The 114,201-nt window shown below is 58.9% G+C and carries 106 protein-coding genes and 4 tRNA genes (1 of these 110 only partly in view); 32 read left to right on the top strand and 78 right to left on the bottom strand.

From position 1 onward, the window contains the following. From pflB to AB5Z05_RS04885, 5 genes are all read right to left on the bottom strand, one after another. Positions 1-982 carry the start of a formate C-acetyltransferase gene (gene pflB, locus AB5Z05_RS04905; protein ID WP_110302511.1) on the bottom strand. 1,313 nt of this gene lie to the left of the window's left edge, so 982 of the gene's 2,295 nt are visible here — the first part of the coding sequence; it begins with the start codon at positions 980-982; its stop codon lies off the left edge, out of view. A 44-nt stretch (positions 983-1,026) separates the two neighbouring features. Continuing rightward, positions 1,027-2,307: a propionate kinase gene (gene tdcD / locus AB5Z05_RS04900; protein ID WP_368150314.1), complete on the bottom strand. Its 1,281-nt coding sequence runs from the start codon at positions 2,305-2,307 to the stop codon at positions 1,027-1,029. Positions 2,308-2,437: 130 nt separating this feature from the next. Further along, positions 2,438-3,769: a threonine/serine transporter TdcC gene (tdcC, locus tag AB5Z05_RS04895; protein WP_019444738.1), complete on the bottom strand. Its 1,332-nt coding sequence runs from the start codon at positions 3,767-3,769 to the stop codon at positions 2,438-2,440. 11 nt (positions 3,770-3,780) lie between these two features. Then, a complete protein-coding gene (tdcB, locus tag AB5Z05_RS04890; RefSeq protein ID WP_005334660.1) occupies positions 3,781-4,785 on the bottom strand; it encodes a bifunctional threonine ammonia-lyase/L-serine ammonia-lyase TdcB in 1,005 nt (334 codons plus the stop codon). 359 nt (positions 4,786-5,144) lie between these two features. Further along, a complete protein-coding gene (locus AB5Z05_RS04885) occupies positions 5,145-5,489 on the bottom strand; it encodes a Grx4 family monothiol glutaredoxin (RefSeq protein ID WP_005353650.1) in 345 nt (114 codons plus the stop codon). A gap of 288 nt (positions 5,490-5,777) precedes the next feature. On the opposite strand from AB5Z05_RS04885, the gene sodB reads away from it, so the two are divergent. Further along, positions 5,778-6,362: a superoxide dismutase [Fe] gene (gene sodB, locus AB5Z05_RS04880; RefSeq protein ID WP_005334664.1), complete on the top strand. Its 585-nt coding sequence runs from the start codon at positions 5,778-5,780 to the stop codon at positions 6,360-6,362. Between the two features lie 112 nt (positions 6,363-6,474). Here the strand turns inward: sodB and AB5Z05_RS04875 are convergent, their stop codons facing one another. The 39 genes from AB5Z05_RS04875 to fliE form a co-directional block, all read right to left on the bottom strand. Beyond that, positions 6,475-7,287, bottom strand: coding sequence for a VacJ family lipoprotein (locus tag AB5Z05_RS04875; protein ID WP_047434286.1), 813 nt, complete (start codon positions 7,285-7,287; stop codon positions 6,475-6,477). Positions 7,288-7,372: 85 nt separating this feature from the next. Beyond that, positions 7,373-8,641, bottom strand: a complete 1,269-nt coding sequence (gene ccmI, locus AB5Z05_RS04870) for a c-type cytochrome biogenesis protein CcmI (protein ID WP_368150310.1) — start codon at positions 8,639-8,641, stop codon at positions 7,373-7,375. Then, positions 8,638-9,117 carry a cytochrome c-type biogenesis protein gene (locus AB5Z05_RS04865; RefSeq protein ID WP_368150308.1) on the bottom strand — a complete coding sequence of 160 codons (480 nt, stop codon included), beginning with the start codon at positions 9,115-9,117 and terminating at the stop codon, positions 8,638-8,640. Before AB5Z05_RS04865 ends, ccmI begins: the two co-directional genes overlap by 4 nt. Before the next feature lie 11 nt (positions 9,118-9,128). Next, positions 9,129-9,659, bottom strand: a complete 531-nt coding sequence (locus AB5Z05_RS04860) for a DsbE family thiol:disulfide interchange protein (protein ID WP_005353655.1) — start codon at positions 9,657-9,659, stop codon at positions 9,129-9,131. After that, on the bottom strand, positions 9,656-11,611 hold the full coding sequence (locus AB5Z05_RS04855; RefSeq protein WP_107683679.1) for a heme lyase CcmF/NrfE family subunit: 1,956 nt from the start codon (positions 11,609-11,611) through the stop codon (positions 9,656-9,658). Before AB5Z05_RS04855 ends, AB5Z05_RS04860 begins: the two co-directional genes overlap by 4 nt. 82 nt (positions 11,612-11,693) lie before the next feature. Continuing rightward, positions 11,694-12,185 (bottom strand): cytochrome c maturation protein CcmE, encoded by a 492-nt coding sequence (ccmE, locus tag AB5Z05_RS04850; protein WP_005334685.1) that lies wholly within the window; start codon positions 12,183-12,185, stop codon positions 11,694-11,696. Further along, on the bottom strand, positions 12,182-12,388 hold the full coding sequence (gene ccmD / locus AB5Z05_RS04845; RefSeq protein ID WP_019444732.1) for a heme exporter protein CcmD: 207 nt from the start codon (positions 12,386-12,388) through the stop codon (positions 12,182-12,184). Before ccmD ends, ccmE begins: the two co-directional genes overlap by 4 nt. 2 nt (positions 12,389-12,390) lie before the next feature. Further along, positions 12,391-13,131 (bottom strand): heme ABC transporter permease, encoded by a 741-nt coding sequence (locus tag AB5Z05_RS04840; RefSeq protein WP_368150306.1) that lies wholly within the window; start codon positions 13,129-13,131, stop codon positions 12,391-12,393. 170 nt (positions 13,132-13,301) lie between these two features. After that, positions 13,302-13,970: a heme exporter protein CcmB gene (gene ccmB / locus AB5Z05_RS04835; RefSeq protein WP_103251228.1), complete on the bottom strand. Its 669-nt coding sequence runs from the start codon at positions 13,968-13,970 to the stop codon at positions 13,302-13,304. A gap of 4 nt (positions 13,971-13,974) precedes the next feature. Continuing rightward, positions 13,975-14,619: a cytochrome c biogenesis heme-transporting ATPase CcmA gene (gene ccmA, locus AB5Z05_RS04830; RefSeq protein ID WP_005353659.1), complete on the bottom strand. Its 645-nt coding sequence runs from the start codon at positions 14,617-14,619 to the stop codon at positions 13,975-13,977. A gap of 198 nt (positions 14,620-14,817) precedes the next feature. Beyond that, positions 14,818-15,195 (bottom strand): DUF2802 domain-containing protein, encoded by a 378-nt coding sequence (locus AB5Z05_RS04825; RefSeq protein ID WP_368150392.1) that lies wholly within the window; start codon positions 15,193-15,195, stop codon positions 14,818-14,820. A gap of 28 nt (positions 15,196-15,223) precedes the next feature. Further along, positions 15,224-15,712, bottom strand: coding sequence for a chemotaxis protein CheW (locus AB5Z05_RS04820; RefSeq protein WP_005298836.1), 489 nt, complete (start codon positions 15,710-15,712; stop codon positions 15,224-15,226). 69 nt (positions 15,713-15,781) lie between these two features. Then, complete coding sequence (locus AB5Z05_RS04815; protein ID WP_368150303.1) at positions 15,782-16,654, bottom strand: chemotaxis protein CheW; 873 nt, start codon at positions 16,652-16,654, stop codon at positions 15,782-15,784. Beyond that, a complete protein-coding gene (locus tag AB5Z05_RS04810) occupies positions 16,651-17,445 on the bottom strand; it encodes a ParA family protein (RefSeq protein ID WP_005334696.1) in 795 nt (264 codons plus the stop codon). Before AB5Z05_RS04810 ends, AB5Z05_RS04815 begins: the two co-directional genes overlap by 4 nt. 4 nt (positions 17,446-17,449) lie before the next feature. After that, positions 17,450-18,370: a flagellar motor protein MotB gene (locus AB5Z05_RS04805; RefSeq protein ID WP_129503545.1), complete on the bottom strand. Its 921-nt coding sequence runs from the start codon at positions 18,368-18,370 to the stop codon at positions 17,450-17,452. A 2-nt stretch (positions 18,371-18,372) separates the two neighbouring features. Beyond that, the gene (locus tag AB5Z05_RS04800) at positions 18,373-19,110 is read right to left on the bottom strand and encodes a flagellar motor protein (protein WP_019444726.1); all 738 of its coding nucleotides are present in this window, start codon (positions 19,108-19,110) and stop codon (positions 18,373-18,375) included. A gap of 2 nt (positions 19,111-19,112) precedes the next feature. After that, a complete protein-coding gene (locus tag AB5Z05_RS04795) occupies positions 19,113-20,228 on the bottom strand; it encodes a chemotaxis response regulator protein-glutamate methylesterase (protein WP_236375395.1) in 1,116 nt (371 codons plus the stop codon). 32 nt (positions 20,229-20,260) lie between these two features. After that, entirely contained in the window at positions 20,261-22,477 is a 2,217-nt protein-coding gene (locus tag AB5Z05_RS04790; protein ID WP_368150300.1) for a chemotaxis protein CheA, read from the bottom strand. Between the two features lie 11 nt (positions 22,478-22,488). Next, a complete protein-coding gene (locus AB5Z05_RS04785) occupies positions 22,489-23,229 on the bottom strand; it encodes a protein phosphatase CheZ (RefSeq protein ID WP_368150298.1) in 741 nt (246 codons plus the stop codon). A 12-nt stretch (positions 23,230-23,241) separates the two neighbouring features. Continuing rightward, on the bottom strand, positions 23,242-23,625 hold the full coding sequence (gene cheY, locus AB5Z05_RS04780) for a chemotaxis response regulator CheY (RefSeq protein ID WP_013723552.1): 384 nt from the start codon (positions 23,623-23,625) through the stop codon (positions 23,242-23,244). Positions 23,626-23,736: 111 nt separating this feature from the next. Further along, a complete protein-coding gene (locus AB5Z05_RS04775) occupies positions 23,737-24,456 on the bottom strand; it encodes an RNA polymerase sigma factor FliA (protein ID WP_019444723.1) in 720 nt (239 codons plus the stop codon). After that, positions 24,449-25,324 (bottom strand): MinD/ParA family protein, encoded by an 876-nt coding sequence (locus AB5Z05_RS04770; protein ID WP_013723550.1) that lies wholly within the window; start codon positions 25,322-25,324, stop codon positions 24,449-24,451. The genes AB5Z05_RS04775 and AB5Z05_RS04770 overlap by 8 nt, the downstream gene beginning before the upstream one ends. Before the next feature lies 1 nt (position 25,325). After that, positions 25,326-26,750, bottom strand: coding sequence for a flagellar biosynthesis protein FlhF (gene flhF, locus AB5Z05_RS04765; RefSeq protein WP_164536340.1), 1,425 nt, complete (start codon positions 26,748-26,750; stop codon positions 25,326-25,328). 16 nt (positions 26,751-26,766) lie between these two features. Beyond that, on the bottom strand, positions 26,767-28,869 hold the full coding sequence (flhA, locus tag AB5Z05_RS04760; protein WP_005353675.1) for a flagellar biosynthesis protein FlhA: 2,103 nt from the start codon (positions 28,867-28,869) through the stop codon (positions 26,767-26,769). A gap of 107 nt (positions 28,870-28,976) precedes the next feature. Next, complete coding sequence (gene flhB / locus AB5Z05_RS04755) at positions 28,977-30,107, bottom strand: flagellar biosynthesis protein FlhB (RefSeq protein WP_368150296.1); 1,131 nt, start codon at positions 30,105-30,107, stop codon at positions 28,977-28,979. Next, positions 30,100-30,897 (bottom strand): flagellar biosynthetic protein FliR, encoded by a 798-nt coding sequence (gene fliR, locus AB5Z05_RS04750; RefSeq protein ID WP_019444720.1) that lies wholly within the window; start codon positions 30,895-30,897, stop codon positions 30,100-30,102. The genes flhB and fliR overlap by 8 nt, the downstream gene beginning before the upstream one ends. After that, the gene (gene fliQ / locus AB5Z05_RS04745) at positions 30,894-31,163 is read right to left on the bottom strand and encodes a flagellar biosynthesis protein FliQ (protein ID WP_040065332.1); all 270 of its coding nucleotides are present in this window, start codon (positions 31,161-31,163) and stop codon (positions 30,894-30,896) included. The genes fliR and fliQ overlap by 4 nt, the downstream gene beginning before the upstream one ends. Before the next feature lie 25 nt (positions 31,164-31,188). Next, positions 31,189-31,962, bottom strand: a complete 774-nt coding sequence (fliP, locus tag AB5Z05_RS04740; RefSeq protein ID WP_139730759.1) for a flagellar type III secretion system pore protein FliP — start codon at positions 31,960-31,962, stop codon at positions 31,189-31,191. Next, entirely contained in the window at positions 31,949-32,329 is a 381-nt protein-coding gene (gene fliO, locus AB5Z05_RS04735; RefSeq protein WP_005362049.1) for a flagellar biosynthetic protein FliO, read from the bottom strand. Before fliO ends, fliP begins: the two co-directional genes overlap by 14 nt. Continuing rightward, on the bottom strand, positions 32,326-32,718 hold the full coding sequence (gene fliN / locus AB5Z05_RS04730; protein ID WP_005298791.1) for a flagellar motor switch protein FliN: 393 nt from the start codon (positions 32,716-32,718) through the stop codon (positions 32,326-32,328). Before fliN ends, fliO begins: the two co-directional genes overlap by 4 nt. 49 nt (positions 32,719-32,767) lie before the next feature. Then, positions 32,768-33,838 (bottom strand): flagellar motor switch protein FliM, encoded by a 1,071-nt coding sequence (gene fliM / locus AB5Z05_RS04725; protein WP_005334736.1) that lies wholly within the window; start codon positions 33,836-33,838, stop codon positions 32,768-32,770. Positions 33,839-33,845: 7 nt separating this feature from the next. Beyond that, a complete protein-coding gene (gene fliL / locus AB5Z05_RS04720; RefSeq protein WP_005334744.1) occupies positions 33,846-34,361 on the bottom strand; it encodes a flagellar basal body-associated protein FliL in 516 nt (171 codons plus the stop codon). Between the two features lie 57 nt (positions 34,362-34,418). Continuing rightward, positions 34,419-36,350 (bottom strand): flagellar hook-length control protein FliK, encoded by a 1,932-nt coding sequence (locus AB5Z05_RS04715; RefSeq protein ID WP_368150293.1) that lies wholly within the window; start codon positions 36,348-36,350, stop codon positions 34,419-34,421. A 67-nt stretch (positions 36,351-36,417) separates the two neighbouring features. Beyond that, positions 36,418-36,858 (bottom strand): flagellar export protein FliJ, encoded by a 441-nt coding sequence (gene fliJ, locus AB5Z05_RS04710; RefSeq protein ID WP_005334746.1) that lies wholly within the window; start codon positions 36,856-36,858, stop codon positions 36,418-36,420. A gap of 27 nt (positions 36,859-36,885) precedes the next feature. After that, positions 36,886-38,217, bottom strand: coding sequence for a flagellar protein export ATPase FliI (fliI, locus tag AB5Z05_RS04705; RefSeq protein WP_005334747.1), 1,332 nt, complete (start codon positions 38,215-38,217; stop codon positions 36,886-36,888). 52 nt (positions 38,218-38,269) lie between these two features. After that, a complete protein-coding gene (gene fliH, locus AB5Z05_RS04700) occupies positions 38,270-39,094 on the bottom strand; it encodes a flagellar assembly protein FliH (protein ID WP_181223823.1) in 825 nt (274 codons plus the stop codon). 68 nt (positions 39,095-39,162) lie between these two features. Next, entirely contained in the window at positions 39,163-40,224 is a 1,062-nt protein-coding gene (gene fliG, locus AB5Z05_RS04695; RefSeq protein ID WP_005334749.1) for a flagellar motor switch protein FliG, read from the bottom strand. Then, a complete protein-coding gene (gene fliF / locus AB5Z05_RS04690) occupies positions 40,217-41,926 on the bottom strand; it encodes a flagellar basal-body MS-ring/collar protein FliF (RefSeq protein WP_005334750.1) in 1,710 nt (569 codons plus the stop codon). The genes fliG and fliF overlap by 8 nt, the downstream gene beginning before the upstream one ends. Before the next feature lie 62 nt (positions 41,927-41,988). Beyond that, positions 41,989-42,306, bottom strand: a complete 318-nt coding sequence (gene fliE, locus AB5Z05_RS04685; protein ID WP_005353687.1) for a flagellar hook-basal body complex protein FliE — start codon at positions 42,304-42,306, stop codon at positions 41,989-41,991. Between the two features lie 154 nt (positions 42,307-42,460). On the opposite strand from fliE, the gene AB5Z05_RS04680 reads away from it, so the two are divergent. After that, positions 42,461-43,372, top strand: coding sequence for a GyrI-like domain-containing protein (locus AB5Z05_RS04680; protein WP_368150291.1), 912 nt, complete (start codon positions 42,461-42,463; stop codon positions 43,370-43,372). A gap of 65 nt (positions 43,373-43,437) precedes the next feature. Further along, positions 43,438-45,186, top strand: a complete 1,749-nt coding sequence (locus AB5Z05_RS04675) for an amidohydrolase (protein WP_368150289.1) — start codon at positions 43,438-43,440, stop codon at positions 45,184-45,186. Positions 45,187-45,277: 91 nt separating this feature from the next. Here the strand turns inward: AB5Z05_RS04675 and AB5Z05_RS04670 are convergent, their stop codons facing one another. The 3 genes from AB5Z05_RS04670 to AB5Z05_RS04660 all read right to left on the bottom strand — a co-directional run bounded on the left by AB5Z05_RS04670 (position 45,278) and on the right by AB5Z05_RS04660 (position 48,734). Next, on the bottom strand, positions 45,278-46,063 hold the full coding sequence (locus AB5Z05_RS04670; protein WP_005353696.1) for a hypothetical protein: 786 nt from the start codon (positions 46,061-46,063) through the stop codon (positions 45,278-45,280). 213 nt (positions 46,064-46,276) lie between these two features. After that, a complete protein-coding gene (gene pyk, locus AB5Z05_RS04665) occupies positions 46,277-47,716 on the bottom strand; it encodes a pyruvate kinase (protein ID WP_216949041.1) in 1,440 nt (479 codons plus the stop codon). 163 nt (positions 47,717-47,879) lie between these two features. Then, a complete protein-coding gene (locus AB5Z05_RS04660) occupies positions 47,880-48,734 on the bottom strand; it encodes a MurR/RpiR family transcriptional regulator (RefSeq protein WP_005334759.1) in 855 nt (284 codons plus the stop codon). A 350-nt stretch (positions 48,735-49,084) separates the two neighbouring features. Between AB5Z05_RS04660 and glk the strand changes: the two genes are divergently transcribed. Continuing rightward, positions 49,085-50,056, top strand: coding sequence for a glucokinase (glk, locus tag AB5Z05_RS04655; protein WP_368150287.1), 972 nt, complete (start codon positions 49,085-49,087; stop codon positions 50,054-50,056). Positions 50,057-50,262: 206 nt separating this feature from the next. On the opposite strand, the gene AB5Z05_RS04650 is transcribed toward glk, so the two are convergent. Next, positions 50,263-50,763 carry an SRPBCC domain-containing protein gene (locus tag AB5Z05_RS04650; protein ID WP_158109531.1) on the bottom strand — a complete coding sequence of 167 codons (501 nt, stop codon included), beginning with the start codon at positions 50,761-50,763 and terminating at the stop codon, positions 50,263-50,265. A 160-nt stretch (positions 50,764-50,923) separates the two neighbouring features. On the opposite strand from AB5Z05_RS04650, the gene AB5Z05_RS04645 reads away from it, so the two are divergent. Further along, positions 50,924-51,343 (top strand): N-acetyltransferase family protein, encoded by a 420-nt coding sequence (locus AB5Z05_RS04645; protein WP_368150284.1) that lies wholly within the window; start codon positions 50,924-50,926, stop codon positions 51,341-51,343. Here the strand turns inward: AB5Z05_RS04645 and AB5Z05_RS04640 are convergent. From AB5Z05_RS04640 to AB5Z05_RS04620, 5 genes are all read right to left on the bottom strand, one after another. After that, positions 51,333-51,851, bottom strand: a complete 519-nt coding sequence (locus tag AB5Z05_RS04640; RefSeq protein WP_368150282.1) for a hypothetical protein — start codon at positions 51,849-51,851, stop codon at positions 51,333-51,335. The genes AB5Z05_RS04645 and AB5Z05_RS04640 overlap by 11 nt on opposite strands. Before the next feature lie 10 nt (positions 51,852-51,861). Further along, entirely contained in the window at positions 51,862-52,653 is a 792-nt protein-coding gene (locus tag AB5Z05_RS04635) for a transcriptional regulator (RefSeq protein WP_368150280.1), read from the bottom strand. A 376-nt stretch (positions 52,654-53,029) separates the two neighbouring features. Next, positions 53,030-54,556, bottom strand: a complete 1,527-nt coding sequence (locus tag AB5Z05_RS04630) for a methyl-accepting chemotaxis protein (protein ID WP_368150278.1) — start codon at positions 54,554-54,556, stop codon at positions 53,030-53,032. A gap of 64 nt (positions 54,557-54,620) precedes the next feature. Continuing rightward, positions 54,621-55,352 carry a substrate-binding periplasmic protein gene (locus AB5Z05_RS04625; RefSeq protein WP_368150276.1) on the bottom strand — a complete coding sequence of 244 codons (732 nt, stop codon included), beginning with the start codon at positions 55,350-55,352 and terminating at the stop codon, positions 54,621-54,623. Between the two features lie 551 nt (positions 55,353-55,903). After that, positions 55,904-57,142 carry a uracil-xanthine permease family protein gene (locus AB5Z05_RS04620; RefSeq protein WP_040065362.1) on the bottom strand — a complete coding sequence of 413 codons (1,239 nt, stop codon included), beginning with the start codon at positions 57,140-57,142 and terminating at the stop codon, positions 55,904-55,906. A gap of 306 nt (positions 57,143-57,448) precedes the next feature. Here AB5Z05_RS04620 and AB5Z05_RS04615 point away from each other — a divergent pair, with 306 nt between their 5' ends. Together AB5Z05_RS04615 and AB5Z05_RS04610 are read left to right on the top strand one after the other, a co-directional pair. Then, complete coding sequence (locus AB5Z05_RS04615; RefSeq protein ID WP_368150274.1) at positions 57,449-59,281, top strand: hypothetical protein; 1,833 nt, start codon at positions 57,449-57,451, stop codon at positions 59,279-59,281. Next, a complete protein-coding gene (locus tag AB5Z05_RS04610) occupies positions 59,278-59,619 on the top strand; it encodes an RT0821/Lpp0805 family surface protein (protein WP_040065365.1) in 342 nt (113 codons plus the stop codon). Before AB5Z05_RS04615 ends, AB5Z05_RS04610 begins: the two co-directional genes overlap by 4 nt. Positions 59,620-59,706: 87 nt before the next feature. Here AB5Z05_RS04610 and AB5Z05_RS04605 read toward each other — a convergent pair whose 3' ends face one another. Further along, positions 59,707-61,422: an NAD-dependent malic enzyme gene (locus tag AB5Z05_RS04605; RefSeq protein ID WP_368150272.1), complete on the bottom strand. Its 1,716-nt coding sequence runs from the start codon at positions 61,420-61,422 to the stop codon at positions 59,707-59,709. 274 nt (positions 61,423-61,696) lie between these two features. Here AB5Z05_RS04605 and AB5Z05_RS04600 point away from each other — a divergent pair, with 274 nt between their 5' ends. Continuing rightward, positions 61,697-62,461 carry a substrate-binding periplasmic protein gene (locus AB5Z05_RS04600; protein WP_368150270.1) on the top strand — a complete coding sequence of 255 codons (765 nt, stop codon included), beginning with the start codon at positions 61,697-61,699 and terminating at the stop codon, positions 62,459-62,461. 87 nt (positions 62,462-62,548) lie between these two features. Here the strand turns inward: AB5Z05_RS04600 and AB5Z05_RS04595 are convergent, their stop codons facing one another. The 9 genes from AB5Z05_RS04595 to AB5Z05_RS04555 form a co-directional block, all read right to left on the bottom strand. Next, a complete protein-coding gene (locus AB5Z05_RS04595; RefSeq protein ID WP_013723543.1) occupies positions 62,549-62,959 on the bottom strand; it encodes a hypothetical protein in 411 nt (136 codons plus the stop codon). Between the two features lie 159 nt (positions 62,960-63,118). Beyond that, positions 63,119-64,090, bottom strand: coding sequence for a formate dehydrogenase subunit gamma (locus AB5Z05_RS04590; protein ID WP_335856875.1), 972 nt, complete (start codon positions 64,088-64,090; stop codon positions 63,119-63,121). Further along, positions 64,087-64,746, bottom strand: a complete 660-nt coding sequence (gene fdh3B / locus AB5Z05_RS04585) for a formate dehydrogenase FDH3 subunit beta (RefSeq protein WP_005353752.1) — start codon at positions 64,744-64,746, stop codon at positions 64,087-64,089. The genes AB5Z05_RS04590 and fdh3B overlap by 4 nt, the downstream gene beginning before the upstream one ends. A 5-nt stretch (positions 64,747-64,751) precedes the next feature. After that, the gene (locus AB5Z05_RS04580; protein WP_204477524.1) at positions 64,752-67,628 is read right to left on the bottom strand and encodes a formate dehydrogenase subunit alpha; all 2,877 of its coding nucleotides are present in this window, start codon (positions 67,626-67,628) and stop codon (positions 64,752-64,754) included. 23 nt (positions 67,629-67,651) lie between these two features. Then, positions 67,652-67,855, bottom strand: a complete 204-nt coding sequence (locus AB5Z05_RS04575; RefSeq protein WP_021229865.1) for a transcriptional initiation protein Tat — start codon at positions 67,853-67,855, stop codon at positions 67,652-67,654. Between the two features lie 117 nt (positions 67,856-67,972). Further along, the gene (locus tag AB5Z05_RS04570) at positions 67,973-68,590 is read right to left on the bottom strand and encodes a molecular chaperone (RefSeq protein ID WP_368150267.1); all 618 of its coding nucleotides are present in this window, start codon (positions 68,588-68,590) and stop codon (positions 67,973-67,975) included. 10 nt (positions 68,591-68,600) lie between these two features. Further along, positions 68,601-70,340 carry a 4Fe-4S binding protein gene (locus tag AB5Z05_RS04565; RefSeq protein WP_368150265.1) on the bottom strand — a complete coding sequence of 580 codons (1,740 nt, stop codon included), beginning with the start codon at positions 70,338-70,340 and terminating at the stop codon, positions 68,601-68,603. Between the two features lie 103 nt (positions 70,341-70,443). Next, positions 70,444-71,037 (bottom strand): DUF3306 domain-containing protein, encoded by a 594-nt coding sequence (locus AB5Z05_RS04560; protein ID WP_368150263.1) that lies wholly within the window; start codon positions 71,035-71,037, stop codon positions 70,444-70,446. Further along, the gene (locus AB5Z05_RS04555; RefSeq protein ID WP_267511625.1) at positions 71,030-71,584 is read right to left on the bottom strand and encodes a DUF3305 domain-containing protein; all 555 of its coding nucleotides are present in this window, start codon (positions 71,582-71,584) and stop codon (positions 71,030-71,032) included. The genes AB5Z05_RS04560 and AB5Z05_RS04555 overlap by 8 nt, the downstream gene beginning before the upstream one ends. Before the next feature lie 504 nt (positions 71,585-72,088). Between AB5Z05_RS04555 and AB5Z05_RS04550 the strand changes: the two genes are divergently transcribed. The 3 genes from AB5Z05_RS04550 to AB5Z05_RS04540 all read left to right on the top strand — a co-directional run bounded on the left by AB5Z05_RS04550 (position 72,089) and on the right by AB5Z05_RS04540 (position 74,812). After that, positions 72,089-72,454 carry a hypothetical protein gene (locus AB5Z05_RS04550; RefSeq protein ID WP_368150261.1) on the top strand — a complete coding sequence of 122 codons (366 nt, stop codon included), beginning with the start codon at positions 72,089-72,091 and terminating at the stop codon, positions 72,452-72,454. Positions 72,455-73,072: 618 nt separating this feature from the next. Beyond that, complete coding sequence (locus AB5Z05_RS04545; protein ID WP_368150259.1) at positions 73,073-73,930, top strand: formate dehydrogenase accessory sulfurtransferase FdhD; 858 nt, start codon at positions 73,073-73,075, stop codon at positions 73,928-73,930. A 15-nt stretch (positions 73,931-73,945) separates the two neighbouring features. Beyond that, the gene (locus AB5Z05_RS04540) at positions 73,946-74,812 is read left to right on the top strand and encodes a substrate-binding domain-containing protein (protein WP_368150390.1); all 867 of its coding nucleotides are present in this window, start codon (positions 73,946-73,948) and stop codon (positions 74,810-74,812) included. An 80-nt stretch (positions 74,813-74,892) separates the two neighbouring features. Here the strand turns inward: AB5Z05_RS04540 and AB5Z05_RS04535 are convergent, their stop codons facing one another. Both AB5Z05_RS04535 and AB5Z05_RS04530 read right to left on the bottom strand, forming a co-directional pair. Further along, positions 74,893-76,995 carry a cache domain-containing protein gene (locus AB5Z05_RS04535; RefSeq protein ID WP_368150257.1) on the bottom strand — a complete coding sequence of 701 codons (2,103 nt, stop codon included), beginning with the start codon at positions 76,993-76,995 and terminating at the stop codon, positions 74,893-74,895. Positions 76,996-77,020: 25 nt separating this feature from the next. Further along, the gene (locus AB5Z05_RS04530) at positions 77,021-78,376 is read right to left on the bottom strand and encodes a sigma-54 dependent transcriptional regulator (RefSeq protein ID WP_058055711.1); all 1,356 of its coding nucleotides are present in this window, start codon (positions 78,374-78,376) and stop codon (positions 77,021-77,023) included. 255 nt (positions 78,377-78,631) lie between these two features. On the opposite strand from AB5Z05_RS04530, the gene AB5Z05_RS04525 reads away from it, so the two are divergent. The 6 genes from AB5Z05_RS04525 (at position 78,632) to AB5Z05_RS04500 (ending at position 84,467) form a co-directional block, all read left to right on the top strand. After that, positions 78,632-79,474, top strand: coding sequence for a substrate-binding domain-containing protein (locus tag AB5Z05_RS04525; protein ID WP_368150255.1), 843 nt, complete (start codon positions 78,632-78,634; stop codon positions 79,472-79,474). Between the two features lie 64 nt (positions 79,475-79,538). Then, positions 79,539-80,240, top strand: coding sequence for an ABC transporter permease (locus AB5Z05_RS04520; protein WP_005347674.1), 702 nt, complete (start codon positions 79,539-79,541; stop codon positions 80,238-80,240). Between the two features lie 34 nt (positions 80,241-80,274). Further along, a complete protein-coding gene (locus tag AB5Z05_RS04515) occupies positions 80,275-80,970 on the top strand; it encodes an energy-coupling factor ABC transporter ATP-binding protein (RefSeq protein ID WP_216961472.1) in 696 nt (231 codons plus the stop codon). After that, positions 80,942-81,586, top strand: a complete 645-nt coding sequence (gene mobA / locus AB5Z05_RS04510) for a molybdenum cofactor guanylyltransferase MobA (protein WP_368150252.1) — start codon at positions 80,942-80,944, stop codon at positions 81,584-81,586. The genes AB5Z05_RS04515 and mobA overlap by 29 nt, the downstream gene beginning before the upstream one ends. Next, a complete protein-coding gene (locus AB5Z05_RS04505) occupies positions 81,583-83,346 on the top strand; it encodes a bifunctional molybdopterin-guanine dinucleotide biosynthesis adaptor protein MobB/molybdopterin molybdotransferase MoeA (RefSeq protein ID WP_368150250.1) in 1,764 nt (587 codons plus the stop codon). The genes mobA and AB5Z05_RS04505 overlap by 4 nt, the downstream gene beginning before the upstream one ends. Positions 83,347-83,408: 62 nt before the next feature. After that, entirely contained in the window at positions 83,409-84,467 is a 1,059-nt protein-coding gene (locus AB5Z05_RS04500) for an FUSC family protein (protein WP_127006737.1), read from the top strand. Positions 84,468-84,544: 77 nt separating this feature from the next. On the opposite strand, the gene AB5Z05_RS04495 is transcribed toward AB5Z05_RS04500, so the two are convergent. The 9 genes from AB5Z05_RS04495 to AB5Z05_RS04455 form a co-directional block, all read right to left on the bottom strand. Beyond that, the gene (locus AB5Z05_RS04495; RefSeq protein ID WP_323894361.1) at positions 84,545-85,918 is read right to left on the bottom strand and encodes an HD domain-containing phosphohydrolase; all 1,374 of its coding nucleotides are present in this window, start codon (positions 85,916-85,918) and stop codon (positions 84,545-84,547) included. An 87-nt stretch (positions 85,919-86,005) separates the two neighbouring features. Further along, positions 86,006-86,560: a DUF3332 domain-containing protein gene (locus tag AB5Z05_RS04490; protein ID WP_005334841.1), complete on the bottom strand. Its 555-nt coding sequence runs from the start codon at positions 86,558-86,560 to the stop codon at positions 86,006-86,008. Positions 86,561-86,721: 161 nt separating this feature from the next. Then, positions 86,722-88,017, bottom strand: coding sequence for a PAS domain-containing methyl-accepting chemotaxis protein (locus tag AB5Z05_RS04485; RefSeq protein WP_159157370.1), 1,296 nt, complete (start codon positions 88,015-88,017; stop codon positions 86,722-86,724). A gap of 179 nt (positions 88,018-88,196) precedes the next feature. Beyond that, the gene (locus tag AB5Z05_RS04480; protein ID WP_368150247.1) at positions 88,197-88,700 is read right to left on the bottom strand and encodes a GNAT family N-acetyltransferase; all 504 of its coding nucleotides are present in this window, start codon (positions 88,698-88,700) and stop codon (positions 88,197-88,199) included. Positions 88,701-88,798: 98 nt separating this feature from the next. Further along, complete coding sequence (locus tag AB5Z05_RS04475; protein WP_335874763.1) at positions 88,799-89,242, bottom strand: DoxX family protein; 444 nt, start codon at positions 89,240-89,242, stop codon at positions 88,799-88,801. Then, positions 89,239-89,991: a putative DNA-binding domain-containing protein gene (locus tag AB5Z05_RS04470; RefSeq protein ID WP_368150245.1), complete on the bottom strand. Its 753-nt coding sequence runs from the start codon at positions 89,989-89,991 to the stop codon at positions 89,239-89,241. The genes AB5Z05_RS04475 and AB5Z05_RS04470 overlap by 4 nt, the downstream gene beginning before the upstream one ends. After that, a complete protein-coding gene (locus tag AB5Z05_RS04465; RefSeq protein ID WP_368150243.1) occupies positions 89,984-90,832 on the bottom strand; it encodes a DUF692 domain-containing protein in 849 nt (282 codons plus the stop codon). Before AB5Z05_RS04465 ends, AB5Z05_RS04470 begins: the two co-directional genes overlap by 8 nt. A 72-nt stretch (positions 90,833-90,904) precedes the next feature. Next, a complete protein-coding gene (locus tag AB5Z05_RS04460; protein ID WP_005334862.1) occupies positions 90,905-91,168 on the bottom strand; it encodes a DUF2282 domain-containing protein in 264 nt (87 codons plus the stop codon). 434 nt (positions 91,169-91,602) lie between these two features. Further along, positions 91,603-91,803, bottom strand: a complete 201-nt coding sequence (locus AB5Z05_RS04455; protein ID WP_005334863.1) for a YbfA family protein — start codon at positions 91,801-91,803, stop codon at positions 91,603-91,605. A 212-nt stretch (positions 91,804-92,015) separates the two neighbouring features. On the opposite strand from AB5Z05_RS04455, the gene AB5Z05_RS04450 reads away from it, so the two are divergent. Beyond that, complete coding sequence (locus AB5Z05_RS04450; protein ID WP_005347702.1) at positions 92,016-92,309, top strand: hypothetical protein; 294 nt, start codon at positions 92,016-92,018, stop codon at positions 92,307-92,309. Between the two features lie 48 nt (positions 92,310-92,357). Here AB5Z05_RS04450 and AB5Z05_RS04445 read toward each other — a convergent pair. Further along, positions 92,358-92,431, bottom strand: a tRNA-Cys gene (locus AB5Z05_RS04445). A gap of 57 nt (positions 92,432-92,488) precedes the next feature. Continuing rightward, a tRNA-Gly gene (locus tag AB5Z05_RS04440) sits at positions 92,489-92,564 on the bottom strand. A 249-nt stretch (positions 92,565-92,813) separates the two neighbouring features. On the opposite strand from AB5Z05_RS04440, the gene AB5Z05_RS04435 reads away from it, so the two are divergent. The 11 genes from AB5Z05_RS04435 (at position 92,814) to AB5Z05_RS04385 (ending at position 109,148) form a co-directional block, all read left to right on the top strand. Then, positions 92,814-96,251: an ATP-binding protein gene (locus tag AB5Z05_RS04435; RefSeq protein WP_368150241.1), complete on the top strand. Its 3,438-nt coding sequence runs from the start codon at positions 92,814-92,816 to the stop codon at positions 96,249-96,251. A 415-nt stretch (positions 96,252-96,666) separates the two neighbouring features. Then, the gene (locus AB5Z05_RS04430) at positions 96,667-98,352 is read left to right on the top strand and encodes an ABC transporter substrate-binding protein (RefSeq protein ID WP_069528672.1); all 1,686 of its coding nucleotides are present in this window, start codon (positions 96,667-96,669) and stop codon (positions 98,350-98,352) included. 118 nt (positions 98,353-98,470) lie between these two features. Beyond that, positions 98,471-99,454: an ABC transporter permease gene (locus AB5Z05_RS04425; RefSeq protein ID WP_005353818.1), complete on the top strand. Its 984-nt coding sequence runs from the start codon at positions 98,471-98,473 to the stop codon at positions 99,452-99,454. A gap of 1 nt (position 99,455) precedes the next feature. Then, on the top strand, positions 99,456-100,376 hold the full coding sequence (locus AB5Z05_RS04420; protein ID WP_335874758.1) for an ABC transporter permease: 921 nt from the start codon (positions 99,456-99,458) through the stop codon (positions 100,374-100,376). Continuing rightward, positions 100,373-101,392 (top strand): ABC transporter ATP-binding protein, encoded by a 1,020-nt coding sequence (locus AB5Z05_RS04415; protein WP_005362143.1) that lies wholly within the window; start codon positions 100,373-100,375, stop codon positions 101,390-101,392. Before AB5Z05_RS04420 ends, AB5Z05_RS04415 begins: the two co-directional genes overlap by 4 nt. An 11-nt stretch (positions 101,393-101,403) precedes the next feature. After that, on the top strand, positions 101,404-102,396 hold the full coding sequence (locus AB5Z05_RS04410; protein ID WP_005353824.1) for an ABC transporter ATP-binding protein: 993 nt from the start codon (positions 101,404-101,406) through the stop codon (positions 102,394-102,396). Positions 102,397-102,510: 114 nt separating this feature from the next. Then, positions 102,511-104,244 carry a glycoside hydrolase family 9 protein gene (locus AB5Z05_RS04405; protein ID WP_368150238.1) on the top strand — a complete coding sequence of 578 codons (1,734 nt, stop codon included), beginning with the start codon at positions 102,511-102,513 and terminating at the stop codon, positions 104,242-104,244. Continuing rightward, a complete protein-coding gene (locus tag AB5Z05_RS04400; RefSeq protein WP_368150236.1) occupies positions 104,237-105,109 on the top strand; it encodes a BadF/BadG/BcrA/BcrD ATPase family protein in 873 nt (290 codons plus the stop codon). Before AB5Z05_RS04405 ends, AB5Z05_RS04400 begins: the two co-directional genes overlap by 8 nt. After that, the gene (locus AB5Z05_RS04395; RefSeq protein WP_368150234.1) at positions 105,094-106,959 is read left to right on the top strand and encodes a beta-N-acetylhexosaminidase; all 1,866 of its coding nucleotides are present in this window, start codon (positions 105,094-105,096) and stop codon (positions 106,957-106,959) included. Before AB5Z05_RS04400 ends, AB5Z05_RS04395 begins: the two co-directional genes overlap by 16 nt. A 212-nt stretch (positions 106,960-107,171) precedes the next feature. After that, positions 107,172-108,725: a methyl-accepting chemotaxis protein gene (locus AB5Z05_RS04390; protein ID WP_368150232.1), complete on the top strand. Its 1,554-nt coding sequence runs from the start codon at positions 107,172-107,174 to the stop codon at positions 108,723-108,725. Between the two features lie 66 nt (positions 108,726-108,791). After that, complete coding sequence (locus AB5Z05_RS04385) at positions 108,792-109,148, top strand: MGMT family protein (RefSeq protein ID WP_368150230.1); 357 nt, start codon at positions 108,792-108,794, stop codon at positions 109,146-109,148. Between the two features lie 16 nt (positions 109,149-109,164). On the opposite strand, the gene AB5Z05_RS04380 is transcribed toward AB5Z05_RS04385, so the two are convergent. Both AB5Z05_RS04380 and topA read right to left on the bottom strand, forming a co-directional pair. After that, positions 109,165-109,329 carry a hypothetical protein gene (locus AB5Z05_RS04380; RefSeq protein WP_005334891.1) on the bottom strand — a complete coding sequence of 55 codons (165 nt, stop codon included), beginning with the start codon at positions 109,327-109,329 and terminating at the stop codon, positions 109,165-109,167. Positions 109,330-109,437: 108 nt separating this feature from the next. Beyond that, complete coding sequence (gene topA / locus AB5Z05_RS04375) at positions 109,438-112,059, bottom strand: type I DNA topoisomerase (protein WP_106842764.1); 2,622 nt, start codon at positions 112,057-112,059, stop codon at positions 109,438-109,440. 355 nt (positions 112,060-112,414) lie between these two features. Here topA and astB point away from each other — a divergent pair, with 355 nt between their 5' ends. The 3 genes from astB (at position 112,415) to AB5Z05_RS04360 (ending at position 114,201) form a co-directional block, all read left to right on the top strand. Next, positions 112,415-113,752, top strand: a complete 1,338-nt coding sequence (gene astB, locus AB5Z05_RS04370; protein ID WP_368150228.1) for an N-succinylarginine dihydrolase — start codon at positions 112,415-112,417, stop codon at positions 113,750-113,752. A 241-nt stretch (positions 113,753-113,993) separates the two neighbouring features. After that, positions 113,994-114,078, top strand: a tRNA-Tyr gene (locus AB5Z05_RS04365). A 38-nt stretch (positions 114,079-114,116) separates the two neighbouring features. Then, positions 114,117-114,201 (top strand) — tRNA-Tyr (locus AB5Z05_RS04360).

Below are 114,201 nucleotides of genomic sequence, written 5' to 3'. Positions count from 1 at the left end.
ACTCGGGGGTACGCAGGAAACGTACCATGCGGATCTTCATGATGAAGTGATCAACCAGCTCCTGGGCATCCTGCTCGCTGATAAGCCCCGCCTTAAGATCCCGCTCGATATAGATGTCGAGGAAGGTGGCGGTACGACCGAGGGACATGGCCCCGCCATTTTGCGACTTCACCGCTGCCAGATAGGCAAAGTAGAGCCACTGCACTGCCTGCTGCGCCGTGCGTGCTGGCCCTGAGATATCGAAGCCGTAGTTGGCAGCCATCTGCTTGATCTGCACCAGTGCCCGCTTGTGCTCTGCCAGCTCCTCGCGCTGACGGATCACCTGCTCCAGATTCTCGCCACGCTCGAGGGCCGGTTGCAGATCGGCGAACTGCTGCTCCCGCTCACGGATAAGATAATCTATGCCATAAAGCGCGACCCGACGATAATCTCCGATAATGCGACCACGACCGTAACCATCCGGCAAACCGGTCAAAATCCCTGATTTTCGGCAGCGCAACATCTCGGGTGAGTAGACGTCGAACACGCCCTGGTTATGGGTTTTGCGCAATTCGCTGAAGGTATATTCAAATTCGGGATCCATCTCCCGGCCATATGCTTCAAAAGAGCTGCGGATCATATTTATGCCGCCAAACGGGTGCAGCGCTCTTTTAAGGGGCTTGTCGGTTTGCAGACCAACAATCTTTTCCAGCCCCTGCTCGATATAACCCGGCCCGTGGGCAGTAATGGTCGTGGCAATATTGGTATCAAAATCGACCGGTGCGTGGGTGGCATTCTCAATGCAGATCCCCTCCATCACCTTGTTCCACAAAGTGGTGGTCGCTTCGGTCGCATCTGCTAAAAACTGTTCGTCACCTTCATAGGGGGTGTAGTTCTGCTGGATAAAATCACGGACGTTGATCTCGTGCTTCCAGTTTTCACCGGCAAACCCTTGCCATGCCTGACGGAATTTATCCTGATCCAATTGCATATCAACTTTCATCAAATAAACCTCATTCACTACTCATGACACTACAGTGGAAGATGTCAGACGCACTCGGCCTGACGAACCTTCAGCCCCAGACGAATGGCATCCAGCGCGATCATTTTCTCTTCATTGGTGGGAATAACCGCCGCCAGTACCATGGACTCTGCCGCCGAAATTACCCGGCAGCCCTCGTTATTGGGGCGCTGGTTAAACGGCTCGCTGATCGCTACGCCAAATACCCGAAGTCGTTCGCATACCAGCTTTCTGATAAAGGCCGAGTTCTCGCCAATACCGCCGGTGAAAATAACGGCATCCAGCCGGCGCAATGAGGTGGCATGGCCACCGATATGGCGGGCAATACGATGGACAAAAGCGTGAATGGCCAATTTCGCCCCGGGATGTCCTTCGTGATAGGCAGCTTCCAATACCCGCATATCCGAGGAGAGCCCCGAAATACCCAGCAGACCGGACTGCTTATTCAATATCCGCTCGATATCCTCGATGGATTGCCCGGTCTTGCTGGCGATATAGGCCAGCGCGCCAAAATCGATATCGCCGCTTCGGCTGCCCATGATCAACCCCTCCAGCGGCGTCATCCCCATCGAGGTATCGACGCTCTTGCCATCCTGCACCGCGCAAATAGAGGCGCCATTGCCCAGATGGGCGATGACCAGACCGACATGCAGCTCATCCAGCCCCATAAATACGCAGGCCTGCTCGGCCACATAGCGATGGGAGGTGCCATGGAAGCCATAGCGGCGCACGCCGTAATCCTGCAAATATTGGTAAGGCAGCCCATAGATATAAGCTTCCGGCTTCAGGGTCTGGTGAAAACCGGTATCAAATACCGCAATTTGTGACCGGTTGGGAAATAGCTGGCGGGCGGCCATCACGCCACTTAAATTGGCGTGATTGTGCAGGGGGGCCAAGGGTGACACCTGCTTTATTTTGGCCAATACATGTTCATCAATGATCACGGCTTCGCTAAATTCACTACCACCATGAGCAATTCGATGACCCACCAGTGCAATGGCATCCAGCAGATCCCTTTTTTTCAATTCCTCCGCGATGGCAGCCAATGCACAGGTGTGGTTATTTTCAGCTAATGACATTGCAGGCTCTTTACCCACTTGCAATTGGGGATGGGCCGTCTCAATACCATCCGCTATACCGTAGATCACCACCTCACAGGATTGACTATCCAGTACCGAGAATTTGACCGACGAAGAGCCGCAATTGATAACCAGAACCAACGAATCAAACTTCATTACATCGCCTCGATATTTATGATGTCGAGTCACTGCAGTCAGAACATATTTACCACTGAGTGTGGTGGCCAAATCACGGATAGCCTTGCCCTGGGCCCACATAATTGTGGCCAACCAAGAACAGGTTATTGCGCACTTCTGACTGCGCCATGCAGACCCCGCCAGGGGGGCCTGAATGGCTGATGACTTGCAGAAAAGGTTTTCAGAACAGCTTGGAAACTATATTCAGGATGGTCAGCACACCGATGATGGTGACAAACAGGTTGCTGGCCTGACCTTTATATTTTGCCAGTGCCGGTGTCTTGCTCACCGCATACATCGGCAGCAGACAGAGCAGGGAAGCGATGATTGGCGCCCCCATTGCCTCAATCAGGTCGAGGATGTTGGGGTTCACATAAGCGACCAGCCAGGTGGAGCCCATGATGAACAACATACTGACCATATTGAGTTTTTTACTGGAAACCTTGCTTTTGTCGCCCTGATAGCCAAAGCGGAGGATAAGACCATTCAACCCTTCCAGCGTCCCCAGATAGTGGCCGAAGAAGGATTTGAAGATGGCAACCAGCGCAATGATGGACGCCGCATACTCCAGAGTGGTGGCAAACGCAGACTTGCTGCCCGTCATTGAGGAGAAGTGGTTGGCCAGATAGGAGAGCACCGGAATATTCTGGGCTTTGGCTTCCGCCATATTTTGCGGTGACAGGGTAAAGAGGCAGCTGAAGGCAAAGAACATCACCACGGCCACCATCAGCATGCTGGCACCGGAGATAATCTTCGAGCAGCGCTTTTCGGTAAAATCACGACCGAACTCCTGCTCATACTCTTCCCGTTTGGAGACAATGAAAGAGGAGACAATCGGCGAGAAGTTGAAGGAGAAGACCATGATGGAGATCCCCAGCCAGACGGTAACCAGAATACCATCGTGACCAAACATCGATATCTCGCTCAGATTGACCTGATCAAAGACGGCACTGTTCCAGTACGGGACGAGGGAGAGAGAGATAACGATCAGACTGGCAATAAAGGGAAAGACCAGATAGCTCATCACCTTGACCATCAGATCTTTACCGAAGTAGATCACGAATGCCATCAACATCAACAATGCCAGTGCAACCACACCTCGATTAAGCGGAACCAACTGTAGTTGATGCTCCCAAAATGCCATAAAGGTATTGGTGATCGTCACACCATATATCCACAGCAGTGGGCAGATGGCAAAGAAATAGAGGAAGGTAATTACCACTCCACCCATCTTGCCAAAATGTTCTTCAACGGTCTCGGTAATATTTGCCGATGGATTACTGCCAGAAAGACATAATCTGGCCAACGCCCTGTGGCAATAAAATGCAATGGGGTAAGCCAGCACCAGCATGATTAATATTGGGATCAGGCCACCATATCCGGCCCGGATTGGAAAGAACAAGACCCCCGCCCCGATAGCAGTACCGAACAGACCTAATCCCCATGTGGTATCCGATTTACGCCATGCACGCGTATTCTCTTTACTGCCGGTTACAACACTGTCTAATATCATGACTGCATTCCTTACAGGCTAAATTGACGAATATTGTTCTGTTCGATAATTTCGGCGATCCGGGTCAGATCAATATTGCCACCCGAAATAATGCTGACGGTCTTTTTACCTTCGACATAATGTTTCAGCTTGCCACTGAGCAGCGCTGCCGAGGCCAGAGCTCCCGCCCCTTCGGTAATCACCTTGTTGCGCTGAATAAGGTCAACCATGCTATGACGAATATCATCCTCGGTGACCAGTACAATATCATCCACCAATTGTTTGACGATTTCGAAGGTCAGTGAACCGGGTCTTGCCACATCACAGCCATCGGCCAGCGTGCTGCTGGTTCTGTGATTGGTCATGGTACCGGCATAGAAAGAGGCCGCCATACCGTGCACATTCTCGGATTGCACACCAATCACCTTGATGGTCGGATTAATAGATTTGATAGCCATGGCAACACCGGCAATCAAACCACCGCCACCGATCGGTACTATGATGTTATCGACATCATACAAATCTTCGATAATTTCCAGGCCAATGGTGCCCTGGCCGGCAATCACTTTTGCATCGTCGAAGGGGGGGATAAATACGCGGCCTTCCATCTCCACGATTTCGCTGACTTTGGCAATGGTGTCATTGAAGCTATTTCCATGAAGGATCACTTTGGCTGAATAGTCACTGGTTGCAGCAATTTTTGATTTGGGGGCACAGCAAGGCATGACCACCTTGGCATCAATTCCCAACATAGCACTGGAGAGTGATACACCTTGGGCATGATTGCCCGCCGAGCAGGCGACAACACCTTTTTGTCGGTCTTCCAGACTTAATGAACTGAGTTTGTTGAAGGCACCACGAATTTTAAAAGAGCCTGTACGTTGCATGTTTTCAAGCTTGAGGTAAACCTCGCCATGGCAACGTTCGCTGATGTAGTTAGAGGGTAGTTGCGCGGTCTTGTATATATGATTGGTCAGTCTTTTTTTGGCTTCAGTAATATCATGAAGACCAATGGGCAGATTGCTATACATCTTCATCGCAAATCTCTTTTTATTTATTAATTTGTAGGGTTTTATTTCACAGGGCGAAGCGATACTAGGTTCTATCACTTGCAATTAATGTGAGCATAAACACAAAAAAATCTACAAAGAGACTGCGTTACGGTGAAATTATCAAAAAATGTGATGGCAGCAACACTTGAATCCAAATGGATTAAAAAAAGTAATCATATATTGGCAAACAATATAATTAACAACTCCAAAACAAATCCGTAAGGATTAGATTTTTCAGGGCAATTGCGTTGCTTTTTGCAACCGGCAATCAGTTGCTTGCCTGCCAGAACCGGGACAATAAAAAAGGGAGCCTATAAGGCTCCCTCTCGACAACACAGAACCGATTACTCGGCTGCAGCATCATCTTTCTTGTACTTGGCAGCAGTCTCTTTGATCAGAGCCTGCAACTCGCCAGCCTGGAACATCTCGATCATGATGTCACAGCCACCGATCAGCTCACCTTCAACCCACAGTTGGGGGAAGGTCGGCCAGTTGGCGAATTTTGGCAATTCGGCGCGGATATCCGGATTTTGCAGGATATCAACGTATGCAAACGGCTCGCCGCAGGACATCAGAGCCTGGGAGGCCTGGGCAGAGAAGCCACAGCTGGGTAGCTTGGGGGAGCCCTTCATGTAGATGATGATGGGGTTGTCAGCCAGCTGCTGCTTAATCTTTTCAATAGTTTCCATAGGTGCCTCACTAGAGCGATTTCGGCGGCCATTCTACTGCAATCTTGCCCGAGCACAAACTGACAAAGGGGTGACCCGGCTCGAATTGTGCAAAGAACCCACACAGGATTGATCGCGATCATGGCGCCAATCAAGAGTTGTTAGGCCATCTTTGATACTGCTACAATCCCTTGGCTTTGGGCTACCCAGCCCCATCATTTTAAAAACAACTCTTTTCACATATAGAAAAGAGTACGCAATGTCTTGCAACCGTCGCCTTCGCACGGTCCAGCCAATGGAGAGTAGAAAATGGCATTCGAACTTCCCGCTCTGCCCTATGCAATCAACGCTCTGGAACCGCACATCTCCCAGGAAACTCTGGAATATCACCACGGCAAGCACCACAACACCTACGTGGTCAACCTGAACAATCTGGTGCCGGGTACCGAGTTTGAAGGCAAGTCTCTGGAAGAGATCATCAAGACCTCCAACGGCGGCATCTTCAACAACGCCGCCCAGATCTGGAACCACACCTTCTACTGGCACTGCCTCTCCCCGAATGGCGGTGGCGAGCCGACTGGCGCCCTGGCTGATGCCATCAACAAGGCATTCGGCTCCTTCGCCGAGTTCAAAGATGCCTTCACCAAATCAGCCATCGGCAACTTCGGTTCCAGCTGGACTTGGCTGGTGAAGAAAGCTGACGGCTCTCTGGCTATCGTCAACACCTCCAACGCTGGCTGCCCGCTGACTGAAGCCGGTACCACCCCGCTGCTGACCGTTGACCTGTGGGAGCACGCCTACTACATCGACTTCCGCAACCTGCGTCCGAAGTACATGGAAACATTCTGGGCTCTGGTTAACTGGGAATTCGTGGCCAAGAATTTGGCTGCCTAATCAGCCTCGCTTGCCAAAACGCCCCGCACTGCGGGGCGTTTTTTTATCTCGATATGGCTGCGAAAATGAATAAGGCGCCCGCAGGCGCCTTTTACATATCGGGATGACCCGCTTACTGGTCCAGCTCGTCCATGTATTCATCCAGATTTGCGTCGTCAGCCTGCTCTTGCTGAGACGCTTTGAGCTCGGTCTGCTTGCCCGTCACCTTGCCCTGGTTATATTGCAGGTAGAAGTCCTTGGTCAGCGCATAGGGGTCGAGGGAGTTGTCGATGATCCGCTCCTGATCGATCAGCTTGGCACGTGTGCCCAAGCCATCCAGTGCCCAGTGTGCAACCTTCATCGGGAAGGTTAACAGGGCATAGGGGAAGTAGAAGCTGTCAATCGCATCGCCAACCAGCTCCCGGGTGGTAGTCGGGCCGTAGACAGGCACCATGATGTAGGCACCATTACCGATATCGGCCCTGCCCAGCACTGTGTCCATTTCCAGCTTGTTACGCTCGAGGCCGGCATGTTTGGCCACATCGAAGATACCCAGCAGACCGACCGTGGTGTTGAGGGTAAAGCGCCCCAGGTTGGTGCCCGCCCCCTTCAAATCACCGGTGATCAGATGGTTCACCATGCTGCTTGGCTCATCAAAGTTGGCAACAAAGTTGGCAATGCCATCCTTCACCCCGACCGGAATGTAGCGGGCATAGGCATGTACCACAGGACGTGCCACATAGGGCTCCAGCACATCATAGTTGACCGCCCACATGGCCCGGTTGGCCCCCTGGAAGGGATCGCGCGGATCGGCCGCCGTACTGGTGGCTCCCGGATTATTCATGCCGGGATTGAGCTCCAGACTCTCTGGGCCAGGCTTGGGTGGGCCACCGGCACAGCCAGCCAGCAAGAGGGCTGCCAGTATGGCCCCTGAACGAAGATACATATGATTGTCCTGACGTTTTATTTTGATTTATCAGAAGTATAGATAACCCGGCTCCTATCCAGGAGCTGGGTTATCCAAAGGCATATTAGAGGGCGTGATCGATGCGGATGTCAATCGGAGCAGCAGGGATCTCGGCCGTCTTGACCGGCACGGATACCCCTTCGAAGGCTCCTTCCTTGTTCATCACATTGCCACCGCGCGAGAGACGTGCCTTGAACTGCAGCTCCGGATAGGCCGCCAGTTTGCTACCTTCCATCATGGCATCCCCATCCCCGAGTGACAGGGTAACAGGCAAGGTTGGCCCTGCGATACGCTTCACGGCGATGGGCATGGGCGGCCCGTTGGGCACCACGGCAAAGACGAAGAGATGGGCATCTTCCGGCATCTGAATGCCCGCCGCCAACGTGACGTGGATGGGGAATTCCCCCTCCTTCACCGCCAGCGGTTGCCCCTCAACTGCGCCCGCTTTGGCTGCGCCTGAATTCGTCACCTCGATGCCGCGCTGCTTGAGCTGCGCGCGGGCATACTCCATGGAGCGCTCGACCATCACGTAACGGGGGGTACCTTTCTCCATCAGTGGCAACATCGCCTGCCAGCGAGCCAGCGCGGTCTGGAAGTCCTCTTTTTGCAGCGCCATAAAGGCATAGACGGAACGCGCCTCGATATTGTCCGGATCCTGCGCGATAGCAGCCTGCAACAGGGCATCCGCTTGCGCCTCATCCCCCGTCATCATCAGCGCCTGCGCGTAGGGCACCGCCACCAGCGACTTCTGGGGGGCCAGCGTGTAGGCCCGCTCCAGCGCCTCGCTGGCCATCTCGGGATCATTGCCATCCAGCGCCAAGCGTCCCAGCAGCAGCCAGCCGCGGTAGTTGTTCGGTTCATCCTTGAGGCGGGTACGCAGTGCCAGCGTGAAATCCAGCAGATCCTGCTCGGTCACCTGGGCATCGCGTTCCACCAGAATGCGGTTGCTCAGCTCGCCAAGACGGCTGCTGGCATCTTGCCAGCGACTCACCTCTTGCCAGGAGCCCAACTTGTAGTAGAGCCCCAGACTCACCACCAACAGCACCAGCACACCCGGGATCCAGATCAGACTCTTGCCACTGCGGGCAGTCTGCTCCACATCAGGGATATCATCCAAGAGACTTCGTTGCAGCTCGACCAGCGAGTCGGACTCCTCAGCCAGGACACCCTGCTCGCGCTCTTCGCCAATCTCCAGCAGCCGCTGGCGATAGAGCTGTTTGTTGAGCGCCGAGCGACTGATGCTCTGTTTGCCTTCACCACGCCACAGCGGCACGACGAGCGCCAGACTCACCAGCACCAGCAAGCCCGCAATAACTATCCAAAAAGCGGTCATTGTTTCTCTTCCTCTTTGAGCAGCTCGGCCAGTCGGCGCTGCTCCTCCTCGCTCAAGGCGTTATCCAGTTGTTTTTTCACCGCAGGGGGTCGGCGGCTGCGCATCACGACCACGGCGCCACCGATCAGGATCACCAGCAGCGGGCCAAGCCAGAGGATCAGGGTTGATGCCATCAACGGCGGGTTATAGAGGATAAAGTTGCCGTAGCGGGCCACCATGTAATCCACTATCTCATCCTTGTCCTTGCCCTGACGCACCATCTGGTAGGTCTTGTCGCGCAAGTCCTTGGCCAGCCCCGCATTGGAGTCGGCGATATCCTGGTTCTGACACTTGGGGCAACGCAGCTCCTTGGTCAGTTCGCGAAAGACCTGCTCCTGATTGTCGTTGTCGAAGCTGTAGACATCGATAGCGGCCATGGCCGGCGCTTGCACCACCGATCCCAGCAACAGCAGCAGGGAAGCAATAAATACTCTCATCAGGACTCCCCTCACTTCATGGCATCAAAGATGGGTTTGAGGGTCGACGCCCAGTTCTCGGGGTTGATATCCCCCACGTGGCGATACCGGATGATCCCCTTGCTGTCGATAAAGAAGGTCTCCGGCGCGCCGTATACCCCGAGATCCAGCCCCAGCATGCCGTCCGGATCATAGAGGTTGACCTGATAGGGGTTGCCCAGCTCCGCCAGCCATTTGATCGCCTTGTCGCGCTCATCCTTGTAGTTCATGCCGATGATGGGAATACCCTGCCCCGCCAGCTGTTTGAGGTAGGTGTGCTCGCCATAGCAGGTCGGGCACCAGGTAGCCCAGACGTTGAGCAGCATGGGGCGACCGGTCAGGATACTGCGATCGTGCTGCTTGTTCAGATCGTAAATGTCCTGCAGGGTGAACACTGGCACCTCTTTGCCCACCATCACGGACTCAAGCTTGGTGGGATCGGAGTAGAGCCCCTTGAACAGGAACACAGCCCCCAGCAAAAAGACGATAAAGGGGATTAAAAACAACCAGGTCTTTTTGTTCATGCCTTGGCCTCCTCCTCACGACGGCCGAAACGGTAACGCTTGTCGAGCATCGCCAGCACGCCACCAATAGCCATAAAGACGCCGCCGAACCAGATCCAGCGCACGAACGGCTTGTAGTAGATCCGCACCGCCCAGGCACCGTTGTCGAGCTGTTCCCCCAGCGCCGCATAGAGATCGCGGGTGATACCGGCATCGATGGCCGCTTCGGTCATCGGCATCCGGGTCACCTTGTACATCCGCTTCTCGGGCTTGAGCAGGGCGACCTGCTTGCCATTGCGGTGCACTTCCAGCACGCCCTTAAAGCCATCGTAGTTGGGGCCGTTCTTCTCCTTGATCCCGGCAAAGACGAACTCGTAATCGGCAAAGTGCACCCGATCACCCGCCTGCATCCGCAGATCCTTCTCGATGCTGTAATTCTGGGTGCAGGCGATACCTATGATGCTGACTGCCAGCCCCACATGGCCGAGGATCATGGCCCAGTGGCTATTGCCAAGCTTGCGCACACCGACTGCAAAGCTGTGCTTGTGGGTCGCTCGCGCCCAGGTCTCCTGCACGCTGGTGACGATGATCCAGGCCCCCAGACCAATCCCTACCGCCGCCCACGGCTTGAAGGTTTCGGCAAAGAGCTGCGGCAACAGCAAAGCTGCGGCCAGACTCAGCACCAGTGCCACAACCACCTTGCTTTTGAGTTCCCCCAGCTCCTGACGACGCCAGCGAAACAGCGGGCCAACCCCCAGCAGCAGGGCAAACGGGATGATCAGCCAGCTGTAGATGTGGTTGAAGAAGGGGGTACCGATAGAGATGCTCCCCAGCCCCAGCTCCTTGTGCACCAGCGGCAGCAAGGTACCGAGCAGCACGGTCAGCAGACCCGCCACCAGCATGATGTTGTTGCAAAGCAGCAGGGTCTCGCGGCTCCACAGCTCGTGTTTACCGTGGCTCTTCACCTGCGAGCCTTTGAAGGCAAACAGCAGCAAGGATGAGCCGATCACCGCCAGCAGGAAGCCGAGAATAAACAGGCCGCGGGTCGGATCGGAGGCAAACGCATGGACCGAGACCAGCACGCCGGAGCGCACCAGGAAGGTACCCAGCAGGCTCAACGAGAAGGCGGAGAGGGCCAGCAGCACGGTCCACGCCTTGAAAGTGGCGCGCTTCTCGCTCACCGCCAGCGAGTGCAGCAGAGCGGTACCCGCCAGCCAAGGCATAAACGAGGCGTTTTCTACCGGATCCCAGAACCACCAACCGCCCCAACCGAGCTCGTAGTAGGCCCACCAGGAGCCGAGCACTATGCCCAGGGTCAGGAATACCCAGGCCGCCATGGTCCAGGGGCGCGACCAGCGAGCCCAGGTCGCATCGAGACGGCCGGTCATCAGCGAAGCAATGGCAAAAGCAAACGCCACCGAGAAACCCACATAACCCATGTAGAGCATCGGCGGATGGAAGATAAGACCCGGATCCTGCAGCAGCGGATTGAGGTCGCGACCATCTACCGGGAAATAGGGCAAGGTGCGGGTGAAGGGATCGGAGGTGAACAGCACGAAGGCAGTGAAGCCGACCGAGATCAGCCCCAACACGCCGAGTACCCGCGCGACAGCATCGAGCGGCAGGCGGCGACTGAACATGGCCACCGCCGCAGTCCAGCCCCCTAAGGTCAGAACCCACAGCAGCAGGGAGCCTTCGTGGGCCCCCCATACCGCCGAGATGCGATAGGCGAGCGGCAGCAGGCTGTTGGAGTTAGTGGCCACATACTGCACGGTGAAGTCATTATCGATAAAAGCCCAGGTCAGGCAGAGAAACGACAGCAGCAGCAGCAAGAACTGGGCATAGGCGAGCGGACGGGCCGCCGACATCATGCCAAGACGCCCCCAACTAGCGCCAAGCAGCGGGTAGCTGCCCAGCAGCAGGGCGGTGGCAAAGGCCAGGATAAGCGCAAACTGACCTAATTCCGGGATCATGAAGGCATTCCTTTCAATTGAACGGTGACAACAGCCGCACCACGCACGGCAGGCAAAGCGGAAAAGGCAAACACCACAGGGATCACTGCTTGGCTCCCTTCAACTGCGCCTCGGTATACTCCGGCTTGAAGTGCATACCGTTGGTGGCATCGGCCACTTCCGGCGGCATGTAGTTCTCATCGTGCTTGGCCAGCACCTCGAACGCCTCTACGGTCGTGGCATCCTTGAGGGTGCCCTGGGCAACAATCCCCTGCCCTTCACGGAACAGATCCGGCAGGATGCCGTCAAACTCGACCTTCACCAGATGACCGCCGTTATCCACCAGCTTGAAGGCAACCTTGAGGCTCTGGGGATCCCGCTGTACCGATCCCGGCACGACCAACCCACCGATGCGCAGGCGCTGCCCCTCTTCCGGCTTGATCTTGTCCGGCCCCTTCCCCTCCACCAGCTCGCTCGGGGTGTAGAAGAGGTCGATATTCTGACTGAGGGCGTAGAGCACCAGCCCGCTGACGGTCGCCAGACCCAGGGTGATGGCGAGAATGATGGTGAGGCGTTTTTTGCGTCTCGGATTCATAGGGTGTTCTCCATCTGCTGGGCCGCCTTGCGACGGGCCTCACGCGCCTGCTTGCTGCGCAACTCACCGAGCAGGCTGCGGGTTTTCATGCGGGTAGAAATGATGATGCCGACCAGGCACACCAACGTCAGGCCAAAAGAGAGCCAAACATAGAAGGCGTAACCGCCCATCGCCATAAAATCACTGAAAGAGGCAAAGTGCATGCTTACTTCTCCTGCTCTGCAATCTCTTTGACCCAGGGACGATGCCACTCCCGCATCAGGAGTTCATTGCGAAAACGCATCAGGGTCAGGGCCCCGAGAAATGCAGCAAACGCCAGGATCATGATCAGCAGCGGCCAGAGCATCTCGGGTGAAATGGAGGGTTTGTCAAATTTGGTGATGGTGGCCCCCTGATGCAGGGTATTCCACCACTCCACCGAGTAGTGAATGATGGGCAGGTTGATCACCCCGACCAGCGCCAGAATGCCGGCCGCACGGCCAGCAACCACCTTGTCGCTGAAGGCGTTGTAGAGAGCAATCACGCCGAGGTAGAGAAACAGCAGGATCAGTTCAGAGGTGAGCCGTGCATCCCACACCCACCAGGTTCCCCACATCGGCTTGCCCCAGGCGGCACCGGTAAAGAGGGCAATAAAGGTAAATACGGCACCGACCGGCGCAATGGCTGCAACCGTCATGTCCGCCATCCGCAGTTGCCACACCAGGCCGATAAAAGCGGCCACCGCCATGGTGGAGTAGGCCCCCATGGAGAGAATGGCGGAAGGCACGTGGATATAGATGATCCGGAACGAATCTCCCTGCTGGTAATCCGCTGGCGCAAACGCGAGGCCCCAGACAGTACCGACCACAAACGAGAGCAGACTAATCACCGCAAACCAGGGCAACAGCGTGCCTGCCAGCTGATAGGCACGCTCCGGTTTGGCATAAGGGTGCAACCATTTCCACATAGCTCACAAAACCTTTTTGTTATTAATCGTTTGGCGAGGCCTACCATACCGACCACGGGGCAGCATCAAATACCCCGAAAGCAATAAGCGGCACTCTCCTTGATCCATCGCAACATTATTTTTTGCAAAAAGACTCCGTTCGGAGCCAAATCCGGTTCAGCTCACGGCCATCAGTTGAGGCTGACCCGCAACGCCGCCGACACAGCCAGCGGCGTCAGTGTCAAAGCCCCCACCAGCATGGCGGCCAGAATGGCAAGCTGCCCGCCATAGGGCAAGCTCATCCCCGCGGCATCGATGGCTGAGGTGGCAAAAATCAGTACCGGAATATAGAGCGGCAGGATCAGCAGACTAAGCAGCACCCCGCCTTTGCGCAATCCCACCGTCAACGCGACCCCGACCGCGCCGAGCAGGCTCAATACCGGAGTGCCCAGTGCCAGCGTCGCGACGACAGCCAGATAGGTGTTCATATCCAGCGACAGCAAAATCGCCAACAAGGGAGAGATCAGCAGCAGCGGCAAGCCGGTCAGCAGCCAGTGAGCGACCACTTTCGCCAGCGCCAGCAAGCCCAGCGGGTGCGGCATCAGCATCATCTGCTCCAGCGCGCCATCGACAAAGTCGTCGCGAAACAGCCGCTCCAGCGACAGCATTGCCGCCAATAGCGCCGCCACCCAGATAATCCCCGGGGCAATACGGGCAAGCAGTTTGGGCTCCGGGCCAATGCCTAACGGAAACAGGGTGATGACGATGAGGAAAAACCAGAGCGGATTGAGAATATCGGAACGCTGGCGCAGAGCCATCAGCAGTTCACGGTGAATAAGGTGCATAACAGCGCGCAACATGGCGTTACTCCTGCAATGTCGAGGCGAAGGGGGTCAACGAGATAGTCTTCAGCCGTCCCTGCATCAGGGTCAGATCCTGATGGGTGGTGAGGATCACCATGCCGCCCCGCTCGGCGTGGGCCAGAAAGAGCTGCTCGAGCACCTTGACCCCTTGCTTGTCGATGGCGGTAAAGGGCTCATCGAGGATCCAGAGCGCCGGTTTCTGTGACAGCCAGAGTCTGGCCAGAGCCACCCGGCGTTGCTGACCGGCAGAGAGTTGCCCGGTCGGGTTCTCTTCAAACCCGGCAAGCCCTACCCGGGCCAATATCTGCCACAAGTCAGTCTCTGTCTGCTGCGGGTGATGCAACTGCTGGTAGAACTTCAGGTTTTCAAAAGGTGTCAGCGCCGCTTTGACGCCCGGCTGATGGCCGAGATAGAGCAGATTGGCATGATACTCATCACGACAGTGACGAATATTCTCCCCATTCCAGCACACCTCACCGGCAAACGGCTGCGACAGCCCGGTCAACAACCGCAACAGGCTGGTCTTGCCAACCCCGTTGGGCCCTTCAATTTGCACCAGATCGCCAGGCGCAACAGAGAAAGATAGGTGTTCAAACAGAGTGCGATCTTCGCGCACGCAGCTCAGATTGTTAACTTGAAGCAGCATGGGGATTTTTTCAGAGAAAATGAAGCGGTCTGCATCTTAACACAGTATTGGAATACGTCTTTTCAAAGATGCAACAATTGAACTGACTGGCGACCGGGATCACAAAGAAAATGCGGTAGAAACCATCCGCTCAACGCAGCCGGGGGACAAGCGGCTGCACGCCATAAAATTCAGGAAGGCAATTGCCTTCCTGAATCATCAAGAGCGACCTTTTCGCAACGATATCAAGAGCTCAGCCTCTGCCTTTGGCAACTCGCACTCACTCATGACTTCATCAAGATCGGCGCCCAGTTCGACCATCTTTGCCGCTCGGCTGTAGAGCCTGCGTTCGGGATCCTGCATAGTCAGCTCTTGCTGGCGCTCATTGACCTGCTGCATCGCCCCTTCCACCGACTGCAGACGCTGCCCCATGCCAATAGCGCCGGTATGGAGTTCCATCATCTGCTTGCGCAAGCTTTCCAACTGACCTTGCAGGGTTGCCACACTGGCCTCGGACTCCTGCTTGCTGCGCTTGCTCTTGAACCAGATATAAGAGGCAAACGCCAAGGCAATCAGGGATATCCCCAAGGCAACCATCTCGATTATCAAAACATCACCTTACTTATCAGAGGGAACCGATATCTTCCCACTCTTCATCGGAGAGCAGCTTGTTCAAGTCAACCAGGATCAGCAGTTGCCCATCGCGGTTGCTCACCCCCTGAATAAACTTGGCGCTCTCTTCAGTACCGACCGCAGGTGCCGCATCGATTTCGGAAGAGCGCAGATAAACCACTTCCGCCACGCTGTCGACCATGATGCCGATCACCTGCTTCTCGGCCTCGATGATCACGATCCGGGAGTTTTCACTCACATCACCAGAAGGCAGACCGAAACGGGAACGGGTATCGATGACAGTCACCACATTGCCACGCAGGTTGATGATCCCCAGTACGTACTCAGGCGCACCCGGCACCGGTGCAATTTCGGTGTAGCGCAACACCTCCTGAACCTGCATCACATTGATGCCATAGGTTTCGTTCTCCAGTTGGAAGGTTACCCATTGCAGCACTTCATCTTCGGCCAGATTCTGTGCAATATTGCGCTTTTCTGTCATGTTTTTATTCCTTTTATGAAAACGTCTACTGCTAAAACTAGCAATAAAACAGCTCGATTGCAGAAGTTATCAGCGACCTTCTATGTTAACCCCACGCTCCAACAACAGGAGCAGTTCGCGAACGTGTAACAGGGCACACATTTTTTCTTTGACCATGCCCGCCAACCAGGGGCGCTTGCCCTCCTGATGGCGCCATTTCACCTGGTCACGGTGTAATAATTCAGTCCCTTTGAGATGGTGGCAGGCTAATCCCCACGGCGATTCACCAAGCATAATCAGATACTTGTAATCATCCATCTCGAGATGCTGACCCGGCATGACCCACTGGGCAGTATCGACCACATTCATCTTCTGCTCGCGAGAGGTCATGATCCCCTTGTACCAGCCCGGCTGGCCAAACAGGGAGGTGATCTCGCCCAGCTGATGAATACCACCCAGCTCGGTCAACGGCACCGCAAACGTCACACCCGCGACTTCAAAGAAAAGGGCCTGAAACTCTTTACCGGTATCGATATTTTCCCAGGTAACAGGTTCACTGGCCTCGACCGGCGCAACCTCCAGCGCCGTCTCGGTCAGGATAGTAGTATGGGGCTCCGCAATCTCGGGAAGCAGCACCTCCGCAGGCCATTCAGGCTCTACCGGCAGCAGTGATTCCTCTGCCACAATCTCCAGCGGTGCGGTGAGAGTCGCTTCCTGGGTGAAGGCGTCATTCTCAAACTGGACTTGTCCCACCTGAGCCAATAGCTCACCGAGCTGGGCAAGCCGAGGATCGCTTTCGAGGTATGGTGCGGCGACTACCTCGGGGACGCTTTGGGGCTGACGTTGCAACTGTAAAACAGGGGCGGATTGAGCCGCTTCTACCTCATCCAGCACCAGTGGCTCATCGAGCAGCAGGGAATGGAAATAGTCATCCATCGCCCGAACTTGAATGGTATCTCTCATGCCGTCACCTCATGAACCCGTTGCCGCTCAAGGGCATCAAGATGGTTGAGCAGCGTTTCATATGCATAGGTTCCACGACTCCCGGGAGAATAGATAGACGGGGGGATATGCAGCAAGCTGGCATCCCGAAACTTGGTATCAATAGGGATCACCGCATTCCACACTGAATCCCCATATTGATCCTTGATCGACTTCAAGGTCATCAGAGAGGCACGGGTGCGCTTGTCGAACATGGTCGGGATCACGGTATAACGGAACTTGTCACGCTTGGAACGCTGCATGATCTCGAATGTTTTCATCATCCGCTCCAACCCCTTGAGGGCCAGAAATTCTGTCTGGACAGGCACCAGAATGCGATCGCAGGCAGCCAGCGCGTTGACCATCATCACCCCCAGCACTGGCGGGCAATCGATCAGCACGTAATCATATTGATCCTGAATGCGCAGCAGTGCCCGCTTCAGTACCAGTCCCATCCCCTCACGATTGCCCATCACCCGATCAAGGGTCGCCAAGGTAATAGATGCTGGCAGTAAGTTGATATTTTCGAACTTGGTCTTGAGCGTCAGTTTATTGACAAGCTCGGCTGTCGGTTTGACAGCTTGAAACAACTCATAGAGGGTTCCATCCAGGCGATCTGAATCAAAATCAAGATATGCAGTCAGCGAAGCATGGGGGTCGGTATCAATCAACAGCACCCGCTGGCCACGCTGGGCCAGGATCCCCGCAAGCGAGACCACTGTGGTGGTTTTACCCACACCACCTTTCTGGTTGGCAACCGTCCAAACAATCACTGTATCAATCCTGCCTTGTTGTTATGCGTATGCCACCACCGGGCAAGGTGATCACCTTTATCTCTCCTGCATCCACCGCCTGCTGTACAGCAGGAACCGGTTCAGCAACTACCGTAGGCGTTGCAACAACAGGTGCTGGCGGCACCCAGGCAAACTTGGAGATAGCGACCACAACCTTGCGATTCTGCAGTCTGCCCTGCTCGCTGCCGTTGTCAGCAAAGGGGGAAAACTCGCCATATGCCTCGAACGCCAGACGCTGGGGGGCGATCCCATCTGCAATCAAACCATTGAGTACCGCTTCGGCCCGAGCAGCAGAAAGCGCCCAGTTAGAACGATAAATTTCATTATTTATCTGTTGGTTATCGGTATAACCCCGAACCCTTACATAGTTATCGACCGGTTTGAGAATACTTGAAAGAGTATTAATGACCGGTGCAGCGTTTGGTCCCAAAAAGGCACTGCCGCTGCCAAACAACAACCCGGAACTAAGTTCTATCGTCAGCCAATTCTCATCTTGCGTCACTTTGACGATACCGGCATCCACCAGCGAGCCCATGCTCTGTTGCAACTGCATATCGAGTTTTGCAAGTGTCGCGCCATCTTGCAGCACTGGCACACCAGAAATAGGAGCAAGTGAAGGAGAGGGGGATGCTGGGCTTTCCAGCAATGATGGAGAGGCAGATACCGGGTTATCCAGCAGGGAATTACCCTGCCCTTCAAGCAAGCCATTGCCGCCAGACTGCATGACACTGAACGCCTGGCTCATACCATCAATCACCGCGCGATACTTGTCCTTATTCACCAGTGCAACAGAGTAGAGCACCACGAACAAGGCAAAGATCAGCGTCATATAATCGGCATAGGAGACCAGCCAGCGGTCAAGATGCTCGCGACCCTGCAAGTGCAACCGATAGCGCTTGCGCATGGCTACTCTCCTTTCAAATAGGCCCTGAGCCGGCGTTCAACCTGCAAGCCGTTTTCACCATGGGCGATAGCCAGCAGCCCTTCCAGGGTCATCTCCTGAAAGAGTGCATAGTGATAGTGAAATGCGCGTAGCCTGTTGGCGATAGGCAGGTAGATGAGGTTGGCAAACCCCACTCCATAGATGGTTGCCACAAATGCCACTGCGATCCCAGCTCCCAGTGCTGATGGGTCTTCGAGATGAAACATGGCCTGGATCAGGCCCAGCACGGCACCGATGATCCCGATGGTCGGACTGTACCCCCCCATTGCTTCAAATACCCTGGCGGCATGTTCATTACGCTCCTGCTCGATATCGATATCGGCTTCGAGCAACATGCGAATATCCTCCGTGGAGACCCCATCGACAATCATGCCAAGCCCTTGGCGAGTAAAGTTGTCTTCCTCCTGCTCGGCCTGATTTTCAAGGGCCAGCAGCCCTTGCTGGCGCGCAAAGACGGCCCATGACTGCAACCGTTCGGCCTGCGCCGCGAGATCTTGGTGGGGAGGGGTAAAAATCCATAACAGCTGGCGCAACGCCAGCAGAATGTACTTGGCAGGAGTCTGCAACGTGACAGCACCGACAGTACCGCCCAGCACGATCAAAAAAGCGGGGCCGTCCACCAGCGTCAACAGGGAGCCGCCATGCCACAGTTGGGCAATGGCAATAGCCCCCAATGCCAGGAGCAGACCGAGCAAGCCCATGATTAGCGCCCCAACTCAACCAGAATACGCTGGGCCACCTTGTCCAGAGGGAGTGATTCGCTGGCAATCCCCGCTTTGGCTACTGCTTGGGGCATACCATATACCACGCAGGAAGCCTCATCCTGAGCCCAGATGGTTGATCCCTGCTCTTTCAGCAGTCTGGCGCCATCACGGCCATCTGCGCCCATACCGGTCAACACAATCGCCAATACCTTGTCGGCATAGGTTTTGGCCGCAGAGGCAAAAGTGATGTCCACACAAGGCTTGTAATTGACCTTGTCGTTGCCATCCACGATGCGAATGCGGGCCCCTGCACCACGACCTTCCAGCAGCATCTGTTTGCCACCGGGAGCAAGATAGGCATGCCCTGGTTTAAGCACATCGCCATCTTCCGCTTCCTTGACGCCAATCTGACATAACCCGTTGAGACGGGCAGCAAACGCGGCGGTAAAAGTGGCTGGCATATGCTGGATAAGCAAGATGGGATGGGGAAAATCCCCCGGCAACTTGGTCAGCACATTTTGCAAAGCAACTGGTCCGCCGGTAGAAGTACCGATCGCCACCAACTGATAACTCTTACCACTGCGTTTGAATGAAGCACTTGGCACAGTGCGTTGCAGGTCAGGCTGACGATCTGAAGATCTGGGCGCTGTGCTGCCCAGCGGAGCACGAGCAACGGGTTCAGGTGCTTTGGGGCGAGCAGCGGATGTCATCAGGAAGCGCTTGCGAGAGATCTCCTTTACCCGCTGTTGCAATAGCCTGACCGCTTCATCTTTGTCTCTGGCAATGTCCTCAAACTTCTTGGGCAAGAAATCGAGGGCACCGGCGTCCAGCGCATCAAGCGTAGCCTTGGCCCCTTCATGGGTCAGGGAGGAGAACATCAGAATGGGGGTTGGGCACTTGGCCATGATCTCCCGCACCGCACTGATGCCATCCATCACGGGCATCTCGATGTCCATGGTGATCACATCAGGGCGCAGTGACAGCGCCTTGTCCACCGCCTCACGTCCATTCTGGGCCGTATCAATCACCGTCAGCATGGGATCCTGATTGATGATCTCGCTCACCCGACGGCGAAAGAAGCTCGAATCGTCGACAACTAATACCTTGACTGCCATTGTTGTTTTTCTAACTCCTTGGGCCTGAGCTATTAATGTCTACGCGCATATGCTTTGAGCAGACTCGGCACATCCAAAATAAGAGCGATTCCGCCATCACTGGTAATCGTCGCACCGGCCATGCCAGGGGTGCCTTGCAGCAGGTTATCAAGTGGCTTGATCACCACCTCTTCCTGACCAATCAAGCTGTCTACCACAAACCCGATTTGCTGAGTGCCAATCTGCACGATCACCACATGTCCGGTATCCTGACGTGAACGCTTGTTGGCGCCACGAATCAACCACTTGTGCAGATAGAAGAGCGGTATCGCCTTCTCGCGCACAATGATGGTGAGCTGGCCATCAACCATGTTGGCCTTTTTCAGATCCAGATGGAAAATCTCGTTCACACAACCAAGGGGAAGTGCGAAGGTCTGCTCACCCACTTCCACCATCAGAGTTGGCAGAATGGCCAGCGTCAACGGAACCTTGATTTCGAGACGGGTACCTTTCCCCCAGGTGGAATCGATGTGCACCGATCCATTGAGGCTGACAATGCTGGTTTTAACCACATCCATTCCGACACCACGGCCAGAGATATCAGAGATCTCGGCCTTGGTTGAAAAGCCCGGAGCAAAGATCAGGTTATAGGCATCGTTGTCGCTCATGCGAGCGGCAGTATCTGCATCCAGAACACCGCGACTGATTGCGATGGACTTGAGTTTCTCAGGATCCATCCCTGCCCCATCATCCTCGATGCAAAGCAGAATATGGTCACCTTGCTGGGAGGCGCTAAGGGTAATTGTCCCTTGCCGCGGCTTGCCCGCTTTCTCCCGCACATCCGGCATTTCGACCCCGTGATCGCAGGAGTTGCGAACGAGGTGAACCAGAGGATCGGCGAGCGCCTCTACCAGGTTTTTATCCAGATCGGTCTCTTCCCCCACCATCACCAGCTCAATCTCTTTCTTGAGGGTTCTGGCCAGATCACGCACCACGCGCGGGAAACGACCAAATACCTTCTTGATTGGCTGCATGCGGGTTTTCATCACCGCACCTTGCAGGTCAGCCGTTACCACATCCAGATTGGCAACCGCCTTTGACATCTCTTCATCATTACTGGCAATACCCAAGCTCACCAGCCGGTTACGAACCAGTACCAACTCACCTACCATGTTCATGATGACATCGAGGGTCTTGGTATCCACCCGCACCGTCGTATCGCTTTGCACGGCACTGTTTTCTACTGGCGCAGGCGCAGACTTGGCGGCTGGTGCTGGAGCCTTGGCTACTTCAGCGGGTTTTGCGGGGGCAGCCGGTGCTGGTTTGGCTACAGGAGTGGCCGATTTGGGCGGAGTCACCGCAGCAGGTGCGGCAGGTGCGGCAGGTGCGGCAGGTGCGGCAGGTGCGGCAGGTGCGGCAGGTGCCATAGTACTCTGAGGCCCTTGACCACGACCATGCAATTCATCGAGCAGACGCTCAAACTCATCATCATCGATAAGCTCGTCCACCTCTTTTTGCACCGACTTCAGAGGATTTACCTCTGGCGCCCCCATGTGCTGTCCCTGACCATGGAGCTGATCCAACAAGGCCTCAAACTCATCATCGGTGATATCGCCAGAGCCACCCGCTATCGGGGCTGCAGCAGCCGTCTTGGTCGGAGCACCGCCCACGCCGTGGAGCTCGTCCAGCAGACGCTCGAATTCGTCTGCAGAAATTTCATCGATCGAGCCGCCGCCATTGACAGGAGCAGGCTCGCTGCTGATGGCTGCGGGTTCAAAAACTTCTGGAGCAACTTCTTCAACAACTACCGGTGCTACAGGTTCAGATTCTACAGCCGCAGCCGCAGCCGCACTGGTAGCAGTGCGCAGTTGCTCTTCCCCTTCTGGCTTGCACAACTCATGGAGGTCATGAAGCAAATCATCTGACGCAGGGCTGGGTGCTTCGCGATTTTGAACCTGGGCGAACATGACATTGATGGCATCCAGCGCTTGCAGGATTACATCCATCAGCTCCGCAGTAACGGTTCGCTTGCCATTACGCAAGATATCGAACACGTTTTCCGCACCGTGGCATACATCAACCAGTTCACCGAGCGACAGAAAACCTGCCCCCCCTTTCACGGTATGGAAACCGCGAAAGATGGCATTCAACAGGTTCTTGTCATCGGGCCGCTTTTCCAAGTCGACCAGTTGTTCAGACAACTGTTCCAATATTTCGGATGCTTCGACCAGAAAGTCTTGCAGTATGTCTTCATCAACTTCGAAGGCCATGCGTCACTCCATTAGAATCCCAAGCTAGACAGCAGATCGTCCACATCATCCTGACCATTGACCACATCGGCACGAGCCTCGGGGTTCATGATAGGGCCCTCTGCTTCAATCCCGTTGACAGGAATACTACGAGTTGAATGCTCAGCAGAAGCCTCACCAAACATGGTCAGCATTTCTATTAATTTTGTTTCAACTTCCTGAACAAGCTTGATGACCTTGCGGATCATCTGACCTGTCAAATCCTGAAAATCTTGTGCCATCAGGATTTCTGTCAGCAGTTGCCGTAATTTATCGGCATCAGACTCTGAATCCTTAATAAAATCATCAAGTTGGTGACATAAGGATTTGAACTGCCCCACGCTCATGTCACGAGACATCAGGGCATTCCAGTTCGGCATCACCAGCTGGATATTGTCATTCAGGCGATCCGCTATCGGCAAACTGGCTTCCACCGCATCCATTGTGCGATTGGCCGCTTTGTCGGTCATATCGATAACGTAGCTCAAGCGTTCCCGAGCATCGGGAATATCATGAGTAGCCAAATCGGGAATACGGGGATCAAGGCGAAATTCTTGAAGTGAATCATGCAGTTGTCGGGTCAGCTGACCTACTTTTTCAAACAGATCGGCTGCGTTGGGGGCACATACTTCGGCAAGCAGTTCATCGGCCAGCTCAAATTCGCCTTGCTCCAGATGAGCAACAAGCATCCTTGCCTGGTCGAGCGAAATCATTGCTCTCGTTTTGGCCATCATCCCTGCAGCTCCTTAGCCAATTCGTTCGAAAATTTTGTCGAGTTTTTCTTTGAGCGTTGCTGCGGTGAAGGGCTTGACGATGTAACCGTTGACGCCAGCTTGGGCGGCTTCAATGATCTGCTCACGTTTGGCTTCAGCAGTTACCATCAGTACCGGCAGATGCTTGAGCTTCTCATCGACACGGATGGCTTTAAGCAGGTCAATACCTTGCATGCCAGGCATGTTCCAGTCGGTAACTACAAACTGAAAATCACCATTTTTCAGCATCGGCAGCGCTGTATTGCCGTCATCCGCCTCATGGGTATTGTTGAATCCCAAGTCGCGCAGCAAGTTCTTGATAATCCGGCGCATCGTTGAAAAATCGTCAACAATGAGGATTTTCATGTTCTTGTCCAAAATTCCCTCCTAAATAGCCACCAGAGTGGCTCACTTACATGATGCTAAAAACGGGTTGTGTCGTGCGGATTATGCCTTAGAGTTTCATCTCAGTGTAGCCAGTACAAACACTTATAGATGCCAATCTCTCAAACGAGCACGCAATCTGTGCATTGCCTGACTGTGGATCTGGCTCACACGCGACTCGCTGACATTCAAAACCTCGCCAATTTCACGCAAATTCAGCTCTTCATCGTAGTAAAGAGAGAGAACCAAAGCTTCTCTCTCTGGTAGACGACCAATTTGCTCGGATAATTGAATCTGAAATCGCTCGGCAGCCAATTCATCGAATCCCGAGCCTGAAGGAGCATCATCGGGGTTACCGATCACATCCTCGCTGACCCCCAGATCCTCGATACCGATAATTTTGCCGCAAGAGACGTCTTGCAGCATCGCATGGTAATCAGCGATGGAGACCCCCATCTCGGCAGCAACCTCGGTATCTCGCGCGTCACGCCCGTGCGTCTGCTCGACATTCTCGATCGCTTCTGCAATAGCCCTGCTGTTGCGATGCACTGAACGGGGCACCCAGTCACCACGCCGGATCTCATCCAGCATGGCGCCACGGATGCGGATCCCGGCATACGTCTCGAAGCTTGCTCCCTTGCTACCGTCAAAGTTGCGGGAGGCTTCAAGCAGCCCAATCATACCTGCCTGGATCAGGTCATCCAGCAAGACACTGCTGGGCAGGCGAGCCAACAAATGCTGGGCAATTCGCTTGACCAGGGGAGCATGACGCTCCACCAGCACGTAGGAATCCTGATGACGCAAGTACGCTTGGGCTTTATTCACGGGAACCTTCCTGTGTTGTGGCCGGTTTCTGCAACAAATTTTCCAGGAAAAACTCCAGATGGCCGCCTGGCTGGTTGGGAACCGGCCAGCTCGCCGCCTTGTTGGCAAGGGCCCGGAACGCCAGTGCGGCCGGCGACTTGGGAAACGCCTCGACAATCAACTTCTGCTTGCGCACGGCGGCACGCAGATTGGTGTCATAGGGTACACAGGCGACCAGTTCCAGCGAGGTGTCGAGGAAACGATCCGTGACCCGGGTCAGTTTGGCAAAGAGCTCCTGCCCTTCGCGCAGACTGCGCACCATATTGGCCACTACCTTGAAGCGGAACACACCGTGATCTTTGGAGAGGATCTTGATGAGGGCGTAGGCATCGGTGATGGAGGTCGGCTCATCGCAAACCACCACCATGATGTCCTGAGCTGCTCGGGTGAAGCTCAGCACCATGTCGGAGATCCCCGCAGCCGTATCCACCAGCAGGATGTCGACCTGGGTCTTCATCTCGCTGAAGGCACGGATAAGCTCGGCATGCTGCACCGGAGAAAGCTCGACCATGGACTGGGTGCCCGAGGTCGCAGGCACGATCATCATGCCGTAGGGGCCTTCGACGATGATATCGTCGATGGTGCATTCACCCGCCAGGACATGAGAGAGGTTGCGATGAACCCGCAGCCCAAGCATGACGTCGACGTTGGCCAGACCCAGGTCGGCATCCAGCACCATCACCCGCTTGCCTTGGGCGGCCATGGCTCCGGCCACGTTCAGGGTCACGTTGGTCTTGCCCACGCCACCTTTACCACCGGAAACGGCGATTACTTTTACTCGATTGTTTTGACGCATTTTGCGCAGACCACTCGCCTGATCCATATACATGTTACTCATAAAACTCCGAATCTTCGGCCTCGCCAAAGCCTGCGCCCCAGAAATAGGGCTCCTCTGTTTCTCGCTCCAGCGAGCCCATGGCAGCCCCGACGAGCTGCGCCGCATTGGCAACCTGAATATCTTCCGGAACCCTTTGTCCGTCAGTGATATAGCTGATGGGCAATGAATTCTGGATACACACGTTAATCACTTCGCCCAGATTCAGACTTTCATCCAATTTGGTAAGTATGCAGCCGCTTAATGGAATACGCCGGAAATGGTCAACCGCTTCCTGCATCACCCGACGCTGGGAAGTTGCCGACATCACCAGATAACTGCGGATCCGTACCTTGGCATTCTTGACCAGGGTATCGAGCTGCTCGGTCAACCGGATATCCCGTTGGCCCACCCCGGCCGTATCGATAAGTACCAGCCGACGATGGCGGAACTGATAAAGGGCATTGGCCAGCTCTTCGGCATCACGCACCTGCCGTACCGGGCAACCCATGATGCGACCATAGGTCTGCAGCTGTTCATGGGCACCAATCCGGTAGTTGTCGGTGGTGATCAGCGCCACCTGCTCGGCGCCATACTTCATGGCGAAACGGGCCGCCAGCTTGGCGATGGTGGTGGTTTTGCCCACCCCGGTCGGACCAAGCAGCGCCACCGCGCCGCCCTGACGCATGATCTCGTCCTCACTGATCTTGAGCTGGGCCGTCAGCACTTCGGCCAACTGGGCCATCGCCTGATGGATGGACATATCTTCGGGGATCAGTCCCGCCAGTTGATCGGCAAAGGCATCATCAAAGCCGAGCTTTTTGAGCTCCTTGATCAGCAGGGCCCGCATCGGTTCGCGGCGCTCCACCTCTTGCCACATCAGCCCGGAGATCTGGTGCTCCAGCAATTTGCGGATGCTGGCCATCTCCTTGCGCATCCCCTCCATCTCCTGATCCCGCTGGGCAGGTTGAGGAGCACGCGGGCCGGACGCAACCCGGGCCTTGGGTTTGGCAGGTTCGGGGGCTGCGCCCCACTGCCCCTGCTCGGCCAATGTTCTGGGCGCTGCATTGGCAGCGGCCAGACCGGCCGATTGGGTATTGCCCATTGGCGCCCCATTGCCCGGCTTGAGCTTCTGCTGGCGCGCCAGCAAGGCGGCCAGGGTATCGGCATAATGTTCGTTCTGCTCCTTCGCCGGCGACGGCTCGGGGCGGATCATCTGCCGTGCAGCAGACGAAATATTGACGCTCTCATCGTTCAGCTGACGGCGAACCGGCGCATCTTTGGGCCCCGGAACCTGGGATTGATAATCGACTGCGGCGACTATCTCTACCCCTCCGGTGACCTTCTTGTTGGACATGATGACGGCGTCAGGCCCGAGAGTCTCCTTGACCTCGGCCAGAGCCGTTCGCATATCCTTGGCAAAAAACCGCTTAATCTTCACCCGTCGTCTCCGCTAACTAGTTCTGCCCTACCGCACTGACGATGCGGATCTGCTTGTCGTCGGGCACTTCCTGATAAGACAGAACGCGCAATCCAGGAATGGCATTCTTGACAAATTTCGCCAGGGTATTGCGCAAGATCCCCGATGTCAGAAGCACGGCCGGTTGGCCTTCCAATTCTTGTCGTTGAGTGGCTTCCACCAGCGAGCGCTGCATCCGCTCTGCCAGACCCGGTTCAATACCGGCACCATCACCGCCACCAGCCTGCAGGGATTGATGCAATATACGTTCCAATTCCGGCGCCAAGGTAATCACCGGCAGCTCGGGATCGGGGCCTGCAATCTCTTGCACAATCAGGCGACGCAGGGCAATCCGGCAAGCGGCCGTGAGCACTTCCGGATCCGGACTGCGCGGCGCGTATTCAACTAGGGTCTGCAGGATAGTGCGCATATCGCGGATTGGCACGCCTTCATTGAGCAAATTCTGCAATACCTTCACAAGGTTACCCATGCTGATCACTTCCGGCACCAACCCTTCGACCAGCTTGCTCTGATGTTTGCCAATCATGTCGAGCAGTTGTTGTACCTCGTCATGACCCAGCAGCAGAGCCGCATGGTTGGTCAGGATCTGGCTCAGATGGGTAGCCACCACGGTCGCGGTATCCACCACCGTATACCCCAGCGTCTGTGCCTGAGAGACCATCTCCTTGGCAACCCAGACCGCTTCCAGTCCGAAGGCGGGATCCCGGGTGGCTATCCCCTGGATCTGGCCGAACACCTGCCCCGGATTGATGGCCATCTCCTTATCATGGTAGACATTGGCCTCGCCGGTACTGACCCCCATCAAGGTGATGCGGTATTGGTTTGGCGCCAGATCCAGGTTGTCGCGAATGTGGACGGCCGGGACCAGAAAGCCCAGCTCTTGTGAGAGTTTCTTGCGCACCCCTTTGATCCGGTTGAGCAGTTCGCCCCCCTGATTGCGATCCACCAGCGGGATCAGCTGATAACCCACTTCCAGCCCGATGATGTCCACCGGCATCACATCATCCCAGCTCAGCTCTTTCTGCTCATGAGGTTGTTCGGCAGTGGCAGGCAGCAGCTCGCCCTTGGCCGCTTTGGCGGCAGCCAGTTTCTCGCGGCGCAGCAACCACCAGGCGCCAGCGGCGGCAAGAGCCCCCAGACTCAGGAAGGCGAAATGCGGCATCCCCGGCACCAGCCCCATCATCAGCAGAATCCCGGCCGAGATGATCAGCGCCTTGGGATTGTCAAACAGCTGGCCTAGTACTGCGGTACCCATGTCCTGATCGGTATTCTGACGGGTCACTATGATGGCGGCGGCGATGGAGAGCAGCAGGGAGGGGATCTGCGCCACCAGACCGTCACCGATGGCCAACAAGGTATAGATCTCGGCCGATTCGCTGAAGGTCAGCTGGTGCTGCATCATCCCGATGATGAAGCCGCCGATGATGTTGATAAAGAGGATCATGATGCCCGCAATGGCATCCCCTTTGACAAACTTGGAGGCACCATCCATGGAGCCGTAGAAGTCAGCTTCCTGGGTCACATCCTGGCGACGCTTCTTCGCCTCTTCCTGATTGATGAGGCCGGCGTTCAAATCGGCATCGATGGCCATCTGTTTGCCCGGCATCGCATCAAGGGTAAAACGGGCACTCACTTCCGCGATCCGCCCGGCACCCTTGGTGATCACCACAAAGTTGATGATCATCAGGATGGTGAAAACGATGATGCCGACCGCATAGTTGCCGCCGATCACCACGTTACCGAACGCTTCGATCACATGGCCGGCCGCCGCACTACCATTATGACCTTCCAGCAACACCACCCGGGTCGAGGCGACGTTCAACGCCAACCGCAGCAAGGTAGCGAGCAGCAGTACGGTCGGGAAGGCAGCAAATTCCAGGGGGCGGCGGGTATAGACGGATACCAGCAGCACCACGATGGAGAGGGCAATGTTGAAGGAGAAGAGCACATCCAGCATCAACGGCGGGATGGGTAACACCACCATGCCGAGCGCGGCCAATACCAGCAGAGGGGTGCCAAGGCCTTTGCCCAATACTCCCCGGTACTCTTTGAACTGGCCCAATACTGCCTTGAATTCCATCGCTCTTCTCAATTTCAACCTGCTGGTGCCAGATTAAAGCAAACATCAAGCCAACAATACAAGGCATTGAAATGCAATGGATTTATTTTGACTACGTCAGAACTTTGTCATTTGCGATATTCGGTCGGAATGGGGAGATCTTTAGCCAGCGGCTGGGGACGGCGTCCCTGACCACGACGGAATTTCTTAAGCTGGAAGACATAGGCGAGCACCTGGGCAACCGCCGCAAACAGCCCTTCCGGGATCTCGTGGCCCAGCTCGGTTGAGTAGTAAATAGCCCGAGTCAAAGCCGGTGACGGCATGATCGGGATCTCGTACTCTCTGGCGATCTCCCTGATCTTCATTGCAATTTCATCTGTGCCCTTGGCCACGACCTTGGGCGCGGCACCGGGTTTGCTCGCATCATACTTGAGCGCAACCGAGTAATGGGTCGGGTTGGTGATCACCACATCGGCCTTGGGTACATCCCCCATCATCCGGCGCATCGCCATCTGCATCTGCAACTGACGGATCTTGCCCTTTACCTCGGGCTTGCCTTCGCTGTCCTTGAACTCGTCCTTGACCTCCTGTTTGGTCATCTTGAGCTGACGCATATGGTTCCACTGCTGGAACGGCACGTCGATGGCAACGATGGGAAGCAGGGCGCAGCAGAGGATGATCAGCATCCAGAGAAACAACTCCAGCGCATCGATAATGCCGCCGGGAAATCCCTCCATTGAGAGATTGAGCAGGTGATTGAACTGGCTGGATAGCATCCACCAGGCAAACAGGGTGATGAACACCACCTTGGCGATGGATTTGACCAGCTCGATCAGCGACTGCACCCCGAACATGCGCTTGAGGCCGCTGAATGGACTCAGCTTGCTCATCTTGGGCATCATAGCTTCGGTGGAGAAGTTCATCCCCCCCATCAGGGTGTTGCCGATAAAAGCGGCAATCGCCACCAGTGCAAACAAGAGTCCCAGCGGAAGCACCAGTTCCCCCAGCAGCGCCGGCACCATAGCGATCATGGCATTGGGATCGAACGCCTGCTCCCGGTCCAGGGTAAAGCCCATGGTGACAACCTTGATCATGGCGGTCGCCAGCGAGCCCTTGAGCATCAGCAGGCCAAATACTGCCGAGAGCAGAACGCTAGCGGTCCCCAGCTCTTTTGAACGTGCAATCTGCCCTTTTTCACGAGCCTGTTGCAGTCGTTTGCCCGTGGGTTGTTCGGTACGTTCCTGGTCGGTATCAGCCATGAGCGCCCCCGAAACACTGGGTGTTGATCAGCTCGCAGCTAACCTCCTGCACCCGCTCCCACATGATGTCGAAGTGACCGAGGAACCCGCCGATAGTGAGCCAGAGGATCAGCAGACCCGACATCATACTGACCGCAAAACCGATACTGAAAATGTTGAGCTGCGGCGCCGCCCGGGTCATGACGCCAAAAGCGAAGTTGATCAGCAGCAGGGCGACGATGGCAGAAAGGGCCATCACCAGTGAGGCCTGATACATCACTCCGAGAAAACCGATCAGGGTACGGATGGCCGGTAAAGTGAGTCCAGCGTCCGACACCGGCAAGGTTTCAAAGCTGAGGATCACCAGCCGCAGCATCACCAGATGGCCATCCAGCGCCAGAAACACCAGGGTCGCCAGCATCAGATAGAATTGACCCACCACGGGGGCCGACTGGCCATTCATCGGATCCACCAGGGTGGCAAAGCCGAGGCTGGTTTGCATGGCGATGACCTGACCGGCCATCACGAAGCTCTCCATCAGAAACTGGGTCATCAGACCGAGGGCAATACCGATCAGCAGCTGCTGGCCCAATACCAGAAAACTGCCAGCAGAGAAGAGCTCGATAGGGGGCATTTTCGGAAGCAACGGGGCTATCAGAAAGGTGATGGCCAAAGCCAGCCCCATCCGTACCCGCGCAGGAGCAAGGCGGCTGCCAAACACAGCCATCACCATCAGCAGACTGCTCACCCGCGCCAGCGGCCAGAGGATGGAAGACAACCACTCCATGATCAGAGCGGTTGTGTAGGTCATCCCACCACCTCGGGGATTTGGTTCACCATCAGCACGAAGAAGTCCATCAGACTCTGCAAGCCCCAGTGAGCGCCAGCCCCCAGCGCAAACAGTGTCACGATGAGACGAGGCAGAAAGCTCAGGGTCTGTTCGTTGATGGAGGTGGCCGCCTGAAAAATGGCTACCACCAGGCCGATAGCGAGGCTGGGCAGGATCACAGCGCTGACCATGATATTGACCAGCCAGAGCGCCTCGCGAAAGACGTCGACAAAGGTTTCAGGACTCATGTTCGGGCTCCTTGCGCTCGACCGGCTAACCGGCACCCAGTCCGAAACTGTTAGCCAGCGACCCCAGAATGAGATTCCAGCCATCCACCATCACGAACAGCATCAGCTTGAAAGGCAGCGAGACGATCATCGGCGAGAGCATCATCATCCCCATCGCCATCAGAATACTGGCGACCACCAGATCGATGACCAGGAACGGCAGGAACAGCATAAAACCAATCTGGAAGGCGGTTTTCAGCTCGCTGGTGACAAACGCAGGGATCAGCACCCGTAGCGGCACATCGGCAGGTTTCTCCACCTGCACGTTGGCGATCTCCATAAAGGTGTTGAGATCCTTGATCCGGGTCTGGGCCAGCATGAACTGGTGGATGGGCAACTCGGCCCGCTCCAGCGCCTCCTTTGTCTGAATGGTCTCGGCCAGATAGGGCTGCAATGCCTCATCATTGATACGATCCAGTACCGGCGACATGATGAAAAACGACATGAACAGGGCAATGCCGATCAACACCTGGTTGGAGGGACTCTGTTGCAGACCGATCGCCTGACGCAAGATGCCCAGCACAATGATAATGCGGGTAAACGAGGTCATCATGATCACCATGGCCGGCAAGAAGGAGAGCGCGGTCATCAGCGCCAGCACTTGCAGGGTCAGGCTGTACTCCTGAGAGCCATCCCCCATGGTCTTGACGGTCACCGCCGACATGGCGTCCTGTGCAAGCGCAGGCCAGGAGCAAAACAGTGGTATCAGCAGGCTGACCAGCAGCCCCGTTTTCAGCCATAAGCCGTTAGCTTTTTTCATGCTTGCCCATCAATTTGCCAAGCTGCTGGGAAAACGCCTGAGGCTGGTTTTCGTCCAGCGGCTCCTCCAGCCGGTAGAGAAAGTTAACCTGCTGCGGTGTTACGCCGACCAGTAGTTGCTGTTCGCCCACCTTGACCACCAGCAGCTTCTCTTTGTAACCCACCGGCAACGAGGCGATGACCCGCATCTGGCCGCCCCCCATGGCGGTCGCCAGCTTGCTCTTCTTGAGCAGAAAGCCCAGCACCAGAATGAGACCGATCACCATCAGACTGGAGAGCAACCAGGAGCTCAGACTAGGCACGTTGGCAGATGCCGCTGTCTCGGCAAAGGCCGGAACAGGCAGCAATAACAACAGGAGGCGCATCATTTGAGCTTCTTGATCCGTTCAATCTGGCTGATGACGTCAGTCAGGCGGATACCGAACTTGTCGTTCACCACCACCACCTCGCCGTGAGCGATCAGGGTACCGTTGACCAATACATCCAGCGGCTCGCCTGCAACACGATCCAGCTCCACCACCGAGCCCTGGTTCAGCTGCAACAGGTTGCGGATGCTGATCTGGCTGCGGCCCACCTCCATGGCGATAGTGACCGGAATATCGAGAATGGTGTCGAGCTTGCGACGCTCCTCGGCACTGATGGGGGCATCATCTTTCAACTCTTCCAGCGGGGCTGGCTTGGCTTCCGCCGTCACCTGCTCCTCCAGAGCCGCAGCCCAGGCATCAGCCATCAGATCCTCTTCCTCAGTTCCGCTCATCTTGTTTCCTTATGCTACTTCGTGACCGTTTACCGTAATAAACCGTCAATTATCGCTGTTGATCTTCGATACTGCGCTCGAGCTCTTCCAGCTCGGCCTCGCCATCAATTCGTACCCCGCCCCGGGTCACCAGATGCATCTCCGTCTTGACCCCTTCCGGACGTTTGAGCTTGTCGGTGATCTTGAGCGCCACATTATCCTTGGTGCGGCCCATCTTGGCGTGGAAAGTGGGCAAGTCCTCGACAAAGACCAGCAAATTTTCCGGCATATCGACCGGAATGATATCGCCAGGTCGCAGCTCCATCAGCTCACGCAGGGTGAGTTCGGTCTCCAGCAGCTTGGCCCGCAGCTCCACCTTGACGTCCATGATCTCATCACGCAGCGCCTTGCTCCAGCGTACGTCGGTATCCCCCTTGTCACTCTGCACACCGGCGTCCAGTAGCTCGCGGATCGGCTCTAGCATGGAGTAGGGCATCGCCACGTGGAAATCGCCGCCGCCACCGTCGAGCTCGATGTGGAACGAGCTGACCACGATCACCTCGGTCGGGCTGACGATGTTGGCCATCGCAGGGTTCACTTCGGAGTCGAGATACTCGAACCCCACGTCCATCACCGGCGCCCAGGCATCCTTGTAATCCTCAAACACCAGTTTGAGCAGCATCTGGATAATGCGCCGTTCGGTCGGCGTGAACTCGCGCCCTTCAATCTTGGCGTGATAACGGCCATCGCCACCGAAAAAGTTCTCCACCAGAATGAAGACCAGTCGGGCCTCCATGGTGATGAGCGCCGTCCCCTTGAGCGGGCGGAAGCGCACCATGTTGAGACTGGTCGGCACAAACAGGGTATGAACATACTCGCCAAACTTGAGCATCTGCACGCCGTTGATCGAGACCTCGGCGGTACGACGCATCATGTTGAACAGACTGATCCGCATATGGCGGGCGAAACGCTCATTCACCAGCTCCAGCGTCGGCATGCGACCACGGACGATGCGGTCCTGAGAGGAGAAGTCAAACTGGGCTACGCCGGGGTCTCCAGCGCCGCCTATCTCTTCCTCTTCGACATCATCGACACCGTGCAAGAGGGCATCAATTTCGTCCTGACTTAACAGATCGCTCACGCTTCACCTACTGCATTACAAAGCCGGTAAACAGCACTTGTTCGATAACGGGGGAAGAGACCAGGTCCTTGAGCACCCGACGGCACTCTTCCAGTGAATCCTTGCGCAGCTTCTCCTTGCCTTCAAAGGTCATCAGCTGTTCGGCACTGGCTGCACTGAATACCCGCAACAAGGTGCCTTCAATCAGGGGGATATTCTGTTTGGCCAGCGTCTCGTCGGCGGTGCCGCGCACCATCAGCTGGATCTTGATCTGCACCAGTCGATCTCGCTGGGCACCTGCGACGTTGAAGACAAAGGGGCGCGGCATACCGACATAGAGGGAAGGTTTAGGCGCTTCCTCCTTGGGGGCAGCCTCGGCACCTTCCGCCGCTTCAGCGGGCGGTTTATCGGAGCCGGAGAGCATCAGGAAGGCGCCAGCACCACCACCGCCCAGCAAAATAACCGCCAGGGCAATGATAATGATCAGCTTCTTTTTCTTGCCCGCAGCCGGGTCTTTTAGCGTCAACTCGTTATCGTCAGCCATCCCTTGTCCACCCTAGTCTCAAACTTGTTCGATATCATAAACTTACTCGGGATTGCATCAAGCATAGAAATCAATTCCGGAACCGTTTGTCGATTCCACCAGCAAACTGGGGTTGGAAGTGGTGAGTTCCCCTTCAACCAGCCCGTTACCGGACCACGGCTGACCACTACTCTGACCTTGCTGCCCCTGCCCGTTGAAGGTGGGCTGGCCCTGTTGCTGCTGTTGTTGCGACTGCTGCTGCACCTGCGTCTGACCAAGCTGGATCCCCTGCCCTGCCAGCATGTCACGCAGCCGGGGCATCGCCTGCTCCAGCATCTCGCGGGTCTGGCCATGTTGTACCACAAAATGGACGTTGGCCTGGCTGTCGGCCCCCATCTGAATCTGGATCTTCATCTTGCCAAGGCCGAGGGGGTCGAGCTGAATTTCCGCCTGTTGCAGTTTTTCGGCCAGCATCACATTGACCTTCTGGTGCAATTCGGCAGGTGCTTCCTGACTGGCCAGTTTCAAATGGGGTAAATTCTGCGGCTCACGGCGCAGCGTCGTCTCAGCGGCGGGCGCCCGGCTATCGGCTACCTGTGGCTGAGTCTGGCTGTTATGGCCATGCTGAACGGTCTGGCTCGGGCTGCTCTCACTGCTAGATGTCGTCGCAACCAGGCTCTTCTCCGCCTCACCGGCCTTCGGTTTTACCTCAAGCGAAACCGCTTTGCGTACCTCGTCGGTGCCGGTCACTTCCATCTGCTTGATGCCGGCTGAAATGGTCGACAGCGGTGCTTGCGGCCCCTGAGATTCAGCCTGTGCCAACACCTGCTGCGGCGCCACCATCACGGGGGCGGCAGCGCTATCGCTCTGAGCCGTCGCATTTGTCGTTACGCTGCTCTGGGCTGCGGCACTTTCTGCGGCACTCTGCGCCGTCCTCACGGGCGCCGAACCTTGATTAGCGGCGCTGGCTGGCTGCTGGCTACCCTCGGCGGCACCCTTTTCTGCCCCCTTGCCAGTTGCACCACTGCCCTCAGCCGTGGCTGTAGCTGTGCCAGCCTCAGGCTGCTTGAGCCCCTCATTGAAGGCCTTGAGCGCGGCCCCCTGAGTCGCGGCTTGCGTCGCCTGCCCCTTGTTAGTCAAAGCATTGCTGGCGGCGAGATCGGATTTGCTGTCGCCAGCCTCTTTTGCAGCGAGTGACTCCGCGGATTTGGCGGTGCTTGCCGACTCATCGACCGGCAGCACCTTGGCCAGCTGGGCCAGCTGGGCCATTCGCTCTGCCCCCGTGAGGGGCTTGGTCTGCTTGCCATCTGCTCCGAGGGTTTCGCCCTTGGCAAAGGCTTTCTCCCCGGACTGCCCATCCGCAGTGGTGGCGGCATCTTCACCTTCAGAGGAGAGAACGGCAGCAGAGGCATCGCCCTTAGCCACCACTCGCGCCGCTGAGGACGATACGGTGGTTTCTGAAGCCGAATTGGCGGTCGTCGCCAGCGGCGACTGCGCCCCGGTCTGACCGGCAAGCTGGCTGGCAATCCTGACAGCGGCAGGAGTCTGCTCGCTTTCATCAAGCTCAATCCCCTCCAGCTCACCCTCTTGCGGCAACGGATTGCCGTCTACCGCAGTGGCGCTCTGTTGGGCCGCCACCGCCAGCTGGGGAGTCACTAGCGAGGTATCGAGCTTGAGGGAATCTTGCAGGCGCAGCAGAAAGTCGGTGGCAGGGACCTCCTCCACCTTGTTGTCGGCGTCAGGATCCTGCTCCTTGCCGATCTCCTCTTTTGGAGAGACGCTTTCGGTCGCCAAAGATTTGGCTGATCGGACATGATTACCGCCCTGAGTTGCCTCGGCGGCGCCCTGTTCGCTGTTCCGGGCCTTGGCAATCAGGGTGGCGAAATCCCCCTTGCTGTCGCTGCCGGTTCCCCCATCGATGCTTTTGCTCTCGACGGAACCGCTCAGAGGCGCTTTGTCCAACCCGTTGGCCGGAGCCGAAGGTGTTTGTGTCAACAGTGTCTGCATCATGATGGGATCCCTGAATTCTGGTGGCCCCCAAAGAGATGGCCGCCGACAATGTCCATATCAAAGCAAGTTACAGGCCAGATTGATGAAAGCGTCGCAACATGGCGTACTCATCCAGCATCTTCTGCTCCTGACGCTGGGCTTTCTGCTGCTCGCGGCTCGCTTGCTTCTCCAGCAACAGCTCTACCGCCTTGCGCCGCTGCTGGGCCGCCAGCCACTCTTCACGGCGCTGTTCCAGCGCCTGACGCACCTGCAACACCCCTTCGTACTGCTGGGTCGCTGCCTGTTCGAGCTTGTTGATAAAAGCGTGATACTGGGTATTTTGCTGGGGCGAAATCCCCTGCAGGCCGCGATCGGTCCACTGCTGGTGATAGATCTGGCGGTACTGGTTGAGGGCATTTTGCTGATCCATGAACAGCTTGAGATCCTGCTGCGCCTTCACCAGTGCCAGCGCACACTGCTGCTCCGCTTCCACCAGCCGATCGGCCAACAATACCAGCCCTTTACTCATCGTCGACCTCTCTGTTACCGACCATCATCAGCGCATCAATGGCATCGCCACCATCTGCAAGGCTTGCAGGCCATCATCGTAGTGAATGACCTCGCGCATCCCCTGCTGCAAGAACTGATCCAGATAGGGTTTTTGAATGATGGCGCGGTCAATGCGCGGATCGGAACCCTGACTGTAGGCACCGATGGTGATGAGATCCCGATTCTGCTGATAGAGGGAGTAGAACTGCTTGAGGGTGCGCGCCAGATCCATATGTTCCGGCGAGGTGACCATAGGCATAACCCGGCTGATGGACTTCTCGATATCGATGGCCGGATAGTGGCCCGCATCAGCCAGCTCGCGCGACAGCACGATGTGGCCATCGAGGATCGCCCGCGCCGCATCGGCAATGGGATCTTGCAGGTCATCCCCCTCGGTCAGGACGGTGAAGAAGGCGGTGATGGAGCCCTGGCCGTCACTGCCGTTACCCGCCCGCTCCACCAGCGCCGGTAATTTGGCAAATACCGAGGGCGGATAACCCTTGGTCGCCGGCGGCTCGCCCACCGCCAGCGCGATCTCACGCTGGGCCTGGGCATAACGGGTAAGAGAGTCCATCAAGAGCAACACGTTGAGCCCCTGATCGCGGAAATATTCTGCAATGGCCAGCGCCGTTTCACACCCCTTGAGCCGCATCAGCGGCGAGGCGTCAGCGGGAGCCGCCACCACCACGGAGCGGGCACGGCCCTCCTCTCCCAGAATGTCCTCGATAAACTCTTTCACCTCCCGGCCCCGTTCACCGATGAGGCCGACCACTACCACATCTGCCACCGAGCCGCGGGTCATCATGCCCAGCAGTACCGATTTACCGACACCGGAACCGGCAAACAACCCCATCCGCTGGCCCTGACCAACCGTCAGCACGGCGTTGATGGCGCGTACCCCCACGTCCATCGGCTGATGGATCGGGCGGCGAGAGAGCGGGTTGATGCGGTGCTGGGCAAACTGCACGGTCTGGGAGGAGAGAATGGGGCCGAGGCCATCGAGTGGCTGACCAATGCCGTCGATGACCCGACCAAGCAGGTTCATCCCAACCGGAATGCCGTGCTCTTCGGTGATGGGCACCACCCGGGCACCGGGGATCACCCCCTTGAGCTGCTCGCTCGGCATCAGATAGAGGCGATCGCCAGAAAAACCGACCACTTCAGCCTCCAGCGTCCCATCAAGGGTATCGATGCGGCAGAGAGCACCAATGGCGGCGCGGCAGCCAATGGCTTCGAGGGTCAGCCCCACCACCCGGGTCAATTTGCCAGCGACCGGCGGTTTGGGGGCGCTGTCGCGTACCTTGTACCCTTGCAACCGGTTCAGTAGCGAGCCGCTCATCTGGCCTCCTGAGAGCTAAAAAGTGCAGCCGGACGGCAACGTCCGGCATCGGTTATGGGCGTGAATCCTGCGAAGCCGGTTTCTGCGACGCATTGTCCCGCAAGAAGTTGCGCAGCAACTGATCGATGCGCCCGGAGAGGGTCAAATCGATGCTGGAGAGCTCGGTCGCCAGTTGCAGATCGCCGGGAGAGAGGGTGGGATCGCTCTGCAATCGCCAGTGGCGCTTGGCGCACTCTTCGGCGCCAAATGCCTGTTCGATTCGCGCGATATCGTCGGGATGCAACATCAGAGTCACCCCCTGTTCGGCGGCAGGCAGCAAGGCCAGCCCCTCTTTAAGCGCCTCCAGCAGAATGCGGGGGGAGGTCTCCGCTTCGTGACGAATAAGCGCGCGGGCCAGTTGCATCACCAGCGAGACCAACTGCTGCTCCACCGCCTGATCCAGCTCGTTAAGCGGATTGGCAAGGCGCGCGGCGAGCCCCTGCCAGTGGGCAATCTCCTGCTCCACCAGCTCGCGGCCCATAGCCAGCCCCTCCTCGCGCCCCTGTTCGAGACCGGCAGAGTGGCCCTGTTGCAATCCTTCCAGCTTGCCCTCTTCCATACCCTTGGCATAACCGGACTCACGCCCCTCGGCCATCCCCTCTTCCCAGGCGGCCTGACGGATCGCTTCAAGCTCCTCGGCGGTGATGCTGGGGGTCGGCTCCTGTTCGGGCTCCGGCTCCACCACCTCCTCTTCCTGCTGATACCAGTCAGGGGCAAGGCCAAGAGCATTGGTGGGGGCCCCCGCCTCTATCTCGACCTCCATCTCGGGCCAGCCCCAGGTCTCAACCCGGGCATCATCGCCCTCGGGGCGCACATACCCACGCAGTTTGTTGTTCATGCTTTGCGCGGCTCCTCACCACTGCCTGATGCGGGCTTGGCATCGCGGTTCTGTTTATGGGCCATGGCTTAGAGGAACTCCTCGCCGCCACCGGCACCCAGCATGATTTCGCCGGCATCCGCCAGACGACGGGCGATGGAGAGGATCTCTTTCTGGGCCGCTTCCACTTCGGAGACCCGGATCGGCCCCATGGCCTCCAGATCGTCTGCCAGCATTTCGGCCGCCCGTTTGGACATGTTCTTGAAGATCTTCTCGCGCATCTGATCGTCGGAGCCCTTGAGGGCACGTTGCAGCAGATCCCCAGGCACTTCCCGCAGCATGGTCTGGATGCCGCGATCGTCCACATCGATGAGGTTTTCGAACACGAACATCAAATCCTGGATCTGCTGGCTCATCTCTTCGTCCGACTCGCGGATGGAGTCCATCAGCTGGCCTTCGATATTGGTATCCAGATAGTTCATGATGTTGGCGGCAGCCTTCAGGCCGCCCATCTTGGCTGCCTGGGCACCGGCCGCACCGGCGAACTGTTTCTCCATGATGTCGTTCAACTCTTGCAGTGCCGCAGGTTGTACCTCTTCGAGGTTGGCGATACGCATCACCAGATCGAGGCGCACCTGCTCCGGGAACTGGCTCAGGATCTCGGCAGACTGCTCAGGCTCCAGATAGGAGAGCACGATAGTCTGGATCTGCGGGTGTTCGTTCTGGATGATGCTGGCCACCTGACGGGCATCCATCCACTTGAGCGAATCGAGGCCGCGGGCGCCGGAACCGAGAATGATCTGGTCCACCAGATTGCTCGCCTTGTCCTCGCCAAGGGCCGCCACCAACGCCTTGCGCACGAAGTCTTCGCTGCCGATACCGATGTTGGTGTACTTCTGGATATCGTCGATGAATTGACGGTGCACCGCCGCCACCCGATCGTGACTGAAGTCGGACATGGAGGCCATCGACATACCGAGCCGCTGCACCTGCTTGGGCTCGAGATGACGGAAGATCTGGGCGGCATCCTCTTCATTGAGGCTCAGCATCAGCACCGCAGCCATCTCCATCCCCGACATCTGGTCGAGGATCTGGCGCTGACTGTCGGTGATGTCATTGCCGGTGACTTGACTCTTCTTTTCTTCAGGCATCTTTGTTCGTTACCCATTCTTTAATGACCTGAGCGGCCAGATCCGGCTCGTTCGCCACCAGCGCACGTACCGCCTTGAGCAAGTCTTCATCACGGTGCAGATCCGGCAGTTTCAGCTGACCATCGCGTACACCAAATACCTGATCGTTCTCGACTTGCGCTGACAGCAGACTCAACTCGTCGTCGCCCCCCAGTACGGTGTGGTTGTCGAAATCCACTTCCCCTTCCGGTTTGGCATCCGGGTAGAGCAGTCGCTTGAGCATGGGGCGAACCACGGTGACGATCAAGACGATGATCACCAGTACCGAGGCGGCAATCCGCACCGCACGCCAGAACCAGGGCTGATCGTAGAGCGGCACCTCGGCCACGGTATCCAGCTCTGGGCGATTGAACGGAATCGCGACCACCTCAAGGGTATCACCCCGGGTCACATCAAAGCCAAGGCCACCGCTCAACAAACGGCGCAATGTATCGAGTTCTGCCTGGGTGCGCGCCTCACGAGTCACGGCCCCGTCGGCACCGGGCACCGCTTTGTAATCCACTGCAACCGAAACAGTCATGCGGCGAATGCCCCCCATCTGGCGACGGGTATGGCTGACGGTGGTATCCAGCTCGAAGTTGCGAGTCGCCTCTTTGCGGGAACGGCCAGAAGCGGCAGCGCTGGCACCATCACCACCGGTCGCCTCCTCGGGAATATTGGAGGCGGCAGGGGGCTGGTTGGAGAGGGCACCGGGCACCCCACCATTGCTGCCGCTGGCGCTGTTCTCTTCCATGGTCATCTCGGAGCGCACTGCAGGCAAGTCAGGGTTGTAAGTCTTGCGGGTCTGCTCCTGCTGGGAGAAGTCGAGGGAGAGATCCACTTCCGCCGTATAGTTGTCGGCCCCCAGCACCGGGATCAGGATGGCGTCAATTTTTTGTTTGTACTCCAGCTCCTGCTTCTGCTGCATGGCAAACTCTTTGCGAGTCTGGGCCGAGATCGGGTCTTGCGAGCCGGAGTTGAGCAGGCGGCCATTCTGGTCGGTGACGGTGACACGGGTCGGCTCAAGGCCGTGCACGGCAGAGGCAACCATATCGACGATGGAGTCCACCTCCCCCTGCCCCAGCGCCGCCCCTTTCAGGTTGAGCACCACGGTGGCACTGGGTTTGCGTTCGTTGCGGGCAAACACGTTGTCTTTCGGAATGGCCAGCAGCACCTGGGCCTTGGCCACATTCTGGAACTGCTCGATGGCGCTCGCCAGCTGGCGCTCGCGGCTCAGCTTCAGACGCTCGCTCTCCATCCGCTGGCTGACGCCGAAACTGGAATCTTTGAGCAGGATATCTTCACCACCGATGTTGCTATCGGTGGCATTGGCAAGACCGGCACGGGTCAGGGCCAGCTGGATAGTGGGGTAGCTTTCGGCGTTGACCAGCACGCTCTTGCCATCCACCTCGTAAGGGATCTTCTGCTGATCGAGGAAATCGAGAGTCTTCACCAGCTCCTGGGTGGTGTAGGTGCCGAGGGGACGCATGTCCGGCTCCTTGCCCCACAGCAGGATAAACACGGCAATGGCCAGACAGATGGCAAGCCCCAGGATCAGGGTGATTTGCCGCAGCACATCGGTGTTGGACAGGAAGCCCAGCGCCGAACTCTTCTGCTCATTTTCATCGAGGGCGGCGGTGCCCTCATCGTTTATCAGCAGATCGCCATTTTGGTCAGTAGCCACGATTTATGTCCTTATTGCTGACATGTTCATGATGTTCAGTCGTCATGGTTTATTGGCGTCGCTTATACCGGCATGTTCATGATGGTCTTGTAGGCATCGACCATCTTGTTGCGCACCTGTACCGTGGCTTCAAAGGCGATGGAGGATTTTTGGCCGGCGATCATCACCTCGGCCAGATCCACCGACTTGTCGCCCATGTCGAAACGGGTACGCAGGTCATTGGCGGCCCCTTGCAGCTCGTTGACGTTGCCAAGCGCCTGTTGCAGCAGCAGACCAAAGTCGGAGGTTACCTGACGACCGGGTTGTGCCAGCGGCGTTGCGCCTGCTTCGATCTTGAGCGCCTGCATCTCTTGCATCAGGCTGCTTGCACTAATTTCCATTTTCCATCCCCAGACAAATCATTGACGCTGGCATGCAACAAGCAATTAGAGTGCCAATGCGTTAAAAGCGCGATGCGGATGAGTGGCCAGACCAGACCGGACGGGTTCGACAACGGCAGGTGGCTCTGATTAAATCCGACTCTGACGCCCACTTTTGCTGGCTGGCAAGGAGTCCGCTCTGGATTATCGCAAACCCGTGTTCAAGGCGATGGACTACATCAGCCACCATCTGGATGACAATCCGGGCCTGGATGAGGTTGCAGCGGCGGCAGCCATCTCCACCTTCCACTTCCACCGTATTTTCAAGACGATGGTCGGCGAGACCATTGCCGGATTTACCCGGCGCCTGCGTATGGAGCGCGCTGCCCGTCGCTTGCTCGCCTCCCCCCAGAGCGATATCACCACCCTCGCACTGGCGGCCGGGTTCTCCAGCTCCCAGAATTTCGCCAAGGCCTTTCGCCTGCACTTCGCCATGAGCCCCTCGGAATACCGCCTGCTGCAGGGGGGAAACTGGAAAAGCAAGATTGGAAACGATCCCCTTCCCTTTGACACCTATGATGGCCTGGTCATGCACCCGGTCACCGAACACCCGGATCTGTTGCAGGGGGCAAGCGTCAGGCAGATGCCCGCTAGGCGCGTGGCGTACATGCGCCGCCTGGGCCCCTATGGCAAAGAGACCTGCGAGCAAGCTCATCGGGATTTGCTCGCGCTGTTCGCCTCAGACGAGGCGATGACACCGGCGGGTACCCTGAGTCTCTATTGGGATATCCCCGATATCACCGATGAGACCCGTTGCCGTACTGACGTCTGCATCGAGCTGGGGCCAGAGATCCCCGCTGGGCGCCAGTTAACCACCCAGACCATCGCCGCGGGCCCTTATGCGGTTTGTCAGTTTATCGCTCGCGGCGATCAACTGGTTGCCTGCTGGGAAACGGCGTTTCGCTGGGTAGTGGGTCAAGGGCTGAACTGCGACGATCGTCCGTGTTACGAGCAATACCACGCAGGCACGGACTCCGACCGGGATCATTACGTGTTTGATATCTGTATCCCGCTGATCAACCGATAAGCCGATACCTCATTTCCTTTACCCACTTCGGTGCCTTCGGGCACCGAAGCGACGGAGTCATGCCCATGAATATCAAAACGCTGTTTCTCGCCAGCCTGCTGGTAACGCTTCCCGCTGCCGCCAATGCCCAGTCACAGAGCCAGACGCTGATCTTTGGCGGCACCATCTACAGTGGTGATCCGGCGAACCCTCACCCGGAAGCGGTCGGCATTGAAGGTAAAAAGATAGTGGCAGTCGGCAGCTATCAGGAGGTCAGCGCCCGCCTCGGCAACCATGCCAAGCATCTTGATCTGAAAGGAAAGTACCTGATGCCAGGGCTCATCGACAGCCATGTTCATGCGGCATTTGCCGGTTTTCAGGGGATGACGGTTAACTTTCCCGATGCCATGAGTGAGGTTGAGCAGGTGCAACACTTTCTGACCCGCAGCAAGGATGAACCCCGCCTGACACTGGGCGATGTAGAGCTATACAGCAATGTCTCCCTCGACTACTGGCATCAGCTTCCCCTGCTCGATCAGGTGTTCAATGACCCGCAATACCAGCAAATACCCGTAGTACTGGCCGGTTCGGATGCCCACACCGGTTGGGCCAATCAGGCCATGCTGCGCAAGGCTGACATTGATGCCGACACCCTTGACGGTCGTTATGCTCCGCTGAAAGGCAATTTTGGCCTCACCCCATCCGGCAAGCTCAATGGCTTTGCCTCGGAAGGCGGCTGGGATGCCATCCTCAAGGCGCTGCCTCCTGTCAGCGACGAGACGATTGCCAATGCCATCATGACTGCCGCCAAACAACTCAATCAGGTGGGCATTACCGCCTGGATGGACCCTATCAGCAACATTCGCCCCCTCGCCCCCATCTTCAACGCCGAGCCGGATCGCCGCGATACCGGCCTGCTGCCGGCGTACAGCATGCTCTCCCGGGAAGGCAAGCTGACCGGACATGTGTCCACACTGGCACTGGTGGGGATACATGCATCACCCGCCATCATTGATGACGTATTGGCGCTGCAACAGCAGTTTCAAGATGCCCCGGACGTTAAACTGGTGGGGATCAAGATCCTGCAAGATGGTGTCATCGAGTATCCATCCCAGACCGCCAAGTTGAGCGAGCCCTACCTCAACCGTCCCGGTTACAGCGGCAAGGACGATCTGGACAAGCAGCGTTTCAACGAGCTGATCCGCACCGCGGATGCCCATCAACTTATCGCTCACTTTCATGCCATCGGCGATCGGGCCGTCCGAGAATCCCTCGATGCCATCGCCTATGCCCGGGCCCACAATCAGGATCACCGCCCGCTGCACAGCATCACCCATCTGGAGGTGGTGAGCCCGGCCAGCATTGCCCGTTTCAAACCACTCAATGTGGCCGCATCGATGCAACTGTTGTGGGCCGGGAAAAACGTGGCGACGACCCTGCTGCTTGAAGGAAAAGTGCCTCCGGCACTGGCCCGCCTCTATCCGGCAGGCAGCTTGCTGCAAAGCGGCACCATTATCGCCGGTGCCAGTGACTGGCCGGTCTCCAGCCCCAACCCTTTCCTCGCCATGTATACCGCGATCACTCGTCAAGGGGAGCTTGGCTTGCTGCCCCCCGCCAGCGAGCAGATCAGCCGTCAGGCCATCTTGCTGGCCTATACCCTCAACGCCGCCAAGGTAATTGGACGGGAGAAAGAGATTGGCTCCATCAGCGCGGGCAAGAGTGCTGACCTGATCTTGCTGGATCGCAATCTGGAACAGGTAGCAAGCGAAGAGATCAAGGAGACCAAGGTGCTCTGGACCATGTTCAAGGGCAAGCAGGTCTATTCAGCCCACTGACACCGAGAGAACAAACAGGCCCGCACTGCGGGCCTGTTGGCAAGATCACGACAAGCGCATGGCGTGCAGTGAGCAACCGATAACGGCGGGATTAGCGGCTCGTTTCAGTCAAGTCCTTGTCAATCCAGTACTTGGAGCCGGAGATATTGGCATCGAGCAGCAAACCCTTCTCGCCAATCTGGTAGATGGCCATGCCGCCATTGTATTTGGCGGTCAGTTCGGCGCTCTCCTTGCCGGCCACCACACCCACTTCGGAGGTAGCTTCCCACCCCTGGGTCACGAAGGCATCGAATCTGGCCTTGTCTTCAAACAGGATCACCTGCTGATAGAACTTGCCGCCAATCCCGGCCGCCAGACCCGCCCCAAACATCTTCATATAGGTGTGCTTGCCGGTTTTGCGATTGACCGCCACCCCGGCCCCCTGATTGGTATGCAGCATCAGGGAGAACTTGCGCGAATCGAACACTGCATAGCCATAAGCCTTGTCAAACAACAACTTGGCTGATGGCTGCTCGTTGAACAACCGGATCAGCGCAGTGTCGGCCATGGTATTGAGCGCGATCCTCGCCTCTTTCGCCGTCTTGGGGTTGAGCATCTCGTTGAGCTCCTTGTCGGCCGCCTTCAGCCACTCCTTGCCGGTCGCGATGCTCTTGTCGGTCCAGACCCCGGCGGTATTGAAGGCATCCTCCCCCCAGGCCGAGATGGAGGCCCAGCTCTTCTTGGAGAAATCGCTGACATCCTGCCACACCTCCTTGCTGGTCTCGCTCACTGCCGCTCCCAAATCGGACGCTGCGGCCTTGAGCTTGGCCCAGTCGGCATAACAGGGTGAGAAGGCCAGACTCAGTGACAAGGCCAGCAACCAGTTACGCTTGTTCATTTTTTCACTCCCGTATTGTCGAGTGTCTGGGTTACCTGGGGCGATCACCTACAACAGGCTACCCGCTGAAAATCACTCCCGCATTATCGGAAGGGGAATCCGGTTAAGCAATCATTGAGTCCTGTTTATACCGCCACAGCCCGACTGCGGTTAACAAAAAGGCTGCTCATCAAAGAGGAGCAGCCTTGTTAAGCACAGTAAAACCGGACGGGCTTATTCGACCATCATCACCTTGCAGGTGTTGGTACTGCCCACGGTTTCCATCTTGTCACCGTGAGTCAGCAGCACCATGTCGCCGCTTTGCAGCAGCCCCTTCTCCTTGAGCACGGCCAGCGCGTCGCGGCACACTTCGTAGACCGGTTTGGTCTCGTCACCGTCAAACATCACTGGGGTAACACCACGGTAGAGGTTGGTCCAGGCCAGGGTCTTGTTGTGGGGGGACATGGCGAAGATCGGCAGACCTGAGCTGATACGGGACATCAGCAGCGGAGTGGTGCCGGACTCGGTCAACGCCACGATCGCCTTCACCCCTTCCAGGTGGTTGGCCGCATACATGGTGGACATGGCTACAGCTTCTTCAACGGAAGTGAAGGTGTAGCTCATGCGGTGGTTGGAGACGTTCAGGCTCGGGTGCTTCTCGGCACCGACACAGACGCTCGCCATGGAGGTCACTGTCTCGATGGGGAACTGACCGGCGGCAGTCTCGGCAGAGAGCATCACCGCATCGGTACCATCCAGCACTGCGTTGGCCACGTCCATGACCTCTGCACGAGTCGGCAAAGGCGCATTGATCATCGACTCCATCATCTGGGTCGCGGTGATCACCACGCGGTTCAAACGACGGGAGTGGCGGATCAACTTCTTCTGTACGCCAACCAGCTCGGGGTCACCGATCTCGACACCCAGATCGCCACGGGCGACCATCACAGCATCGGAACCGAGGATGATGTCTTCCATCGCCTCATCGGTGGCGACGGTCTCGGCACGCTCAACCTTGGCCACGATCTTGGCATTGGAACCGGCTTCGCGGGCCAACTCGCGGGCGTAGCGCAGATCATCGCCACAGCGCGGGAAGGAGACAGCCAGATAGTCCACATCCATGCGGGCAGCAGTCTTGATGTCTTCCTTGTCCTTCTCGGTCAGGGCCGGAGCGGAGAGACCACCCCCTTTTTTGTTGATGCCCTTGTTGTTAGAGAGCGGCCCGGCCACGGTCACCGTGGTGTGAATGCGGGTGCCTTCAACCTGCTCGACCTTCAGCTGTACACGGCCATCGTCCAGCAGCAGGATGTCGCCCTGTACCACATCGTCTGGCAGGCTCTTGTAATCGATGCCAACCTGCTCCTGGCAACCTTCACCCTTGCCGAGTGCCGCGTCGAGAATGAACTTGTCACCGATGGCCAGATAGATTTTGCCATCCTTGAAAGTGGAAACACGGATTTTCGGGCCTTGCAGATCACCCATGATGGCGACGTGACGACCGAGCTTGGCAGCAATGTCACGCACCTGGTTGGCGCGCAGGATATGGTCTTCAGCAGTGCCGTGAGAGAAGTTCATCCGCACCATGTCGGCCCCGGCGCGGATGATCCCTTCGAGGATCCCTTCGCGGTCGGTAGCCGGACCGAGTGTGGTTACAATCTTTGTACGTCTAGGCATGAAAGACTCCAATATGAAGTTGATATGACTTGAGATTCTGCCCCATCAAGCCCATGGCTCGATGCACCCGTTTGCAAACCATCTGGGTGGTTTTTGTTATTAAATTACAATACTACACCAAGGCGGGTGGCATAGACAGTCGGGGGCCGGAGCCCCCGACGGTTCAGGAAGAGTGCGGGGTTTCGAAGCGGGATTCGCGCAATCCCTCTTTTACTTTCTTCAGATTTTCGCGAAATTTCATCCCCCGGCGCAGAGTAAAACCGGTCGCCAGCACATCCACCAGTGCCAGCTGGGCGATGCGGGATGCCATCGGCATATACACATCGGTATCTTCCGGCACATCCATGGAGAGCACCAGATTGCACTCGCGGGCCAGCGGGGAGTCCTTGGCGGTCATGCCGATCACGGTGGCGTCGTTCTCGCGGGCCAGCGCGGCGATCTCGACCAGCGCCTTGGTGCGGCCGGTGTGGGAGATGAGCACCACCACATCCCCTTCGCTGCTGTTGATGCAGCTCATGCGCATCATGACGATATCGTCAAAGCTCACTACCGGAATGTTGAAGCGAAAGAATTTGTTCTGGGCATCGCGGGCAACGGCGGAGGAGGCACCAAGGCCGAAGAAGCTGATTTTCTTGGACTGGGTCAGGATATCGACGCAGCGGTTGATGGCAGAGATGTCTAGGCTATTTTTGGCGGCATCCAGACAAGCCATGGTGGATTCGAAGATCTTGGCGGTGTAGGTATCCGGCCCATCTTCCGCTTCCACATGACGATTTACGTAAGGGGTGCCATTGGCCAGGCTCTGGGCCAGATGGAGTTTGAAATCAGGAAAGCCCTTGGTATCGAGACGGCGGCAAAAGCGGTTGACGGTCGGTTCACTGACGTCGGCCATCTTGGCCAGAGCGGCGATGCTGGAGTGGATGGCGGTCTGGGGAGACGCCAGGATCACCTCGGCAACCTTGCGTTCTGATTTACTGAAACTTTCCAAGTTGTTCGTAATTTTATCAAGGGTATTCATCATCACCACCAGGCGTTTTTGTAATTTAGCTTCAGTGTCTTTGCACTCAATCTACGGCTAAGCAAGTTTCCATTCAAGCTAAGGACTATACAAGACAAGCGGTTATCGCAACTAACGCCTGCCATACAAAGTATGACTCATCTCTAATTATTTCGTACTTTTCGTTACAAAACGTCACCTAGCCATGAAAGCGCTTACAAATGTTGCAAAGCAACAACACTGTGAGCAGGCGCACGTTTGTATCGATCCGGCGAGTGAGCAAGCCTGAGCTCGGATAGAATGGGCCGTCATAATCCAACAATAATCTCGGGACACCAGAGTCGTCCCCATCCTGTAACGAAGGAGTTGTTATGCAGCATACCCATGCGCTGGTCGGCGATGTCGGCGGCACCAATGCGCGTCTGGCCCTGTGTGAGCTGGCCACCGGTACTATCTCTCAAGCAAAGACCTACTCAGGTCTGGCCCATCCCAGCCTTGAAGCCGTGGTACGCCTCTATCTGGAAGAACACAAGGTTCAGGTAGCTGAAGAAGCCTGCATTGCCATCGCCTGCCCCATCAACGGTGACTGGGTTGCCATGACCAACCACAGCTGGGAGTTCTCCATCAGCGAGATGCAGAGCAATCTCGGGCTGGTACGCCTGCAAGTGATCAACGACTTTACTGCGGTCTCGATGGCGGTGCCGGTATTGGCTGAATCGGATCGCATCCAGCTTGGTGGCGCCGCGCCGGTAGCGGGCAAGCCCATCGCCATCTATGGTGCGGGCACCGGCCTTGGGGTCGCCCATCTGGTCAAGGCGGGTGAGCAGTGGCTGAGCCTGCCTGGTGAAGGTGGTCATGTGGATTTTGCTGCCAACACCGAAGAGGAAGATGCAGTGCTGCAAGTAATGCGAGGCGAATTGGGCCATGTCTCGGCAGAGCGTTTCCTCTCCGGCCCGGGTCTGGTCAATCTCTATCGCGGGCTGGTGAAATCCGATGGCCGTGAGCCAGAGCCGTTTGCCCCCAAAGACATTACCGAGCACGCACTGGCCGGGGAGTGCCTCGATTGCCGTCGCACCCTGAGCCTGTTCTGCGTGCTGATGGGCCGCTTTGCCGGCAATCTGGCCCTCAATATGGGTACCTTTGGTGGCGTCTATATCGCAGGTGGCATAGTGCCGCGCTTCCAGGAGTTCTTTACCGGTTCCGGTTTCCGGGTCGCCTTTGAAGACAAGGGGCGCTTCAAGTCCTACCTCAAGGAGATCCCGGTGTTTCTGATCACCCATGAAGGGCCGGGGCTGCTCGGTGCGGGCGCTTACTTGCGCCAGTCGATGGGGATCACTATCTGATTTGAAGAGGGTGGCGAGGCGGGATCATCCATGGTTCAGCCTCGATTCAGTGTGAATGGCATAAAGTTGCCGCACGTAACCAAGAGTGTTGTGCTTCACAAGGAGTGGAAAGCGACTCTCATCCGCTGGATACGTTTGTCACCTGACAAGCCTGAACTGTTTCAACCGGCCTTTTGGCCGGTTTTTTTTATGTCTGATATCCGGAATTACTGGGCCAGCGCCTTCAGCTGCGCCTTGTCGGGAGGATTGTTCCAGTCGATGGGTCCGTGGGTAAAACGGTACTGCAACCGTGGCAGGCTGGTCTCCAGCCACTCTTCTCGAAAATAGGCATAACCCAGATCCCAATCCGGATCATTGGCCCAACCGCTCTGCAGGAAGTAGAGGCGAGTACCCTGCCCTTCCGGCACAAATCGCAGGCAAACCTGGGTCTTTTGCTGACGGATATGGGGCAGGCTGGGCGGGAAGTTCCAGCTGAAACTGAGCAAGTCATAGGGCATGACGGCCATGACCCGGCACCCTTCGCTGCCACGTTCACCCAGCGGGGCATCAGGCCTGAAGTAGATCTCGAAAGGACCATTCGGTTCGGCCACCATCAAACATTCGGGAGCCAGAAAACTGCGCAGACCGCTTTCGGTAGTCCAGGCGTGCCAGACATCGTCTATGTGCGCCGGAACAAAAATGTTGCCTTCAATCAGTTTATTGTCCATAAATCAGCGATCCTCAAGCCATCCATACAAGGGACTCCGGCAGTATAGCCCCATGGCAAATACAATGGACAGTGCTTAATCACACCCTTGTCATTTGCATCAATTAACCTGCCGCTGTGCAACTGCCTCAATGAACATTGGCTTGATCCGGGAGGGCATCATGATCCGGCTCATGGAAGAACACGACATTCCCCAACTGGCCCGGCTGTTTTTAAAGAGCCGCCGCCACACCTTTCACTGGGTCGATCCCGCCCGTTTCCAACTCGAGGATTTCGAGGAACAGACCAAAAGTGAACAGGTGTGGGTAGCCGAACAGGGGGGCAATATCTGCGGCTTTATCGCCATCTGGCAGCCCGATCACTTCGTCCATCACCTCTATGTGTCAAGCGACTGGCACGGTCAGGGGATAGGGCGCGCCCTGCTGGAGCGGGGCCTCGCTGATTCGCCGCACGGCTCGCTCAAGGTTGCGACCCGCAACACGGCGGCATTAGCCTTCTACCATCGGCTGGGCTGGCAAAACAGTGATGAGACTGGCCACTGCGAGGTCACCGGCCCCTGGTGCAAGTTGCTTAGAAACTAGCGGGACGCCCGGCACCTGCGCTTTGTGGCTGAACAGGCACCAGCGGTGCCGGGGGGAAGAACCAGCGGTAGAGATCGAACCAGCCATCTCGCTGGGCAATCACGACCTCGTGCACCGGATCGCGCTGGAAAATTGCCACCTTGTTTTCGGTCAGCGGCACCCAGGCATAGTTGACCAGCGCATATTGCGACTGGATCAGGTTGTACTCATTGAGATAGGAGTCATCGTTACCCGATTCGTGCAGTTGGGTACGACTGTCTATGAGGTAAACAAGCTGGTTGAAGAAGGTCAGTTGAAAACCGGTCACTCGCCACTTCTCCCTGGTCGCCTCCTCCTCTTCGATCACGGTGATTTTGCCCCAGCGGCACACCCCGTGATAGTTGACGCCATTGGCCGACATTTTCAGGTCGTAATGGCAGCCCAGACTGTTGATAAACATCCCGAACACAAACAGCAGCACGACAAGCAGTGGCAACAGCAGCAAGGTATTTTTCAGCGTTCGTTTCATCAGAGATCCCTTACAGCGTTTTTTCGAGCTCTTTATAGGAAAGCACGCGAACCTGGTGGCCGGAGACCAGCACCAGCGATGCCGGTTTGACTGGTGGCACATCGCTACGTGCCTCCATCTGGCAAACAACGCCGGTCGGCGAGTCGGTGCAGTGCACATGGAGCCACTCGAAATGGAGATAGCTGGCGACAAACGCCACCAGCACAGCCAGTAGCAGATTGACGTATATCAGGCCCCTTGCCAGCATTGGCCGCCCGATACCGCTGAGAAAGGCAAGTTTGGCCCGCTCACCAAAAGAACGGGGAGCTGCAGGCTCTTTGATGATCAAGTGGTCAGAACTTGCTGGTGTCGACGGTGACTGCGCAGCCACTGCAGGCGTGGGCTCGCTCATCGGCTCGGGCAAGGGCTCACTCTCTGTTGGCAGTGCCTTGCCGTAATAACTCTTCATCTTGCAGTTCAGATGCAGGGAGTACCCTTTTTTCGGGGTACTTCTGATATCCAGCGTCTGGGGGGATGAGGCGAAGTGGCGACGAATATTGGCGATAGCCACGTTCAGGGAGTTGGGGCTGATGGGGCGACCCAACCAGCCGATATCAAGCAACAGATCCTTGTCGCACACCTCGTCATGGTGATCGAGCAGATAGCTGAAAATGAGGCTCTCTGCCGATGACAAGCGCACCACCCGAGCGCTTTGCAAGTTGTCCTTGTCGGCACAGAAGATCAGCTCTCGCCTTTTGACATCAAAGACATAATCACCGAAGTGATAGGCTGATATGTTATTGCTTGGCGCAACCCCCGTCATACCAACCACCTGTTATTTGCATTCATCATGAAGAAGATGGGATTCCACACCTGATAAAGCCAGATGGCGGCTCAGGACTCGCTGTAATTAAACGAAATTCTAAAGGGTCGGGATCAGCGGCACAATAGATGCTAACAGGCATGAGCGGGGAAAATGAAAATATGCGTCCAGCGCTGTCGGACTGCGTATCGGGCAGAGCATGATGCTGCGAGTTTCGCGTATCGCGGTCACGCCAATCTCAGCTGAACAGTGACATGGGCATGACGAAAAACGCTGCAGGACAAGGCCCCTTGCCCCTCACAACATCTCGCAGCGCTCACAATAAAGGGAACCTTACCTGCCCCGCAGGATGATCCAACGGGGCGAAGTGAACTGACTAGACCCGAAACTGCTTGAGCAGGGTGTCGAGCTGGGCCGACAGCTGCCGCAGATCGCTGCTAGCCTCGGCAACCTGTGCCACTCTGGCCGCACTCTCGCTGTTGAGCGTCGCAATCCGGTTGACGCTGTGGCTGACCGCTTCCGCCACCGAGTGTTGCTCTTCCGATGCCTGGGCGATATACATGTTCATCTCGCGGATCAGGCTGACCTGATTTTTAATTTTCTCCACCGATATCTGCACATCTGCCGCCTCGATGCCGGCGCGGGATGCCTTCTCCTGACTCTGTTGCATGCCGGCCCCGACATTCTGGGTCGCTTGCTGCAACCGCTTGATACTGGCGCTGATCTCCTCCGTCGACTGGCGAGTACGGCCCGACAAGGTGCGCACCTCATCCGCCACCACCGCAAAACCGCGCCCCTGATCACCCGCCCGCGCCGCCTCGATGGCCGCGTTGAGGGCAAGCAAATTGGTCTGCTCGGCAATGCCGTTGATCACTTCGATGATGGTGCCAATGCTGCTGCTCTCGGTCGAAAGGGTGCGCATCAGGGTGGCTACTCGCTCCACCTCCCCCACCAGTTGATGGATGGCCTCATTGGCATGGCCCGCCAGATTGTAACCCTGCTCCACATAGAGGTTGGCCTCATCGGTAGCGCCAGAGGTTTTCACCGCGTTACCAGCCACTTCCTGCACTGCCTGACTCATTTCGGTAATGGCGGTAGCGACCTGATCCAGCTCGGATTGCTGGGCGTCACTGCCTACCCGGGTATCTGCCGAGAGGGAGTCACAGAGTTCAGCGGTTTGCAACACACCGGCAGAGAGCTCGTTGATCTCCGCCACCATCTCCTGCAACTTGGCAATAAAGTGGTTGATGTTGGTGGCCAGCGCGCCCATCTCATCCTGACGGCTGATCTTCAGACGCCGGGTCAGATCCCCCTCTCCTTTGGCCAGATCGAACACCGCCTGATTCATCTGGTGAAGCGGCCTGAGCACATTGCGATGAATCAGCACCATCAACAGGGCGATGATGCAGAGATCGAGCACAAGGATCTGCCAGACGGTGGTGATCAACTGCTGGCGCAGTTGGGCCTGAATGGCGGCATCACTGGTTTGCACCAGCAATCGGGCCACGGTGTTTTTCTGGCCGCTGTCGTCATAGACCAGATCATATCCCCCATAGGCAGCAGTATCGGCAGGCATGGCTGTCACGGGGGCAATGTCCCCCGCCGAGTCACGGGCAAACCCGGCTAACAGCTTGTCCTTGTTGACCACCAGCAAAGCACTCAGGATATCGGCCGCCAGCTCGGACTTGAGCGATGCCTCGATAAAGGCCGATTCATAATTCCACAGCGGGCCGGGCAGGGAGAGCTGCAGCCGACCGATGGCCTGTTCGACCAGCGCACTCTGTTTGCTGTAGCTCTCCGCCTTGACGGCGTGGTAGTTATAACCGCCAAACAACACCAGTAGCAGACTCACCGACAGGGAGGTCAACACGGCAATCCTGAACGTCAGACTTTTCCAATCCATGGTTTCCTCCCGGTTTTACGGCAGCCGGCGCAGTGCCATTGAGCGGCACTTGCTATTGGTACTGTTACTGGTACTTGGCATTGATCTTGTCGATGGTGCCATCCGCCTTCATGGCTGCGAGGATCTCGTTGAGCTTGGTGATGAGCTCATCGGGCGTATCCTTGTTAAACGCCAAGCTCATCTGGGTTTCCTTGAACACGAAGACCGGCTTGGGTGAGGCCACCTTCTCCTTGCTGGCCAGATAGGGCGCCAGATACTGGCCGGTTGCCCAAAGATCGATGCGGCCCGCCTCCAGTTTCTTCACGTTGGCGGTATCGTTGGCCGCAAGCTGCAACTTGGCAAATCCCTGGGCCTTGAGATATTCGGCGGCCGCATCGCCGTTATAACCACCCACCGAATACTGCTTGGCATCCTCCAGCGACTTGACCGTGATATTGGCGGTCGAGCTGGAGAAAAACACCCAGTTGTTATTGACCAGCGGCCCGACCCACTTGAACAGTGCTTCCCGCTCCGGAGTGCGGGTCGTGGAGTAGAGGGCTGTATTGGGAGTACCGAGGGTATCTTCGTACGCCCGTTTCCAGGGCATCAGGGTCAGCCTGTATTCGACCCCAGCACGCTTGAACAGCTCTTCGACCACCTCGGTCGACAGCCCGACAATCTTGCCCCCCTCTCCCTGCATGTTGAATGGCGGGTAATCCTCGGTCATCACATTCAGTGGCGCAGCCTGAACAGCGCTTATCGCCATCATGGAAGAGACTGAAAAAATTGCACTTTTCCACAGCAGTTGATAGTTCATTGCAACCTCGCTTTGCTTGCCATTCATCCCTGAACATCCGCCGTTACCGATGGCGGTGCACGTTTGACCCGCTGGGGTCATGCCGGCTTTCACGGCTCGCCGCCCACCCATGTGCAGCAGCAAACAGATCCGGATTTTGCCTGTGCGCAACGAAACGCAACCGGCGAGGGAGGCTCACAACAAATCGATGTGGAAACATGCCAGGGCAGCATGAGGGGTGTGCGGAGTGGGGCGGATAAGCCTCTGCCATACAACAGCGCCGTGGCAAAGAAGAAGCGCATCGTTTTATGACAGGGGTCTGGGAGAGAAATGATATAAAACGCCAACATCCATTTTCCCATACTGCTCGAGGAGACCTCAGAGCCAAACCTGTCCTTTAGCTAAGGTCACGAAAAGAGATACGTCAAATGAGAATGCTAACCCCCTCATCTGCTTCCAGATTAGATTCCAGATGAGCTCCGCCGAGCCACAAAGTGGCGCGAGATACCCGAAAAACAGAAGGCCACCGCGAGGTGGCCTTCTCCAAATCAACAATGAACGTCTGGTGAAACTCAGTCCTTGGCCGCGTCCATCACACCTTCTTCGGAGTGCGCAGGCAGGATCAGGTTGAGCAGGATGGCGGCAACAGAGGCCAGGCCAACGCCGGCCAGCGCGAAGTCGCCAATCTTCATCTCCAGCGCACCGACACCGACGGTCAGCGTCACGGCGACGATGGCGATATTGCGTGACAGTCCCAGATCCACCTTGGATTCCACCAGCGTCTTGAGACCGATGGCGGCGATGGATCCGAACAGCAGCAGCATGATACCGCCCATCACCGGCATGGGGATGGAGGTGAGCAGCGCATTGAACTTGCCAAAGAAGGCCAGAATGATGGCAAACACCGCAGCCCAGGTCATGGTGACCGGATTGAAGTTGCGGGTGATCATCACGGCACCGGTCACTTCGGCGTAGGTGGTCACAGGGGGGCCACCGATGAAACCGGCGAAGCAGACGCCGATGCCGTCACCGGCCAGCGTACGGTGCAAACCCGGCTCCTTGGTGTAATCCTTACCAGTCACACCACCAATCGCCAACACGCCACCGATATGCTCGATACAGGGGGCGATGGCTACCGGCAACATGAACAACGCAGCAGCCCAGTTGATCTCCGGGGTTTCGAAGTGGGGCAGCGCCAGCCAGGGGGCGTTCACCATGCCATCGAAACTCACCTGGCCCATGAACACCGCCGAGACATAACCGGCAATCACGCCGCACAGGATGGGGATCAGCTTGATCCACCCCTTGCAGAACACAGCTGCAATCAGGGTGACCGCCAGCGAGATACCGGCCAGCGTCAACGCAGTCCCCGCAGGTACTACCTGCTCACTACCGGCACGGCCCATCGCCATGTTGCAGGCAACCTGCGCCACAGAAAGACCTATGACCATGATCACCGGGCCAATCACCACCGGGGGCAGCAATTTGTGCACAAACCCCATCCCTTTTGCCCGGATCAGCGCAGCCAGAATGAAATACATGAAACCGGCGGCAAACAGGCCAAACATGGTGGATGGCAATCCCCAGGTCTGGGTGGCGTAGATGATGGGGGCGATGAAGGCAAAGCTGGAACCGAGGAAAATCGGGACCTGGCGGCGGGTGCAGAGCTGGAACAACAGGGTGCCCACACCGGCGCCAAGCAGGGCCATGGAGGGGTTCAGTCCGGTGAGCAGGGGCACCAGAACCATGGCACCGAAGGCGACAAACAGGATTTGCAGCCCGGCGACACTTTGCTTGACTAAGGAAAACATGGATGTCCTTAATTTTTTGATAACTGACGGGGATATTTATCACTTTTCAGTTATCACAAGACTTTTCCAAGGCACAAAATGAACACAAATACGTCACTTGTTGCCTTTTACTGCTTGGGAAGGGCATGAAACTGGCTTTTTAGGCGGGATTCGTTGCTACAAGCATCGAGTATGTGATTTTACGCATTATTGTGACGAACGCCAATCGTTTTTCCATCATGTTTATTGTGTTCATGGTCAAAAATGCCGCCGCCAGGGGCGCGCTCTATAATGGATCCTGTGAATCAAGATGGACAAGGAGTCCCCATGTCACAGCCCCCATTCAAGGCCAGCCAGCGCAGATTGCTTATTGGCTCGGCCATCGCACTCGCCCTGTTTGCGAACCCGTTCAGTTATGATTTCGCCCAAAATGAGTGGCAAATGAATCAGGCCTATGCCAAGTCCTGCTTTATCGCCGGCACTCGCATCACGATGGCCGATGGTTCCACCCGCCCCATAGAGACGCTCCGGGTCGGTGAACAGGTGCTGGATCAGCACGGCAGCAGTAACCGGATCCTGGCGATCGAACGGGTCATACTGGGCAAGCGCAGACTCTACGGGATCAATGATCTGCCCCCGTTCTTTACCGCAGAGCACCCTCTGCTGACCACTCGGGGCTGGGCGGCCATCTCACCGGCCATGACCCGAACCGAAAACCCGCAACTGGCGGTGCTGCCGCTATTTACCGGCATGCAGATAATGTGTCGCCCGGCACCTGCCATGGTGACGGGCAATCTGGCCCTGCAACCCCAGCCGGAATTACTGCTGGTTGAGTCACTCTGCTGGATCGAGGCATCTCCCACTACCGCACTCTTCAATCTGCTGCTCGATGGCAGCCACAGCTACATCGCCAATGAGCTGATCGTTCACAACAAAGATGGCGATGGTGGCAGTGGGGGCAGCAGTGGTGGAGGCAGCAACAGCGGCGGAGGCAGCGACAACGGCGGAGGCAGCAACAGCGGCGGAGGCAGCAACAGCGGCGGAGGCAGCAACAGCGGCGGAGGCAGCAACAGCGGCGGAGGCAGCAACAGCGGCGGAGGCAGCAACAGCGGCGGAGGCAGCAACAGCGGCGGAGGCAGCAACAGCGGCGGAGGCAGCAACAGCGGCGGAGGCAGCAACAGCGGCGGAGGCAGCAACAGCGGCGGAGGCAGCAACAGCGGCGGAGGCAGCAACAGCGGCGGAGGCAGCAACAGCGGCGGAGGCAGCAACAGCGGCGGAGGCAGCAACAGCGGCGGAGGCAGCAACAGCGGCGGAGGCAGCAACAGCGGCGGAGGCAGCAACAGCGGCGGAGGCAGCAACAGCGGCGGAGGCAGCAACAGCGGCGGAGGCAGCAACAGCGGCGGAGGCAGCAACAGCGGCGGAGGCAGCAACAGCGGCGGAGGCAGCAACAGCGGCGGAGGCAGCAACAGCGGCGGAGGCAGCAACAGCGGCGGAGGCAGCAACAGCGGCGGAGGCAGCAACAACGGCGGAGGCAGCGACAGCGGCGGTGGCAGCGACAGCGATGGGGGCAGCGATGACAGTGGCGGCCAAGGCGAGCATGCCGGCGGAGAGCAGCATGGTGGAGGTGAACGGCATGCTGGTGGAGAAAAACATGCAGGGGGAGAACGCCATGGGGGTGGCCGCGGATTTGGCAATGGCGTTGATGACAACGGTGTGGATGCCGTCGATGCCAACGGGAACAAGCTCAGAGGTGACGGCACTGTCGATGACAACGGTGTAGATGCCGTCGATGCCAATGGCAACAAGCTCAGAGGCGATGGCACCATCGATGACAACGGCGTAGATGCCGTCGATGCCAACGGCAACAAGCTCAGAGGTGACGGCACAGTCGATGACGACGGCGTGGATGCCATCGATGCCAACGGCAACAAGCTCAGAGGCGATGGCACAGTCGATGACAACGGCGTAGATGCCGTCGATGCCAATGGCAACAAGCTCAGGGGCGATGGCACGGTCGATGACAACGGTGTGGATGCCGTCGATGCCAATGGCAACAAACTAAGAGGTGATGGCACGGTCGATGATCGCCAGCAAGTGCTTACCGATGAGCAAGAGCGGGCGCTGCTCAACAACGGTTTTCGCCAACAGGGGCAACCATGATGCGTTATCTGCTAACACTCCTCCTGCTCGGCCTCGCAGGCTGCGCCACGGTCGACACTCCGCCGCTTTACCATCAGATGGATAAGGCAGATGTTCAACTGGCCAATCAGGCCCTTGCCAAGGCGCTGGAAACCCGCACCAAAGGGCAGAGCCTCACCTGGTTCAATCCGGCTAATCGTCACTCGGGTAGCGTCACCCCGCTACGCACCTTCCGCCATACCAGCGGGGAGTGGTGTCGCGACTATCGCGAGCAACTCTATATCGGCAAGGCGAGCCAGCAGTGGCAGGATACCGCCTGTCGCAATCAGCAAGGGCGCTGGCGGCCATTGCGAACTTAGTGAATGCCACGGGGTAAACGAAAGGGGGTAGCAGCGCTACCCCCTTTTCATCTTTACCGACCCTTTATCGGGGCGGTGAATACGCGGTTATACCCGACGATAGGGCAGGTAAACCGGCTCCCACATGTGGTTGAGGATATGCTGCTGCAGATCCTGACCGATCAGCGGGTGGGAGGGATCCCGACGCACGATATCCTTGAGCACGGCGGTCGCCACATGCACCGAGATGCTGCGCAGCTCGCGAATGCGTGGATAGACGGCCCCTTTCGCCAGGTCAACCTCACTCACGCACTCGGCCAGCGCAAAGGCGGCGGTCGTGAAGACATCGGGTGTGATCTCGCGGATCTGGCTGACGATGGCCGCCAGACCTACACCGGGGAAGATAAAGACGTTGTTGCCCTGCCCCACCCGGAACTCCTGCCCCTCGTAGCTCACATCCTTGAACGGACTACCGGTTGCAACGATGGCTTTGCCCTTGCTCCAGCGGTAGATATCTTCCGGCAGCGCTTCACAGTTGGCGGTCGGGTTGGAGAGCGGGAACACCATGGGGCGCTCGCAATGCTGCAGCATCAGCTGGATATGCTCTTCCTGGAAGGCACCGCCCGAGCCGCTGGTACCCAGCAACACGGTAATGGGCACATGACACAGCACATCGGCCAGATTGGCCTTGCCGGGCACCTCGGTATCCCAGCCTGCCAGCAGCAGCCCCGGTTTGGCGTAGCGACGCTTGTACTCGTCAAGCCCCTCGCGGTTGTCGCACACCAGCCCCTGGGTATCCAGAATGTAGATGCGATCGCGGGCCGCCTGCGGATCCATCCCCTCGCGGATCATCCCCGCGCAGATCTGATCCGCGACACCAACCCCGCCGGCGCCAGCGCCGTAGACCAGATAGTTCTGCTGGCCCAGGGTCTCCCCCTTGACCTTGACCGCGCCGATGATACCGGCCAGCACCACGGCACCGGTGCCCTGAATATCATCGTTGAATGACGGCAGTGACTGCTGGTAGCGGGCCAGATTGTTGAAGGCATTGGATTTGCTGAAGTCTTCCCACTGCAGCACCGCATTGGGGAAGTGGCGCTTGACCCCCTGCACGAACTTGTCGATGAACTCTTCGTACTCCTTGCCGCGAATACGCTTGTGGGGGCGGCCCAGATACATGGGGTCATCGAGCAGTTTCTGATTGTCGGTGCCCACATCCAGCGCGATGGGCATGCAGCAGGCGGGGTGAATACCGGCCCCCAGGGTATAGAGCGCCAACTTGCCGATGGGGATCCCCATACCACCTACACCCTGGTCGCCGATCCCCAGAATGCCCTGGCTGTCGGTGACGACTATGATGCGGATCGATTTGGCATCGAAGTGACGGGCCTGACTGCCCATGTCATCCACGTTGTCCGGGGTGATGTAGAGGCCGCGCGGCTTCTGGAAGCGGTGGCTGAACTCCTGGCACGCCTTGCCCACGGTCGGGGTATAGATGTAGGGAGTCATCTCCTCCACATGGCGTGACAACAGGGCATAGAAGAGAGTCTCGTTGCGATCCTGCAGGGCACGCAGGTTCTGGTACTTCTCGATATCGCTGCAAGCGCTCTTGAACCCCTCATACACTCGCTCGAGCTGGGCTTCAAAAGTTTGTACCTGAGGCGGCAGCAAACCATCGAGATCAAAATCGGCCCGCTCCTGTTCGGTGAAGGCCGTGCCCTTGTTGAGGTATCGATTGTTAAGCAGATCAGTGCCGGTCAGTGCAACGGGGCGAAAATCCTGTCCCTGTGCATCTTTCCACAGCAGATATTGTCCGGTAGCCATAGTCATTCTCTTTGATTTACGTGAAATTGCCGTTCGGCAGGAGAGCAAGACTCATAATGAAATCAATCATATGACTTTTACTCGATCGGTTTTGTGAGCTTGGGCATACCCTGCGGCCAAAATAGGCGTCCGGCGACCCCGGCGAGACAAATATCCACGGCAAGGAATGAGACTCATGTTAGCATTGCGGGCAACCCAGCCCCTTTCACCGCATCACAGCCGGGAGTGATCTGATGCCCTCACCTCTGCCAGCCTGCGCCCCCTTCTTCCTGCCATGCGCCTGATCCCGCTGCTTGCTCTGTGGTTGTTTCTGACCTGCCAGTCGGCTCTCGGCGCTCCGGGCCGGGTGCTCAACATCATCGTGGGTGAATGGCCCCCTTTTGTCTCCGAGCAGTCAAAACAGCACGGGCCAGTGGCCCACCTTATCAGCGATCTGTTCAAGGAGGCGGGCTATCAGGTGAAGTTCCACTTCGCCCCCTGGGGCCGGGTCTATTCGCTGGCGGCCAACAGCCAGCTCTACGACGCCACCGCCGTCTGGATGCACAAACCGGAGCGGGAGCTGGATTTTCTGTTCAGCGAAGCGGTGCTGCAGGAGCAGTTTGTCTTCTTCTCCCTCAAATCACGGCAGCTGCAAGCCGAGCGCCTTGAGCAGATCATCGGTATGCGGTTGGGGGGCGATATCGCCTATAGCTACGGGCCCGAGCTGGACAAGATGGTGGCCGATGGCAAGGTAACCCAACAGAAAGTCACCGACGTGAAGCAGAATTTCGGCAAGCTGCTGCGCGGGCGGATCGACCTCTATCCGCAAGAGCTGCGAGTCGGTCTGGCCGAGTTGCAGAGCCAGCTCGACCCCGCCAGCGCGGCACTCATCACCCACAGTCAGACCCCTTTTCTGCGCAACGACAGCTTCGTGATGTTCCCGCGCAAGATGCCCGATTCAGCCAAACTGCGGGATCAGTTCAATCAGCAGTTGCAGCAGGCCATCGCCAGCGGACGTTATAAGCGCTACTTCGAACGGCTGGCCCGGGGGGGCTATTAACCTTGGCGAGGCAAAAACAGAGGGGATAAAACAACGGTGGCGGCCCTTTGTGGCCGCCACCTCTGTGATGCTTGTCAGCTGCTGGCATTAGCCGCTGATGCCCACCTCCAGCTTGAACGGCGTCTTGGCTTTGCTGCTCTCGGCCGCCCCCATCTGGTAGACCCGAATGGTATAAGTGCCCTTGGCGGGCAGGGTCGCCTCAAAGTTGTTCCCTTCCGTAGAGCCGATAAACATCGCCTCCCCCTTGCTGCCCGGCGGCAGAATATTGAAGTAGGGCTTGCCGGTCAGGATCACCACCATGCTCTGGCCCTTGTTGGCCGTCAGCTTGTAATCGAGGGTCTGGCTACCTTGAATGGTGCCGTTGATGGTTGCCCCTGACTCCCCCTTCTTGAACTGCACCTGCTGGGTCTTGATCCCGTCAGCCGCCTGCGCCACGCCCGCAATACCACCGAATAGCGCAGATGCACATACCGCTGCCAGCCATGCTTTTCTCATCATTTGTCATCCCTTGTGTGAATGGAACCCCTGTTACTGTTGCTCAAGGTGGCCCAAAAAACCATCGCCGTTCGCGGTATCGCTCAATCAATTTGCCATCACGATCGACCCGCCATCAAAAGGGGCGCCGCAGCGCCCCTTCTCTTTACTCTTTGTCGACCATCAGCTTGATTTGCCCGCCTTGGGCTCATCGAGGGTGTGTTTCACCTCTTCATACCAGAGGTCGTGGTGCTCCTTGGCCCAGGTCTCGTCCACCTCGCCGGTCACCATCCCCTCCAGCGCCCCTTCCAGCTGGAACAGACCCATGTAGATATGGAAGATAAAGCCGCAGATAAGGATCAGCGCTCCGACGATATGGATGAAGCTGGCCCACTCCATCTGGCGGCGCAGCTGGCCGAAGATGGGGAAGTCGAGGAACAGCCCGGTCGCCACCACGATGCCGCCAAACCAGATCAGTAGCCAGAAGATCGCCTTCTCGCCGCCGTTGGAGAAGCCCGCCGAGGGGTGACTCCCCTTGTGCTTGCCGAGCATGCCGCCAAACTTCATGAACCACTGCACATCCACCATGTTGACGATGTTGTGGCGGAACCACTTGATGAGCACCCCCATCAGGCAGAGGAAGAAGAGCGGCCCCACATAGTTGTGGAACACCTTGGCAAACCAGATCCAGTTCTCCCACACCCCGAGGCTCACCACCGGCTTGATGAAGTACTTGCCGTAGATGATGGCCAGCCCCGACCCGGAGAGGGTCAGAAACATAGCCGCCGTGGTCCAGTGCAGCGCCCGATCCAGCCTGCTCCAGCGCTTGAGCTTGCGCCCGGTGCGCGGCTTGGAGAGCTTGGTCTGCCCCACCACCAGGTACATCAGGCCGCACATGGCCAAGGAGCCGAAAATGGCGATGGCGCCGAGCGGCGACACCCACTTGGTCTTCACCTCGAACCAGAGCTGGCCCGGCACCGAGATCAGCACCCCGTGCTCCGGCGAGCGGGAGGTGGTCACCCCCTCCTGCCCATCCTTCACCGCCCGCCAGTAATCGGCGCCGGCAAAGCCGACCGCCTCTTTCTGCGCATCAGCGAAGCCGGGCGAGCTGAACAGCAGCAAGGCCGTCAGCAGCGCTGTCAGCCAGTGTCTCATTGGCCATCCTCCTGCTTGCCAAGCTTGAGCCCCTTGCCTCTGCCATCGTGAGGTTTGCTGGCGTCACGATAGAGCGCCTGTTCATCAGCCCCCCAAGCTGCATGAGGGGCACCACGATAGGCAACCCGCTCACGGAAGATGTCGGAGATCACCTGCGCATCCCCGGCCAGCAGTGCCTTGGTGGAGCAGAGCTCGGCACACATGGGCAGCTTGCCCTCGGCGATACGGTTGGCACCGTATTTCTGGCGCTCCGCCTCGCTGTGATCCTCTTCCGGGCCGCCGGCGCAGAAGGTGCACTTGTCCATCTTGCCCCGATCGCCAAAGGCGGCGGTTTTCGGGAACTGGGGCGCCCCGAACGGGCAGGCAAACAGGCAGTAGCCGCAACCGATGCAGAGATCCTTGTTGTGCAGCACGATGCCGTCGTCGGTGTGATAGAAGCAGTCGGCCGGGCAGACCGCCATGCAGGGGGCATCTGTGCAGTGCATGCAGGCGACCGAGATGGAGGTCTCCCCCGGCAGGCCGTCGTTGAGGGTCACCACCCGGCGGCGCTGGATGCCCCACTCGAGGGCATCGTCGTTCTCGTTCTTGCACGCCGTCACACAGCCGTTGCACTCGATGCAGCGCTTGGTGTCACACATGAATTTCATTCTGGCCATGAAATCTAAGCTCCTACTTTGCGAAAACGGCACAGGGTGACCTTGGTCTCCTGCATCTGGGTGACCGGGTCATAACCATAGGTGGTGACTATGTTGACCGACTCCCCCAGCACATAGGGGTCAGACCCTTCCGGATATTTGGATCGCAGATCCTTGCCCTCAAAGTGGCCGCCGAAGTGGAACGGCATAAAGGCAAGCCCCGGTTTGACCCGCGGGGTCACCAGCGCCTTCACCTTGACCCGGCCTCCTTCCGGCCCCTCGACCCACACATCCTGACCGTCGCGCACACCGACGTCGTTGGCATCCGCCGGGTTCATCTCGACGAACATCTCCTGCTGCAATTCAGCCAACCAGGGGTTGGAGCGGGTCTCGTCGCCGCCCCCCTCGTATTCGACCAGACGGCCCGAGGTGAGGATGATGGGGAACTCCTTGCTGACATCCTTCTCCTGCACCGAGGCGTACTGGGTCGGCAGGCGCCACAGGCTCTTGGCATCGGGCCAGGTGGCGTAGTCAGCCAGCAAGTCGCGGCGCGGGGTGTAGAGCGGCTCGCGGTGCTTGGGCACCTGATCCGGGAAGGTCCACACCACGCAGCGCGCCTTGGCGTTGCCGTAGGGGACGAAGCCGTGCTTGATGGCGACCCGCTGGATACCGCCGGAGAGATCGGTCTTCCAGTTCTTGCCCTCGGCCTCTTTCTTCTCGGCCTCGGTCAGCTCATCCCACCAGCCAAGCTGTTTCATCAGGTCGGCAGTGATCTCGGGATAGCCGTCTTCCACCTCACTCCCCTTCGGCCAGGAGTCTTCGGCGAGCAGCGAGACGCCCTGATACTCGATGCCGAAGCGGGCGCGGAAACCACCGCCCCCTTCCGACACCGGAATGCTGGTGTCGTAGAGGATATGGCTGCCTGGATGTTTCATCTCAGGGGTACCCCAGCAGGGCCAGGGCAGACCGTACACTTCGCCACTGACCGGGCCGCCCTCGGCCTTGAGGTTGGTCTTGTGGAAGGTGTGCCAGTTCTGCTGGTGCGCCTTGAGCCGCTCCGGGCTCTGGCCGGTGTAGCCCACGCTCCACATGCCGCGGTTGTACTCGCGGGTGATGTCTTCCAAGAGCGGCTGGTTGTTCTCCACCTTGATGTGTTTGAACAGCTGGTCGGCAAAGCCGAGCTTCTTGCTCAGCAGATACATGATCTCGTGGTCGACCTTGGATTCGAACAGGGGCTCGATCACCTTGTCACGCCACTGCATGGAGCGGTTGGTGGCGGTGACGGAACCATAGGTCTCGAACTGGGTGGTGGCCGGCAGCAGGTAGACGCCGTCGGTGCGATCGTTCATCACCGAGGCGACGGTGGGGTACGGGTCGACAATCACCATCATGTCGAGCTTTTGCATCGCCTTCTTCATCTCGGGGCCGCGAGTCTGGGAGTTGACCGCATGACCCCAGTAGAACATGGCGCGGATGTTGGAGCCCTGCTCGATGAGATCGGCGTTCTCCAGCACCCCGTCCACCCAGCGGGAGACCGGAATACCGTTGTTGTTCATCGGCAGCTTGCCGTTGTAAGCCTTGTTGTCAAAGCGCGCCTTGATCCACTCGTAATCCACATCCCACACCCGGGCCCAGTGCTTCCAGGAGCCCTCTTCCAGCCCGTAGTAACCGGGCAGGGAGTCGGAGGTGACGCCAAAGTCGGTGGCCCCCTGCACGTTGTCGTGACCGCGGAAGATGTTGGTGCCCGCCCCGCTCTTGCCCACGTTGCCGAGGGCCAGTTCGAGGATGCAGTAAGCGCGGGTGTTGTTGTTGCCTGTGGTGTGCTGGGTGCCGCCCATGCACCAGACCACGCAGCCGGGGCGGTTGTCGGCCAGCAGTTTGGCGGCGCCATAGACCTGCTGTTCATTGAGGCCGGTCACCCGCTCCACTTCGGCCGGAGTCCAGCGCGCCACCTCTTTTTGCACCTCGTCCATGCCGTAGACGCGGGTACGGATGAACTCTTTGTCTTCCCAGCCGTTCTTGAAGATGTGCCAGAGCATGCCCCAGATAAAGGCGACGTCGGTACCCGGGCGCAGGGAGAGGTACATGTCCGCCTTGGCGGCGGTGCGGGTGCGGCGCGGGTCGACCACCAGGATCTTGCAGCCATTGCGCTCTTTGGCCAACAGGATGTGCTGCATGGCGACCGGGTGGGCCTCCGCCGGGTTGGAGCCGATAAACATGATCGACTTGCTGTTGTGCATGTCGTTCAGGCTGTTGGTCATGGCGCCGTAGCCCCAGGTGTTGGCTACCCCGGCCACCGTGGTGGAGTGGCAGATCCGCGCCTGATGATCCACGTTGTTGGTGCCCCAAAGCGACGCCATCTTGCGAAACAGGTAGGCCTGCTCGTTGGAGTGCTTGGCGGAGCCGAGCCAGTAGACGCTGTCGGGGCCGGACTCCTTGCGCAGGCGCAGCACCTCGTTGCCCACCTCTTCGATGGCCTGATCCCAGCTGATGCGCTGCCACTTGCCGCCCACCAGCTTCATCGGGTACTTGAGGCGACGCTCACCGTGACCATGCTCGCGCAGGGCCGCCCCCTTGGCACAATGACCGCCAAGGTTGAAGGGGTGATCAAAGGCCGGCTCCTGACCGGTCCAGACGCCGTTCTGCACCTCGGCATAGACGCCGCAGCCCACCGAGCAGTGGGAACAGATGGTGCGCTTCACCTCGACCGGCACCCCGGCCGCCACAGTTTTGGCCTCGGCCCGCTGCATCATGGCTGGCGCCAGCCAACCGGCGGCCACGGCGCCACCGGCCACCAGACCGGAGTTGACCATAAAGGCGCGGCGGGTCAGCCCCTGACCGCGAATGGCCTCATTGCCCTGCTCGCCCGCCTGGGGCTGCTCGGCACGTTTTGTCAGTTTCATGAGTTCTCCTTCACTGATCCGGCTCAGTCGGTGCCGCGCAGGGTGCGATAAAAGTCGTGAACATGGGGGGTCTCCCGATAGCCCTTGTCAGGCTCGGTGTCGTGGGTCAGCACCTCTTTGCCCACCACCCGACCGGTGGCACCGGCCAATACGCCTATGGTGGCGACCACGCCAACTCCCTTGATCAGATTGCGGCGGGACGGGTCTTTCAGCTTTTCATCGCTCATTCTTGTGACCTCTGTTGTTGTTCTTGCCAGCGCCTGCGCGCCAGCTTCGCGTCCAATGGGATATCTCGTCTGCTCGTTTTGTTATGCGCAGCTCTTGTTATGCGCAGATAGGGGCGTTCAGCCCGGCACCACGCAGGCGCCAAACGGCAGGCGCAATTCGTTTTCCAGCTTGAAGAAATCTTCGGCAAGGGCGCCGACCGCCCGGTAGAAGCTGCCCCCTTTCGCCTGTTGCTGATCGCGGCAGCAGGCGAGTACCCAGGGGGCAAGGTGGCGCTCATAGAAGCGGTTGCGCTCCGGGTGTTGCTCGCCAATCAACACCGCCATCACCTCACAGAGGGCGGCCAGATGATCTTCCGGCTCGCACACTCCGCTCTGGCGCTCGAAACCGAGGGACTGCAGATCTGCGCGCAGCACCGCCAGCGGCAGCTCCATCAAAGAGCCGGTGAGATACCAGGAGGCAAACGGCACGATCTCCCCGCGCCCCAGCCCGATAAAGAGATCCTGATACTCCTCGGCAAGCTCGTTTTCGTTGTGGCTACTGGCCGCCAGCTGCACCAGCCCGAGCCCTCTGGCAAAGGGGCCCGGCATAGCCTGCACCCCTTGCAGCCAGGCGAGCTGTTCGCCACGGGGGGCGGCGCGCCAGAGGCTCGCCAGCAGGACGTAGAGATCGGCGCTGCTCTGTTCCAGTTCGGTCATGGTCAGTTCGCCAGCCTTTTCGTTATGTTGTTCACTCATCACTGGCACCTCACACCTTGAGCTGGGAGACGGGATCCGCCGCCAGCGCCGCAAACACATCCTTGACCCGACACTCCTCGCACATCCGCAGCCGCTGGGCGGCCTCGTTCTGGAAGTGGGAGTGACCGGCCAGCTTTTGCTGGATGCGGCGGATCATCGAGGCGGGCGCGAACGGCTTGCCGCAGCGAATGCAGCAGGCAGCCTCTTCGGCTTTCAGGCTCTGCACGGCGCGGCGCGCCTCGGGCACGGGTTGCAGGCGAGCCGTGAGCACGATGGCCTGCTCGGGGCACGCCTTTTCGCACATGCCGCACTGGATGCAATCCTGCTCGATAAAGTTGAGGCCGGGGGCATGGCCCACCGCATGCAGGGCGCGGCTCGGGCAGACCGCCACGCAGCCCATGCAGAGGGTGCAGTCAGCTTCTTTCAATTCCACACTGCCGTAAGGGGCGCCGTGGGGCACCGTCAGCGGCTCACGGCTCCCTTCGTTGGCCTGCCAGAGGGCATCGAAGGCGGCAAACAGGTTCTCCCGTTTGTCCCCTTTGAGCGGTTTATCCAGCAGTGCAACGGTTGGCTGGCCGGAAACAGGCTCACCAGCATCTGCGTCAAACAGAGCGATGCGATCGGCAGCAAGACCCGCGCCCGCCAACAGCACGGCGGCGCTGGCCAGTTCCCGCTCAACCAATGCCCGCACGCTTTCGGGGACATCGTCACCCAGCGCAATGCGCACTGCGCTGGCGCCATAGGCGAGTGCGGCGAACCAGCTCTCGATGCCTAAACTCGCGCTCTCCTCCACCCAGATCGGCAGCCAGTTGGCGGGCAGGCGGGTGAGTTCGGCTTCCACCCATTCGCGCTCGTTTTCGCCGGCGATCAGCAGTTGCGGCGCTTCCCCCCCCGCCTCCCGGTAGTGCTTGATCAATCGGAACAGATAGTCGCCGCTGGTGTTGGCATCGGGCTGATGATAGGCAATCGCCCCGGTCGGACAGGCAGAGGCGCAGCTGCCAAAGCCCTGACAGAGATGGGGATCGATCTGGATGCGACCATTGATGGGCTTGAGGGCATCGGTCGGGCAGACATCGAGGCAGCGGCTGCAACCGGGCACGCCGCGGGCGGTAAAGGCGCAGGCCTCGGGGTCGAGGCGAAAATAGCGCGGTTTGTCGAAGATACCGGTCAGCGCACAGAGCTCGGCGAGCCGTTCGGCCAGCCCTTGATCATCGGCCAGATGCAGATAGCCAACCGGCGGGCGCTCCAGCGCAAAGAGCGGGGCGCGGCCCAGATCGGCCACCAGATCGAAGCACGGTTCGCTGCCCACCGTCGCTTGTTGTGGAAAACAGAGCGCAGCCAGATTAACCCGATCCCCCTGCCCGTTGAGGCCGGTGAGCTGGAACTGCCCCAGATACCCTGTCAGGCTCGGCTCGCGCAGGGTCAGGGCCGCGAGGGATGCGGTGGCATCGAAAATAGATTCGAGATCCGCTGCCTCGGCGTCATGGACCGCTTCGGTCACCAGCAGAGTCGGCTTCACCCCGGCGGGCAGCTGGCTGGCCGCGCGGCGAATCCGATCTTCCGGGCCGACCAGCAGCAGGCCCCCCTGACTCTGGTAAGAGACAGTAGCCGGGATCAGGTTGTCGGTCTTGACCGTATGCTGCAGGGCATAGGCGCGAGCGCGCGCGTTATGCTCGGCCGCCCCCGCCCCATGGGCAAGATTGGAGGCCAGATTTGGGGCCAGATTTGGCAATGTTTGTTCAGTGCTCACATACACTCCTGCGCGCGCCACCTCATGGGATGGGCGCTTGTTGGTAAGCCGAGAGAGCAAGAGCCGAGCCAACTCCCCCGGAAAAAAAGTGACGGACAGGGAGTCAGGATCCTGAAGGTTCCATTCCATCACCTTTGGTTGGGACATTTTGTCCATCACAGGAAACCAAAATGTCCCGAACATCGGTGTGGGTTTGAGAATGGTTATCAGCCAGCTCGTCGGCGGAAGGTTCGCTGACAAGCGCCACCGGTTCAGCGGATCCGCTGGCCGGATTGGCCGATTCGCTCTCCGGGGCGATAACCTGATCCACCAGCCAGTTGCGCAGCCCGGCGGTCAGGGCTGCGGGCAGCAATTCGGGCTGGCTGAAATCCTGGGTGTAGTCGTCGAGCCCATCCGGCTTATGGCTGCGAAACATGGCCCGCAGCGCCTCCTTGTCGGGAAGTTTGGCCTTGCCCGGCTGGGCCGTTGTTAGCAGCGGCTCGCCACTCTCTGCCCCCTCAACGGCAAGGGGTTCCCTGCTCCCCTTGTCAGTGCTGACTACGGGGCTATCCAGCGCAGTATCTGGATTTTCAGCTTCGCCACTGCCTTCGATGGGGGCGGCAACCGCCTCGGGAATGGCCTCTTCCCGTGGCTGCAATACCTGATGCTTGCGCGCCTCACTCTTGCGAGACGACCAGCGCTTGAGGAAATCACTCATGGGCGCGATTTCCGCTGTCGCTGCCACGCTCGCGGCCATCGGGGCCGGTGGCCTTGACGGCGCCGCAGCTGGCTTGATCTTGGCTATCGACACCCAGCTGATCCTGCGCCCGTCCCTTGCCCTTCTTGCCCTTGCGGCGGGCCTCCAGCAGCTCGCCGTGGCGACCGATAAAGGCCTCCACCCAGGCTTGCAGCGCCTCGGGCAGCGGGCAGGAGAGCACCTGCCGCTCGCCATCCATATAGGCGGCGGCCACAGTCTGGCTCAGGGTCAGGCCATCGGCCACAAAGCCATTGTCCACGCGGCTTCCGGTCACAAACAGGCGGGGCGAGCCGGAGCTCAAATTGAAGCGATAATCCCCCCGCTCGTCGCGAAACAGGGTAAGGGGCAAGGCACCGGCTGCCTCAGGTTCGGCGGGGTGGAGCGCCGCAATCTCGAAACGGCGGCTCTGCCAGCGGCCAACCTGGCTGTCGATGGCCTTTAACTCCAGTTGCAGCCAGCGCTGCGGGGGCAAGGTATTGGTGGTGTCTTGCACTGTCACGGCTCCCATCAGAAGGTCTCTACCGGGCCGCCCTCCCCCGTAATCCACCCCATTCGGGGTGGATCAGAGCAGGAGATTTATGGCGGCCACGGCCATCATTGGGATAAGACTTAGCAAGAGTGGGGCCAAGGCCGGTTTGGTGGTTAATGGGGGCTTTGATGCGGGTTGGGACGTCGTGCGGGATATGGGTTGGCGCGGGCGTAGGTTGGCGCTAAGCGCAGCGAAGCCCAACATGTAAAGAAAAACCAGTACTCCCACATCCCAATCCAGCTTAATGTTGGCAATAACCGAATAACCAGATAATTGCCTACATCAACAAGATCTCGCAGTAAACGTTGGGATGTTCTTCGCTCAACACCAACCTACGATTTAGCCAAACATATGAGATAGATAGGTTGGTTTCTACCACAATATCAATTAGGAGAATTAAGTGATAGCATTGAGTTTGTAACCAAGATGTCTATGTGACCAACTTAATGTGGCAATAAAATGAGAAATACAAAGATTATAGTTATGGTTGTCATCATTTTAATTTTAATCTCTCTACCTGCCGTCATATATTACATAAGATGGGGAATAGGCTTATGGGATAGACATGAAGACTGGGCAATCATGGCCAATTATTTTAATGGCTTTTATGGTCCAATTTTAACTGCGCTATCAATTGGGACTATTGCATATCAGATAAAGGCAACATCAACTAGCAATGAAGTAAATAGATTGTCGGATGATTTTGCAAGGTTATGCACCAATTTAAAAGACCAAATAATTGAAATTAACCGCTATGACATAGAAGATGTTTATAATGAAGTTAGACTATCAAAAACTAACGAATCAGAACCAAACCTTGGCCCCCTAAGCTACCCTTTTTTTTATTAAGAAAACTCAACTCATGCACTCTGTAATAGGAATAGACCTAACATTGCGCAGACTCAAGAATATTGACGAAAAGAAATTCAAATCATTGAGAGCTAATTTATTCTCAGATATTAACAGAGACATTTTCAGACAACTTATACATATAGCAATTGGGTTTAAAACAATACCAAACGACGATATATTAAAATAGATGCGTAGGTTCGAATAGCGGAGCGTATTCGGACAATCGCGTAGCCGAGTGATCGTAAATTGGTATGGACAGAAATTCCAACGAATCGACGATAAATTCATTAATCGGTTACTTAAATTCCTAAAACATCTGGTCCACACCCATCCAGCAGGTATATGCCACCTCCATACATGTAGCGTAATGATAGAAGGGGATAATAAGGACACTTGGCCATCCCCTTTTCCTTTTCGTAACCGAAAAACCAAGCATAGCGTCACGATCCGGCAATATATGCACCTGTTCAAGATCGTAAATCTCGCGATAGTCCGAATACGCTCCGCTATTCGAACCTACTTAACTCCAAAAAAGAGAATCTCGCCCAAAGTAATCTGGAACAAAACTTGCTGTATCCCTCCCCTTAGATCCCGGCAACCGGTCGCGAGGGGCCCATGACACCGACCTTTATCAAAAGCAATGCTGCCGCCCAGCTCACCATGGCCGTCGAGGTGATGGATGAACAGGGCACAATGAACACCCGCCAAATCGCCTGTGAGCGGCCACTGACGGTCTACCTCAACTGGAAGGAGATAGTGACCCTGATGACGCTGGGGGCCCGCCCCGAGGCGCTGGTGCTGGGTTATCTGAAAAATCAGGGCTTTATCGAGGATATCTCGGCCATCGAGTCGGTGATCGTCGACTGGGATAGCGAGGCCGCCGCCGTGGTGAGCAGCCAGCAGGCCGACGATCTCGACAAATCGCTGGAGAAGAAGACGGTCACCTCCGGCTGCGGTCAGGGCACCATGTATGGCAGCGTGATGAAGAAGCTCGAAGGGGTGGTATTGGCGGCGCCCGAGCTTAAACAGAGCACCCTCTACGCCCTGCTAAAAGCGCTGTCGGCCCATAACGAAACCTACAAGATGGCCGGTGCCGTCCATGGCTGCGCCATCTGTCGCGGCGCGGAGATCCTCTCCTTTGTCGAGGATGTGGGGCGCCACAATGCGGTGGATACGCTGGCGGGCGAGCTGTGGATGCGCGGCGAGGCTGGCCACGACAAGATCTTCTACACCACAGGGCGGCTCACCTCGGAGATGGTGATCAAGGTGGCGCAGATGGGCATTCCGGTGCTGCTGTCGCGCTCCGGCGTCACCCAGATGGGGCTGGATCTGGCCCGCCAGCTTGGCATCACCATGATTGCCCGCGCCAAGGGGCGCCACTTCGAGGTATTCAGCGGTCACGACCATATGGTGCTGGACGAGAAGCCGCCGGTGCTGGCGCCCGGTTCAGCCGGCCGCGGGATGCGGGATTAAACCATGAACGAGTTTATGAACGTGAAGCAGGTGGCGGAATACCTCGATCTCAACGAGAAGAAGGTCTACCAGCTCGCCAACGAGGCGCGCATCCCCGCCACCAAGGCGACTGGCAAGTGGCTGTTTCCGCGATCCCTGCTCGATCGCTGGCTGCTCGGCAGCTGCCACGAGGGGGTGATGAACGACCGGCTGCTGCTGGCGGGCTCGGACGATGTGCTGCTGCACTACGCCAGCAGCCGTTTGGCCCGGCAGCTCGGCACCCAGGCACTGGTGGGCTATACCCCGTGCGGCACCCGTCAGGGGCTGGCGATGCTGGCGCGCGGCCATGTGGATCTCTGTGCCATCCACTGGGGGCAGGCCGAGGAGGCTCACCTGCGCCATCCGGCGCTGGTGCAGCAGTATCAGGGCCACCGGCAATGGGTGATCGTGCATGGATTTCGCCGGGTGCAGGGGCTGGTGCTGCGCCAAGGGCTGCAACCCAAGGAGGCGAAAGAGACGCTCGACTGGCGCTGGGCCATGCGCCAAGAGGGAGCCGGCAGTCAGCGCGCCCTGCAGGAGTGGCTGCAAACCCAGGGGGAGTCGCTAACCCGGCTGGAGCGCACCCTCGAGGTCAACAGCGAGCGGGAGCTGGCCGCCGCCATCAGCCGTGGCGATGCGGATGTGGGGCCCGGCGCCCAGAGCACCGCCACCGAGTTTGGCCTCGGCTTTATGCCCTTGTCGCAGGAGTGCTTCGATCTGGTGATGCCGCAGGGGGTCTTCTTTCGCACCCTGCTGCAACAGCTGATCGGCTGGCTGCAATCCCCCGAGGGACGCGAGCTGGCGGCCCGCCTCGGCGGCTATGACCTGACCCAAAGCGGCAAGCTGGTGTGGAGCCCGCAGTAAATAACCACTCACCCACAGACAAAACAGCCCGCCAACCATGTTGACGGGCTGTTTTTATCACGGGCCTTTTTTAAGCAGCATCAATCGCTTGTCTCACGCCCCTCGGCATTGAGCGCAATGCGCCACCCTTCCAGTTTCGCGGGCTCGCTGCCGCTGGGCAGCAGGGCGTGGCTGCGCAGCCGTACGGTAAAGCAGCTCCCCTGCCCCGGGGTAGAGTCCACCAGCAGCTCCCCACCCCAGCGGCTGATGATGCGGTGGCTCAGGGCCAGCCCCAGACCGGTGCCGGTAGCGCGGGTGGTGAAGAAGGGGTCGAAGATCTTGTCGATAATGGCCGCCTCAATGCCGCTGCCGTTGTCGATCACCCGCACTTCGGCCCCGCGCAGCTGACCCAGTTCATCGACCCAGTCGCGGCTATCGACCCGGATCTCCCCCTGCTCCCCCAGCGCGTGGCTGGCGTTGACCAGGAGGTTTATCAGCACCTGCAACAGCTGCTGGCGATCCGCCTCGATGGGCTGCTGGGCCCTGAGATCGGCCACCAGCTCCACCTGCTGCTGGCGCAGGGCGGAGCGCACCAGCGTCAGGCTCTCCTCGATGATGGGGTTGAGGTGCTGCCACACCGGCGCCGTCTCGTAGTCGCCGGGGCGGGAGTATTGCAGCAGGCTGCGGGTGATGGCACGAATGCGCTCGATCTGGGCCAGCACCAGCGCCAGCTCCTCGCTGACCGGCTCGGCCGCCTCCCCCAGCTCCAGCTTCATCAGCTCCACATTGCCGAGGATCACCGCTAGCGGATTGTTGATCTCGTGGGCCACCCCGGCCGAAAGCTCGCCAAGGGCCGCCAGCTTCTCGCTGATCAGCAGCTGCTGGCGCGCCTCGGTCAGCATATGAATATGATCTTCCAGCTCGGCGGTCTTCTGCTCGAGGCTTTGGGTACGCTCGGCCACCTTCTGCTCCAGCTCGTCGGCGCTGCGGGCCATCTGCTGCTGATGCGCTTCTTGCCTGTCCAGCATGGCGTCGAACTGGCGACCGAGCTGGGCCAACTCGTGGTCGGGGTCGAGGGCCAGCGGGCCGATGCGAGCGGACTCCCCGGCCTGCACCTGCCTCACCACCTTGTGCATCCGCTCGATGGGGGAGAAGAGATCCCGCGCGCCGCGATAGACCAGCAGGCCGGAGAGCAGCAACAGCAGCACCACGCCCGAGCCCAGCTCCACCAGATTGGTGAGGTAGGTGCGGATGATGGGCCACTCGAGAAAGCCCACATAGAGCATGCCGAGCCGCTCGCCCCTGGCTCCCAGCAGCGGCTCGTAACCCGAGACATACCAGGCGTCGTGAACGAAGGCGCGGTCAACCCACATCTCCCCCCGCCCCAGCACCTGCTCGCGCACTGGCGGCGAAACCCGGGTACCCACCGCCCGGCCCACCTGACGGCTGCTGCTGACCGGTACGTTGGTGCTCACCCGCAGATCATCGAGAAACAGGGTGACGGTGCCAACGCTGCCATCTGGCAGGGTATTTTTGGCAAACACCTGCCCCTTGAGCTCATCCACCAGCCGGGTGCTGCCGTTGACAAGCTCGCCCCCCTCCAGCACGGCCCAAAGCGATCCGTCGCGGCCCATCACCGGCGTCAGTGAGAGGCTGATCAATCCCCTGTTCTCCACCACCCTGGTGCCATCCCGCTGCCACAGCACGGCCCGTTTGGCCAGTTGCGGAGAGAGGGCGAGCATCTCCTGCTGCGACCAGACCACAAAGTGACTGACGCTGCGCCCGGCCGTGAGGGCGGCGCGCTCCTGCGCCGTCAGCTGATCCAGCTCGGGGCCACGGCGCAAGCGCAGAAAATCGAGGCCATAGTTGGCCGCCAGCGGCATCACCCAGTCATGCAGTTGATCCGGCGATTCCCGCAGCCGCAGCTGAAAGGCCCAGGCATCGCGCAGATGCTCGAGATGCTCGGTCTGGCGCTGCTGCTGCACCGTGATGGCGTGGTGGGCCACCCCGAGATCGCTGCGCACCGTGGTGAGCAGGTTCTGCCAGCTGTAGGTGAGAGTCCAGTAGAGGGTGAGCGCGATCATGCCCACCAGAGTGAGCATGATGGGTACCGAGGTGAGTAACAGCAGGCGCCAGCGCACCTTGGTGCGCACGCAACGGGGCAACAGGGCGCGCATGCAGCGGGAGAGCAGGGTCAGTTTCATCGCCACCCCATCCGATCAGCCTTCCTCATTCGATGGCCCACTCCTTGAATTTGCGATCCAGCGTCTTGCGCGCCACCCCGAGCACCCGGGAGGCGGCAGACTTGTTGCCATCATGGCTCGCCACCACTTGCAGGATGTGGGCCTTCTCCACCTCTGCCAGCGGCCACGCCAGCGGATAACCCTCCTCGCTCGCCCCCTGCTCGGCGGGCTTGCTGCTCTGCCAGTAATCCGCCGGAGGCTTGCCCAGCAGCAGGCAGCGCTCGATGAGATTGCGCAGCTCCCGCACGTTGCCGGGCCAGGGATAAGCCTGCATCGCCACCACATCCTCGTGGGTCCAGCTCAGGGAGCCCATCCCCATCTCGGCGGTGAGCTGGCGGGTAAAGTGGTGTACCAGCGCGGGGATGTCGTCGATCCGCTCCCGCAACGGGGCCACCGGCAGCGCCACCACGTTGAGGCGATAGAAGAGATCTTCGCGAAAGCGGCCCGCCTCCACCTCGGCCTTGAGGTTGCGGTTGGTGGCGGCGACGATGCGCACATCCACCGCCAATTCGCGCTCGGCCCCCACCGGGCGAATGGCCTTCTGCTCCAGCGCCCGCAACAGGGAAGCCTGCATGGCTAGCGGCATTTCGCCGATCTCGTCCAAAAAGAGCGTGCCCTGATGGGCGACCCGGAACAGGCCGTCGCGCCCCTTGCGGGCGCCGGTAAAGGCCCCCTGCACATGGCCGAACAGCTCGCTTTCCAGCAGCTCCGGGGCGATGGAAGCGCAGTTGAGGGGCACAAAGGCCCCCATACGGCCGGAGAGTTGATGCAGGGCGCGAGCCACCAACTCCTTACCTGTGCCGGACTCCCCCTCCACCAGCACGGCGGCATTGGAGGGGGCCACTCTGGCGATGAGCGTCTTGAGCTCGCGGGTCTTGGCACTGTCGCCAATCAGGGTGGGCGGGAACAGCTTGCTCACCTCTCGGCGCAGCAGCAGGTTCTCCCGCTCCATCTGGCGGCGCTCGATGACTCTGTCCACCGCCTGCACCATCTGATCGAGGTTGAAAGGCTTGAGGATAAAGTCGCTGGCGCCGAGGCGCAGCGCCTTGAGGGCGGTCTCCATATCGCCAAAACCGGTCATGAAGATGATGTCGCTGCGGCGGGTGGCGGGGTCTATGGCCTCATGCCACTCGATGCCGGAGCGCCCCGGCAGCCGGATGTCGGCGATGATAAGGTCGAAGTGAAGGCGGCAGCGCAGGGCTTCCGCCTCCTCCACGCTGGCGGCAGTCTCAATCTGGGCAAAACGCTTGGCCAGCGCCTTGGCCAGAAAGCTGCGCATGCCGGGCTCATCGTCAACGATAAGCAGGGAGAGGGCAGACCAGCGGCTGGGAGGGAGTGTCATGGAAAAAAGTACCTCGGATGCACGTACGGTCGGTGAATGTCCCGATAACCGGAACCTTAGTGGGACATTTTGTCCTTACCGTATCAAAAGCACCAACACCAATTATTAAAAGCGATAACAAGCTCACCTAATTGATTTTAATAAGCTTCTGTTTTTAAACGGCAAACCGTGAATGCAGCGGCAAAGGAACAGTTTGGCACCCTGCTTGCTTACTCTTGCCCTCTCCTCATCCACCCTGAAAAAAGTTGCATCACGATGACGATAAAAACCAACCTCAAACGTTTTGCCCTCTCCCTCGCCGCCAGCCTGCTGCTCGCCGGTGCGGCCCACGCCGAAGCGGATACTAATGCCACAAAAGCGCCGATCCGCCTCGCCACCACCACCAGCACCGAGCAGTCCGGTCTGCTGGGCTGGCTGCTGCCCCAGTTCACCAAGGAGACCGGTTATCCGGTGCAGGTGATAGCGGCCGGTACCGGCCAGAGCCTGAAGATGGGCGAGAATGGCGATGCGGATCTGGTGATGACCCACGCCCCCTCTGCCGAGAAAAAGTTTGTCGACGCAGGCTTTGGCATCGAGCCGGTGCACCTGATGTACAACGACTTCGTCATCGTCGGCCCGGCCAAAGACCCGGCGGGTCTCGGCAAACTGCACGACGCAGCCAAGGGGCTGCAAGCCATCAAGGAGCAGGGCCAGACCTTTATCTCCCGCGGTGACGAGTCCGGTACCCACATTAAGGAGAAGACCCTGTGGCAAGCCGCTGACGTCAAACCCGAGTTTGCCGGTTACACGTCCATCGGCCAGGGGATGGGCCCGACCCTGACCATGGCCTCGGAGCTGGGTGCCTACACCCTGACCGACCGCGGCACCTGGCTCGCCTACCAGAGCAAGCTGGATCTCGCCGTACTGCTGGAGGGTGACAAGCGCCTGTTCAACCCCTATCAGGTGATCCTGGTCAACCCCAAGCGCTACCCGGATCTCAACACCGAAGGGGCCCGCACCCTGAAGAACTGGCTGGTCTCAGAGCATGGCCAGAAGTTGATCGGCGACTTCAAGGTAGCCGGTCAGGCGCTGTTTGTGGCGGATGCCAACGGGAAATAATGGCAACCCCGACTCCTGCGATGACCTTGATGGCCCTCCCCCGGTTCGCTGAGGGAGGCGCCTGATGCCGACCCTGCTCGATACTACGTTGGCGGCCCTCGCCCTGCTGTTCAGTGGTGACACTGAACTGTGGCAGGTGGTGGGGGTCTCCTTCTCCGTCTCCTGTATCGCCCTGCTGCTGGTGCTGCTGCCCGCCTTGCTGCTGGGTTTTGCGCTGGCCTATCTGCCGCTGCCCGGCCGCTGGCTCTGGCTCTCCTGCATCAATACCCTGCAATCGGTGCCGACCGTGGTGATTGGCCTCTTGCTCTACATGCTGCTGTCGCGGGCCGGCCCCTTTGGCGACTGGAAGCTGCTTTTTACCCAGCAGGCGATGGTGGTGGGGCAGATGCTGATCGCCTTTCCGGTGATCGCCACCATGGCTCATGCGGCGTTTGTCCAGAGTGACCGGCGCGCCTGGGAGACCGCCCTGACCCTGGGGGTCTCCTGGCCCAAGGCGCTGATCGGCCTGATGCACGAGTGCCGTTTTGGCCTGCTGGCCGCCATCATCGGCGCCTTTAGCCGCATCGTCACCGAGGTGGGCTGCTCCATGATGGTGGGGGGCAATATCCTGCACTTTACCCGCAATATCCCCACCGCCATCGCGCTGGAGACCCAGAAAGGGGCCTTTACCCAAGGGGTGGCGCTCGGCATAGTGCTGCTCACCCTCGCCCTCTTGCTCAACCTGCTGCTGACGGCCTGTCGCGGCCACAGCTATCTGAAGAACTGACCATGCCCCCACTGTGTACCAACAGGAGTACCCCATGGCCCTGACCGCCCACCAGCTAACGATGCGCTTTGGCGAGCGCCAGCTGTTCGAGATTGACCGGCTCGCCATCGCACCGGGGGATGCCATCTGGCTGCATGGAGCCAACGGGGTGGGCAAGACCACTCTGCTCAAAATCCTGGCGGGGCTGCTGGCACCCACCCGCGGCCACACCAATCTGCCGGGGCGCTGGCAGCAGCGGCTAAACCGGTTGCTCAAGCGGGAGCTGGGGCCGGGCCGGGTCACCTATCTGCACCAGACCCCCTATCTGTTCGATCGCACAGTGCACGACAACGTCGCCTGGGCGCTCGATAAACAACTCGGCAGCGAGATCCGGGTGTTCGAGGCGCTGCGCCGGGTCGAGCTGGAGGGGCTGGCGCGGGAGCACATCAGCATTCTCTCGGGTGGCGAACGGCAACGGCTGGCGATGGCTCGAGCCTGGGCGCTGCAACCTGCCTTTCTGCTGATGGATGAGCCCACCGCCAATCTGGACACACATTCGGTTGCCCTGATGGCCGCATTGGCGCAAGATCTGCGGGAGCATGGCAGCGGCCTGGTCGTCATCAGCCACCAGAGCAACGCCCTGACCGACCTGTGCGAGCGGCAATGGACCCTCGCCCGTGGCCAGCTGCAAGAGACGACCCCTTTAAAAATCATCGAGCGACATGACTTCAAAAAGCGACAGCCACTCTGATCCCGTTGCCGTATCAGCAGTGATCCTGGCAGGAGGCCGCGCCACCCGGATGGGGGGCGAAGACAAGGGATGGGTAGCACTGGCGGAACGCCCTCTTATCGACCATGTTCTGGCGCGCCTGCGCCCCCAGGTGGATGAGGTGCTGATCAACGCCAACCGCAGTCAGGCCCGCTATCAGGCGCTGGCCCCGGTCATCAGCGATGACAACAACGACTATCTCGGCCCGCTGGCGGGCATGCAGGCAGGTCTTGCTGCCGCCCGTCACGACTGGGTGCTGTTTGTCCCCTGCGATGGCCCCGCCCTGCCGCTGGATCTGATGAGCCGCTTTCGCGCCGCCCTGACTCCGGATACCGAGCTGGTAGTGGCCCACGACGGCGACTGGCTGCAACCCGTGGTGGCCCTGCTGCACAAATCCCTGCTCCCCTCCCTCACCGCCGCACTGGCAGAGGGGGAGCGCAAAATCGATATCTGGTTTGCCCGCCACAATATGGCGGTGGTGAGCTTTGCCGATCAGCCGGATGCCTTTATCAATCTCAATAGCCCTGCCGAGCTGGCCGCCTACGAGGCCCGTCTGCTCGCCCCGGCTATCGCCCCCCAACAAGGAGTCACCTCATGACCCCGGCCCCCACCCTTCCCCTGCTCGGCTTCGCCGCCTGGAGCGGCACCGGCAAGACCACCTTGCTGGAGCAGTTGCTCCCCCTGCTGGTGGATCGCGGCCTGCGCATCGGGGTGCTCAAGCACGCCCACCACGACTTTGATATCGACCAGCCGGGCAAAGACAGCTATCGCCTGCGCAAGGCGGGTGCCCAGCAGATGATGGTCGCCTCCCGTCGTCGTCATGCTCGTATCATTGAGACGGAACTGGCCGAAGCTGATTTTCGCCAGCTGCTGGCCAGCTTCGATCAAACAGAGCTCGATCTGCTCTTGGTCGAGGGGTTCAAGCACGAACACTTCCCGAAAATCGAGCTGCACCGCGCCGAGATTGGCAAGCCGCTGCTCTTCCCCGAAGACAGCGACATCATCGCGCTGGCCAGCGATCAGCCACAACAGAGTGGCGAACAACAGCAGACAAGCCTGCCCCGACTCGATATTAACGATCTGGCGGCTATCGCCGACTTCGTCTGCCGCTGGCTTGACGGCTGCCAGAGCAAGGAGCCGGAGGCGGGCAAGGGCTTTCTCTCGGTCGAGGCGGCCCGCAACGCCATTCTGGCGGCCCTCACCCCTAGCACGGCCTGCTCCGAAAAACCGCTGGCCCAGTGCCACGGCGCCGTGCTGGCCGCCGATCTGATAAGCCCCATCAATGTGCCACCCCACGCCAACTCGGCGATGGATGGCATCGGCCTTCGCAGCGACGATCTCGCCACCGGCCGCTGGCAACTGGTGGGGGAAGTGCTGGCGGGCCAGCAGCGCCACGAGCCTGTGCTGGCCGGTCAGGCGGTGCAGATCATGACCGGCGCTCCGCTGCCCCCCGGTGTGGATACCGTGGTGATGCGGGAAGAGACGCTGATTGAAGGTGAGTGGGTCACCGTCACCGCACCGATCCGCGCAGGGCAGAATGTGCGCCTCGCCGGCGAAGATCTCGCCAAGGGCGCGGTCGCCATCCCGGCCGGGACCTGGCTTGGTGCCCCCCAGCTGGGGCTGGCAGCATCACTCGGTCAAGCCAGTCTCACGGTGCGCACCCCGCTGAAAGTGGCGCTGTTCAGTACTGGCGACGAGGTGCAGGCGCCGGGCGAGCAGCTCGCCCCCGGCCATATCTTCGACAGCAACCGCTTCACCCTGATGGCCCTTATCCGCGCCGCTGGTTGCGAGGTGATGGACCTTGGCATCATTCCCGATGACAAGACCATTCTGCGCCAGCAGCTGGAGCAGGCCGCCGCCAGTGCCGATCTGGTGTTGAGCTCGGGTGGGGTCTCGGTGGGCAATGCCGACTTTATCAAGCTGGTGCTGGCGGAGCTCGGCCAGATCGATTTCTGGCGCATCCAGATGCGGCCGGGCCGCCCGCTCGCCTTTGGCAAGCTGGGGCAGACCCCCTTCTTCGGCCTGCCGGGCAATCCGGTGGCGGCGATGATCTGCGTGCTGCAGTTTGTCGAGCCTGCCATCGCCCGCTTGCAAGGCAAGCGGTGGCAGCCGCTGCGCCTCTCGGCACTGGCGGACGAGAAGATGAAGAGCCGCCCGGGGCGCACCGAGTTTCTGCGCGGCATCTTCCATCAGGACCGTAACGGCCAGCTGCGGGTGCGCACCACTGGGCCACAGGGCTCGGGTATTCTGAGCTCTATGGCCGAGGCCAACTGCCTGATTGAAATCGTACCGGATCAACCCGGGATCGCCGTTGGCGAGCGGGTCTGGATCCACCCCCTGCAGGGACGACTGGCCTAAATCCCGACGGGGCGTTGGCCGGATGCACGGCGCCCCGTCACCCACCTGACAGGAGGCAGACCATGCGTCTTGATGCCCCCCTCTCTCGACTCGATCTGCTGGTCTATGGCCGCTACCGGATCGTCCATGGCCTGCGCATTGCGCTCGCCTTTATGCTCACCTTTCTGCTGACCCGCGAGCTGAAACTGCCGGAGAGCACCTGGCCACTGATAACCTTGGTGGTGGTGATGGGCCCCATCTCGTTTTGGGGCAATGTGCTCTCCCGCGCCCTGCAGCGGGTGGTGGGCACCATCTTCGGCGCCAGTTGCGGGGTGGTGGCGCTCTATCTCGAGATCTACTCGCTACCGCTCACCCTGATCTGGTGTGGGTGCATCATGTTCCTCTGCGGCTATCTGGCCCTCGGCAAGCGCCCCTATGTGGGGCTGCTGATCGGCATCACCCTGGGGGTCACCATGGGGGCCATGCCGGGGGATATAGAGACGGCGCTGTGGCGCAGTGCCGACGTGATACTGGGCTCCCTGCTGGCGCTGCTCTTTTGCAGCATCTATCCCCAGCGGGCCTACAGCCACTGGCGGCTGCAACTGCACCAGATCCTGCAGCAGTCGGGGCGGCTCTATCACACTCACCTCTCCCCCAATGTGCTGGAGCGCCCGCGCCTCAAGCACAATCTCTCCCAACTGCTGGCACAGACCGGCAAACTGCGGGCCCTGCTGGCCCCTGCGGCCAAGGAGACGCGCCACAGCGTCGCCCTGTTTGATGCGGTGCAGGTCACCATGCGCAACACCCTCTGCACTCTGGAGATGCTGGCCAACACCTACTGGAACGATCGGGAGAGCCACTTTCTGATGCAGAGTACCCGCGAACTGCACGCCTGCCATCTGGCCACCGAAGAGGCGATCAACCAGCTGGCCCTGATGATGCAAACCGGTGACGGGCGTGGCGCGGATGCCGCCATCGCCCGCCTGCACGAGGTGGCGACCCAGGTATCGCTGCCGCCCAACGCAGAGGCCGCCATCAATGGCTACCTCTGGCTCAACGTGCAGCTGACCGAGCAGCTCACCCACCTGCGCCGCCTGCTGGGGCTGATCCTCACCCCGCCCCATCGCAAGCAGCCCGACTAGACCCAATGCAAAACGCCCCGCAGTGGCGGGGCGTTTTGCTGTCTGACTGGCCGTTTGGGCCATGAAGGCAGCAAATCTTAACTGGCATTGGCCAGCGGCTGCTCGGTGGTGAGGTAGAGGGAGAAATCCTGAATACCCGCCTGCAGGGCCGCAAAACAGTCGGGGTCGATGGCGGTGCCCAGATTCTCCGCCATCATCTCCAACGCCTGCGGCACAGGGATAGCGCCGCGATAGGGGCGCTTGGCGGTGATGGCATCGAAGATGTCGGCTGTGGTGATGATGCGCGTCTCAAGGGTAATCTCGTCCCCTTTCAGCCCCTTGGGGTAGCCATTGCCATCGAGCCGCTCATGGTGGGCGCCCGCCACTTGCGCCAGCTCCTCGAAGGCACCGATACGGCTCAGGATCTCCTCGGTGTAGGCGGCATGCATCTGCACCGCCGCCCACTCCTGCGCATCGAGTTTGCCCGGCTTATCGAGAATAGCGTTGCTCACCCCGAGCTTGCCCACATCATGGAGCAAGGCGCCCCGCTTGAGCCAGCGTCGACGCGACTCGGACAACCCCATCTGGGTGGCAAGAATGTCAGTATAGAGCGCAACCCTGCCGCTGTGACCCGCGGTGTAGGGACTTTTGGAGTCCACCACCTGCCCGAAGGCCGCCGCGATTTCGTCCAGATAATCTTCATCCAGCGCTACCTCCCCTTGCCCGGCCGGGTGGACCAGCACCCACTCGGTCAGTCGGGGATCGGCCAGCCCTTGCCAGAACTCTTCGTCGGCCAGCGCTTCAAATTCGCGAACCAGCGCCGGATCAAACCAGCTGCCGCTGCGCTCGCGCAGCTCCTTGAGCGCCGCATCCGGACCTGCGGCCGCGTGAAACACATCCACCACCTGACAGAGCAGGGCAATTCGGGAGAAGAGCGGGATCGCCTCGCCAGCCAGTTGCAGGGGCCGACCTTTGCCATTCCAGTGTTCATCAAGGGAGAGGATACCATCGGCTACATCATCACTGAAACGGAGCTGGCGAGCGATATCCGCCCCCCGATGACAGCGGGTCTGGATCAGTTCGTTGGCAATCTGGTCGCCGTTGCGAAAGATATGAAACAGGCTGCGAAAACGTCCCAGCAAATCCGCCTGCAAGCCGGTGTGGCCCAGCACGAAGTTGACTACCTCGGAGAGGGAGCCATCCACCAGTTTGAAATCGCGTTTGAAGTGAAGATCGTCGGTAAGATAGAGCTCGCAGATGCGGGCGGCATTGCTGCTGCACCCAAGATCCTTAAGCAGGAGCGTGTAGTAGAGATCATGGCGCAGCCGGGCGTCCAGTCCCAGCCGCTCCCCCAGACGGGAACCTATCCAGCAGCAGCGAATGCAGTGTCCTCTTGGTTGCCCCTCAGTCATATCGAGCGCATGACTGAGGGAACCAATCAACTCCGCCAATCGCAATCCATTCACCGTCATAGTCTACTCCCTTAGACATCATGGCGATTTTGCCAGCAGATTAGGTATACCCCATCTGAAGCTGGATCGATCTGGATTCAGTTGAATTTAGGCAGCAGCCTTGCCCTGATTAGCCCGCTCTTCCAGCTCTGCGCGGCTCAGGGTAGATACAAAGCGGCCATCGAAGTAGATATCCATCAACTCGCCACGCTTCTCGCCACGCATCATGCTGCGGCGGCCATCCAGATAGTGCACCTCCATCTGGGCGGTATGCTCGTCCGGGTAGCTGATCTCCACCTCGCGCACCCCTTGTGGCAGCATGGCCAGCGGCACCTTCTTGAGGGCCGGATCCAGATGCTGGTTCACCTTGATCACCGGATTGGCCTTCATGTCCACCACAGCCGGAGATTTGCCGGTGATGGGGTTCTTGCCAGACCAGAACTCGATGGTATTGAAGACGAACAGGTCAGCGGTCGCGGCCAAACCGTAGACAGGGGAGAGCAGCATAAAGACCCCGGCACGAGCGTAGCGGTTATCCACCACGCTCAGGTTGCCCTTGGTGACCATGCCGGAAAGCCCCATCTGCCCCATACAGCCGCCCAGCCCCATGCTCGCGACCATAACCAGCAGGGCCATTGCCCGCCCCTTCTGTTGTAATGCCATCGTGTTCTGTTCCTGCTCTGAAATAAATGAGGCGGCAAGCCTAATCAAGGGGCCAGAAGAGGACAATTCACAATGGCGGGACGATACAGGAGGGGTTCAGATTGGGGCACTGACTGCTCAAATATGAGTCAATGCCCCGGCATGACAGGAAGTCAGGGGGTTCAGATTGCCAGATCAGAGACGGTGCTGGAGACGTTGTTCGCCTCCCGGCGGATCTCGCTCATCACCTCGTTGACCTCGCCTACCTGCTGCTTGCCCAGCTCGGCACTGCCCGCCACATCAGACATCTCGGCGGTTACCTTGGCGGTCAGTTCACGGTTGTTCTGCACCACCTTGGCAATCTCGTCGGTAGAGAGCGAGGTGCGTGCCGCCAGCTGGCGAACCTCGTCAGCCACCACCGCAAAGCCACGCCCCTGATCCCCGGCCCGGGCTGCTTCGATGGCCGCGTTGAGGGCCAGCAGGTTGGTCTGATCGGCAATGCTGCTGATGGTGGAGACGATCGCCTCGATACTGCGCGACTGCTCGTTGAGCTGATTGATAAGACCGATGCTGTGAGTCAACTGGCTGGCAATCAGGCTGGAGGTATCGACCACCGAGGAGAGCAGACCCGCGCCACGCTCGGCGCAGTTCAGGGTCTCCCGCGCCGCATCGTGGGCCAACATGGCCGCTTCCCGCACCGCATCGCTCTTGTTGATCCGCTCGGTGATGTCGCTAGCGAACTTGATCACCTTCACCACCTTGCGATGCTCATCAAGGATCGGGTTGTAGGTCGCCTCCAGCCACACCTTGCTACCGTGACTGTTCTGACGACAGAAGAGACCGGACTTGAACTGACCACGGCCCAGCTCATCCCAGAAGTGAGGCTGGTCTCGATAGAACTGATCGTCGCAGAAGATACGGTGATGCTTGCCCTGCACCTGAGCCAGGGTATAGCCCATGGTATGGAGGAAATTGCCATTGGCAGCAATCACCTCCCCGCCGGGGGTGAACTCGATGACCGCCAGCGACCGATCCAGCGCCGTCACCACCGCCTGCTGGCTGAGCAGTTGCAGGTGGTGCTCGGTAATATCGGCCGCGATCTTGATCACCTTGGTCACCACGCCCCGCAACTTGACCGGAAAATAGGTCGCTTCCAGCCAGATCGCCTCGCCCCGTTTGTTGAAGCGCTGGAACACCCCGGTACGGGAGCGCCCCTGCTTCAGGTCCGCCCAAAACTGCTGATAGTCGCTGCTCTGGGCATAGAGCTTGTCGCAAAAGATACGGTGATGCTGGCCGATAACCTCGGGCGCACTGAAGCCCACCACGTTGAGAAAGAGATCATTGGCGGCCAGCACAGTGCCATCCGGCGTAAAGGTGATGGTCGCCACGCTGCCGTGCACTGCGTCAAAAAATCCCTGCTGTTCCAGAAGTTGATCCTGGCACTGCTGCAACTCGGCTTTCAGTTTGCTATTGAACATCGAAACTTATCCTCCAGACTGGCACCCACCATGGCCAAACCACGCAGTGGATCAATAAGATAATGGTGGCGTGCTCCATCAGCATAGTTGGCGGCGTTGCCGCGATCCCATCTGACGCCATATTTATTGCTGTAAATCAAATTCACCGACCAAACGTCACTCATGCAGAGCTGCAACCCTTATTCCACCACCGGTTGCCACTCCAGATAGGCCGGATTGGCGACAAAGCCGATCCGCTCATAGAGAGGACGCCCCTGCTCGCTGGCATGGAGCCACACCTTGCCCAGCTGACGCGATCTGGCGAAGGCTGTAATGGCATCGAGCAGCGCCGTGGCGATCCCCTGCTGGCGCCATTGTGGCCGCGTATACATATTGAGCAGATACCCCTCCATCCCCGCCAGATTGCCGGGATAGGGTGGCCGTTCAAACAATGCCAGCGTCCCTGCTGCCACGATCTGTTTGCAGCCCTCCTGCGTATCGGCCTCAGCCAGCCAGGATAAAGCACTCTCTTCACTCATCGCCCGGGTGAAATAGTCAAGGGTGGCCTGCCACAAGGCCGGGTCTGCCTGCCACAAGGCCGGGTCTGCCTGCGGCGTCACCAGCTCACCGACCTCACAAAACAGCTCCATGCGCAGCGCCACCAGTGCGAGAATATCTGCGGCCCTTGCCTGACGAATGATCATTGGCTGCTCCTTTTTCTCTCATGGGAATTTTCGCCGGCCGTCATTATGACAAAGAGCGCCTTGTGGCGCTCTTTGTCATTGGGGAAATCACTGATAAATCAATGGCTGCGACGAGTCAGCCAATAATCCAGGCTCAGCACACCGCCGCCCCAGATGGTCAGGGTCAGCAGCATCCAGCCCCACAGCTGGTGATCGTAAAAGCCGCCCGCCCAGAGGGTCGGGTAGGAGATCACCGCCATGATATTGAAGCCAAACAGCAGCAAGGCGGCCGGGCGAGTAAAAAGCCCCGCCAGCAGGAAGAGCGGCAACAGCAGCTCGGTCATCGTACCCAGATAGGCAGCCCACAACCAGGGCAGCAGGGGCACCTGATACTCAGATTCAAACAGATAGAGGGTGGAATCCCACGCCGTCAGCTTGAGCCAGCCTGAAGTGAAAAAAACCGAGGCGACCCAAAGCCGCGCCAGCAACAGCACACAAGCGCGGCTCCAGCGCGGCAAATCACCACTCGATCTGGCCAGCGCCAGCCATTTGTTTGCCATCATGGCATTACCTCCATATCCACCAGCAGACCAAGGGTTATCAGGCGAGTGAGATGTTCACTGGCCGCAGGGTCGGCCGCCAGCAGATCGACCAGCGCCGTACCAGCGAGACAACCCTGTAGCAGCGCCCACTCACCCGCCGTCAGGGGCAAGGGGGCAACCCGGCAATCCGGCTGTTTCTTCAATGCCAACCAGACGGGGTCATCAAGCACCTCCACCGCTTCACCACAGTGCAGCGCCATCTGCCACAGGGCCAGCACCGGATAATCGCTGGCAACCAGCAGCAGATCCGTGGCTGGCAAAAGTCGCAGCCGCTCCCATTGTTGCGGCGATAATGCGGCCAGACGCTCGGCTGGCCAGCAGCGTGATTCCAGCGGCAGCAAACTGGCACGCTCAAGCTGCCATTCGAACTGAGCCAGCGCCTCCAGCCAGGGCAGTCCGGTTGTAGTTGGCAAGCGGGCCAACCATTGGCCAAATCCGGCGCCATAGTGCATGACGCTCCCTTCCCTGAGCGGCTCGGCCAATACGAAGCCACGGGCAGCCGCTGCAAAAAAGTCATCCCCGACCATGGCCTTGACGGCGGGATAACTGCTCGCCAGCACCTCGCCAAGGCTCAGAATGAAGTGGTTGCGATAGACCTGCAGCACAGATTCGGCAGAAAAGAGCCGGGAGCTGATGTGAGGGGCAATGGCGTCAGGCGCCCCCAGCAGACCATCGGCAAAGTGCTGTTGCAGCTGTGCCAGCTCAGCCATAGGCCACCTCCCGTGGCGCACTCATGGCGCGCGCCTCATCCAGAATGGCACTGGCCTGCGCCGCCTCTGCCAGCAAGACCGGCAGCGGCGGGATCTCGAGGTCCCACTCAATCAGGGTGGGAATGGCCTGCTTGCGGCAGATCTGGCGATAGAGTTCCCAGACCGGTGCCACCACAGGGGCGCTGTGGGTGTCGATATAGAGGGAGCCTTCCGGCAGCTGCTTCTCGGTATAACCGGCCAGATGGATCTCCCCGACGGTGGCGAGATCGATCGCCGCCAGATACTCATCGCAAGAGAAACCGTGATTGAAGGCACTGACATAGAGATTGTTGAGGTCGAGCAGGATGCCGCACTCGCTGCGCTGCTGCAGCTCGGCCAGAAATTCCCACTCGCTCATCTCCCCGGGCAGTTGCAGATAGGAGGAGGGATTTTCAATCAACATGCGGCAACCCAGGGTCTGTTGTACCTGCTGGATCTTGTCGCTCATGTTGCGCAGGGAGGCGCGGGTATAGGGCACCGGCAGCAGATCGTTGAAGTAACGCCCACCAATGCTGCCCCAGCTGAGATGTTCGGAGATCCGTACCGGTTTGATCGCCGCGGCCAGTGTCGACAACTGCTGCAGATGGTGCGGATCGAGCGGGTCGGCAGAACCGAGGGACATGCCAACGCCGTGAAGACTGACGGGGTAGTGCTGCGCCAGTTCGGCGAGCACCTGAAAACCGTGACTGTGCCGTTCGAAGTAATTTTCACTATGCACCTCCAGCCAACCGACTGCCGGCAGGGTTTGCCGGATCTCGTCGTAATGGGGAGTGCGTAATCCGATACCAATCAAAGGGTTCATCGCAAGACTCGCTTTCGCCAACCAGAGAAGATGCAGGGGGCGACCCATTGGCCATCCCCTGCCCGATGTCTCTTACTTGGGTTGCAGCGAACCGCCGACCAGCTTCTCGCACAGCCCTTTGGGCATCACCACAAAGGCATCACCCTGAGCATCTTCCTTGGCAGTACCGGCGCAGGAGCTGCTCTTGGTCGCACAGTCATTTTTGCTGGCCTTGACCACGCCGTAGCACTTCTCCTTTTCATCGGCAGCCATGGCTGGTGCCGCGATAAATTGAGCGCCCAGCGCCAGCAGACCGGTCATGGCGGAGGCGATAGCAGTACTTTTTTTAACATTCATGTTCATGTTCCTTTTGATGTCGTTGGATGTTGCTGATATCCCCGATTTGTCGCAACCGGGTACCTGCAATAGAACCGGCAAACGGGATATTCCCTTTCAAAAAAAACACAAAAAGAGTTAAAAAACCCAAATATAAACACTCAATTAATTGATTTTAAACAGCTATTTCATCATTGAAAATTTCTCGACGACCACCCATTAATGAACGAGGAAAGTGCCATATGGTGCTTTCATCCCGTTAATCTTCTTCACAGCTTCCATCAAAAAAGATGCGTCAGACATAAAAAAACCCCGCCAACAGGCAGGGCTGGATGCAACTTTAAAGAAACCATAAATAAACAATCGGAGTGGTGTTGGGAGCCAGGAGTTGCGGCAAGCAGATAGAAAAAGAGACAGCTTTGGCTGTCTCTTTTTGCACATGGTGCGAATGGGGTTTAGTAGAAGATCCGCTCGCCACGCTCGCTCATTTTGAGCCACACCGGTTTGGTGCTGGTTTTGTTCCAGATCCGGTGCAGATAGCTGTAGAAGCGGGCACGATCGCTGCGAAACAGCATCACGGGGAAAGCCAGAATGCCCACCAGCAATACATAAATGCGACGAAGAATAATCTGAGTCAGGGAAAAGGGATGAAACATGATGTAACTCCTTACTGGTAAGACCACTGAGCAAAGATTACCCCACTCCATGTAGGATTACTACATCACCAACGCATTTTTTTATAAAAAAATGGTGAAAAACGGGAAATACTGAAAACGGGTTACGTCATTAACCTACAGTTAACAAACTTGCGAAAATCGTGCGCTTTGCCACAGTTATCAGGGGAAAAACATGCAGTAGGGAGACACGCATGAAACTGCCGGAAGTGGCACTGCTGGTGCTGATGGTTGCCCTGACACGGGCACAACTGGAGGAGTGGCAACTGAATCGGGAAGATGCCATCGTGCTGGCCGAACGGGGCGTGCCCACCGTCAGCCTGTGGCAATGCGGCACACTGAAGCAACGGATTGCGGATCTCAACCAGCATAGTGCCGAGGTGCAGTTTCAATATCGGGGGCAAAATATGGCGGATGTGAGCCACTATCTCGAGCGCGAGTGGAAACAGGCTGGCTGCGAGCAGTTACTGGTACAGCAAGGATACTGACCAAGGCTCAGACTCGAAGAGTGATGATTGAGATAAACAGAGAAAATATGGAGGCACGTTCCGGAGTCGAACCGGACTAAACGGATTTGCAATCCGCTGCATAACCGCTTTGCTAACGCGCCATGCTGACAAGACTGATTGTCTTGAAAGTGAGTTCCATCGTTGGTGCGATGGAAAATTGGAGCGGGAAACGAGACTCGAACTCGCGACCCCGACCTTGGCAAGGTCGTGCTCTACCAACTGAGCTATTCCCGCGTTACTGCTTTCGTGCCAGTTGCCTGACAACGAGGCGCATTATACGTACCACGAGCGCCAGCACAACCCCTTTTTCGCAATTTAAGCCCTGATGCAAACTGTTTGCTCAGGGTTTAAACGCCTTGCTGCATTTTTCTCCAGCCAGCTGTGACCCACCAAGCGAATTTGGGATAAAGTCGTTGAAATGATTACGCTTTCGTTCGAGACTTGAGCGGCTTAATAACCGGATTCTCAATTGAAAATCACAAGATGAAATGGATCTTCACGCTTCGTGGGCTCAGGCCGCAGTTAATGCTGGCTTTTTTCATGTTGGGCATGGTGCCCTTTTTGGTCATCACCCTCTTCTTCCTATACAGCCACGGCAAGGATCTCACCACCCAGACCTCCAACCATTTGGTCTCCGTCCGTAATATCAAGAAGAGTCAGCTCGAGGATTACTTCAACAACCTCAAAGAGCAGATCATCAACTTCTCCCAGCAGGATTTTGCCGGCAACAGTATCGGCCGTTTCTATGGCTTTACCGGCGCCTTCGAGAAGTTGGGCACCACACCGCAGGAGGCCCGCAGCCGTGCCCAGGCCCGCTATCTGCCAGGCTCCTGGGATCAACTGCGCAAACCGGACAGTCAAGTAGAGATCGAACCCTCCATCACGGCGCTGATCCTCGCCGACGAGATGTATGGCCGGGTGCACCAGCGCTTTCATCGCGGCTATGCCGACATGGTGCGCAAGTCCAACTACAGCGACATCTTTCTGGTGGACCTCAACGGTGATGTGGTCTATTCGGTCACCAAGCACCCTAACTTTGCCACCAATCTGCTCTCCGGCCCCTATCAGGGCAGTGGCTTGGGCCAGACCTTTGCCAAGATCAAACGCCGCCTCGATGGTGGTCAGAAACCGCAGCAGATCTTCGAATTCACCGATTTTGGCCGCAACGAGCTGACTGGGCAGGTGGTCGCCTACATGGCGGCCCCCGTGATGCAATACGACTATGTGCGCGGTGTGGTGATTTTCGAGCTGCTGCCGGACAAGCTCAACCAGATCATGGCAGAGCGGGAGGGGCTGGGCGAAACCGGCGAGACCATCCTGATCGGCCCCGACAAGCGGATGCGCGCCGATGCCTGGCTGGCGCCGGAGTTTAGCGTCGAGAACAGCTTCAGCCCCAATTTCCGGCCGCTGCAAACGCCCCTCATCACCAAGACGCTCTCCGGCGAGCAGGGGGTCGGGCTGTTCCACTCCTATCAGGATGACGAGGTGCTGGCTGCCTACACCCAGGTGAAGGTGTTCGATACCGAGTGGGCCTTTATTGCCGAGATATCCACCCGGGAAGCCTATGCCCCGATCCGCCAGCTGGAAACTCTGGTGATTGTGCTGGGTGCGGGCTCGGTACTGCTGCTGATCCTCTTCTCCCGCTGGCTCTCCCACTCCATCACGGCGCCGCTGCGATCCCTGACCGAAGCAGCCGAGCAGGTGGCCGACGGCGCGCTGGATCACCCCATCGCCATCGAGCGCACCGGCGATGATATCGACCGGCTGGCCGAGGCGTTTCGCCATATGCAGCGCTCGGTGAAGGACAAGATCGAACTGATCGAACAGCAGACCCAGGAGCTGCAACAGCAGGTCAAGCTGACCCACAAGCAGAACCTCAGCCTGCAGCAGGCGGACAAACTCAAGGATGAACTGCTGGCCAACACCTCCCACGAGCTGCGCACCCCCATTCACGGCATCAAGGGGATGGCAGAGTCGATGCTCGCCAGCCAGCAGGATTTGACCGAAGGGCAGCAAAAGCAGCTCGGGCTCATCATCAAGAGTGCAGACGGCTTGGCCCGTCTGGTTGACGATCTGCTGGACTACCACCAGATGCGCTACGGCCAGCTGGAGATCCACTCCCAGCCCGTCTCATCAAAAGGGGTGATCCGGCTGGTGCTGGATCTCTGCCAGCATCTGGTACAGGCCAAACCCCTCACTCTGGTGGATATCAGCCCGGCCGAACTGCCGCCGGTGCTGGCCGACGAGCAACGGCTCGAACAGGTGCTCTACAACCTGGTGGGCAACGCCATCAAGTACACGCCGCAGGGCAAGGTGGTGCTCAGTGCCATCGTCGAGAACAACTTCCTGCGCATCAAGGTCACGGATACCGGCATCGGCATCGCCCCCGACCATCTGGAACATATCTTCGAGCCGCTGGTGCAGATGAGCCCGGAGGTGAGCAAACAGGGGGCTGGTCTTGGCCTCTCCATCACCCGCCAGCTGGTGCACCTGATGGGGGGCGAGCTGTTTGTCGAGAGCGAGCCGAGCGTTGGCTCGACCTTCGCCTTTACCCTGCCCCTTGCCACTGGCAAAGCGGCCAATCTGACTCTCGACAGCCGCCAGATCGAGCATCAGCTGGTGCGCCAGCAACCGCTGATCCTGCCGGACTGGGAGAGCGACGATCTGCCCCCTCCCCCCGAGGATGCGCCGCTCATTCTGGTGGTGGATGACGAGCCCATAAACCTGCACATCCTGCGCCATCTGCTGCAGCCCTGCGGCTACCGCATCCTGCCCAGCAGTGACGGCCACGATGCGCTGGCCAAGCTGGCCGATGAGCCGGTGGACCTCATCCTGCTCGATGTGATGATGCCGACCCTTTCCGGTTTTGACGTCTGCCGCCGCCTGCGCCAGCAGCACCCGAAAGATATGCTGCCGGTGCTGCTGCTCACCGCCCTTAACCAACCCAAGGATATCGAGGAGGGCTTCGGGGCCGGTGCCAACGACTATCTGGTCAAACCCTTCTGCAAGGAGGAGCTGTTTGCCCGGGTCAAGGCACTGCTCGAGGCCAAGGCCGGACGCGCCTCGCTGGTAGAGAACCGGCTATTGAAGCAGGAGATCGAACATCGCCTCACCCTGCAGGATCGGCTGCATCAGGATCAGCAGAGGCTGCTGGCCCTGCTCGGCGAAGGGGCCGACCCCATAATCTTTATCGACGAGCAGGGCACTGTGCTGTTTGCCTCCCGGGTGCTGGCACGCCTGCTGGGACAGGAGCCGGAAGCCATGGAGGGTCAGCCCCTCAATGAGTGGCTCGCCACCCCGCTGCAACAGCAGTGGCCCGACCTTGCCAGCGAGCGGGAACACAATCTGGAGTTTCTGGTGGCCGGGCAAAAAGATGTGCTCAACGCCCGTGCCCTGCCTATCGCGCTCGGAGGACAGGCCGCCTTCGCCCTCACTCTGAGTACCGAACAGCGTCAGGATGAGAACCGTATAATGGCGCTGGAGAACGCCCTCAAGAACCTCTCGCGGCAAGCCATCATCGAAGATGAACAGCTGCTGGGCGAGCTGAGCCGCCTGGGTGGCGAGTTCCGTTCGCTGGCCGACGACCTCATTCGCCAGCAGGATGACGAGCCGCTGCGCCGTGCGCTGGTAGAGACCATGCAGCTCACCCTGGATGCCTGGCAGCAGGGGACCGGCAAGGGCAAAATCGTGCTGGCAGAGAAGAGCAAGCTGTGGCGGGTCTATATGGACAGATCCAGCCCGCAGACCCGCACCCTCGACAAATACCTGAGTCTGGACACCCTGCCCAAGTCGCCACGCTGGAAGACGGTAGTGGCCACCACCGAGTATGTGCTGGGCCACTGCCCGCTCAATGACCACCAGCGCCAGCAGTTGCAGCACAGCGCCCAGACCCTGCGCCAGCTCGCCAACCGCAAGCCGTGACACGGCGCCCTAAACGGGCGCCGGATCACAATTGGCAATCTGGTTTCTTTTTCTGCAAAACAAAGCCCCGCCCGACCCCGAAACCGAGAGCAGATCCAATTCACAAATTTGTCATATACGCCATTTTCACAGCCACTTTCTACGCGAGAGCAAATAACGCAAACTAATGATTCTAAACAGATAAAAAAGCATTTTGACGAGATTGACGTAACACCGTCAATTTTTACGAAAACAACGAAATCAATAGTTGTTGTTTTCCTGTTAATTCTGGTTTGCTTAGGGCGTTGGAAAACAGAACGACAAAGGTTAGACACCTGACCAACACAGAGGGCCGATTTCATCAGCATGCGAAACCGGTGCTCACACAAAACAAGGCGAACCCTCGGGAATGCCAAAAAATAAGAAAGGAAAACATATGCTTGCCAAAGTATCCAAAATCTCTACCGCTGTAATGCTGGGAACCATGATGCTTGCCGGTGCCGCCGGTAACGCCATGGCCGCAGATAACAAAACCGTGCTGACCATGGTCGCACAGCAGGAAACCGCCTGGGTCAAGAACTTCAACCCCTTCCTGCAAGCGGGCTTGCTGCACACCACCCGTCACTTCATCTATGAACCGCTGGTGATCTTCAACGATATGCAGGGTGGCAAACCCGTCTATCGTCTGGCCACCAACTATGCGTTCAGCGATGACCTGAAATCCGTCACCTTCGATCTGCGTGACGGCGTGAAGTGGTCTGACGGCGAAGCCTTTGATGCCGATGACATCATCTTCTCCTTCAATCTGGTCAAGGCCAACAAGGCGCTGGATGAGCGCTCAATCTGGACCCAGATCAAGAGCGTCGAGAAGTTGGCCCCCAACAAGGTCAAATTCGACCTGACCGAGGTCAACACCAACGTGGTGAATGATCTGGTGCTGGTACCTATCGTGCCGGAGCATCAGTGGAAATCGGTGAAAGATCCGGTTGCCTTCACCAACGACAAGCCGGTTGGTACTGGCCCCTTCACCGAAGTGGACAACTTCTCTGCCCAGCTCTACACCCAGTGCCGCAACCCGCACTACTGGGATAACGCCAACCTCGCCATCGACTGTATCCGCATGCCACAGATGGCCACCAACGACCAGGTGCTGGCGGCTGTCATGAAGGGTGACATCGACTGGTTCGGCTCCTTCGTGCCGGATATCGAGCGCCTCTACGTCGGCAACGATCCGAAGAACAACAAATACTGGTTCCCGGCCTCCGGTACCGTGGCGTTCAACGTCAACTTCCAGACCAAGAACCCGGGCAATAACGAAGCCTTCAACGACATCAACTTCCGCCGCGCCTTCTCCATGGCGATGGACCGCCAGTCCATGGTGGATATCGCGGGCTACGGCTACCCCACCGTCAACGAGTACCCGTCAGGTCTGGGCAAAGCCTTTGACTCCTGGAACAACCCGGAAGTGGACAAGAAGTACGGCAAGTACAACAAGTTCGATCTGGAAGGGGCCAAGGCCCTGCTGAAAGAGGCAGGCTACAAGGATTGTGACGGCGACAAGTTCCTCGACACCCCGAGCTGCAAAAAGATCGAGTTCAAGGTACTGGTACCGAACGGCTGGACCGACTGGGTCAACACAGTTCAGATTGGTGTAGAAGGGCTGCAGGCGCTGGGCCTGAACGCCAAGACCGCGACTCCGGAAGCGACCGTCTGGACCGAGAACCTGATCACCGGTGACTTCGATGTCGCCCTGCAGGGTTACTTTGCCGGTGCCAACCCGCACAAGTACTTCGAGACCGCGTTCCACTCCCGCAACATGGGTGACCGTGGCAACCGCTTCGCCGCGCCCCGTTACAAGGACCCCGAACTCGACAAGCTGATCGATGACTTCACCCAGACCGCCGATGCGGCCAAGCAGAAGGAGATCATGTTCGCCATCCAGGATCGTGTTGGTGCCAACCAGACCATCATTCCGGTCTTCAACAACCCGACCTGGTATGAGTACAGCACCAAGCGCTTCAACGGCTGGTTCAGTGCTGATAACCCGGTAGCCAAACCTCAGCTCCACCCGGACACCCCTGAGCGTCTGCTGCACGTGTTGTCCCTCAAGCCAAACAGCTAAACAATCCCGGCCCCCTGCGGGGGGCCATCTTCCCCGTTAATCCCCTTCTTGCCCAGCTTTGCCGGGGTTGGGGTAGCTATACCCGACGCGGGGCAGACTTGCAGTAAAAGGTACCATCATGGGATTCATACTGAGACGCTTTTCCTTCTACCTGGTTGCCTTTCTGGTAGCCGCCACCATCAACTTCCTGTTACCCCGTGCCATGCCAGGGGATCCTGTCTCCGTGATGTTTGCCCGCGCTGGCGCCATGATGGAACCCGCCGCCCTGGAAGCCCTCAAAGCCACCTTCGGCTTTGTCGACGGCCCCATCGGTACCCAGTTTCTCACCTATGTGAAGAGTGTCTTCACCTGGGATCTCGGCACCTCGGTGCGCTTCTACCCACAGCAGGTCTCTGACGTGCTGGGCCGTGCCATCGGCTGGACCCTGTTTCTGGTCGGCACCTCCACCATCCTGAGCTTCTCCATCGGTTCCATCGTCGGCATCTTCGCCGCCTGGTATCGCGGCGGCCGGATGGACAGCATTCTCTCCCCGCTCACCCTGGTGATGCAGGCCATTCCGCCGGTGGTGGTCTCCCTGCTCGCCCTGTTCCTGTTCGGGGTCAGCCTCGAGTGGCTGCCCATCGGCTACGCCTACAGCCCGGAGATCAAGGCTGACTGGGGCTGGGAGCACATCAAGAGCATCATGACCCACGCCATCATGCCGGTGCTGACCCTGGCCGTGGTGCAGGTGGGGGGCTTTCTCATCACCATGCGCAACAACATGATCAATCTGCTGGGCGAGGATTACATCACCATGGCCAAGGCCAAGGGGCTCTCCAGCAACCGGGTGATCTTCAACTACGGCGCTCGCAACGCCATTCTGCCCAGCGTCACCGCCCTCTCCATGGCGCTCGGTTTCGTCATCGGTGGCTCCCTCATCACCGAGGTGATCTTCAACTATCCCGGCCTGGGCCTGACCCTCTATCAGGGCATTCTGGCCCGCGACTACCCGCTCATTCAGGGGCAGCTGCTCATCATGACCATCACCATGCTCAGCTTCAACTTCCTGGCCGATGTGCTCTACGTCTTCCTGGATCCCCGTCTGCGTACAGGAGGCAAATAAGATGCGTATGCCGACCATTCTCAAAATCCTGCTGGGCAACAAGAAGGCTGCCTGTGGCCTCGCCATCGTGGTTGCCTTCGTACTGATGGCCCTCTTTGCCCCCATTCTGGCCAGCAACGAGCCGACCAAACGGGTGGCTCGCCCGCACCAGCCGCCCAGTGCCGAGTTCGTGATGGGGTCCACCCGCATGGGCCACGACATCTGGGCCCAGTTCACCAACGGCGCCCGTATCTCGCTGCTGGTGGGCTTCAGCGCTGGCCTGCTGGTCTGCACCCTGGCCGTCGCCATCGGCATCACCGCCGGTTACTTCGGCGGTCTGGTGGATGAGTGCCTCACCTTCCTGATGAACGTGGTGCTGGTGATCCCCAACCTCCCCTTGCTACTGGTGCTGGCGAGCTTTATCGGGGAGGCGTCACCGACGGTGATTGCCGTGATAATCGGGTTGACCTCGTGGGCCTATGGCGCGCGGGTCATCCGCGCCCAGACCCTGGCCCTGCGCGAGAAAGAGTTCGTCATCGCCGCTGAAGTGCTGGGTGAGCCGGCCTGGCGCATCATTCTGGTGGAGATCCTGCCCAACCTCATCTCCATCATCGGGGTGAGCTTCATCGGCTCCATCATCTACGCCATCGTCACCGAAGCGACCCTGGAGTTCCTCGGCCTCGGCGACCCGACCGTGGTGAGTTGGGGCATCATGCTCTACAACGCCCAGACCTCCAGCGCCATTCTGGTCGGCGCCTGGTGGGAGATCCTGGCTCCCTGCTTCGCCATCGCCACCCTGGGTGCCGGTCTGGCCCTGCTCAACTTCGCCATCGACGAGATTGCCAACCCGCAGCTGCGCTCCCACAAAGGGTTGAGCCGCTGGAAGAAACTTGCCACCCCGGTCGCCACACCACTCTCTGCCGCACAGGAGAAGACAGCATGAACAAGCATCCCCTGCTGTCAGTACGCAATCTTTGCGTCGACTACATCACCGAAAATGGCGACGTGCGCGCCGTCAACTCGGTGAGCTTCGATATCAGACAGGGCGAGATCTTCGGTCTCGCCGGTGAGTCGGGCTGCGGCAAATCCACCGTCGCCTTCTCGGTGGCCCGGCTGCACAAGCCGCCCGCCTACATCAGCGGTGGCGAGATCCTGTTCAAGGGGGAGAACATACTCCACTACGGTGACGAGCGGCTGCGCTCCTACCGCTGGCAACAGGTGTCGGTGGTGTTCCAGTCCGCCATGAACGCCCTGAACCCTGTGTTGCGGATGGAGGAGCAGTTCTGCGACGTGCTGCTGGCCCACAACCCCGGCATGACCCGTTACGAGGCGATCAAGCGCGCCCAGGAGCTGCTCACCATCGTCGATATCCACCCGAGCCGGCTCAAGGATTACCCGCACCAGTTCTCCGGCGGCATGCGCCAGCGGCTGGTGATTGCCATCGCCATGGCGCTCAACCCCGAGCTGCTCATCATGGATGAGCCAACCACGGCGCTCGATGTAGTGGTACAGCGGGAGATCCTGCAGAAGGTCTATGCCCTGAAAGAGAAGTTCAACTTCTCCATTCTGTTCATCACCCACGACCTCTCCCTGATGGTGGAGTTCTGCGATCGCATCGGCATCATGTATGCCGGTGAACTGGTGGAGGTCGCCCCCTCCAAGGCGATCCTGACCGCGCCGCTGCATCCCTATACCAGAGGGCTCGGCAACTCCTTCCCGCCCCTGCACGGGCCGAAGAAGGTGCTGGAAGGGATCCCGGGCACCCCGCTCAACCTGCTGGAGGTGCCGGTCGGCTGCCGCTTTCAGGCCCGCTGCGGCAAGGTGCACGATCGTTGCCGTCAGGAGTACACCAGATTGGCCGAGATCCGCCCCGGGCAACAGACCGCCTGCCACCTCTATGAGGAGCAGGGACTGCAACAAGATTCCGTGATCTATCTGGACAAGGCCGCTGGCTGTTAAGGATGTCTGTCATGCAAATCGCCAAAACCGATGCACCCATCATCGAAGTCCAGCACCTCTACAAGGACTTCCCCATCAACTCCAATGCCATCAAGAGTGGCAAGATGCGGGCGCTCTCCGACATCACCTTCAACCTGCACCGGGGCCGCGCCCTGGCGGTGGTCGGGGAGTCGGGCTCCGGCAAGAGCACCATCGCCAAGATCATCGCCAAGATGTACAAGCTCAGTGCCGGGCGCATCCTCTATCGCGGCCACGATCTGGAGGAGTTCAACAAGGGCACCGCCCTGCTGGACTATCGCCAGAGCGTGCAGATGGTGTGGCAAGATCCGTTCGGTTCGCTCAACCCGACCCACACCATCTATCACCACATCGCCCGCCCCCTGCTGCTGCACAGCAAGGTGATCGACAAGAAAGAGCTGCCCGACATGGTCTACGCCCTGCTGGAGAAGGTCGGCCTGACCCCCGCCAAGGCAACGGCGGCCAAGTATCCGCACCAGCTCTCCGGCGGCCAGCGCCAGCGGGTCAACATCGCCCGCAATCTGGCGGTGGAAGCAGAGGTAGTGCTGGCGGACGAACCCACCTCCATGCTCGACGTCTCCATTCGCATCGGCATCCTCAACCTGATGGAGCAGATGAAGAATGAGCTCGGCGTCTCCATGCTCTACATCACCCACGACATCGCCACCGCCCGCTATGTGGCGGAAGATCTGGCGGTCATGTATGTGGGGCACATGGTGGAGTGGGGCGAGGTGGACGAAATCCTGCACCACCCGCAGCACCCCTACACCCAGCTGCTTATCTCGGCGGTGCCCGACCCTGAGAAAAGCATCCACGCCGAGTTGGAGGGAGGCCGCAAGGGGGAGATCCCGCTCTGGACGCCGGAATCCTGCGGTTGCCCCTTTGCCGGGCGCTGCAATCAGGCGATGCCCCGCTGCAAGGAGGCGCTGCCCCCCATCACCAAGCTTGCCGACAACCACTTCGTGCGCTGCTACCTCTACGAGTGAGGGTGAGCCTTAGACCGGCCGGACAACCCTGTCCGGCCATGCCTCGATACGGGGCGGCCACAGCCCCGTGATGTGCCTCACCGCCCGGCGGTGAACCACAGGAGTAAGAAGTTGATGGAACTCTTGATCAATCAGGTGGGCTACGAGTGCGACGGACACAAGGTCGCCCTGTTGCAAACCTCCCCCGCCCCTGATCTCGGCGGCTATGTCAGGCTGCAACGCCTCGATGATGGCCAGATCCTGTTTGAAACCCCGCTGCAACCGGCTGGCAGCGTCCCAGGCTGGCAAGGGCGCGCTTACTGGCGCGCCGACTTCTCCGCCTTCAAGGAGCCCGGCCACTATCGGCTGGAGGCGATCACTGCCCAAGGCATAGTCCGCTCGACCCGTTTTGCCATCGGCCAGGATCTGCTGGCCAGCCGCTGTCTCTCCGATGTCATCCACTACTTCAAGGGCCAGCGCGCCAGCGGCACCTTCGATCGAGCCGACCGCAACGCCCGCCTGTTTGGCACCGACCAGCACAAAGATGTGCACGGCGGCTGGTTCGATGCCAGCGGCGACATGAGCAAGTACCTGAGCCACCTCTCCTACGCCAACTACCTCAACCCCCAGCAGACCCCCATGGTGGTGTGGGCCCTGCTCAAGTGCCGGGAACTGCTGGCCCCGCGCCGCGATATCGACGGAGTGAACCTCTGCAAGCGGCTCAATGACGAGGCGCTGCACGGCGCCGATTTCCTCTGCCGGATGCAGGATGAGTCGGGCTTCTTCTATATGACCCTGTTCGACAAGTGGAGCAAGGACCCTGCCCAGCGCGAGCTGTGCGCCTATGCCACCCAACAGGGGCTCAAGTCCGCCAACTGGCAGGCGGGTTTTCGCCAAGGGGGCGGCATGGCTATCGCCGCGCTGGCCCGCGCCGCCCGCGAGAGCGTCAGCGGCGACTTCGATGCCAGCCGCTACGCCGAGGCGGCCAAACGCGGCTACCTGCATCTGCGTGAGCACAACCTTGCCTACCTTGATGACGGGGTCGAGAACATCATCGACGATTACTGCGCCCTGCTGGCAGCGGTGGAGCTGACCCGCACCTTCGGCGCCGAGTGGCTGAATGAGGCGAGAGCCCGCGCCAGCAAGCTCTGTGCCCGCCAGCGCCCTCATTCGGAGCTGGGTCACTACTGGTCGGCCAACGAGGATGGCTCGCGCCCCTACTACCACGCCGCTGAGGCGGGTCTGCCGGTGCTGGCGCTGCTGGAATATCTGGGCGTAGAGCCGGAGCAGGAGCACAAGGCCCAAGCACAAACCGTAGTGGAGCAGGCGCTGGCCGCCGAGCTGGCGCTCTGCGCCCGCGCGGGCAACCCCTTCTCCCTCGCCCGCCAATATGTCAAAGGGGTGGATGAAGCGCCGCGCGTCAGCTTCTTTATGCCCCACAACAACGAATCCGGTTACTGGTGGCAGGGGGAGAACGCCCGCCTCGCGTCTCTGGCGACCATGGCCTTTGCTGGCGCCCGCCACTTCCCCCGCCAGAGCCAGCCGCTGCTCACTTATGGCCAGCGCCAGCTCGACTGGATCCTCGGGCAAAACCCCTTCAACGCCTGCATGCTGGCGGGCCACGGCATCAACAACCCCGCCTATACCGCTGGGTATCCCAATGCGCAGGGGGGGATCTGCAACGGCATCACCGCCGGGTTTGATGACGAAAACGACGTGGCCTTTATTCCGGAGGAGTATCAGGATCGGCTGGATCAGAACTGGCGCTGGGGCGAGCAGTGGATCCCCCACGCAGCCTGGTTTGCCCTTGCCATCAGCTGGCAGAGCGCCCTGAGTGCTCGAAATGAGCAGGGAGGTCGCCATGATTGAGTTCTGGGTCGGCGTCGATGGCGGGGGCACCCACACCCGCGCCCGCATTCGGGATCGGGCGGGCAAGCTGCTCGGAGAGGGGCGCGCGGCCGGCTCCAATCTGGAGCTGGGCATCCCCCATGCCCACGCCAATGTGCTGGCCGCCATCGCCAGTGCCCGCCTTGCCGCCGGGATCGCTATCGAGTGTGAACAGCAGATGGGGGTCGGGCTGGCGCTCGCCTCCGCCGAGCTGGCCGACTGCTATCACGCCCTGCTCGAGATGCCCTTCCCCTTCGCCAGCGTCAGGCTCACCTCCGATGCCTTCGGTGCCTGCCTCGGCGCCTTTGGCGGCCGTGAGGGAGCCATTCTGATCGCCGGTACCGGCTCGGTGGGGCTGGTCTATCAGGAGGGGCAGATCCGCACCTGCTCCGGCCGCGGCTTCCCCATTTCAGACATAGGTAGCGGCGCCTGGCTGGGGCTGCGCGCCATCCAGCAATCCCTGCTCTGCCACGACGGCATTCTGCCCCCCAGCACCCTCGCCATCCGCCTGATGGACCGCTTCAAGCGGGATCAGGCCGAAGTGGTACGTTGGGCCACCCGCGCCATTCCGGCGGACTATGGCCACTTTGCCCCCTGGGTATTCGACGCCGCCAGCGATGGTGACGAGCTCGCCAATCAGCTGCTGGACGAAACCTGCGAACAGCTGCGGATCCTGCTGGAGGGAATGACCCAGCTTGGTGCCAGACAGATCGCCCTGCTGGGGGGGATTGGCACCCGCCTCGCTCCCCGTCTCGGCCAGCTCAACCTGATCCCCCCCCAGGCAGATGCGCTCGATGGCGCCATCCTGTTTGCCCAATCAGAGGATTTTCCATGTCTACACCCCTGATCCACACCCAGGTCGCCCGACGTGACGGCGAGGATGTCTGGTTCACCTTCACCCTATCCCGCATGCCGGATACCCGGTGGAAGCTGCACTTCTGTCTGGCTCGCCATATCGACCCCGACTCCTTGCAAGGGGGCGAGCTGGAGCGCCAGAGCGGCAGCTACAAGGTGATTGTCCCGAACGCTGACAGCTGCGAGCTGCGCTTTTGCTGCCGCCAGACGCCCATCAAGAAGCTCTCCGACATGCCGCAGGGCTTCTTTCTCAGCCTGCCGGAGGCGACCACGGGTGCCCAGCTGCTGCCGGTGACGCTGGCTGCTCAGGATCTCGGACTGGAGAACCCGCCGGTAACCCGCCCCGATCTGCCGGATGTCGAGCCCCTGCCCGGTATAGTGCCGCAACCGGCCCATCTGGTACTGCTGGAGGGGAACTTCCGGCTGGCCGAGCGGGCTCATGTCAGCGCCCCCCGCGATGTGCCGAAATTGCTGGCCCACTTTAACGAGCTGACGTCGCTGGCACTGGAGCAGGATCACGACGCAGAAATCCGGCTGACCGAGACCAAACTGGCACCCGAAGCCTACCAACTCACCATCACGCCGCAGGAGGTGGTAATTGCCGCCGCCGACGAAGCGGGCTGGCGCCATGGGCTGGTGACTCTGGCCCAGTGGTATCTGCAACATGGGGAGAGCCTGCCCTGCATCACGCTGGAGGATGCCCCGCGCTTTGGCTTTCGCGGCATTTTTCTCGATTGCGCCCGCCACTTCCACGCCCCGGCCACCATCAAGCGTCTGCTCAAGCTGATGAGCCTCTACAAGTTCAACCGCTTCCACTGGCATCTGACCGATGACGAGGGGTGGCGACTCGAGATCAAGGCCTTCCCGGCACTGACCGACGTAGGTGCCTGGCGCGGCCACGATCTGGCGATCGGCCCCCAGCTCAGCGGCGGTGCCGAACCCTATGGCGGCTACTACACCCAGAGCGAGGTGAAAGAGCTGGTGAGCTATGCCGGTGAACTCGGCATCACCGTCATTCCCGAGATCGACATTCCGGGCCACTGCCACGCCGCCATCAAAGCGCTGCCCGAGTTGCTGATCGAAACGGCGGATCACTCCCGCTACCGCTCGGTCCAGCATTTCGATGACAACGTGCTCAACCCCGCCCTGCCCGGCACCTACCGCTTTCTGGAGGCTGTGCTGGACGAGGTATGCGAGCTCTTTCCCGGCCCGCAGATCCACATGGGGGGTGACGAGGTGCCGACCGGGGTCTGGACCGACAGCCCCGCCTGCCAGCAGCTGATGGTCGAGCAGGGCTACGCCGACTGCCGCGAGCTGCAGGGCCATCTGCTGCGCCACTGCCAGCGCTATCTGGCCGCCAGAGGCAAACAGATGATCGGCTGGGAGGAGATCCTGCATGGCGACAAGGTGAGCCGCAAAGCGGCCATCTGTGCCTGGACCAGCTTTCAGGCGGGGCTGGATGCTGCCGCAGCCGGTTATCCTGTGGTGATGGCGCCCGCCCAGTTCCTCTATCTGGATCTGGCATGGAGCGCCGATATTCATGAACCCGGCCTCTACTGGGCGGGGACCCTCAATCTGGAGCAGATCTACGCGTGTGACCCTGCCCCAGCCGATTTCCATGCCAACGATAACATCCTCGGGGTGCTGAGCCCCTTGTGGTCAGAATTGATCACCAGCCGTGATCGTCTCGACTACATGTTGTTCCCGCGTATGCTGGCCACGGCCGAGGTGGCCTGGAGCGATCCCGCTCACAAGGGCTGGGAGCACTTCGCCGCCCGCCTGCCGGGTCAGCTGCAGATCCTCGATCAGTTGCAGGTGCGCTACCGGATGCCACAGAGGTAATGTTGTCTCTACTTTGGCGGCCAATCGGCCGCCTTTTTTACGATTAGCCAACAAAACATCAACTTCCCCCTACCATTCATACGCCATTATTGGCAAAATCCAGCCCCCAATGAAGCTGGTCTGCCTCCTGCTGGCGCGAGCCTGCGGCCACCTCCAGATCTGCCACAATAACAACGACAACATTATCAACAAGAACATCGGAGCGTATTCCTATGGCCCGCAGAGATGTCCATACCCTGGATAGCGAAGTGGAGTTTCCTGCCGACGTACAACTGGTCTCCACCACTGACCTGCGCGGGGTGATCACCTACGCCAACCCTGCCTTCTGCGACATCGCAGGCTACTCGGTCGATGAACTGGTGGGACACAACCACAATCTGGTGCGCCACCCCGACATGCCCAAGGCCGCCTTCGCCGATCTCTGGGCCCGCCTCAAGGAGGGCAAACCCTGGCGCGGTATGGTAAAAAACCGCTGCAAGGATGGCCGTTATTACTGGGTAGATGCCTATGTGACCCCCATCTATGAAGGCAACAGGATCAGCGGCTACCAGTCGGTACGCTGCAAACCCGAGCCACAATTCAAGCGCATCGCCGCTCAGACCTACCAAGCCCTGCTCAAGGCCGAGCGCGGCAACAGCAGCAACCTCCCCTCTCTTGCCAAAGTACGCACCCCGGCCATTACCCTGCTGCTGCTCGGCCTGATGGGCTGGACCTTCGCCAGCCAAGGGGCCATGACCGTCCTGCTGATGCTGCTGCCCCTGTTGCTTCTTGGCGGAGCCTACTGGCGCGAGCTCTTTGCCCTGCCCCACTATCTGCAGCAGCTGGGCCGTGAATATGACAGTCTGACCCGGCTGGTCTACTCCGGTGATAACCCCGGCGCCATTGCCGATTTTCATATCAAGATGCTGCAGGCCCGCATCCGAACCGTTTTGGGGAGGATCAACGATGCCACGGCACCTCTGCAAACCCTGGCCATCAATTTGAAGCAGGCCTCTCATCAAGCCTGTCTCGATATCAACGAGCAAGATGCCCAGACCCAGCAGATGGCTACGGCTATGACTCAGATGGCCAACACAGCTCACGAGATCGCCCGCAACATTCAGGACTCCAACGGTCAGGTCAACGAAGCTCGCAATCGTTGTGAACAAACCAACCAGCAGTTGAACCAGACCGAGCAACAGATCGAACAGCTCGCCAAACAGGCTGAGCTGGCGTTCAACTCTGCAGTGGAGCTCGCCAGCGAATCCGAACGGATTGGCAGTGTCATGGGCGAGATCCAGGGCATCGCCGAGCAGACTAACCTGCTGGCCCTCAACGCTGCCATCGAAGCCGCTCGCGCCGGGGAGCAGGGCCGTGGTTTTGCAGTGGTCGCAGACGAGGTGCGTACTCTATCGACCCGCACCCACAAGGCGACTGAGCAGATCCAGGGCAGCATCAAGCAGATCCAGCACACGCTGGGACGCTGGAAGGGGATGATGCAGGAGAACCTGCAACAGACCCACGCATGTGCCGAGATGACCCGCCAGGGCGCCAGCAGCCTCCATACCGTGCTGGCAGAGATAGAGCTGGTCACCGAACACTCCACCCAGATCGCCACCGCTGCAGAGCAACAACAAGCGGTCGTGGAGGAGATCAGCCGCAGCATCCACCAGATCTCCGAGTACTCCCACGCCAACAGTCAGAAGATGCTGGATGTCGATCACTCCAGCCAGGCCCTGCTGGAACGGGCCAAGCAACTGAAGGGGCTTAGCCAGACCTTCGGCTGAATCATTGCCAGCCTCATGACAGAAGCGCCACAATGGCGCTTCTGTTGTTTTTGACGAATCGGGTCTATGAGCATTGAACCAAGTCCACCCCCATTGAACAAAACTGCCCGTATCGAAGCGATCATCGCCCTGATCCCGGCAGGCCGGGTGGTCAGCTATGGTCAGGTGGCCGATCTGGCCGGGCTGCCCGGACGGGCAAGACTGGTGGGCAAGGTGCTGCGGGAAACCGACAAGGTACTGCCGTGGCATCGGGTGCTGGGCGCAGCGGGCACCATCTCGTTACCGAAAGGATCGCCAGGCTTTGCCGAACAGATTGGGCGTCTGCAGCAAGAAGGCGTCGTAGTGATCGGTGGGCGGGTCAGAATGAAGGAGTGGCAATGGCAGCCCGATCTGGCCGAGCTGCTTTTTCTACTGCCCTTTTGAGGGGAGCACAGCCGGATCACTCCAGCGGCGCCAGGATCTCGTCGCTGCGCACCTGCACCGGTATGGTCTCATCCGCGCGCTGCAGCAGCACCAGCAGGCTCTGCCGGTCAACCTCCAGCACATAGGCCGCCCCTTCCCGGGTCATGCAGCTCATGCCTGGCCGGATCTCGTTAATCTCCATCTCAACCTCCTTGTCTACTTCGCGATTGACGACAGCTGCACTCCTTGCAGCTGTCTCAGTATACCGCTATCCATAAGCAAAGAGGCCCCTTATCGGGGCCTCTTTTCATCAGGCTTTTTTAGCCTTTGGCAAACTCTCTTGCCAGGTACCGTTGTCGTAGTGAGCGGTCCAACCGGTCGCCTTGCCGTTGACCTCGCTCATCACGTACTGCTCCTTGGTCTTGCGACTGAAGCGCACAATAGCGGGGTTGCCGTCCGGATCGGTGAGCGGGGCACCGGCCAGATACTTGTGCTTGGCGGAGATGCGATCCTTGAAGCGCTTGAGCTCTTCCACCAGCGGCGCGCGGGTCTCGCGGGATTTGGGGAAGTTGCTGGCCGCCAGGAACAGACCGGCAGCCCCGTCACGCAGCACAAAGTGGGCATCGGACTGGGTGCACTTGAGCTCCGGCAGCGGCACCGGATCCTCCTTCGGCGGCGCGATGTCGCCATTTTTCAGGATCTTGCGAGTGTTCTTGCAGGTCTCGTTGGTGCAGCCCATGTACTTGCCGAAACGGCCGTTCTTGAGCTGCATCTCGGCTCCGCAACGGTCGCACTCGATGCTCGGCCCTTCGTAGCCCTTGAGCTTGAACTGGCCCTTCTCGATCTCGTAGCCATCGCAGTCCGGGTTGCGACCACAGACGTGCAGCTTGCGGCTGTCATCGATGATGTAGGCATCCATCGCTGTACCACAGACACCGCAGCGGTGCTTGGCGCGCAGCGCTTCGGTTTCCGCCTCTTCGCCGTCAGTGGCGGAGACAAACTCGTCGGCAGAGACCAGGTTGATGGTCTTCTTGCAGCGCTCTTTCGGCGGCAAGGCATAGCCGGAGCAGCCGAGGAACACGCCGGTGGTGGCGGTACGAATACCCATCTTGCGGCCGCAATCCGGGCAGTCGATGTCGGTCATCACCATCTGGTTGGCACGCATGCCGCCCTCTTCGGGCGCCTTGTCAGCCTTCTCCAGCTCCTGGGTAAACTCGGCGTAGAAGGCGTCCAGCACCTTCTTCCACTCCAGGCTCCCTTCGGCGATGCCATCGAGCTTGTCTTCCATCTTGGCGGTGAACTCGTAGTTCATCAGCTCGACGAAGTTCTCCACCAAACGATCGGTGACGATCTCGCCCATCTTCTCGGCGAAGAAACGGCGGCTCTCGACCCGCACATAACCGCGATCAACGATGGTGGAGATGATGGAGGCGTAGGTTGACGGACGGCCGATGCCGCGTTTTTCCAGCTCGCGCACCAGCGCAGCTTCAGTGAAACGGGCAGGCGGCTTGGTGAAGTGCTGGCGCGGATCCAGCTTGATCAGCTTCAGCACCTCGCCAACGGTCACCGCCGGCAGCTGACTATCTTCGCCCTTGCGACCCATAGGCGGCAGCGCCTTGGTCCAACCGGCGAAGCGCAGGGTACGACCACGGGCCTTGAGCTCGAACTCACCCGCCTTGACGGTCAGGGTGGAGGAGTCGTACTGAGCAGGGGTCATCTGGCAAGCAACGAACTGACGCCAGATGAGGTCGTACAGACGCATGGCATCCGGCTCCATCCCTTCCAGCATCTCGGCAGTCACCTGTACGTTGGAGGGACGGATCGCCTCGTGCGCTTCCTGAGCATTGGCCTTGGCGCCATACAGATTCGGTTCGGCTGGCAGATAGGCCGCGCCATACTGCTCGCCGATATATTCACGCACCGCCTCAACCGCCTCTTTGCTGAGGTTGGTGGAGTCGGTACGCATATAGGTGATGTAACCCGCTTCATAGAGACGCTGGGCCATCATCATGGTCTTCTTGACCCCGAAGCTCAGCCGGGTAGAGGCCGCCTGCTGCAGGGTAGAGGTGATAAACGGCGCGGACGGCTTGGAGCCGGTCGGCTTGTCTTCCCGGTTCACCACCTTGTAGTCGACCCCTTCCAGGGCCGCCACGGCGGCGAAGGTCTCGGCCTGGGTCACCGGCTTGAAGTCGGCACCGTTGCGGCTGACCACTTCCATCCGCAGATCAGCCTTGTCACCGGTCAGCAGGTCGGCATTGAGATCCCAGAACTCGACCGGAACGAACGCCTTGATTTCGCGCTCTTTATCGACGATGAGACGCACCGCAACGGACTGTACCCGACCGGCGGAGAGACCGCGGGCAAGCTTTTTCCACAGCAGCGGGGAGACCATGTAACCCACCACACGGTCGAGGAAACGACGGGCCTGCTGGGCATTGACGCGGTCAATATTGAGTTCGGACGGCTGGGCGAACGCCTCCTTGATGGCGCTCTTGGTGATCTCGTTGAACACCACGCGCTTGTAGCGGCTGTCATCGCCACCGATGATCTCGCGCAGGTGCCAGGCGATCGCTTCTCCTTCTCTATCCAAGTCGGTTGCGAGATAGATGGTGTCGGCTTTCTCGGCCAGACTTTGCAACTCGCTGACCACCTTCTCCTTGCCGGGCAAAATCTGGTAGTTAGCCTGCCAGCCAGCGGTCGGATTGATACCCATCCGGGCAAACAGGGCCTTGCGATCCTTGGCAGCCTTCTCGGATTCGCTCAACTTGATGCCGCGAATGACAGGTTTCTTGGGCTCGGTGCTGGCGCTGCCGCTGGTGGGCAGATCGCGAACATGACCCACGCTGGATTTCACCACGTAGTCCTTGCCCAGATATTTGTTGATCGTCTTGGCCTTGGCCGGAGACTCCACTATGACCAGTGATTTGCCCATGCTGTAACTATTATCCTCATTGCACCCGACGGGGTTGGTGTGCGGTTTTGTGGGGCTGTATAAGAGATTTGGCGCGAAAAAGCAATCTTGTGAGCAAATTTGCCTGACCAGCCCGAACCACACGGCTTCTTTTATTGCTTCTTTATTTATTAATGCGAAGGCAACAGGCAGGACGCAACCGCTTTTTCAATTTTCTGCCATACCGCCCCTCTTTTTATATCTGAAACGACATAAAAACGTCTGCTGGTTACCGGCTTGTTACAAAAACATAAAATCTCTTTATAATGGCCCAACCCCGACGCATTGTGCGCGGAAGGAACCGCTACCCATCATAAAAATCGAAAGGATGTACTCAATGAAGCACTTCGAGGTCAATTTCGACGGTCTGGTCGGCCCGACTCATAACTATGCTGGCCTCTCCTACGGCAACGTTGCCTCCCAGAGCAATGCCCAGGAGGCTTCCAATCCGAAAGAGGCCGCCAAACAGGGGCTGCGCAAGATGAAGGCGCTGACCGAGCTTGGCATGACCCAGGGGGTACTGGCGCCACAAGAGCGTCCCGATCTCGCCACCCTGCGCCGCCTAGGCTTCACCGGCAACGATGCCCGGGTGCTGGAGCAGGCCGCCAAACAGGCTCCTGCCGTACTGGCCGCGTGCTATTCGGCCTCCAGCATGTGGACCGCCAACGCCGCCACCGTCTCCCCCAGTGCCGATACTCAGGATGGCCGCATTCACTTCACCCCCGCCAACCTGACCAACAAGTTTCACCGCTCCCTGGAGCCGGACGTCACAGGTCACATCCTGCGCGCCGTGTTCAACAATGATCGCCACTTCAGCCACCACCTCCATCTACCGGAAAATGACCACTTCGGCGACGAGGGGGCAGCTAACCATACCCGCCTCTGCCGCGCCTATGGCGAGGCGGGGGTCGAGCTGTTTGTCTATGGCCGCAGCGCCTTTGACTACTCCCGCCCGGCGCCGAAGCGCTACCCGGCCCGCCAGACTCTGGAGGCAAGCCAGGCCATCGCCCGCCTGCATGGCCTTGGCGAGGAGAGCGTGGTGTTTATTCAGCAAAACCCGGAGGTGATCGATCAGGGGGTATTCCACAACGACGTGATCGCGGTGGGCAACCAGAACGTGCTCTTCTTCCACCAGCAAGCGTTCCTCAACACCGAATCGGTACTGACCGAGATCAGCGGCAAGTTTGGCGAGGGGGATTTGCACTTTATCGAAGTGCCGACCGCCGAGGTATCCGTGCTGGATGCGGTGAAATCCTACCTGTTCAACACCCAGATCCTCACCCTGCCGAGCGGCGAGATGGCCATCATCGCCCCCACCGAGTGCCGCGACAATCCGGCTGTGTCGGCCTATCTCGGCAAGCTGCTGACGCAGGAGACCCCGATCAAGGCAGTCCACTATATGGATGTAAAACAGAGCATGCGCAATGGTGGAGGCCCCGCCTGCCTGCGACTGCGGGTTGCCATGAACGATCAAGAACTCGCTGCGGTCAATCCGGCCTGCCTTATCAACGACAGCCAGTTTGCCCGTCTCGATGGCTGGGTCGATCGCCACTACCGCGACCGCCTGACCCTCGATGACCTGCGGGATCCGTCACTGGTGCAGGAGTCCCGTGGCGCACTGGACGAACTGACCCAGATCCTGAAACTGGGTTCGGTCTACCCGTTCCAACGCTAAATGTGATGCCCGGGAAGACCGCCAACGCTGGCGGTCTTCTGCTATCGGCCTTCTCTTCAGCGCGATCGCCAACTTGCACGGATGCTGTTTTGTGCAGAAAAGCAGCGCACAACTTGCTGATAAGCTTGAATTTTGAGCTGGATGTATCAAAAAATCGACGAACAGTCATTTTTTACTGCCAGATGCCTAATCAAGGGGTTCACAAAGCCTCTGGATCTGATAGTATGCGCCTCGCACTTGGGGAGGGGTTCCCGAGCGGCCAAAGGGATCAGACTGTAAATCTGACGGCTCTGCCTTCGAAGGTTCGAATCCTTCTCCCTCCACCATTCAAGTGCAAAGTAGTGACAATCAGGAAATACCCCGTGGAGGGGTTCCCGAGCGGCCAAAGGGATCAGACTGTAAATCTGACGGCTCTGCCTTCGAAGGTTCGAATCCTTCTCCCTCCACCA

It is taken from the genome of Aeromonas sp. R2-4 (assembly GCF_040908365.1).
GTDB classification, from domain to species: domain Bacteria; phylum Pseudomonadota; class Gammaproteobacteria; order Enterobacterales; family Aeromonadaceae; genus Aeromonas; species Aeromonas veronii.
Note: the sequence above shows the minus strand (reverse complement) of the source record. Positions and strands in the feature narration are given on the sequence as shown.

What these genes read in the sequence shown, in the direction of transcription:
- AB5Z05_RS04800 (WP_019444726.1), bottom strand. Translation starts at nt 19,110, where the DNA reads ATGGGCTTGCTCGGTCTGCTCCTGGCATTGGGGGCTATTGCCATTGCC.
- AB5Z05_RS04380 (WP_005334891.1), bottom strand. Translation starts at nt 109,329, where the DNA reads ATGGAGATTAACGAGATCCGGCCAGGCATGAGCTGCATGACCCGGGAA.
- AB5Z05_RS04640 (WP_368150282.1), bottom strand. Translation starts at nt 51,851, where the DNA reads ATGAAACGAACGCTGAAAAATACCTTGCTGCTGTTGCCACTGCTTGTC.
- AB5Z05_RS04670 (WP_005353696.1), bottom strand. Translation starts at nt 46,063, where the DNA reads ATGAACAAGCGTAACTGGTTGCTGGCCTTGTCACTGAGTCTGGCCTTC.
- AB5Z05_RS04465 (WP_368150243.1), bottom strand. Translation starts at nt 90,832, where the DNA reads ATGAACCCTTTGATTGGTATCGGATTACGCACTCCCCATTACGACGAG.
- fdh3B (WP_005353752.1), bottom strand. Translation starts at nt 64,746, where the DNA reads ATGGCCAGAATGAAATTCATGTGTGACACCAAGCGCTGCATCGAGTGC.
- fliG (WP_005334749.1), bottom strand. Translation starts at nt 40,224, where the DNA reads ATGCCTGAAGAAAAGAAGAGTCAAGTCACCGGCAATGACATCACCGAC.
- topA (WP_106842764.1), bottom strand. Translation starts at nt 112,059, where the DNA reads ATGGGCAAATCACTGGTCATAGTGGAGTCTCCGGCCAAGGCCAAGACG.
- ccmE (WP_005334685.1), bottom strand. Translation starts at nt 12,185, where the DNA reads ATGAATCCGAGACGCAAAAAACGCCTCACCATCATTCTCGCCATCACC.
- AB5Z05_RS04545 (WP_368150259.1), top strand. Translation starts at nt 73,073, where the DNA reads ATGACACCGACCTTTATCAAAAGCAATGCTGCCGCCCAGCTCACCATG.
- fliH (WP_181223823.1), bottom strand. Translation starts at nt 39,094, where the DNA reads ATGAACAACAAACTGCGTGGGTATGTGCGCCCCGAGGGCGATGATGCC.
- flhB (WP_368150296.1), bottom strand. Translation starts at nt 30,107, where the DNA reads ATGGCTGATACCGACCAGGAACGTACCGAACAACCCACGGGCAAACGA.
- AB5Z05_RS04715 (WP_368150293.1), bottom strand. Translation starts at nt 36,350, where the DNA reads ATGATGCAGACACTGTTGACACAAACACCTTCGGCTCCGGCCAACGGG.
- astB (WP_368150228.1), top strand. Translation starts at nt 112,415, where the DNA reads ATGAAGCACTTCGAGGTCAATTTCGACGGTCTGGTCGGCCCGACTCAT.
- AB5Z05_RS04390 (WP_368150232.1), top strand. Translation starts at nt 107,172, where the DNA reads ATGGCCCGCAGAGATGTCCATACCCTGGATAGCGAAGTGGAGTTTCCT.
- AB5Z05_RS04550 (WP_368150261.1), top strand. Translation starts at nt 72,089, where the DNA reads ATGGTTGTCATCATTTTAATTTTAATCTCTCTACCTGCCGTCATATAT.
- AB5Z05_RS04505 (WP_368150250.1), top strand. Translation starts at nt 81,583, where the DNA reads ATGACCCCGGCCCCCACCCTTCCCCTGCTCGGCTTCGCCGCCTGGAGC.
- sodB (WP_005334664.1), top strand. Translation starts at nt 5,778, where the DNA reads ATGGCATTCGAACTTCCCGCTCTGCCCTATGCAATCAACGCTCTGGAA.
- pyk (WP_216949041.1), bottom strand. Translation starts at nt 47,716, where the DNA reads ATGCCTAGACGTACAAAGATTGTAACCACACTCGGTCCGGCTACCGAC.
- AB5Z05_RS04425 (WP_005353818.1), top strand. Translation starts at nt 98,471, where the DNA reads ATGGGATTCATACTGAGACGCTTTTCCTTCTACCTGGTTGCCTTTCTG.
- ccmB (WP_103251228.1), bottom strand. Translation starts at nt 13,970, where the DNA reads ATGTTGCGCGCTGTTATGCACCTTATTCACCGTGAACTGCTGATGGCT.
- AB5Z05_RS04405 (WP_368150238.1), top strand. Translation starts at nt 102,511, where the DNA reads ATGGAACTCTTGATCAATCAGGTGGGCTACGAGTGCGACGGACACAAG.
- AB5Z05_RS04615 (WP_368150274.1), top strand. Translation starts at nt 57,449, where the DNA reads ATGTCACAGCCCCCATTCAAGGCCAGCCAGCGCAGATTGCTTATTGGC.
- AB5Z05_RS04470 (WP_368150245.1), bottom strand. Translation starts at nt 89,991, where the DNA reads ATGGCTGAGCTGGCACAGCTGCAACAGCACTTTGCCGATGGTCTGCTG.
- AB5Z05_RS04560 (WP_368150263.1), bottom strand. Translation starts at nt 71,037, where the DNA reads ATGAGTGATTTCCTCAAGCGCTGGTCGTCTCGCAAGAGTGAGGCGCGC.
- AB5Z05_RS04530 (WP_058055711.1), bottom strand. Translation starts at nt 78,376, where the DNA reads ATGACACTCCCTCCCAGCCGCTGGTCTGCCCTCTCCCTGCTTATCGTT.
- fliN (WP_005298791.1), bottom strand. Translation starts at nt 32,718, where the DNA reads ATGAGCGGAACTGAGGAAGAGGATCTGATGGCTGATGCCTGGGCTGCG.
- AB5Z05_RS04605 (WP_368150272.1), bottom strand. Translation starts at nt 61,422, where the DNA reads ATGGCTACCGGACAATATCTGCTGTGGAAAGATGCACAGGGACAGGAT.
- AB5Z05_RS04625 (WP_368150276.1), bottom strand. Translation starts at nt 55,352, where the DNA reads ATGAACTATCAACTGCTGTGGAAAAGTGCAATTTTTTCAGTCTCTTCC.
- AB5Z05_RS04790 (WP_368150300.1), bottom strand. Translation starts at nt 22,477, where the DNA reads ATGGCCTTCGAAGTTGATGAAGACATACTGCAAGACTTTCTGGTCGAA.
- AB5Z05_RS04865 (WP_368150308.1), bottom strand. Translation starts at nt 9,117, where the DNA reads ATGAGAGTATTTATTGCTTCCCTGCTGCTGTTGCTGGGATCGGTGGTG.
- AB5Z05_RS04385 (WP_368150230.1), top strand. Translation starts at nt 108,792, where the DNA reads ATGAGCATTGAACCAAGTCCACCCCCATTGAACAAAACTGCCCGTATC.
- AB5Z05_RS04540 (WP_368150390.1), top strand. Translation starts at nt 73,946, where the DNA reads ATGAACGTGAAGCAGGTGGCGGAATACCTCGATCTCAACGAGAAGAAG.
- AB5Z05_RS04825 (WP_368150392.1), bottom strand. Translation starts at nt 15,195, where the DNA reads ATGGTTGCCTTGGGGATATCCCTGATTGCCTTGGCGTTTGCCTCTTAT.
- flhA (WP_005353675.1), bottom strand. Translation starts at nt 28,869, where the DNA reads ATGGAATTCAAGGCAGTATTGGGCCAGTTCAAAGAGTACCGGGGAGTA.
- AB5Z05_RS04645 (WP_368150284.1), top strand. Translation starts at nt 50,924, where the DNA reads ATGATCCGGCTCATGGAAGAACACGACATTCCCCAACTGGCCCGGCTG.
- AB5Z05_RS04520 (WP_005347674.1), top strand. Translation starts at nt 79,539, where the DNA reads ATGCCGACCCTGCTCGATACTACGTTGGCGGCCCTCGCCCTGCTGTTC.
- AB5Z05_RS04455 (WP_005334863.1), bottom strand. Translation starts at nt 91,803, where the DNA reads ATGTTTCATCCCTTTTCCCTGACTCAGATTATTCTTCGTCGCATTTAT.
- AB5Z05_RS04660 (WP_005334759.1), bottom strand. Translation starts at nt 48,734, where the DNA reads ATGAATACCCTTGATAAAATTACGAACAACTTGGAAAGTTTCAGTAAA.
- AB5Z05_RS04570 (WP_368150267.1), bottom strand. Translation starts at nt 68,590, where the DNA reads ATGAGTGAACAACATAACGAAAAGGCTGGCGAACTGACCATGACCGAA.
- AB5Z05_RS04400 (WP_368150236.1), top strand. Translation starts at nt 104,237, where the DNA reads ATGATTGAGTTCTGGGTCGGCGTCGATGGCGGGGGCACCCACACCCGC.
- AB5Z05_RS04795 (WP_236375395.1), bottom strand. Translation starts at nt 20,228, where the DNA reads ATGGCAGTCAAGGTATTAGTTGTCGACGATTCGAGCTTCTTTCGCCGT.
- AB5Z05_RS04590 (WP_335856875.1), bottom strand. Translation starts at nt 64,090, where the DNA reads ATGAGACACTGGCTGACAGCGCTGCTGACGGCCTTGCTGCTGTTCAGC.
- AB5Z05_RS04420 (WP_335874758.1), top strand. Translation starts at nt 99,456, where the DNA reads ATGCGTATGCCGACCATTCTCAAAATCCTGCTGGGCAACAAGAAGGCT.
- AB5Z05_RS04580 (WP_204477524.1), bottom strand. Translation starts at nt 67,628, where the DNA reads ATGAAACTGACAAAACGTGCCGAGCAGCCCCAGGCGGGCGAGCAGGGC.
- AB5Z05_RS04815 (WP_368150303.1), bottom strand. Translation starts at nt 16,654, where the DNA reads ATGAGAGATACCATTCAAGTTCGGGCGATGGATGACTATTTCCATTCC.
- AB5Z05_RS04820 (WP_005298836.1), bottom strand. Translation starts at nt 15,712, where the DNA reads ATGACAGAAAAGCGCAATATTGCACAGAATCTGGCCGAAGATGAAGTG.
- AB5Z05_RS04675 (WP_368150289.1), top strand. Translation starts at nt 43,438, where the DNA reads ATGAATATCAAAACGCTGTTTCTCGCCAGCCTGCTGGTAACGCTTCCC.
- AB5Z05_RS04610 (WP_040065365.1), top strand. Translation starts at nt 59,278, where the DNA reads ATGATGCGTTATCTGCTAACACTCCTCCTGCTCGGCCTCGCAGGCTGC.
- AB5Z05_RS04805 (WP_129503545.1), bottom strand. Translation starts at nt 18,370, where the DNA reads ATGCGCAAGCGCTATCGGTTGCACTTGCAGGGTCGCGAGCATCTTGAC.
- AB5Z05_RS04630 (WP_368150278.1), bottom strand. Translation starts at nt 54,556, where the DNA reads ATGGATTGGAAAAGTCTGACGTTCAGGATTGCCGTGTTGACCTCCCTG.
- AB5Z05_RS04600 (WP_368150270.1), top strand. Translation starts at nt 61,697, where the DNA reads ATGCGCCTGATCCCGCTGCTTGCTCTGTGGTTGTTTCTGACCTGCCAG.
- AB5Z05_RS04435 (WP_368150241.1), top strand. Translation starts at nt 92,814, where the DNA reads ATGAAATGGATCTTCACGCTTCGTGGGCTCAGGCCGCAGTTAATGCTG.
- AB5Z05_RS04490 (WP_005334841.1), bottom strand. Translation starts at nt 86,560, where the DNA reads ATGGCATTACAACAGAAGGGGCGGGCAATGGCCCTGCTGGTTATGGTC.
- tdcB (WP_005334660.1), bottom strand. Translation starts at nt 4,785, where the DNA reads ATGAAGATGTATAGCAATCTGCCCATTGGTCTTCATGATATTACTGAA.
- fliI (WP_005334747.1), bottom strand. Translation starts at nt 38,217, where the DNA reads ATGAGCGGCTCGCTACTGAACCGGTTGCAAGGGTACAAGGTACGCGAC.
- AB5Z05_RS04430 (WP_069528672.1), top strand. Translation starts at nt 96,667, where the DNA reads ATGCTTGCCAAAGTATCCAAAATCTCTACCGCTGTAATGCTGGGAACC.
- AB5Z05_RS04855 (WP_107683679.1), bottom strand. Translation starts at nt 11,611, where the DNA reads ATGATCCCGGAATTAGGTCAGTTTGCGCTTATCCTGGCCTTTGCCACC.
- AB5Z05_RS04450 (WP_005347702.1), top strand. Translation starts at nt 92,016, where the DNA reads ATGAAACTGCCGGAAGTGGCACTGCTGGTGCTGATGGTTGCCCTGACA.
- AB5Z05_RS04650 (WP_158109531.1), bottom strand. Translation starts at nt 50,763, where the DNA reads ATGGACAATAAACTGATTGAAGGCAACATTTTTGTTCCGGCGCACATA.
- AB5Z05_RS04885 (WP_005353650.1), bottom strand. Translation starts at nt 5,489, where the DNA reads ATGGAAACTATTGAAAAGATTAAGCAGCAGCTGGCTGACAACCCCATC.
- AB5Z05_RS04575 (WP_021229865.1), bottom strand. Translation starts at nt 67,855, where the DNA reads ATGAGCGATGAAAAGCTGAAAGACCCGTCCCGCCGCAATCTGATCAAG.
- fliQ (WP_040065332.1), bottom strand. Translation starts at nt 31,163, where the DNA reads ATGAGTCCTGAAACCTTTGTCGACGTCTTTCGCGAGGCGCTCTGGCTG.
- fliJ (WP_005334746.1), bottom strand. Translation starts at nt 36,858, where the DNA reads ATGAGTAAAGGGCTGGTATTGTTGGCCGATCGGCTGGTGGAAGCGGAG.
- AB5Z05_RS04635 (WP_368150280.1), bottom strand. Translation starts at nt 52,653, where the DNA reads ATGACGGGGGTTGCGCCAAGCAATAACATATCAGCCTATCACTTCGGT.
- fliE (WP_005353687.1), bottom strand. Translation starts at nt 42,306, where the DNA reads ATGGAAATTAGTGCAAGCAGCCTGATGCAAGAGATGCAGGCGCTCAAG.
- AB5Z05_RS04525 (WP_368150255.1), top strand. Translation starts at nt 78,632, where the DNA reads ATGACGATAAAAACCAACCTCAAACGTTTTGCCCTCTCCCTCGCCGCC.
- fliR (WP_019444720.1), bottom strand. Translation starts at nt 30,897, where the DNA reads ATGACCTACACAACCGCTCTGATCATGGAGTGGTTGTCTTCCATCCTC.
- AB5Z05_RS04860 (WP_005353655.1), bottom strand. Translation starts at nt 9,659, where the DNA reads ATGAACAAAAAGACCTGGTTGTTTTTAATCCCCTTTATCGTCTTTTTG.
- AB5Z05_RS04410 (WP_005353824.1), top strand. Translation starts at nt 101,404, where the DNA reads ATGCAAATCGCCAAAACCGATGCACCCATCATCGAAGTCCAGCACCTC.
- AB5Z05_RS04415 (WP_005362143.1), top strand. Translation starts at nt 100,373, where the DNA reads ATGAACAAGCATCCCCTGCTGTCAGTACGCAATCTTTGCGTCGACTAC.
- AB5Z05_RS04500 (WP_127006737.1), top strand. Translation starts at nt 83,409, where the DNA reads ATGCGTCTTGATGCCCCCCTCTCTCGACTCGATCTGCTGGTCTATGGC.
- AB5Z05_RS04770 (WP_013723550.1), bottom strand. Translation starts at nt 25,324, where the DNA reads ATGTATATGGATCAGGCGAGTGGTCTGCGCAAAATGCGTCAAAACAAT.
- AB5Z05_RS04480 (WP_368150247.1), bottom strand. Translation starts at nt 88,700, where the DNA reads ATGATCATTCGTCAGGCAAGGGCCGCAGATATTCTCGCACTGGTGGCG.
- fliP (WP_139730759.1), bottom strand. Translation starts at nt 31,962, where the DNA reads ATGAAAAAAGCTAACGGCTTATGGCTGAAAACGGGGCTGCTGGTCAGC.
- AB5Z05_RS04475 (WP_335874763.1), bottom strand. Translation starts at nt 89,242, where the DNA reads ATGATGGCAAACAAATGGCTGGCGCTGGCCAGATCGAGTGGTGATTTG.
- tdcC (WP_019444738.1), bottom strand. Translation starts at nt 3,769, where the DNA reads ATGATATTAGACAGTGTTGTAACCGGCAGTAAAGAGAATACGCGTGCA.
- AB5Z05_RS04495 (WP_323894361.1), bottom strand. Translation starts at nt 85,918, where the DNA reads ATGACGGTGAATGGATTGCGATTGGCGGAGTTGATTGGTTCCCTCAGT.
- AB5Z05_RS04785 (WP_368150298.1), bottom strand. Translation starts at nt 23,229, where the DNA reads ATGATGGCCAAAACGAGAGCAATGATTTCGCTCGACCAGGCAAGGATG.
- AB5Z05_RS04485 (WP_159157370.1), bottom strand. Translation starts at nt 88,017, where the DNA reads ATGTTCAATAGCAAACTGAAAGCCGAGTTGCAGCAGTGCCAGGATCAA.
- AB5Z05_RS04875 (WP_047434286.1), bottom strand. Translation starts at nt 7,287, where the DNA reads ATGTATCTTCGTTCAGGGGCCATACTGGCAGCCCTCTTGCTGGCTGGC.
- AB5Z05_RS04515 (WP_216961472.1), top strand. Translation starts at nt 80,275, where the DNA reads ATGGCCCTGACCGCCCACCAGCTAACGATGCGCTTTGGCGAGCGCCAG.
- AB5Z05_RS04395 (WP_368150234.1), top strand. Translation starts at nt 105,094, where the DNA reads ATGTCTACACCCCTGATCCACACCCAGGTCGCCCGACGTGACGGCGAG.
- glk (WP_368150287.1), top strand. Translation starts at nt 49,085, where the DNA reads ATGCAGCATACCCATGCGCTGGTCGGCGATGTCGGCGGCACCAATGCG.
- AB5Z05_RS04595 (WP_013723543.1), bottom strand. Translation starts at nt 62,959, where the DNA reads ATGATGAGAAAAGCATGGCTGGCAGCGGTATGTGCATCTGCGCTATTC.
- AB5Z05_RS04840 (WP_368150306.1), bottom strand. Translation starts at nt 13,131, where the DNA reads ATGTGGAAATGGTTGCACCCTTATGCCAAACCGGAGCGTGCCTATCAG.
- ccmA (WP_005353659.1), bottom strand. Translation starts at nt 14,619, where the DNA reads ATGCTGCTTCAAGTTAACAATCTGAGCTGCGTGCGCGAAGATCGCACT.
- ccmD (WP_019444732.1), bottom strand. Translation starts at nt 12,388, where the DNA reads ATGCACTTTGCCTCTTTCAGTGATTTTATGGCGATGGGCGGTTACGCC.
- AB5Z05_RS04460 (WP_005334862.1), bottom strand. Translation starts at nt 91,168, where the DNA reads ATGAATGTTAAAAAAAGTACTGCTATCGCCTCCGCCATGACCGGTCTG.
- fliL (WP_005334744.1), bottom strand. Translation starts at nt 34,361, where the DNA reads ATGGCTGACGATAACGAGTTGACGCTAAAAGACCCGGCTGCGGGCAAG.
- AB5Z05_RS04620 (WP_040065362.1), bottom strand. Translation starts at nt 57,142, where the DNA reads ATGTTTTCCTTAGTCAAGCAAAGTGTCGCCGGGCTGCAAATCCTGTTT.
- AB5Z05_RS04535 (WP_368150257.1), bottom strand. Translation starts at nt 76,995, where the DNA reads ATGAAACTGACCCTGCTCTCCCGCTGCATGCGCGCCCTGTTGCCCCGT.
- AB5Z05_RS04555 (WP_267511625.1), bottom strand. Translation starts at nt 71,584, where the DNA reads ATGGGAGCCGTGACAGTGCAAGACACCACCAATACCTTGCCCCCGCAG.
- mobA (WP_368150252.1), top strand. Translation starts at nt 80,942, where the DNA reads ATGACTTCAAAAAGCGACAGCCACTCTGATCCCGTTGCCGTATCAGCA.
- fliO (WP_005362049.1), bottom strand. Translation starts at nt 32,329, where the DNA reads ATGATGCGCCTCCTGTTGTTATTGCTGCCTGTTCCGGCCTTTGCCGAG.
- ccmI (WP_368150310.1), bottom strand. Translation starts at nt 8,641, where the DNA reads ATGACCGCTTTTTGGATAGTTATTGCGGGCTTGCTGGTGCTGGTGAGT.